The organism is Hyphomicrobium sulfonivorans, assembly GCF_013306565.1.
GTDB classification, from domain to species: domain Bacteria; phylum Pseudomonadota; class Alphaproteobacteria; order Rhizobiales; family Hyphomicrobiaceae; genus Hyphomicrobium_A; species Hyphomicrobium_A sulfonivorans.
The window spans coordinates 968,131-1,083,473 of the sequence record NZ_PZPO01000001.1 but is presented as its reverse complement, the minus strand read 5'-3'; the positions used below and the strand labels follow the sequence as shown (position 1 = coordinate 1,083,473).

Sequence of the window (115,343 nt, the reverse complement as noted above, 5' to 3'; positions counted from 1 at the left end):
CGGCTGCCGCCGGCGCCACTCCAGAGGGGCAGGAAAAAGCCGGTTCGCGAGCCTTCGACGCGGCTCGGAACCGCGACGGGGCGCCTCCGTCCCGGAGCGGGGCGGCGGCCTCAGCAGGCAAGGGGAGGAGGCGCGGTTAAGTTCGGTACGGGCCTAGCCGCCGGCGCCCAGCTCCTCGAAGCTGGCCGTGAATGTCGACCCGACGCCGATCTTGGAGCTGATGCGCAGATCCGCCCGGTGGCGGTTGAGGATGTGCTTGACGATGGCAAGCCCAAGCCCCGTTCCACCCTTTTCCCGGCTGGAGATAGCGCTGACACGATAGAACCGCTCGGTCAGGCGCGGCAGATGCTCAGCCGCGATGCCATGACCTTCATCCGTGACGCTGACCCAGACTCGAGCGGCGCTCGCATCCGGTCGCGCCTCCCGTCCGACCCGCACCTCGATTGTGCCTCCGGAGCGGCCATACTTGATAGCGTTCTGGATGAGGTTCTGCAGCACCTGCACAATCTCTTCGCGGTCGCCACGGATGCGCGCAGTTTCGACATCGCTCACCAGCACGACCGTCGCGCGCTGCGCTTCAGCGATCGGCTCAAGCGACTGGCAGACGTACGAGGCGGTTTCGTTCAGTTCCGCGATGCCACGCGGAGGCAGGTGCGCGCGCATTTCAACGCGGCTGAGCGAAAGCAGATCGTCGATCAACCGCGTCATGCGTTCAGCCTGGACGGCCATGAGTTTCAAAAACCGCTCGCGCGCGTTCGCATCTTCGCGGGCTGGGCCTTGCAACGTTTCCACAAAGCCGCGCAGTGACGCCAGCGGCGTACGCAGTTCGTGACTTGCATTGGCGATAAAGTCCGAACGCATCTGACCAAGCCGGTCTTCTTCCGTCATGTCGCGGAAAGTAACCAGCACGTGGGGCGGCGAAGCTCGATCGATCGGCGCCAAGCGTGAAACCGTGGCCTCCAGGCGGCGTTCGACCGGCACCCTATCGACCAGCTCCACATCGATGCGGTCCTCAGAGCCGACGAGAAGCTGATCGATTGCAACCAGCAGATCGGGACTGCGCGATATCTTGCTCATCGGAGCGCCATCGCGAATCTTGGGAAACATCTCCGCTGCAAGCCTGTTGTGATGCAGCAGGTCACCGTTGGCGTCGAGAGCAAGAGCCGCGGTTGGAATTGCGTCGATCACCGCACGCCAGCCTGAACGCTCTCCGTCACCAATCCGGCGCCCTGCGATGGCAGGAACTTCAACGCCGGGGGCGTCAGCGCCGGACCAGTCCAGCGGCCACACGGCGGCGGCCAGCAACATGCTGGCGAGCCCGCCAATCGCGGCGAGCCCGCTGAGCGATCCGGTCAGCATCAACATCATGAAGATTATAGCCGCAGCCGCGACCGGCATCGTGCGCTGCGCAAGCCGAAGCTTTGCCGCCGCCCATCGCTCTCGCAGCCACGCTTCCGCCTCGACGCGGCGCTCTGCCCACCGAATACTCGTGAAGCCCGATCCTATCGACATCGCTTTATCTTCAGTCCAGAGGTGTTTGTTGATGCCAACAAAACGCTTTCATTAGCACCATAACACCTCTTGATCATGACAGGCGCCGCTTAGTGCAAAATCGCTTACCATGGCGGCCAACAGCGATTTGAAACGGAGGGTCGGAATGGCTAAGGCCGGCAACAAGGGCAAAAACAAAGGTTCGGAAGATGCAACGAGCCCTTCTTCAAGCGACGATGCCGAATTGGCCTGCAGCTTCGATATCAACAATCCGGTGTTACCGCCCGCGATTGCCGATCACGCATTGACATCGGGCGGCTTCCCCTACGACAGCGAACTTAAGAAGAAGCCTTACGGCGAAGAGCTGACCGAGCTGCAGCTCGAGCTGCTGAAGCTGCAGTCTCACATCCAGCAGCAGGGGCAGCGGTTTATTGCGCTGTTCGAGGGCCGCGATGCCTCCGGCAAGGGAAGTTGCATCCGCCGCTTTATGGAACGGCTCAACTCTCGCCATGCCCGCTCGGTTGCATTGTCGAAGCCAAACGAGGAAGAGCGCGGGCAATGGTATTTCCAGCGCTATGTCCGTCACTTTCCAACGGCGGGCGACATGGTGCTGTTCGACCGCTCCTGGTACAACCGCGCCGGCGTCGAGCGCGTGATGAATTTCTGCACGCCAGAGCAGACCGAAAAGTTCCTGCGCGACGTCCCTGATTTTGAGGCGCTGCTCGTGCGCGACGGTATCCAGCTGTTCAAGTTTCATCTGATCATCGGGCGCGAGATGCAGCTGGTGCGCTTCCATGAGCGCCGCCACAATCCTTTCAAGCGCTGGAAGATCACCGATGTCGATCTGGCCGCCATCGACAAGTGGGACGACTACACCCGCGCCCAGAATGAGATCTTCGCGCGCACCAGCAGCGAACTGGCGCCGTGGATCATCGTTCGCGCCAACGATCAGCGCCGCGCGCGCCTGGAAACGATCCGCTGGGTGTTGTTCCACTCAGACTATCCTGACAAGGACGCGAAAGCGGTAGGCACGCCGGATCCCAAAATCATAGGCATTGGGCGTGAATATTACCGTCAGCCCTGACATAGCCTCGCCGCAGGCAGGCCATGAAGCCCGCCGAACCCTGCGCCAGCGGAGGCACAGCGGGTGCAATGTGGGCAAACCTGCGTATGCGGAAGCATGGGTTTCAACGCGGCGCAGGGCCTGCTAGTCTACGCGTGATGCGGTCGCGCCGTCCCCTTGCGGAGGTCCAACGTTGCTGCGCAGAAATTCTGACTTTGCGAGCCACCACAGGCGGCAACGCTTTCATTCGTTTGCATTTTTACGCCGGAACTTGCTGGCGCGCACACCCGGTGCAGCAGCCGCATGCGAACCTTTGCGCCGGGTCGCGAACTGCCAAACTGTTTCTACGTCAATCCTGACCAGCAAGCTATTGGGCCGGCTTCGCGACGTGTTGTCGGTAGAATCTTCGCGCATTTCACGCAGGCAGTCAGCGCAATCACGCCGAAGCGAGGTCTATTTGACCATGCGACGGCAAGGTTTACTGCACCTTAGATGTGATAAGAGTAGATTGGCCCGCAGATGCGCGGCATCTGCATCATTCAGCAAAATTTTGTTAACGGGGGCTAGGGCCTGACAATGGGCCTTTTTTCGTCATCGGCTAAACCTAAGCGCTCCTCCATGAAGCGCGTGCTGCTGGTTGCGCCGCTCTATGGCCTGGCTTTCGCAATCGCCTCGATCGCCGGCCTGATGATCTACTATTCGGTCATCTACCCCGATCCGCTGACGCTGCGCCCCAAGAAGAACACGCCCTATGTGCGCGTGCTGGCTGCCGATGGCACAGTCATCAGCGAGCGCGGCGGCGGCGATGACTACGTTCCGCTTGATCTGCTGCCGCGCTACGTCAGCGATGCAGTAGTCGCCACCGAAGATCAGCGCTTCTACGACCATCATGGCGTCGACCCAATCGGCATGGCGCGTGCGGTTGTGATCAATCTGCGCAAGGGGCGCACGGTGCAGGGCGGCTCAACGCTTACCCAGCAGCTGGCAAAGAACCTGTACCTCAGCCACGATCGTACGTTCTCCCGCAAGCTTGAAGAGTTCACGCTGGCGCTCTGGCTGGAATCCCGGCTGTCGAAGCAAGACATCATGGAGCTCTATCTCAACCGGGTTTATCTCGGCGCGGGCGCCTATGGCGTCGATGCTGCCGCTCGCCGCTACTTCAGAAAATCTGCGCGCGATCTGACGCTCGCTGAATCGGCGATGCTGGCCGGACTGCTGAAGGCTCCGTCGCGTTATTCGCCGTTGTCCAATCCCGGCTTTGCCCGCGCCCGCGCCCGGCTGGTGCTGTCGCAGATGGAGGAAATTGGCTTCATCACGGAGGAGCAGGAGCGGCAGGCACTTGAAGAGGTTGCCGACGCATTCAAACGCTCGCAGCACGCCGCGCCCCTCGGTGCTGACTACGCTGTAGATTACGTGATGGAGCGACTGGCGCCTGCATTCGTGATGGGGCTGGCGACGGAAGCATCGGGCCTTGTCGTCGAAACGACGCTTGATCCGGTTTTGCAGGCCAATGCTGCAAACGTCGTCGAAGAACATCTGGCCGTGCGCGGACAGGAATTGCAGGCCAGCGAAGCCGCCGTTGTCGTGCTTGATCGCGATGGTGCCGTACGCGCTCTTGTGGGTGGCCGCTCTTACAGCGACACGCAGTTCAATCGCGCCGTGAAGGCGATGCGTCAGCCGGGATCAGCGTTCAAGCCGTTCGTGTATCTTGCCGCTCTGGAGGCTGGCTACACGCCGGATACAATCGTCAACGACATCCCGATCACAATCGGCAGTTGGTCGCCGCGCAACGAAAACGGCGAATACCTCGGCCAGATGCCGTTGCGTACGGCGCTGGCCAAATCGATCAATTCTGTTTCGGCACGCCTGACCGCTGAGGTTGGCCCCGCACGCGTAATACGGCTGGCGAAGCGGCTTGGCATTGCTTCGCCGCTGGCGCGCGATGCAACTATCTCGCTCGGCACATCGGAAGTGTCGCTGCTTGAGCTGACCAATGCTTACAACCCGTTTGCAAATGGCGGCCACGCCACCGAGCCCTATGTCATCCGCCGCGTCAGCAGCCTGAAGGGCAAGGTGCTGTTTTCGCACCAGCCGCAACCGCGCCAGCCAGTGATCGCGCCTGCACACACGCGCTATATGGACGATATGCTGACGACAGCGTTGAACGAAGGCACCGGCCGGCGCGCAGCGCTTCCGAATGGATCGGCGGCGGGCAAGACCGGCACGTCGCAAGGCTTCCGTGACGCCTGGTTCATCGGCTACAGCGATCGCCTCATCGCGGGCGTGTGGACCGGCAACGATGACGGCAGCACGATGAATCGCGTTGTTGGCGGCAGCCTTCCCGCAGAGATCTGGCGCCACATCATGATGGGGCCGTCAGCTCCCATTCGAGCCCCGCACGCGCAGCAGCCAGTGGCGCAAGCAACGCCGCGACCTGCATTGCCGCAAGCGTCAACGCCGCCCGACAGCGACGACTATCCATCCGAACGCACTGCCGAAGACTTCATCGCGCGCGCACTGGATACCGACAGCGTCACGACGCCGGATACAGCATCCATTGGTGATGGCGCGCGATAAGCGCAGGCGCACGCTGACAAACGGAGCATGCGCTGCGGTGCTTTGCACCTGAAGGGTGATGCGTGAAAATCCGGCGCAACTGAGAGCGGCGCGACGCCACTACAATCAGTCGGTTTCGCTGGAGCCGTAGCGATGCAGATCGAGGCCATAGACCTGCAGCCAGCGCTTGTCTTCCTTCATTGCCGGAATGAGCTGCTCAACCAGCGCCCAGAACTTCGGCCCGTGATTCATCTCAGCCAGATGCGCAACCTCGTGGGCGGCGACATAGTCGAGCACACGCGTTGGTGCGAGAATGAGACGCCAGGAAAACGACAGCACGCCCGTTGTCGAGCATGACCCCCAGCGCGTGGCCTGATCGCGAATAGCAATGCGTTTCGCCGCCAGACCTAGCGCACGCGTATGCACCTGCACGCGCTCATCGAGATCACGACGCGCTTCACCGGAGAGCCAATCGCGCAGACGCCGCGGCGCGTGCTCAACCTGCCCTGCAACATGCAGCTCCGGCATTGTCGGGCCTTGCACCACCTGCACGACACCGCCCACTGCGCGCTGGCCCGTGAACACGAGTGAATGATATTCGCCGCGCAACGGCACAAGCGCACCATGTGCGAATGGAACAGGCTGCGGGATGGAGCTTAAACGCTCACGCACCCATTCAATGTTGCGATTGAGAAACGTGCCGGCTTCACCGAGATCGCATTGAACCGGCATTGTCACGATAACGGCGCGACGTGTGCGACTGACGCGCAACGTCAAACGGCGCGCACCTGGGTGACGCCTGACTTCAACCGGGCAATCGAGTTCATCGATGCGCGGACGATTCAATGAATCCCCCTTGACGAAATTCCGCACCGACTTCCCCCTAGTGCAACGTAACGGCTGGTCGGAACACCTGCCGAGAACCGCCGAACGTTAGCAGCTCGCTGCAGACTGAATCTGACCTAATCGAAATTTGAGTGTCCCGCCAGCAGCAAAACCAGATCGCGCCGACGATGTGGTGATTGTGTGGCCTCGACGACGCTTGAAGCTGGCCGTTATCCGAGCCGCTTGTCAAGCTTCTCGACCATCGCATCAATGCCGGTCATCGGCGTGAAGTGGTCAACGTACTTACCGTCCGGCCCCATGAGATAGATAATCGACGTGTGATTAATGCCGTATTCGTTCGGCGCCGATGCGTTCGGAGTCTTTTCAAAAAACACGCGGTAGGCTTTCGCGATGGCGTCAATCTGCTCCGGCGTGCCGGTCAATCCCACAACGCGGTTATCAAAATTCTTCACGTAAATAGCCAGTTTCTGCGGCGTATCGCGTTCTGGATCGACGCTCACGAAAATCGGCACAACCTTGTCGGCCTTGTCGCCAAGCTTATCGAGAGCTGCGCCGATGAGCTGCAAACCTGCCGGACAGATGTCCGGACAATTGGTGAAGCCAAAGAACACCAGCATGTGGCGGCCGCGAAAATCTTCGTCGGTGACAGCCTTGCCCGTTGTGTCGGTAAGTTGGAACGGACCGCCGATCAACGCCGCTCCGCTCTGGGTCGTGCCTGCCTTGTCGCCGGCATTATTGAAGATCGCCAATGCACCCAGACCGCCCAGCAACAGGCCGATCGCAATACTGCCGATAAGCTTTGAACGCATTCCGAGAGCTCCCATCTGCACCATGGCACTTAAGCCGTAAGCGAACGCTGCGCAACGTATTGCCAATGGAGCGGCGCGTCACGTTACACGCTCGGCCCTGGACCGCTGGCGCAATAGCTAAGCCATCGTGGCCAGATCGCATCGACGGCAATGCGCCGCGCCGCCACGAACTGCGGCAACGCCGTATCACCTGCTGGCGTATTGCGTGCTCCGGCCCTGTAGCGAGGGTCATTTTGCAGCGTGACGATTACATCGTCAGCGCCGAACTGATCCGCAGTGATATCGACAATCATGCCGCCGCACATCACCCAGGCGTGGGCCTGCCAGCGCGAACCATCAAAGAAGCCGAACGGGCCAAGCTCTGGCCCGGCCTCATCGAGGCGCGGCGTGCCCGACATCCACGTAGCGGGCAGCCCCCGATGACGCAACACTTCGACCATAAAAAGGCTGGTCCGCCCGCACGTGTGCCGCGAAGCGACCGTTGGTGGCTGGCCTCCCCGTGCTTGGTGCCACTCCAGCCAAACCGGCGCCATGAAGCTGCGGGCGCGGCGGGCAATCGATAAAAGTTGGCGCTCCATTAAGGCCATCGGTATATCGGGGGAATCTGGCGCCACCGTCCCGCACCTCAGCGGCGCGTGAAAGCGCCAATCCATGCTAGCTTAGCGCACCCGAACGCAGCCAGTGTTCCGCGCATACGAGGCCATCCGGTGATCGTGAACCTTCTCGACCGTCCCAAGAAACGGAAAAACCAACGCGTTCTCGCGGACCCGGTCAACAATCGCCTGCGCCTGCAAACCATCATAAGGCTGCGCTGGATCGCCGTGCTTGGCCAGTTCGCCGCACTTTCGTTCGTGGCGTTTGGGCTGGGCTTTTATGTTCCGATCGGGGCCTGCCTCACGGTTATCGCGCTTTCAGCGTGGCTCAACGTGTTCCTCGCGGTGTGGTACCCGACGCGGCACCGCCTCAGCATCCGCTACGCAACCGCGCTGCTCGCCTATGACATCCTGCAGCTCGCCGCGTTGCTGTTTTTGACCGGCGGCATGGACAATCCGTTCACCATGCTGATGGTTGCTCCGGTCACCGTTTCGGCCGCCACCTTGCCACTGCGGAACACCATCGCGCTTGGCATTCTGGCGCTTTTGTCGGCAGCGTTTCTGGTCGTCGCGCATGAACCGCTGCCCTGGTATCCGGGCATCGAGCTTGAGCTGCCGCTGATTTACAAGCTGGGTTCATTCGCAGCGCTGTGTGTCTCAACCACCTTCATCGCATTCTATGCGTGGCGGCTGACGAAAGAGGGCCGGCAGATGTCGGCCGCACTCACCGCGACAGACATCGTGCTGGCACGCGAGCAGAAGCTGCATGCGCTGGATGGTCTGGCAGCAGCGGCGGCGCATGAGCTTGGCACTCCACTATCCACCATCGTGCTTGTGACAAAGGAGCTTGAGCGTTCGTTCAAGCCGGACGATCCGTTGATCGAGGACATCGCACTTCTGAAGCAGCAGGCACTGCGTTGCCGCGAGATCCTGCAGAAGCTGACGCGCCATCCCGGTGAAGAAGATCCGATGTACGCCCGCGTGAGTGTGCGGGTCATGCTGGAAGAGGCGGCAGAACCCTACTTTTCTGATGCCATCGCCATCAACGTGCAGGCCGGGCCGGCCGATGGAAGCAAGCCAGCAAGCCACCGTCTGGCGGAGATCGAGCGCCGTCCCGGCATCATCTACGGGCTGGGCAATATCATCGAAAACGCCACAGAATTCGCGAAATCGAAGGTGGACGTCACCGCCAAATGGAGCAATTCCGGGCTGATTGTGACCATTGCCGATGACGGGCCGGGATTCCGCGCCGAGATCATGGACAGCATCGGCGAGCCATACGTCACCACTCGGCCAGCGGAAATGAGCGACGGACTTCTGGACGAGGATTCAACCGGTCTGGGTCTGGGCTTCTTCATCGCCAAGACGCTGCTGGAGCGCTCCGGCGCCACCGTCAGCCTCGCGAACCGCTCCGGCGGCGAGACTGGCGCGGTTGTCACCGTGAGTTGGCCGCGCACGTTTATCCTCAACCAATAGGAAATGCGCGCACCTGAAACCGGAAAAAAAGTGTCGCAGATAATGCTGCGTTGACGAAAAAGCTATCTTCCGGCTGACAGACCTGCGACAAGGTGCGACTTTACAAGCTATAGTTGGAGTAACACTCCCCCGTGGGCCGTCCAAATCGCCAAGGCGGCCCGATCGAATCTGCCTAGAGTTATGCGTAGGAGGCGTTCGTGGAGGCGAAACACGCTGCATCCGATTCCGGATTGGCCGGAGGAAAAATGGACGAATCAGAAGATCTCTCCTTCCGACAGGACGAACTGCCCGAAGATCGCTCGCTTATCGTTGTCGATGACGACCGCGCATTTGCGCAGCGGCTCGTGCGTGCGATGGAGCTGCGCGGCTTTGAAGTGCGCGGTGCCCATTCGATAACGGAAGGCATCGATCTCATACGCGAACGTGCGCCGGCCTTCGCCGTCGTCGACATGCGTCTTGAGGATGGCAACGGCCTTGAGGTCATCGCCGAGCTTGCCCGGGCTCGCCCGGATGCCCGCGCGATCGTGCTCACCGGCTATGGCAACATCGCAACCGCTGTCACCGCCGTTAAGCTGGGCGCGGTCGATTATCTCGCCAAGCCGGCCGACGCCGACGATGTGACCGACGCGCTGCTGGCTCCGTCCGACGACAAGGCGCCGCCGCCAGAGAACCCGATGTCGGCAGACCGCGTCCGTTGGGAACACATTCAGCGCGTTTACGAGCTGTGCAACCGCAACGTGTCCGAAACGGCTCGCCGTTTGAATATGCATCGGCGCACGCTGCAGCGCATCCTCGCCAAGCGCGCTCCGAAGTAATTCGGCAGACTGGAGCGCGATCGCTGTTTGCGAATGGCATGCGCGCTCTGGTTTTTCTCGATGGCTGAGACTGATGATTCATCGCTTCGGACTAATAGAGTCCGAAGCGATCATCGTCTTGGCGCAGCGCAATGCTCAGGCACGCTCGATATCCGGGTCTGCCAGCATCTGCAGGCTAAAGGCTGCTGCGCGCGCAAAGCGCAGCGTCATTGCCTTGCGGCGAGCAGCGGCGAGACGTTCTTCCGGTGCCTCGCGCACGATCTCTCCGCCATATCGGTCCGCCAGCATCAGTCCGGTTTCAGCCGGCAATAACTCCTGCGGAAATTGCGGCGACACCGCGAAGAACAGCGCGTCTGCGAATTCCATATATTCCGGCCATTTCTGATCGACGCGAAAATCGTCCACGCACGATTTCACCTCCACGATCCAGATGGCGCCGGACGGAGAAAGACCGACGACGTCCGCGCGCCTTCCGTTCGGCAACACCAGCTCGCGAACAACAGCGAATGACATCGAGCGTAACAACCGACCGACCCCGCGGCATACATCGCGCGTAGTTGCGTCACGGGAAAACGCGTCGGCTTCAGCACAGGCCGCGGCGGCATTTGCGACGTCATCCGCAGCGCCGCTTATGGCCTGCAGTGGCACAACTTGATGATGCAAAGAGGCGCCTGCCACGCCGCCTATAGTGTCCGCGCGATCACAATTTTGGCCATCGTCGCCATGCTCTGCCGCGACATTGTCGCCGGTTTCCCCGGAATTTTCCGCCGTTGCCGTCATTTGACCACCATGCGTCGCTGCAATCAGGCATGACATCGGGGGTGAAGCCAACATCACGAGTCGGTGGCGGGTGCGCAGCACCCATCGGCCTCGTCGATATTGTTTTCGCGTGTCGTGCTCTACGAATTTCGGCAACTCATCGAGGGACGGGCGCCGGCTGCATGTTCTTCAAACGCTTCATGCCAGGCAAGGGCAAGGCTGTCGCGCAGGCGACCGAAACGGACGCTGATGCGCAGAGCGGCGATGCTTCGGCGTCGGCGATGACGGCCGCAGTCGCATCGGCGACAGCAACCGATGCTGCCAGCGCCACCGAAGCTGCCGCAACAAAAACCGGCACAAAGCTTTGGGCCAGAAAGACCACCAAGGTCAGCAGCATGCCGATGCCGGCAATCGATGCAGCCGAGCTTGGCTTCAAGACCACCGCCGAGCTGACACCATCGCCTGCTCCGGTCGGGCAGGAAAAAGCGCTGGAGGCACTGACCTTCGCCGCCAGCATGAAGGGCTCCGGCTACCACATCCTTGTCACCGGCGAGGAAGGCAGCGGCCGCCGTACCGCAACGCGCACCATCCTGCGCAGCGTGGCCGCCGATCTGGAGCGCCCCGATGACTGGATCTACGTCAACGCCTTCGATGCCGAGAATGGTTTTCGCGCGCTGAAACTGCCAGCTGGCACAGCCAAGGTGTTTGCGCAGAAGATGGCGCTGGCGGTTGATGAACTGGCCGAAGCTCTGCCCGCCGCGTTTGCCGCTGATGATTTTGATCTCAAGCGCCGCATGATCGAGGAAGAGCACCGCTTCCGGCGCGAGGATGCACTGCAGGCATTGCAGCAGGAAGCCGAAGCCCAGAACATCGCGTTGCTGCGTACGCCAGCCGGAATTGCCGTCGCACCGATCCTCGAAGGCAAGGTTGTGAAGACCGATGTCTTCAACGCCATACCGGAGGCAATGCAGCGCGAGGTCGAAACCAAGATCGCCGCCGTCGAAGCAGAGCTCGCCAAAATCGTCAGCGACAATACCGAAACGGAAGAGCACCGTTGCGCGCGGCTCGATGCATTGACCGCCGAGATCGCCGGACGACATGTGCAAGCCGCGCTCGAAAAAGTGCACGCCGACTTCGCCGAGATCGATGGCGTTACAGACTATCTCGAAGCTGCGGGCAGCGACATGATCAGCAATGCCGGTCTGTTCGTCGCGCACGCCGAAACAAACGATGCCGGCTCCGCTGCTGGCCGGACAACCCAGCGCGAAGGCGGCAGCGTGCGGCTTGTGCAATCGGCGGCGGCACATCCGCGGTTCGCGCGCTATGGCGTGCATGTGATGGCTGCATCGCCAGGTAACGGCAACGGTGGCGCACCGATCGCGGAAGAAACAAACCCAAGCTACTCGAACCTGTTTGGGCGCGTTGAGCTTGCCCATGACAGCGATGGCCAGCCGCGCATCGTGCGTATTCGACCCGGCGCGCTGCATAGGGCCAACGGCGGCTTTCTTTTGCTTGAGGCCGATGCACTGCTGAGCGCAGGCGCTGCTGTTTCCTCGTTGCTGCGCGCGCTTGAAACATCGGAAATTCGCTTCGATCCGCCAACCGATCCCGTTGGCGTCATCGGCGACGAGATCCCAACGCTGGAACCTCTTCCGTTCAACGTGAAGCTGGTGCTGATTGCCAGCGATGCCGCGTTGAAGCTGCTGAAGGCCAGCCATCCAGCGCTGGTGCGCGCGTTTAAATCACGCGCCCCATTCGAGGAAGCCGTCTCAAAGTCGACGACTAACATCGCGAAATTTGCGGGCCTCGTTGCGTACATAGTCGAGAAGCACGACCTCCGGCCATTCAATGCTGAAGCTGTCGCCATGCTGATAAACGAAGCGACGCAACGGGCGGGCGATCCCGGCTTGCTGGCGCTGCCGGTTTCGGAACTGGTGGATCTTTGTCGCGCCGCCGACCATTGGGCCGACAACGAAGATCGCAAAACCGTGTCAGCGGACGACGTAGCGCACGCTTTGCAGCACTTCTACGGCGACGACGCCACTGAACACGAAACGCGCCGGGCAATGCCATGATTGCGCATGTGGCCGCCGCCGGCGAACGTAGCGGACGCGTTGTGCTGTGGCATGGCGGATCACCAACGGTCAGCCGCTTTGCCATCGACGCGGCCATGGTGCTGGGCAAAACGTTTCAGGCCGAAGTTGAAAGTCTCTATGTCGAGGATCAGCAGCTGTTCGACTTCGCGGAGTTTCCATTCGCGCGCACGATCAGCACATCCGGCGGCGACTGGGAACCGCTGCCGGTGGAAACGCTTGAGCGCAAGATGCGCGCGCTCGCGGCAGCGCTGCATCAGCAGGTGGCGGAAGCTGCCAGCGCAGCCGGCCTGCCGTGCCAGTCACGCGTGATGCGCGATGATCCGTTGCGCGCGCTCTCGCTTGCGTGTGCGATGAACGGCCCCTGGAATGTCATTGCGGTATGCGAGCCATTAACCGCTGGCGATGGGACGCGGCTGGCCAATCTTTTCGAGCAAGTGCGCGACACCACCGGCGTTATCGTCACCGGGCCACTCGCGCGGCGTTCGGAAGGCCCTCTGGTTGCCGTGGTTGAGGAGTTCTATCGTCTGGGTCCAATGCTCAAAACCGCCCTGCGCATCGCGGAAACGAATGACAGCCAGGTGCGGCTTTGCGTGGTGGGCAACGTTGCAGATGAACTTGGCTGGATGGAATCTGAAGCGCGCATACTTTGCGCCGATCCGGAGTTTGAAAGCCGCGTGAGCGTTGAGAGCGTGCTTGCTGCCAACGACGACCCTGCGCCGCTTCTAGACATGCTGCGCGTACACAAGCCCGGGCTGGCGCTGGCGCAGTACGGCGGCCGATTGATTGCACCGGAAGCCAGCTTGCGCCCCCTCACGCGTGCGCTGGAATGTCCGCTTCTGCTGGTGCGGTAAAGCGAGCGGCGCGCGTCTGCAAAGCGCTCCGGCTCGAAACAGCTGCCCGCGCACAACTGACGTCAGCCGACATTGCACGCACCGCTGACCTTCCGCCGCGCATAATGACACGACCGAAGCAGGCAGCCGTCACTCGCGCAACATTAGACGTCGAGGTTGGTGACGCTCAGCGCGTTGTCCTGGATGAATTCACGGCGCGGCTCGACCACATCGCCCATCAGCTTCGAGAAGATCTCGTCAGCCTCGGAGCTTTCGCCGATCTTCACCTGCAACAGCGTGCGCACATCCGGATTGAGCGTCGTCTCCCAAAGCTGATCGGGATTCATCTCGCCCAGACCTTTATAGCGCTGCAGCGACAGACCTTTGCGACCAGCCTCATAAATTGCATCCAGCAGCGAACGCGGCCCGAACACATCGATGGCCTCACTCTTCCGGCGCAGCTTGGCCGGCACAGCGTAGGCTTCCGCCAGTTGCTCATGGCGCTCGTTCAGCCGGCGTGCATCGAGCGAACCAAGCAACGCCAGATCCAGCGTGTGGGTCTCGGTTACGCCGCGCACTTCACGCTTGAAGTGGAAGCCGTCGTTGCCGAAGCGGCCTTCCCAGCCCTGCTCGGTTTCGTCCGCCGTGGCGTTGAGACGGGCAGCAACTGCACCGGCGATCTCGGTTGCCTTCGCAGCCGAGTGCTGCAGCTCAACATCGAACGCGCCGGCAATCGCTGCCTGCTCTACGACTGCGCGCGAGTAACGCGAATGCAGGCCATCCATCAACGAGGCGACAGCGCGTGCCTGATCGACGATAGCGCGCAGGTCACGACCCGCACGCTCACCGCTGCCGGTCACAAGCACCGCATCTTCCAGACCGGATTCGATCAGGTAGTCTTCCAGTGCGCGCTGATCCTTCAGGTAGGCTTCGGATCGGCCACGCGCGACCTTATAAAGCGGCGGCTGCGCGATGTAGACGTGCCCATTCTCGACCAGCTCCGGCATCTGCCGATAGAAGAACGTCAACAGCAGCGTACGGATGTGCGCACCGTCGACGTCGGCGTCCGTCATGATGATGATCTTGTGATAACGCAGCTTGGCGAGGTTGAAGTCTTCGCGAATGCCGGTGCCAAGCGCGCCGATGATGTTGGTCACCTGCTCGGACGACAGCATCTTGTCGATGCGCGCGCGCTCAACGTTGAGAATCTTACCTCGGATCGGCAGCACGGCCTGGAACTCGCGCTTGCGGCCCTGCTTCGCCGAACCACCTGCCGAGTCACCCTCGACGATGAACATTTCGGTGTTGGTGGGATCGCGATCCTGACACTCGGCCAGACCACCCGGCAGCCGCAGACTGTCGAGCGCGCCCTTGCGCCGCGTAAGCTCGCGCGCACGCCGCGCAGCTTCGCGGGCCAACGCCGCTTCGACGATCTTGCCGACGATAGCCTTTGCTTCCTTCGGGTGCTCTTCAAACCACTGCATCAGCTGTTCGCCGATGATGTTTTCGACCACCGGCTTCACTTCCGACGAAACCAGCTTGTCCTTGGTCTGGCTGGAGAACTTCGGGTCAGGCACCTTCACCGACAGCACGCATGTGAGGCCCTCACGCGCATCCTCGCCGGAGATATCGACCTTCTCCTTCTTGGCGACGCCGCTATCGACCGCGTACTTGTTGATCACACGCGTAAGCGCGGCGCGGAAACCGGCAAGATGAGTGCCGCCGTCGCGCTGCGGGATGTTGTTGGTGAACAGCAGCACGTTCTCGTGATAGCTGTCGTTCCACCACAGCGCCGCTTCCACGACAACGCGATCGCGCTCGCCGCTAAGCAGGATCGGCTCCGGTAGCAGCGGCTGCCGCGAACGGTCGAGATAACGCACAAACGCGGCCGTGCCGCCCTCGTACAGCATTTCCTCGCGCCTTACGTCAGCGTGGCGCGCGTCGGTCAGCACGATCTTGGCGCCGGAGTTCAGGAACGCCAGCTCGCGCAGGCGGTGTTCCAGTGTGCCGAAGTCGAATTCGACCTTGGTGAAGGTTTCCGGGCTCGGGAGGAACGAGACCTCAGTGCCGCGCTCATCGCCGGCATCGCCAACCACCTGCAACGGCGCAACGGGCACGCCATCGCGAAACTCGATCAAGTGCTCGCTGCCTTCGCGCCAGACGCGCGCCTTCAGCCAGGTCGACAGCGCGTTGACGACCGAAACGCCAACGCCGTGCAGACCGCCCGAAACCTTGTAGGCGTTCTGATCGAACTTGCCGCCGGCATGCAGCTCCGTGAACACGATTTCCGTCGCGGAGCGCTTCGGATCGTGGTCGTCATCCTGCTTGATACCGGTTGGAATACCGCGGCCGTCATCGCGCACAGTCGCTGAGCCATCGGGGTTCAGCGTCACCGTGCACGCAGTTGCATGACCAGCCAGCACCTCGTCGACGGCGTTGTCGACGACCTCATAAATCATGTGGTGCAGACCCGAACCGTCGTCCGTGTCGCCGATATACATGCCCGGACGCTTGCGAACGGCATCGAGGCCCTTCAGCATCTTGATGGAATCGGCGCCATAATCATCAGGCGCGGCAGTCTTTTTCGCGGGCGAAGCGCTCATAATCCGGATTGTCCCAGGGGTCATTCGGCCTTGATGCATCTATAGCACAAGGCCCCACAGAAAGCACCCTCACAGGCGCCCTATACATAACAAAAATAGGTATTATTTCAGCTAGTTAGAAGGTGATGCGGCACCTTGTTCATACCGTGGCGCAAAAGTCTCCAAAACGCCATCGCTCACACGGCGGAATCGGGCCCTGTCGGTCAACCATGAAAACGCCTGTTCGTCGGTGCCGGTCATCCATGCCTGGACGCCAAGGCGCAGTATTTCCGCGAATAATGCGGCCCTCCGATCTGCATCCAGATGGGCCGTTACCTCGTCGAGCAACAGGATCGGCGCCGCATCGCGCCGACGCGCCACAAGCTCTGCATGGGCCAGCACAAGGCCGATCAGCAGCGCCTTCTGCTCACCGGTAGAACATAGGCGGGCGGGCATACTTTTCGGGGCATGCGAAACGATCAGATCGGAGCGGTGCGGGCCATCCAGCGTTCGCCCTGCCGCCCGGTCGCGCTCGCGCCCGGCCCGCAGCCGCTGCATGTAAACGTCTTCCACCTCAACCGCCGCCATGCGCTCCAGATCCGCCTCCAGCGCGCCCTCCAAAGCGAGGCTGGCCGGTGGGAACGGCGACGACGGATCGCGCACCGCGCGCTCGGCCATGATCGCGGCCAGGCCCGTCACCGCTTCAGCGCGAGCAGCTGCAATCGCAACGCCCGTCTCCGCCATCAGCAGCTCAAGACCTTCGAACCGGGAAGGATCGCGCACGCCGTCGGCCAGCAGCCGGTTGCGCTGCTGCATCGCGCGTTCAAATCGCGAGGCGCCGGTACGGTAATGTGGATCGAAGCACAGGATCAGCCGGTCGAGAAACCGGCGCCGTTCCGAGCCCGCGCCCGTGAACAGGCCGTCCATTGCCGGCGTCACCCACATCACCTCGACGAGATCGGCCAGCGCGCCCGCTCCGGCGTTTTCGCCGTTGATCCGGACGATGCGGCCGGCACGTTCACTGACGGCATTTTCGGCCAGCAGCCCGGTGCCGATATCAACCGCGCCAACGTGCGTATGCGTGTGCGCCGCGACCGCCCAGCCGCCATCGCCACTGCCACGCGCCAGATCCGGATAGGACACGCGACGCATTCCCTGCCCCGGCGTCAGCAGCGAAATCGCTTCCAGCAGATTGGTTTTGCCAGCACCGTTCGCGCCGATAAGCACCTGCGGCTCCGGCCCGGCTTCGATCGTCGCGTGCGCATAATTGCGAAAGTTGGAGAGCGTGAGCCGCTCGACCCAAAGTTTTTCTGCGGACATTCAGGTTCGCTTCGCGGGTGCCGCCGGTTGCTTCTGGACCCGTCCGGCCGGGCCGAAGGGTACTCGCACTCTGGAGCCTTTCAGCACTTCGTTGAATCGCGGAAGGACTGTAGCTGCTTTTCCGGACGCACTCTACTGAGCCTCAACCCGTTGTCCAATCCACGCGCCATACCCTTCATGCAGGGCGGAGGACGGGCCGGGAAACAGCCGCTTCTAAACCCGCATCGGCATCAGAACATAGAGCGCGGCTTCATCGCTCGGGTCGTTCACCATCGTCGGCGAGCCCGGATCGGCCAGCTTGAAACAGGCGCGTTCGCCCTCAAGCTGGCTGGCGATATCCAGCAGATACTTGGCGTTGAAGCCGATTTCCAGCGGCTGCGCGTCGTACTCGACGCCAATCTCTTCCGTGGCGCTGCCGCCTTCCGGATTGTTCACCGAAAGCACTAGCTTGTCGGGCTGGATGTTCAGCTTCACAGCCTTGCCGCGCTCCGAAGCAATGGTGGAGACGCGGTCAACAGCCGAAATGAACTCAGCGTTGGAGACCGTCATTTCCTTGTCGTTGCCCTGCGGAATGACGCGGCCATAGTCTGGGAACGTGCCGTCGATCAGCTTCGAGGTGAGCGTGACGGAACCAATCTCGAACCGCACCTTCGCGGGGCTGACTGCAACCTTCACACCGGCAGCGCTGTCTTCGATCAGGCGGTTCAGCTCGTGCACGGTCTTGCGTGGAATGATGACGCCCGGCATGCCCTCAGCGCCGCCCGGCAGCGGCAGCTCAACCTGCGCCAGACGGTGACCATCGGTTGCCACCGCACGCAGGCGCGTTTCGCCATCACTTTGCGCGGTGTGGAAATAGATGCCGTTGAGATAGTAGCGGGTTTCTTCGGTCGAGATCGCAAAGCGCGTCTTGTCGATCAGGCGCTTCAGATCCTGGGCCGCGAGCTCAAACTCCTGCCCCATCTCGCCGATGCCGATGTCGGGGAAGTCTTCCGCGGGCAGCGTCTGCAAAGCGAAGCGCGCCTGTCCGGCAGTGAGCGTCAGGCGCTCCTTCTCGGCGTCGCGGCGAATATCGACCTGACTGCCATCCGGCAGCTTGCGGACGATGTCATGCAGCATGTGCGCCGGTACCGTGACCGCGCCAGGCTGCTGCACATCGGCAGCGACGCTCTCGATGACTTCGCGCTCAAGGTCAGTGGCCTTGAATTCAAGCGTTCCCTCACGCGCCACCAGCAGCACGTTGGAAAGGATCGGGATCGTGGTTCTGCGTTCGACCACGCTCGTCACATGGCCGAGCGCCCGCAATAGTTCACCACGTTCAATCACAAGCCGCATGGATCGATCCTCGGCGGGTTCAATTGGAACCGACTGTCCCGTTCCGCACACCCTCGGCGGAGGTCGTCCCCGTTCGAGGTCGCAGGACGGCCAATTGGCGAGGGGGAAGCTTGGCAGGACCAGAAATTGGCGGTCTTCGATAGGATTCGCCCCAGGGCAGCATGCCCCGATGCGGCTGTCGTTTTCAAGAGCTGGCTGGGGTGCCGGCTCGCCGCATCGATAACGAAAGCGGGCCGTTTGCGGCCCTTGAGCAACAAAGGAGCGGCGCCAGACCGACGCCGCCCCTCCCCGCTAGGGCTGACCGCACCCCTCGGGGCACGGTCCGCCCGTTCCGGACGGGCCTTAGCCATCAATGGCTGAGCAGACGCTTCAGTTCCTCCAGCTCTTCCTTGAGCCGGGGGTTGCCTGAAAGCTCGCCTTCAATCTTACGGATTGCATGCAAAACCGTAGTATGGTCGCGATTACCGAAGCGGCGACCGATTTCCGGCAGCGACCGGGCGGTGAGCTGCTTGGCCAGATACATACCGATCTGACGCGGCCACACGACCGAGCGATGACGGCGCTGCGAAAGCAGATCGCCCTTCGACACGCCGAAGTGACGCGACACGATGCGCAGGATGTCCTCGATCTTGATGCGACGCGGCTCAAGGCCCTGCACCAGATCGCGGATCACCGTTTCAGCAACGTCCGGCGTGATCGCCGTGCGCATATACTGCCACGTTGCGTAAAGGCGTGTGATGGCGCCCTCAAGCTCGCGGCCGCTTTCGGTCAGGCGCTCTGCCAGCAGCGAGATGATCTCGCGGCCAAGCGTGAACGACGGATCGAGCGCGCGCTTCTCGGCCAGACGCGTCTCAAGCACCTTGAGACGAAGCTCATAGTCGAGCGTTGCAATCTCGGTGACGAGACCGCGCTGCAGACGCGAACGCATACGCTCGTTGAGACGCTCAACGTGGTTGGGTGCGCGTGCCGACGCAACAACGACCTGACGGCCGCCATCCAGCAGCGAGTTGATGATGTGATCGAACTCCTGCTCGGTGCGCTCACCGTGCATGAATTCCAGATCGTCGATCAGCAGCACGTTGATGTCGCGGAACTTCTCTTTGAACGCGAGCGGGTCCTGACTACGCAGTGCTTCAACGAACTGATAACGGAAACGCTCGGCGGTGAGATACAGCACCTGAGCGTTCGGCGAACGGCGCTTCACTTCCCAGGCGATGGCATGGAGAAGATGCGTTTTACCGAGACCAACTGCCGAATGGAGATACAGCGGGTTGAAGCCCGGAACGCCGCCCAGCGCCGTTTCAGCCACCTGCGTCGCGCCAGCATGAGCCATGCGGTTGGAGGGCCCAACCACAAAGCTTTCAAACGTATAGCGCGGATCAAGTGGCGAGCCTTCAAAGCCACCTACGCTGGTGCGGCCTGCCGGAGCCGGGGCAACAAACGTCGTGTTACGCTGAGCAGCATCGGGCTGCGCATTGTTACGCAGAGCGGCAGCCTGCTCGCTCGGAGCGGGCGCAGCCTCAACGCGGGCAGCCGCCTGATTGCCCGGCTGGCGCAGCGCCACCTCAACCTTTTCCGCACCCTTGAACTCAGCGCGACAGCAGTCGAGCAGATCTTCGGAATAGTGCGACTGAATCCACGTCCGCAGGAACTTCACCGGCACCGAGAAACGCACCGTGCCGCCATCGAAGCTTTCAAACTCAAGCGCGTTGAACCAGCTCGTGTAGATGTCGTCGCCCAGACGGGCACGCAGCATCGCACGCACCTTCTGACCACGCGGCTCATCGGAGCCGGTTGTGGCCAATGCGGTTGTTGTCGTCGAGGCAAGAGAACCGGCTGAAATAGGTTCAGCAACAGCGCGCTCTTCCATTCCACCCTGAGCAGCGCCCGCATAGCTGCCCGTTACGGAATGATCCGCTTTATGAATCGTATGCATGTTGTAACCCCCGCACTTGTGTAATCGAACTGTGTCGACTTGCGCCTCAAGCCTCCCAGACAAAGATCTACCGTCGCCCTCCGCCGCCGCGGGTGCGCAATGGATCTGAATCTGGGTCTTCCGTATCGGGTGCGCTAACCTTGCACCCAAGCAAGACCGGCAGCCTTCCAGCCGGCTACTTGCCCTCTATGGCGGTCAGCATCGAGAGGCCCCTCAAAGCCGTCCGCCACGTTTCTGCACTGTCGATAGCCGGCACGCGTCATAGCTTCCGCTGCCATGCGAGAGCGTGCGCCGGATCGACAAATGAAGAGCAACTCTGTGTCTTTGGTGGCGCTCGCCGCATCGAGCGCCTGAGTCAAACGTTCCGCAAAGCCCGCATTGACGTCGCTTTCGGGATACGTCTGCCATTCAACCGTGAGAACCCGTTTCCCGATCCCCGAAAGGTCGGGCAGGCCCACGAACGTCCACTCAGCACGTGTCCGCACGTCGATCAGTACTGCGCTCTCGTCCTTACTGAGGCGTGCCCAAGCCTCTTCCACAGGCACATCCTCAATGTGGACATTTTCGAACGACTGCACTTTCGTCCTCCAACTCACAGACCGCGCTTTAGACAGCGCCCCCAGTTAGTCTGCTCACACAACTAGCGTGACTAGAAAACGGCTCCCTCACCTTCCAGATGACAATCTGAAAAGCGACGCAAGCAACGCTACTAAGCTTCGGTAAAACCAGGACGCGGCACTATACAAACCTGGCGGCGACTGGCTCATGAACTACTGGATAAGTTCCGCCCGTCGACCTTCAGAACCGTAGCCCTTAACTGTGCGTTAAGCAAGCGCATCGGGTGCGCAAATGGCCGGTTGCAGCAGCGTGCAACGAAGTGTGAAGCGGTGGATATCCTGTGCATCTGCTGCAGCTTCTGTGGATAGTCATTTGAGCAAGTTGCTGATTTGCAAAGCACTCGAACACATGTCCAGACGCCGACAAAACTTCTCCTCCGCTACATGCACGAAACATCATTTTTAGATTGAGCTGTTGTCGCGCTTTTTAAGACGCGATGTGCGAAGCCGCTTCAGTGCGTGACGATCAACTGCTGTGGAATCCGTCACTTATGGCTGTTCGCGACTCGTGTGCGAGAAGTGGATCGCGTGTCACCGCTGTTGCGTAGTTACCGCACCACAGCCGACGCGCGGATCTTCTCGCTGCGCTGCGCGATCCTGTCATTGCAAGTAGATTGTGCGGAGATCGACGACCAGCGCGATGCAAGCTGATCGATGCGGCACAGACCGATGATGATTGGGCATCTTGCGCATGGCGCGGATCGGAACACTCCGTTGGTGCTCTCTACGAGTCCGCTAAAACGTCGACACGCGCCGGAGATCATGGCGCAGATATCGGTAGCCTTGCGACCGGTAGCGCGGAGCATTTTCCGACGCAGTGGATACCAAGTTCGTCGCAAGAAAATGCGGCCAGTCAAAAAAAACTAAAGCGCGCGATCCGATGCCGCCGGATCGCGCGCTCTGGAAATGAAAAGGCCCCCTTTCGGGGGCCGATTTCTTAGTTCGCCATTGCCTTCACGCGGGCAGCGAGACGAGAGATTTTCCGGCTCGCCGTCTTCTTGTTCAGAACGCCCTTCTGAGCAGAGCGTGCCAGCACGGACGAAGTGCTGCGCAGTGCGGCAGCGGCGTCAGCCTGATTACCGGAAGCGATAGCTTCTTCCATCGAGCGCACAGCGGTGCGCGCACGCGAGGTGCGGGATTTGTTCACTGCCGTGCGGCGGAGCGTCTGACGTGCCGCCTTCTGTGCCGACTTCGTATTGGCCATAGTCCTTCGTTCCTCTAGATCACCCTGCCATCTCCTGACGGCGGGCGTTGTTAGCCGGGCCGCTCGCCCCCAAAGGCGGCTCGGCCCAAACGCGCTGGCCGCCCGGAGCACGGAGCTACGAGCGGCATCATGAGCGTTCGTATAGACGCGACAAAGTGTAGGGTCAACGGCGCTCGCACACTGACAAGTATCTTATGGGACTTGCCAGAACGCTTAACCCAAGGCTCTCCTAGCCACGGTTACTGAATACTTAACAACCCTGCAGGAGGCACGATGTCGGCTTGGCTTTGGATCTTAACTCTTTTGGTAGGCACAGCCGCCGTCACGTGGAGCACCCTCCAGGGCCAGGAAACCCACATGCTCGTTATCGCCTTGACCTGCCTCGTTTTCGCGCTTCTGGGCATCTGGCAGCGCCGCCGCCTGGTGGCCGCGGGCGCGGGTGAAGCGGCTCTGGCAGGCAGCACCTCCAGCTCGATGGGACTGGTCTGGGCCTGGGCCGGCCTGTGCATGCTGTTCACCTATCAGCTCGTCCTGAGCTGGCATGAATGGTGGCAATACGTGCTGGCTGGCCTTGGCGTTGCGGCGCTGTGCCTCGGCTTTGCAGCCATGATGGGCAAGGATGCTGCGGCAGGTCGCACCGACGAGCCGATGCTGAAGATCGCCCGCTACCTCACCATCGGCCAGTTTGCCGGCATGATCATCGCCATGGTCGGGATGTATATCGACAATAAGATGCCGCGCGATCCGAGCGAGCCGGACTGGGCTGCCAATGCCATCTTCTTTTTTGGCGCCGCCGCCCTCGCAGTACTGAGCGGTTATGCGCTCTGGGGACCGCAGGCGCGCCGCGCCTGACGCGTTACATCGTCATTCGCTGACCATCACCGCTCCAACCACAGACGCAAAAACGGAAGCAACAGATGCCCACCGGACCACGCCAGCGGCTTCTGTTGCCCGCCGTGCTACTTGCCTTCGTCGTCAGCATCCTCATCTGCGTGTCGGCGGCCAATCGGCACTCATCCGTTGTGATGGGGCTCGCTGTCGCACTGTTCTCGGCGCAGGTGCTGATGTCGGCGCTGCGCGTCAACCTGCCGTTATGGAACGGCGCAACGCTCTCCTCCGCCGGACGCACCTGGGGCTGGAACAACTCGCTGCTCACAATCACAGCTTACAGCTGGGGCGCGGCGGCGATGTTCAGCATCTACGGGTTGTCGGATCTCAACTGGCGCCACTGGTGGCAGTATGGTGCAGCGATGGCGCTGCTGGCGGCGATCGCATACGGATGCGCGCATGTTCTTCTGGGCCGCGGCGACAAACAGCCAACGCAATCGGCGCTGCAAACTCTTGCCCGCATGACGCTGCTGCAAGGCATCGCCGCGATTGCAGGGCTGGCATATCTCATCGGCACCGGCGCGCTCAACACCATCAAAAACGACTGGGCCGCCAATAATGTATTTCTGGCCGGCGGCATCACGATTGCACTGCTATCGCTGTTTTCCTGGCTGACGTATCGACGCCTGCTCCGGCAAGCGGCAGCGTAACGCGCCGCCATCAATCAGCGCTGGCAACGCGGGCAGTAGAACGTCGAACGGCCGCTCTGCACCAGACGCTCAATCGTTCCGCCGCAACCCTCGCGCGGACATTTTTTGCCAGCCCGATTGTAGACGGCGAACCGGTGCTGGAAGTAGCCCAGCTTGCCATCGGTATGGCGGTAATCACGCAGCGATGAGCCACCCGCACCGATGGCATCATTCAGCACATCGCGTATCGCCGTAACCAGCGCCTCAGCCTTCGGGGTTGGCTTGCCCGTGGCCGTCGCGATGGTGGCTGCGCCACGCGTCGGCAGCAGATGCGCGCGATACAGCGCCTCGCACACGTAGATGTTGCCCAGCCCCGCGATGATGCGCTGATCGAGCAGAAACGCCTTCAGGTCGGTGCGCTTGCCATGCGCCTTGGCCGCAAGATGCGCCGCGGTCAGTTCCTCGCCCAGCGGTTCGATGCCGAGCTGACGCAACATGGGATGGGTGTCGCGCTCCTCCGGCTCAACCAGAAGCATAAAGCCGAAGCGCCGTGGATCATTGTAGGTGACGGTCGCCCCATCGCTCATATGGAACACGACGTGGTCGTGCGTCCCCCGGCTGGTGGGCGCCACCAGCTTGCCGCTGCGGCTGATTTTCTTGCCGCGCGCCTTCTCGCTGTGGCTGATGAGGAAGCTGCCGGTCATGCCGAGATGCATCAGCAGCAACGCGCCGTCGGAAAGGTGCGCCAGCAGATACTTGCCGCGCCGCTCCAGCCGCTCAATCGTGCGGCCCTTCAGCCGGCCGGCGAAGTTCTGCGGCAACGGGAAGCGCAGGTCCGGCCGCCGCTGCTCCACATGCTCGATGGCGTGCCCCACCATCGCGGGCACCAGACCACGGCGTACGGTTTCGACTTCGGGCAATTCCGGCATGATAAGCGACTTGTTAGGGCTGGCTTGAGGCTGAGGCAGCACGGAGCATAGCGCGGCCTCGCGGGCTTAGCTATGGTGCCGCCATGAGCAACGCATCTCCGAACGACACATCCACCACCTTTGGCTTCCGCGATGTCGAGGCCGAGCAGCGTCAGGGCCTCGTCAACGGCGTATTTGCCGCCGTGGCGGATCGCTATGACGTGATGAACGACCTGATGTCGGGCGGGCTGCACCGGCTTTGGAAAAGCGACTTCATCAATGAGCTGAACCCGCCGCGCGGCGCAACGCCATTCCGGCTGCTGGATGTGGCTGGCGGCACCGGCGACATCAGCCTGCGTTACGCGACCAAAAGCGGCCCCAACGCGACCGCGGTGCTGTGCGACATCAGCCCGGAGATGCTGGCTGTCGGCCAACGGCGCGTCACTGAAGCGGGCTTGCAGAACCGCATCGAACTGGTGGAGGGCAACGCTGAGGTGCTGCCGTTCGAAAGCGGCGCATTCGACGCCTACACGATCGCGTTCGGCATCCGCAACGTCACGCACATCGACAATGCGCTGGCCGAAGCTTATCGCGTGCTCAAGTTCGGCGGACGCTTTCTGTGTCTCGAGTTTTCAGAGGTGCAGACGCCGATCCTCGATCGCCTCTATGACTTCCATTCGTTTGAAGTCATTCCGCGACTGGGACAGGCGGTTGCGGGCGACGGAGATTCCTATCGCTATCTGGTGGAGAGCATCCGCAAGTTCCCCAATCAGGAACGGTTCGCCGGCATGATCCGCGATGCTGGATTTGCGCGCGTGAGCTATCGCAATCTCACCGGCGGCGTCGCGGCCATCCACTCAGGCTGGAAAATCTGATCCGCCGCACGGCGAACGGCAGCGCGCGGCTGAACGGAGCCCCTGCATCTCCCGCCGCAAAAATCCGCAACGCTCCATGGCGCGCATCACTTGATGGCGGCATCGCCTGCGGCACGAATGGCGTCGATGTTAGCGGCGTAGGATTGACGCGTGCCGCCCTTGAACACCGCTGAACCGGCCACCAGCACATTGGCGCCCGCCGCCGTAACCAGACCTGCGGTTTCAGGCGTCACGCCGCCGTCGATCTCGATGTCGATTGGGCGATCGCCAATCATTGCCTTCACGCGACGGATCTTCTCGACCACCGCCGGAATGAAGCTCTGACCGCCGAAGCCGGGGTTTACGGTCATCAGCAGGACGAGATCGAGACGATCCAGCACGTAGGAGATGACTTCCTCCGGCGTCGCTGGATTGAGCGACACGCCCGCTTTCTTGCCCAGCGCGCGGATGGTCTGCAGCGAGCGGTCGAGATGCGGCCCTGCTTCAGCGTGAACGGTGATGATGTCCGCGCCAGCATCAGCGAATGCCGCCAGATATGGATCGGCGGGCGCAATCATCAGGTGGACGTCGAATACCTTCTGCGAATGCGGGCGCAATGCCTTGATGACGGGCGGCCCGAACGTGATGTTGGGCACGAAATGGCCATCCATCACATCAAGGTGAATCCAGTCCGCACCGGCCGCCTCGACGGTTTCAACCTCTTCCTTGAGGCGGCTGAAATCGGCCGAGAGGATGGACGGAGCAATCGTCACCGAGCGGGCCATGTGCGCATTCCTTCAGAAGCGATAAGCAAAATCCTGCAGCGCACCTTTTAGCGGTGTGGCGCGGCTGCGTCTCGCACCCAAACCCCGCTGCGCGGAAAAACCGTTAGCGACGGATCGCCCCAATCCGGTCAGGCAACCGTTAAGACGCGCGACGGCGCCGCTCCACCAGCTTCAGGATGTGCGGCGTCAGAATGAGCTGCATGCCGAGATCCAGTTTCGCGCCGGGAATGACGATGGAGTTGGCGCGCGACATGAAGCTGCCCGGGATCATCGACAGCAGATACTGAAAATCGATACCGCGCGGATCGCGGAAGCGGATCACCACCATCGATTCATCGGCGGTGGGAATCCAGCGGGCGACAAACGGATTTGACGTATCGACCGTCGGCACGCGCTGGAAGTTGATGTCGGTATCGGAGAACTGCGGGCAGATATAATTCACGTAATCGGGAATGCGCGTCAGGATCGCTTCAATCGACTCTTCGTGAGAATATCCGCGAATGGATTTGTCGCGGATGAGTTTCTGTATCCACTCCAGATTGATGACCGGCACAACGCCGATCTTCAAATCCGCATGCTGCGCGATGTTGACGTTCGGTGTCACCGCGGCGCCATGCAGCCCTTCGTAAAACAGCAGATCCGTGCCGCGCGGAAAATCCACCCATTCGGTGAAAGACCCAATGGGCGCGTTGTGGATCACCGCATCGTGCTCATCGTGGATGTAATGCCGGGTGCGCCCGCGCCCGTTCTCGGCATAGTTGCGGAACACATCTTCCAGCTCGGCCAGCAGATTGGCTTCCTCGCCGAAGTGGCTGAAATGCAGATTGCCCTGCGCTCTCGCCTCGACGCTTTTCTGCTCCATCTCCGCACGGCCATAGCGATGGAACGCATCGCCTTCGATGAAGGCGGCGCTGATGTGCTCCCGGCGAAAAATGTTTTCGAACGTCTGGCGGACAGAAGTTGTGCCTGCGCCCGACGAGCCTGTGACCGAGATTATGGGATGCTTGGCTGACATAGCGGTGGCAACACTGCCTTATATTTATTGATTAACTTTTTAAAACCGCAGAAGCCCCCTGCGACTGAACAACGGCGAACGCTCACCACGGATCTGCAAACCGTCATGCAACCGTGCCGCATGCTCTACTTCTTTGCGCGATCCTGCAATCAGCGGAATGCGCTGATGCAGAGATTTCGGCGACACCTCCAGCAGACGCTCCCTGCCGGTTGAGGCTGCTCCGCCCGCCTGCTCGACCACCCACGCCAGCGGACTGGCTTCATAGATGAGCCGTAGACGGCCGTTGCGGAACTCGCGGCGCTTGTCGCCCGGATAGAGATAGATGCCGCCACGCGAAAGAATGCGATAGAAATCCGCCACTGGCGAACCGGTCCAGCGCATGTTGAAATCGCGCCCACGCGGGCCTTCCTTGCCACGGCGACAGTCATCGATGTAGGTGCGCACCGGATCATCCCAATGGCGCGTGTTGGAATCGTTGACCGCGTACTCGCTGGTCCGCAGTGGCAATTCCACCTTGGGATGCGTGAGCAGAAACGTGCCGGAGCGGCGGTCAAGCGTGAAGATCTGCGTACCCGCACCAACCGTGGAAACCAGCACCGTCTGCGGCCCATAAAGAAAGAACCCGCCTGCAAGCTGATTTACGCCACGCTGTAAAAACGCCGATGGCTCTTCATTATGCTCCAACGCGGGCAGCACGGTGAAAATGGTGCCGATGGAAGCGTTGGCGTCGATGTTGGACGAACCGTCCAGCGGATCGACCGCCACCAGCAGCGGCGCCTTGGCATCCAGCAGCAACGGCGCTTCCATCTCTTCGGAAGCCAGCGCCGCAACCGGCGCCTTGCGCAGCACGTCGATCAGCAGGTTATTGGCGACGAGATCGATCTCTTTCTGCTCATCGACATCGCCCTTACGGCCGGTAAGCCTGCCCATGGGCCCCGCGAGAGCGCCGAGCGCCAGCAGATCCGACAGCTCGGCCGCCGCCGACGCCAGAGCCTCCATGGTCGCGGCAATCGCCAGACGCGCCGGTCGGCTGCCAGCCCAGCCACTGAAATAGGCCGCAAGCGTTAGTGGCTGCTCCATCCCTTTGCCGCCCCTCCCCAGCTCCGCCACCGCAACGCAAAACGCGTCGAGGGCGTGTATCAGGCCACGGTTCTATGCCATGGCGCGACTAAAGGGGCGAGGGGCGATGCTTTTTTGATCGCTGCGGATGGGCGCGATCAGGACACAGCGGGGCAGAAACAGGCCGGAACCGACACGCCCAGCCACTATACAGTTGACGTGCGCGCCACAACCTATGATTGAATTCAAGTACGCGGCGCCAACCGGACGGCGCGCGCGGCTTTCAGGCTCTGGCCATCGCACAATCCATTTTCAGCCACTCAATTCCACGCGCGTGAACTTACAGTCCATCCCGATTTTGCTGAGACTGCTGCCGCCTGCGGATCAAATAGCGATCTGGAGCCTCACCCTGGCCGTGAGCGTGCTCAGCTTCACCGGCCCCGCCTATATGCTGCTGCTTTACAGCCATGCAGTGCCGGGCGGAGATCCGCTCCTGTTGCTTCAGCTCACAGGTGCGATGCTGGCGCTGTACGCCATTACGGGTTGCATCGACGCCGCACGCCAGCATGTGTTCCTGCGCCGTGCGCGCGCCATCGATGACCGCGTGATGGCCATACCGACAAGCCAGCTTCCGCCCCTGCACGAGCTGGACCGCCTGCACATCTTCCTGAGCGGACCGGCGCCAGCAGCGATGTGTGATCTTCCGTTCCTGCCGCTATACCTCACCACGCTCTATTGGCTGCATCCGTGGCTCGGCGCATTTGGCATGGCGGCTGCAATTGCAATCGCTCTTTGCTGGCTTGCCGGTAACCGCAAGCCCTCCAGCAGCGCCGCAATCCCGCTCGCATTGATGCAACAACGGGCAAGACTGGCTACGCAGCTTGCGGACTCTGCACCGCGAAGCCTGCAATCACGCATGGCGACAAGCCGCGCATTGAAAATCGTACATCACCGATTGCGCACCCAACACCATACGCAGCCGGGGCCATGGCGGACGGTGACGCTGCGATCGCTGCGTCCGGCGCTGCAATCGTGCATGCTCGGGTTGGCAGCCTGGCTTACCGCAATCGGCGCATGTCATCCCGCGGCAATTCTCGTGGCCGCGATGCTGCTGCCGCGCATTGTCGGGCCGCTGGAAACAACGCTGGCGCAACGCGACGCGCTTGGCGCCGTGAGCGCAATCGCAAAGCATATAGCCACGACTGGCGTTCAGCTTTCATCCCGCGCTGTGCAATCGATCGTTATTCCGATGGAACACAAGATGGCTCCATCGTCGGCGGGAAAAATCGCGGTCAGATCATCGCAAGGCGATGCACCGCCCCAAGCCGAACTCAGACGTTGAACTCGTCGATCGTCGTGAACGCCATCCGCAACGCCTCTGACCACGAAGCCGAAAGATTGCGGAAATACTCATCATCCTGATGGATGCGCTTCTCCCTGCGGATCTCGAGACTGTCGCGCTCATACAGCAGAATGTCGATCGGCATGCCGACCGACAGGTTCGAGCGCAGCGTGGAGTCAAAGCTGAGCAACATCAGCTTTGCCGCCTGCCCCAGGGGCATCCCCGGCTGCGCCACGCGATCCAGTATCGGCTTGCCATACTTGTGTTCGCCGATCTGCAGGTAAGGCGTTTCATCGGTCGCCTCGATGAAGTTGCCTTCCGAATAGACCTGAAACAGCCGCGGTTTCTCGGCGCCGATCTGGCCACCCAAAATGATCGAAGCCGAGAATCCGGCGCGCGTCGCTTCCAGCGATGGCCCGTCGATGGTGCGCACGCTGCGCACAGCATCCCCCACCAGCCTCGCGGCCCGATACATCGACGGCACCGTGTAGAGCGACTGATGATCCGGGTTGCCATCGCCTGACGATATCTGCTCGTTCAGCAAGCTGATGACCGACTGGGTGATCGAAAGATTACCCGCTGTCAGCATGACGATGACCCGGTCGTCCTGCTTGCACCAGTAATGCAGTTTGCGGAACTGGCTGATGTTATCGACACCGGCGTTCGTGCGGGTATCGGACGCAAAAACGAGGCCCCGGTCGAGGCACATTGCGACGCAGTAGGTCATCAGTCAGTTCCCATCATCAGGTCGCCGCGGCGACCCGTTGAGATTACCCTCGGTCACTGCTGTTGCGCACTGCTTTGCTGCTGGACTTCTACGAAGACGTCAAGGTTCTCGTTACCGCCCCCGGTCCGATTGCCGGTTATCGGCGCCGCCGAGAGCGAGTCCAGCCCGCAGCCCAGCCGGATGTAACTCTCGGTCGGGCAGATCTGGTTGGCCGGATCGAACCCCAGCCAGCCGAGGCCGTTGATATAGACCTCGGCCCAGGCGTGCTGCGCCTCCGAGCCCAGAATGTCGCCGGTCAGGAAGTAGCCGCTGACATAGCGCGCGGGGAATCCCATCAACCGCGCCGCCGAAATGAATACGTGCGCATGGTCCTGACAGACGCCACGGCCCGTCCGCAACGCCTCAGCCGCGCTGGTCGACGCCGTTGTGGTGCCCACAGCATATTCCACCCGCTCACCCACAAGACGCATCAGATCATGCATCCGATCAATCGGATCGGCCTGTGCGACATCGGCCACGAGCGCGCGAATGTTGCTGTCCGGCGCAGTTTTTGGTGTTTCGCGCAGGAATATGCGGACCGGCGCCGCCTCCATCAGACCGCGCACAAGACCGGACTTGTCCTTCGTCTCAACCACACCGCGCGCGATGATGGAAATCTCGTCATAGGAACGCGGAATTGAAACGAGGTGCGATACATTTCCGAACGCATCGCGATACTGCACCGCGCCTGCGATCTCCGGCATCTCGACACGCCAGCTCAGCACCCGCTGCCCTTCAAACGACGGTGGCGTGAGCCGCAGCGTGTGCACGCTGCAAGCCGCCGGAAGACCATACGTGTAACGGGTGACGTGACCGATGGATATAAGCATGCGCCTGCGCCCTTTCCTTCAGCCGTTGAAATGATAGGCATCGGCCACTTCGTTACCGAGCCGATTGTTGCGTGAAATGAAATCTTCGATGAACTCGTGCAGGCCGGACTGGAAGATGTTGTCGATGTCGCCCTTCGCCAGCCGCTGACGCGTGCCCGTTGCCGTGCCGTGACATGCATGCTGACCGCCGTAGTACTCGGCGAGATCATCCAGCGTCACACCGATCTGCTCGTAGCAGGAGCGCAACGAACGCGGCATCGCCTGGTTGAGAATGAGGTACTCGGCTATGCGCCAGGGCTTGTAGTTTTCCTTGTAAACCCAGCGATAACTGCGGTGCGCCGAGACAGAGCGCAATATCGCCGCCCACTGCACCGCATCGATGCCGCTACCGACCATTTCGACATGCGGCAGCAGCACGTAATACTTCACGTCGAGGATGCGCGACGTGTTATCGGCCCGCTCAAGAAACGTGCCGAGCTGCATGAAGAAGAATGTGTCGTTGCGCAGGATGGTGTTCAGCATCGCACCACGATACAGCGCCGAACGCGAGCGCACCCAATCCAGAATGCGCGGCAGCTCACCGGCAGTGACGCTCTCCGGCTTGATGGCCGAAAACTCGATCCACGCGGCGTTAAGGCTTTCCCACATATCGCGCGTAAGCGATGTGCGCTGCGCGCGTCCATTGCGCCGCGCCGCAGCTAGACACGACTTCACGCTGGATGGATTGGTGCAATCGAACAGCAGGTAGTTGATGACGTCGCGCGTTGAGAGGGTTTCATGCTTGTCGAAGAAGCCCTGCGCGCAGCCCGCGCTGGCCAGCGTCGAACGCCATTCTTCGTGCGCGCCCTCGCCATCGCGCGGCAACAGCACGATGCGGTAGCCCACCTCGATCAAGCGAGCCATATTCTCCGCCCGCTCCACATAGCGGGCGAGCCAGTAAAGATCGTTGGCCGTTCGTCCTAGCATTTATACGCGCGCCTCAATGTTGCTTCGCGTTGTCATTTTGGTATTCGCGCAACGTGTTTGCTCAGTCCTGCAATACCCAGGTGTCCTTTGTGCCTCCGCCCTGACTTGAGTTCACCACCAGCGATCCTGCGCGCATCGCCACGCGCGTCAGGCCACCGGCGGTCATGCGCACTTCATCGCCCACCAGCACGAACGGCCGCAGATCGAGATGCCGTGGCGCGACACCGGCCTCCACCATGGTGGGGCTTGTCGACAACGCCAGCGTTGGCTGCGCGATGTAGTTTGAGGGGTTGGCCGTCAGCTTGGCGCGAAACGCTTCGATCTCGCTGCTGGATGCTGTTGGTCCCACAAGCATGCCGTAGCCGCCCGAGCCATGCACCTCCTTCACCACCAGCTCCGGCAGGTGCTCCAGCACATACTTGAGATCGTCGGCCTTGCGGCAGTTATACGTCGGCACATTCTGCAGGATCGGCGCGCGGCCGGTGTAGAACTTGATGATCTCCGGGATGTAGCTGTAGATCGCCTTGTCATCCGCGATGCCACCGCCGGGTGCGTTCACAATCGTGACCCGGCCTGCACGATAGAGATCGAACAGCCCCGGCACGCCCAGCACCGAATCCGACCGGAACACCAGCGGATCGAGGAAGTCGTCGTCGATGCGCCGGTACAGCACATCAATGCGGCGCGGGCCCTGCGTGGTCTTCATTTGCAGATAGCCATCGATCACCGCGAGATCACGCCCCTCGACCAGCTCGACGCCCATCTGATCGGCCAGGAACGAATGCTCATAGTACGCACTGTTGAACTGGCCGGGCGTCAGCAGCGCAATCGTCGGCTCGCCCTTCAGGCCGGTTGGCGCGACGCTTTCCAGCGTTTTAAGCAGGTTTTCCGGGTAATTCTCGACCGGCGCCACGCGGTTGCGCGCAAACAGATCCGGAAACATGTGCATCATCGTTTCGCGGTTTTCGAGCATGTAGGAGACGCCAGAAGGCGTGCGCGTGTTGTCCTCCAGCACGAAGAAATCGCTCTCGCCCGTGCGCACGATGTCGATGCCGATGATGTGGCTGTAGATGCCAAGCGGAACCGATACGCCCATCATCTCCGGCACGAACGCCGAGTTCGAAACGATCAGCTCCTCCGGCACCTTCCCTGCGCGGATGATCTCCTGCCGGTGATAGATGTCGAACATGAAGGCGTTGAGCGCGCGCACGCGCTGCTCGATGCCCGCGGCAAGCTTGCGCCACTCGGCAGCGGAGATGATGCGGGGAATGATGTCGAACGGAATAAGCCGCTCTGACGTGTCCTCGCTGCCGTAAACAGCGAAGGTGATGCCCGTTCGGCGGAACATCGTTTCTGCGTCGGCGAGCTTCTGCCTGAGATCGCCGAGCGCCTGCGTGCCCAGCCATTCTGCAACCGCGTGATAGGGCGGCCGTACGCCCTCGCCGCTACCGTACATTTCGTCAAAAGCCTTGCGCTTTGGCTGGGCCCTGACCTGTGTCTGCTCTTGATGCAACGTTCGCCCCATTGCTAAGCAACGTCGCATCATGCCCACGAAAAACGCAAAATGGGCAGCAAATCACACCGGATTTGCTGCCCATTATTTGATCGTCTGCCTATCGGCTCAGCAAACTGAACGTGCTTTGCCGCTTTTACTGCAAAGCGCGCTGCTTCGCCGCGCTGCGTCTCAGCTTAGAAGAGACCTTCGATCTCGCCGTCAGCATTGAGACGGATGTTTTCAGCCGACGGTACGCGCGGCAGCCCCGGCATGGTCATGATCTCGCCGGTGATGACGACGACGAACTCGGCGCCAGCGGAAAGACGCAGCTCGCGGATAGCCACGACGTGATCGGTCGGAGCACCGCGCTTGTTCGGATCGGTCGAGAACGAGTACTGCGTCTTGGCCATGCAGACCGGCAGGTTGCCGAAGCCACCAGCTTCCAGATCCTTGAACGCGGTCTCCACCGAAGCATCGCAGGCGATGTCGGATGCGCGATAGATCTGCTGCGCAATCGTCTTCACCTTCTCACGCAGCGGCATGTCTTCCGGATACAGCGGACGGAACGCAGCCTTGCCCTCGTCGGTCAGCGCAACGATGTGACGGGCAAGATCTTCCGTGCCAGCGCCGCCGTCGGCCCAGTGCGTGCAAACGAACGCACGGGCGCCCAGCGCCTCGGCCGCCTTCACAATTTCCTGCACTTCGGCGTCGGTGTCGGTGATGAAGCGGTTGATGCCGACCGCAACCGGAACACCGAACTTGGCCATGTTCTCAAGGTGACGCTTGAGGTTCTCGCAGCCCTTGGCGACGGCTGCCGTATTCTCTTCCTTCAGGCCATCCTTGCCAACGCCGCCGTGCATCTTCAGTGCGCGCACGGTTGCAACAACGACGGCTGCGTCTGGCTTAAGGCCAGCCTTGCGGCACTTGATGTCGAAGAACTTCTCTGCGCCAAGGTCAGCACCGAAGCCTGCTTCGGTCACGACGAAGTCAGCCAGCTTCAGCGCGGTCTTGGTGGCGAGCACCGAGTTGCAGCCGTGTGCGATGTTGGCGAACGGACCGCCGTGGATGAACGCCGGGTTGTTCTCCAGCGTCTGCACCAGGTTCGGCATCAGCGCGTCCTTGAGCAGCACGGTCATCGCACCGTCAGCCTTAAGCTCACGGGCGCGGATCGGCGTCTTGTCGCGCGTGTAGCCGACAATGATGTTGCCGAGGCGGCGCTCAAGATCCTTGAGGTCGAGCGCAAGGCACAGGATCGCCATCACTTCGGAAGCGACGGTGATGTCGAAACCATCGGTGCGCGGGAAGCCGTTGGCAACGCCGCCCAGCGAGTTGGTGATCTGGCGCAGGGCGCGGTCGTTCATATCCAGCACACGACGCCACGCAACGCGGCGGGTGTCGAAGCCAAGGCTGTTGCCCCAGTAGATATGGTTGTCGATCATCGCCGACAGCAGGTTGTGCGCCGACGTGATGGCATGGAAGTCGCCGGTGAAGTGGAGGTTGATGTCCTCCATCGGCACGACTTGCGCATAACCGCCGCCTGCAGCGCCGCCCTTCATGCCGAACGACGGTCCGAGCGAAGGCTCGCGCAGACACATGATCGCCTTCTTGCCGATTCGGTTCAGGCCGTCACCGAGACCGACAGTGGTCGTCGTCTTGCCTTCACCAGCCGGAGTCGGGCTGATCGCAGTCACCAGGATGAGCTTGCCGTCCTTGGCATCCTTCTGCGCGTCGATGTAATCGAAGCTGACCTTCGCCTTGGTGGTGCCATAGGGAATGAGCGCTTCCGCAGGAATCCCCACTTTCGCGGCTACCTCGCCGATTGGCTTCATTTTCGCCGCGCGGGCAATTTCAATGTCGGACTTAACGGTCACGGTATCGCTCCTCCCAAAACCACTGCTTTTGGCCCGCCAAGACTGTCAGCCTACGGCGGGCGTCAATTTCCCGGCGCCGATATTGTCTGTTAAAGAGCCGGACGCAAGTGGGCACTGCCCCTCGCCCCCAATGCCGCACCACAGAAGCAACATTGTTAATGTTGGCGAAGTTTCACTCGCCAGATTTGCTGAAGGCGTTTCGGCGCATTTATCCGTCATAGCCGGACGCCTTAAGTTGCAGCGCCGAAGCCCGCCGCGCTTTCATGGCCTCACGGTGCGTGATGTAGACGGCAGCGGCGAAAATCACCGTTGCACCGACCCACGTCCAGCCATCGATGACTTCGCCGAAAAAGATGTATCCAACCATCGCCGCGAACGGTAAGCGGCTGAAATTAAAGCTCATCGCCAACGATGCATCTGCGACGGCGAAGCCACGCACCAGCGCGACGTGGCCGAGCAGCGCGAACAGCCCCATCAGCATGAGCAGCAACCACATTTCCAACGACGGCCAGACCCAGACGAACAGCGCGGGCACCAGCGAAATCGGCGTCGAAACCAGGTTGGTGATGAAAACGATCCGGTCGGCGTCGTCCGCCGCAGTTAACTGCTTGATGAGCGGACCGATGAATCCCAGCGTGAGAGCCGATACCAGCGCGACGATCTGCCCGTAGCCGAAGGCGCTTCCGCCCGGCCGCAGCATGATCATCGCCCCGGCGAAGCCGATTAATATCGCCGCCCAGCGATGAATGCCGACCCGCTCGCCCAGCAGAAAAATGGCGCACAACGCGCCGAAAATCGGCGCCAGAAAGCCAATTGCGGTCACCTCGGCCACCGGCAGAACCGCCAGCGCCTGAAAATAGGTGAGCATCGAGATAAAGCTGAGCGCGACGCGAAAGCCGTAAAGGCCGGGCTGGCTTGTCCGAACGAGCGACAAACCGCGCCAGGCAAGCAGCGGCAGCATCCACACGACGCAGAAAAAGTTGCGGAAAAACATGATCTGCAGCGGGTCCATGCCCACCATGGTCGCGCCACGCACCACCGCGGCAATGCCGACCAGCATGGCCATGGAAGCCGTGATGAGGATCAGCGCTGCCAGCGGATGGTCACCACCGCCAGCCTTGCCACTCGTCCTCAATGCATCTGCTAAGACGCGGAGCTTGCCGCGCGAATTGGGGGACACCTGCGCTCCCGATCAAAAACGGCACTGGTGAGAATTCGGCCGCGCATCGCCTGCGCTTGCACCTGCTGCGCCACGGCGCAGACATGCACCAGCTAACACCCTATCGCATCCTGACAAATTGCCCCGTGCGAAGCAGGCTATTAGAGTGCGGCGAACAGGAGTGAAGCCATGGCTAAGCATCACGGGCACTCGCACGGCCACGCTGGCGAGCACGGCCACAACCACGACCTTGCACCGGAGGATGGCTCCCGCAACGAGCGCCGGCTGCTGTTCGCGGCTGCGCTGACGACGTGCACGATGCTCGCCGAAGTCATCGGCGGCGTTATTTCAGGCTCGCTCGCGCTGCTGGCTGACGCAGGTCATATGCTGACCGATTCAGCGGCGCTTATTCTGGCGTGGATGGCCATGCGCTTTGCGCGCCGCCCCGCCGACTGGAAGCGCACCTTCGGCTTCGGCCGCTTCGAAGTGCTGGCCGCATTCAGCAACGGTCTGGCGCTATTCTTCATTTCGGCGATGATTTTTTACGAAGCGCTGCACCGCATGTATGAGCCGGTGGAGGTGCTTGGCATGCCGATGCTGATCATCGCAGGCATCGGACTTGCGGTTAACGCCATCACGTTTCTGGTGCTGCACCAGGGCGGCGGCGCCAACCTGAACGTGCGGGCAGCGCTGTTGCACGTCATTTCCGACCTGCTGGGCTCGGTCGCCGCGATCCTGGCCGCCATCATCATTCTCTATACGGGCTGGACGCCGATCGATCCCATCCTGTCAGTGGTCATCACGCTGCTCATCGTTCGCAGTGCGTGGCTGATTACCAAGGAATCCGGCCACATTCTGCTGCAGGGCGCCCCGGACAGCATCGACGTGCGCGAAGTCAGCCAGGATCTCGTCGCCAATGTGCCGAACGTGCAGTCAGTTCACCATGTCCACGCCTGGTCGCTGAGCGAAAACCGGCATGTGATGACGCTGCATGCGTTAACGTGTGCTAGCGTGCCGCCAGAGCAAATTTCAGCGGCAATCCGCGAGCGCCTAAAACAGGCCTTCGGGGTTGTTCATGCTACGGTTGAGATCGAGCACAGCGATTGCGCCGATGTCGTCGGAGCCAAAAGCTGCGCCAAAGTGTAGTTGCAATGAGTATGGCGACAACAAGCGGCATAAGAGCGCCGCACCCGGACGTTGACGCTTTTCTTTATGTTCCCTGCTAACAAGGCCCCATGCCTAACTCGGTTGCGCAATCAAAAAAGGGACCGCCGCGCCCCACTGTCATGATCGCCGACAAAAGTCCGGTCGTGCGCTCGGGGCTGCGCGATTTTATTGCGCGCGACGGGCGCTTCGAGGTGCTGGGCGTGCACCCCAATGGCGCCGACTTCATCGAAGCGGTTGAAGCGCAGCCGGCGGACATTGGTGTCATCGGTTGGTCGCTTACCGATATGACTGGCGGCGAGGTGCTGTCGGCTTTGAAGCGGCGCCACATCGCCACCCGGCTCATCATCTACACCGGCGAGCCCGGCAAGGATGTTCTGCGTCAGGCAGTGCGCCTGGGCGCCTGGGGATTCATCTCCAAAAGCGACGAACCGGAAATGGTTGTTGATACGATCACGGCGGTTTCGCGCGGCCGCATGTCGTTGCCCTATGTCGATTTGCAGGCGCTCACAAGTGATCCGTTCGGAGAGCTTACCTCGCGCGAACGCGAGCTTTTGACGGCGCTCGCCAACGGCTGGACCAATCTGCAGATTGCATCGCGCATCGGCATTTCGCGCAATACCGTCAAGTATCACTTGAAGAATCTGTACGACAAACTTGGCGTTTCAAATCGCGCCATGGCGGTTGCTCTGTACATGCAGACCACGCTGGATCAGCGCTAAATCACCCTTAATTTTTCACTCGAAATGACGCACTGCACAATGTCTGCGTGCGTATTTGCGCATTGCGCGCCGTAAACTCTTCGATAAGGTTTTGCTCCGTTGGGCACGCAAACGGACGGCGCACGTCGCAGGCAATCAGCTTTGCAAATTGCGCCCCGCGCACAGGGTAGGAACGCCTACCCTCATGCACGATACGTTAGCTACCCGACAGCGCATCGCAGCTGCCCGATGGGGTGTTGCGCGCGCTTGTGGGCAACAGGATGCTTTCGGTCAATCGCCAATTAGTTGGCTATCGGCCTCGTTCTTTTGCAAACAGCAACGGGCCATGCCTGGCGCACGAGGGGCTTTGTATCGGCAGTTGGGGGCAGCGCTTCGGCGCAACTTTCAATTTCAACAGCCGTCGCATTGCACTGGAAGGCGCACGGTTATGACCTGCAAGATCGGCAACGATCATAAGAAACGGCACGCCCCGGGGAAACGTTGATGCGCGCAACGACGATTTCGCATTGTTTAGCTTTGACGCGTGTGCATTCAGCACACTGTGCAACTCGCGGATTCGTTTCTGCAGACGCCAGTTCCCGCAACGAGTTTTCTATTTCTGTTTCGGCGCGCACGACCGCGCACGCGCTTCACCGCATTCCATCAATCTCATCGTCGACGCGCAACACGCGCCGACCGACACCGAGGTTGGCCAGTTGAGTTTCACCCGGAGCAGCGGTCGTTGTTTTCGCTGTTCCAGCACTTTCCCCCAGCGCGGTTTGCCCAAAGCAAGAAAGCCAAAGTCAAACCGCACATTATCAACCGAAAAGCCATCACACAGGAGGATAACCCTAAGATGAGCTTCACTCTCTATCCGCTTCGCAAGTCCCGTCTGCAGCGCTCGGAGCTCGCAGTTCCCGGCTCCAACCCGACGATGATCGAAAAGGCCCTCACCAGCGCCGCCGACTACGTCTTCCTTGACTGCGAAGATGCTGTTGCACCGCCGGACAAGGAGCAGGCCCGCAAGAACATCATTCAGGCCCTGAACGACCTTGACTGGCGCGGCGCCGGCAAGACCGTTTCGGTCCGCATCAACGGTCTCGACACGCACTACTGCTACCGCGACGTCGTCGACATCGTCGAGCAGGCTGGTTCGAAGCTCGACACCATCCTCATTCCGAAGGTTGGCGTTCCTGCTGACGTCTATGCCATCGAGTCATTCGTCAGCCAGATCGAAGAAGCCAAGGGCCTCACCAACAAGATCGGCACCGAAGCACTCATCGAGACCCCGCTCGGCATGGCCAACGTTGAAGCCATCGCAGCTGCTCCGAGCCGCCTTGAAGCCATGCACTTCGGCGTTGCCGACTATGCAGCCTTCAACAAGGCCCGCACGGTTGTCATCGGCGGTCTGAACCCTGACTATCCGGGCGACCAGTGGCACTTCGCTCTGTCGCGCATGACGGTTGCCTGCCGCGCCTATGGCCTGCGTCCGATCGATGGTCCGTTCGGTGATTTCTCCGATCCGGCCGGTTACACTGCCGGTGCAAAGCGCGCAGCAGCTCTCGGCATCGAAGGCAAGTGGGCAATCCATCCTTCGCAGATCGAGCTGGCCAACGAAGTGTTCTCGCCGACGGCTCAGGAAGTTTCGCGCGCTGAACGCATCATTGAAGCCCTCAAGGAAGCCGAAGCCCAGGGTAAGGGCGCTGCTTCTCTCGATGGCAAGATGATCGACGCTGCTTCGGAGAAGATGGCTCGCAACCTCATCGCCACCGCAGCTGCCATCAAGGCAAGTGCGGCAGCTCGCAGCTAACACTGTAAACCTCTCTATTTGACCTAGGGAAAATCAGATGGATATCCACGAGTATCAGGCCAAGGAACTTCTCTCGAAGTTCGGCGTGCCGATCCCTCGGGGCGGCCTCGCGTATAGCCCTGAACAGGCGACCTACCGCGCTACTGAAATCGGTGGAAGCAAGTGGGTAGTGAAGGCGCAGATCCACTCTGGTGCCCGCGGCAAAGCCGGCGGCATCAAGGTCTGCTCGAACGATACTGAAATCGAACGGGCAGCCGAGGCGTTGCTTGGCAAGAAACTCGCGACACACCAGACGGGCCCTGCGGGCAAGCTGGTGTCTCGCCTCTACATTGAAGAAGCCACTGACATCGCCAAGGAGATCTACCTGGCGTTTGTCATGGACCGCTCGATCGAGCGCATCATGGTGGTTGCTTCGGCTGCTGGCGGTATGGAGATCGAAGAGATCTCCGCCAAGCAGCCGGACACCATCATCCGCGTGTCGGTTGATCCGGCCGTCGGCATGCAGCAGTTCCAGGCGCGCGAAGTTGCGTATGGGCTGGGCGTCGATCCGGAGATCATCAACAAGCTGGTGCCGACCATCATGGCCTGCTACCGCGCTTTCCGTGATCTCGACGCCACGATGGTTGAAATCAACCCGCTGGTTGTCACCAAGGACAAGCAGCTGCTGGCGCTCGATGCCAAGATGAGCTTCGACGACAACGCTCTTTTCCGCCGTCCGCACATCGCGGAGCTGCGTGACAAGAGCCAGGAAGATCCGCGCGAGACCTACGCATCCGACCGCGGTCTTGCCTATGTCGGTCTCGACGGCGACATCGGCTGCGTTGTCAACGGCGCCGGCCTCGCAATGGCTACGCTGGACATGATCAAGCTGGCCGGTGGCGAACCCGCAAACTTCCTCGACATCGGCGGCGGTGCTTCTCCGGAGCGCGTGGCCAAGTCGTTCAAGGCGGTGCTGAAGGACAAGAACGTCAAAGCCCTGCTGCTGAACGTGTTCGCCGGCATCAACCGTTGCGACTGGGTTGCGAAAGGCGTCGTTGACGCCGTCAACGACCTCGACATCAAACTGCCCGTGGTTGTCCGCCTCGCCGGCACCAACGTCGAGGAAGGCCGTCGCATCCTTGACGAGAGCGGACTGACAGTCATCACAGCCGAGACGCTGGCAGAGGCCGCCCAGAAGGCTGTCGCCGCTGCCAAGTCCGGCGCGACCCAGTGAGGAGGATCAGCTAATGGCTATTTTCATTAATGAGAATACCCCGGTCCTCATCCAGGGTTTTACCGGGCGCATCGGAACCTTTCACGCGCAGGAAATGATCGACTACGGCACCAATGTCGTAGGCGGCGTTACGCCGGGCAAAGGTGGCTCCACGCACCTTGGCCGCCCCGTGTTCAACACCGTTAAAGGCGCGGTGCAGGAAACCGGCGCGGAAGCATCCATCGTGTTCGTGCCGCCGCCATTCGCTGCCGACGCAATCATGGAAGCGGCCGATGCAGGCATCAAATACTGCGTCTGCATCACCGATGGTATTCCGGCCCAGGACATGATCCGGGTGAAGCGCTACATGCGCCGCTACCGGAAAGAGGGCCGCATGGTTCTCACCGGTCCCAACTGCGCCGGCACCATCTCGCCGGGCAAGGCCATGCTAGGCATCATGCCGGGGCACATCTATCTGCCGGGCCGCGTTGGCATCATCGGACGCTCGGGCACGCTCGGTTATGAAGCTGCAGCCCAGCTCAAGGCGCTCGGCATCGGCGTCTCAACTTCGGTTGGCATCGGCGGCGACCCGATCAACGGTTCCTCGTTCCGCGATATTCTTGAGCATTTCGAGAGTGACCCGGAAACCGACGCCGTGCTGATGATCGGTGAGATCGGTGGTCCGCAGGAAGCCGAAGGCGGCCAGTACGCGCGCGACCACATGAAGAAGCCGGTCATCGCCTACATCGCCGGCCTTTCTGCGCCCAAGGGCCGCAAGATGGGCCATGCCGGTGCAATTATTTCGGCATTTGGCGAGTCTGCCCCGGAGAAGGTTGAGATCCTCAAAGGCTGCGGCGTTACCATTGCTCCGACTCCTTCGGAGATGGGGGCAACCGTTGCCAACGTTCTAAACTCTTTCAATAAAGTAGCGTAAGAGCTTCGGGCTCGTCTCCAGCGAGGGGCGAGCCCAATCATCCCCTCCGGCGACCCCGAATTCTTCACGGACGGGCGTTCCGCCGCGTTGGCGGCCTTGCGCGATAACGTGGAGACCAGAATGCAAGACGAAGTGTTGCCGACTGCCGGCTCCGGCAAGCTCGACGAATTCAAGCTGCGTGACGAGTTGCGCGCACTGCGCAAGCGCATTCCCGATACGCCGGCGCTGAACCCCATCGTCAATCTTGCATTTGATCTGTCGCGACAGCTCGAAAACAATGACATCAGCTTCGACGATCTGAAGGCGATTGCTACGCGCCTGATGGATCGCGCCTGCGTGCAGCGCGCACGCCATCTGCGCGAGCGGGTGGGCTTCGTTGATCGCAGCACCACCTATCAGGAATTCGCCGACTTCGTCGAAGGCGCCGCAGCCGCAGCCGACTTCGACACCTTCAAGCAACGCTGGGAACGCGCGCGCACGGGCATCGTGCTGACGGCACATCCCACGTTTGGCCTTTCCGATGAGCTTTCAAAGCGCATCGTTGAGATCGCCGTTGCCGATGAGTTCGATCCCAACACGCCTATTGGCGTGCCGCATCGGCCCGATGACTCGATCGATCTGGCGTACGAGCATCGCCGCGCTCAGAACGCCATCCAGAACCTTCGCAACGCTTACGTCGAACTGCTGGACAGCTTTTTCACCGCCGCCGTGCATCGGTTTGGAGACAAGGCCTATACGCTGCATCCGAAGCTGGCGACGTTTGCCTGCTGGGTCGGCTATGACCTCGACGGCCGTACCGATATCAGCTGGCGCAAATCGTTCATTCTGCGCCTCACCGAAAAGCGCGCATCGCTGGCGGATATCCGCGAACGCTTCTTCGCCATCCGGGACGAGCTTCCCACCGAAGGCGAAGCACAGCGCCTTTCGCGCCAGGTTACCGGCAAGCTCGATCTGACCATCGCCGCCGTCGACGAGCAGATCGCCGCGCTGGACAAGGTGATGAATGGGGACGGTGAGCTGGCTCAGGCCGCCAACATCATCACCCGTCAGGATGGCTACAACATCACGACGGTGGAGCCGATTGTCAGCCTGCTGCGCAGTCTGGCCGAGCAACTTCCCGATGGCAGCCAGAAGCGCTCCATCGCTGTGCTCGCTGGCTTGATGGAAGCAACGGGCCTAGGCACCGCGCACATCCACGTGCGCATCAACGCAGTGCAGCTCAACAACGCTTTCCGCGCCTTCGTGCACGAGCCTTGGACCCGCGATCTGTCTGAAAGCCAAGCGCTGGCACGTATCGTCAGCATGATTGAGGGCGCGTGCAAAGAGACGGTCAATTTCGAATCCCTGGATCTCGAAACCGCGACCGCAATCCGTCAGTTCGCGCTTATCGCGCAGATCAAGAAGCACGTCGATCGCGAGACGCCGGTGCGCTTCCTGATCGCAGAAACTGAATCGCCCGCCACGGTGCTGATCGCCATCTTCTTCGCCAAGCTGTTCGGCGTCGATGACATCACCGACGTATCGCCGCTGTTTGAAACGCCGCTTGGCCTGGAAACCGGCACGCGCATCATCGAACGGCTGCTGGAAGAACGCGCGTACGTCGATTACGTCCGTGGCCGTGGACGCCTCTCACTGCAGACGGGCTTCTCTGATGCTGGCCGCTTTGTCGGTCAGATCGCAGCGACGCTGGCGATCGAGCGCATGCATAACGGCATCGCCGAGGCCATCGCCAATTCGGACGTCAAGGGCATCGAGACGCTGGTCTTCTCAACCCACGGCGAGTCGATGGGCCGCGGTGCGCATCCCGGTCCGATGCAGTCTCGCCTGAACTATCTGTTCTCCGACGACGTCCGTCGGCGCTTCGCCGACAACGGCATTCCGCTCAAGCACGAGACCAGCTTCCAGGGTGGTGATGGCTATCTGTTCTTCGCCAATCGCCGCCTGACGACGCGCGCGCTTGCTTCCGTCATCATGGATGGCGAGGTGCCCGGCGAAACGAACGATCCGTTCTACGAGGATGAAGACCTGCGGCTCGACTTCCTGGGCCGGCTGCGCACTTATCAGGAGCACCTGTTCGCCCATCCGGGATATCGGTCTGTCCTGAGCGCGTTTGGTGCCAACATTCTGTACAAGACCGGGTCGCGTCCGGTGAAGCGCCAGATGGACGCCAGCGGCGCCGTCGATCGCAGCGCCGTGTCGCGGATGCGGGCCATCCCGAACAACGCGATCCTGCAGGAGTTCGGCTATGTGGCGAACGTCGTTGCCGGCCTTGGCGCTGCTGTTGGCTCGGAGCGCGAGCGTTTTGTCGAGCTTGCGCGCAACTCCCAGCGTCTGCGTACGCTGATCGAGATGATCGCCCGCGGCAAGCAGCTCTCCAGCCTCAATGCCATGGCCGCAAACGCCAAGGTGTTCGACCCGGGCTATTGGGCCTGGCGAGCATCGTGGGGTCGCGAGCCCAACATCGAGCCTGCGTTCCGCGCGCTGGCTGCAAATCTGCTGTCCGATGATCGCAACGGTGAGATCAACGGTCTGGTACACCACCTGCGTCTCGACGCGGTGGAGTTGCATTCACTGCTGGAAGAAATCGGCATCGATGCCGGCAAGATCCCGGATGATGCCCGCCTTGAGCTGGATCTGCTGCAAGCGATCCGCTTGGCGCTTATCATGCGCGTATTCGTGCTGGCGGCTCAGATGCCACGCTTTGCGACCCACGACGGCATTTCGCACGCTCAGCTATTCGATCTTGCGCTGATGCTGGACGTGCCGGCAGTGGTATCGGAAATGCGCAAGGCGTTCCCGCGGCGTGCGCACGAACGTGGCGACGAAACCCAGTTCGGTGAGAAGGCGACCTACCGGCCGCATGGTATCGACGACTATGGCCGGATCGAAACGGAGATTCTGACACCGATGGAGCAGTCGTACGATCTGATCCGCGAAATCGGCACCGGCATCTCGCACCACTTCGGCGCCTTCGGCTGATACAGCCATCGGCCAGTGCATCCGGTTATTCGAAACCGGATGTGCTGGCCTGACGGACCTCGAATTAAAAAAGCCGGCGCCCTGGAAGGGGTGCCGGCTTTTTAATTTCGTCCTGTCACGCGGGGCTTGGCAGTATAATTCCGCATTCGCCTGTCATACGCCAATCACGACCATCACAACTTCACGTGATCTTGCCGGATGCCAGCCGCAGTTGCTTAATGCTTGCCCCACACCTGCACCGTTGCATAGGCTCGATCTCGCTTTGAGGTTGCAAGCGCGCGCGAACGCCAGGTTGCCTCGACCTGCTTGATACCGGCCTTTTGCTTGAGCGTGACCGGCCCGAAGGCCTCATCCGCTGCAATCTTGGTCCGGTTCGCGTTCAACTCATCCGTGCTGCCATCCTCATAGGTGACGGACAGGCTGGTCATGGTCACGTCGCGATCCTTGACCGATACGCGGAGCTGGCTGAAGCCGCCTTCATTGGCGCCGACCGGAATTTTCACTTCATCGAAGCCGATGCTGCCCGCAGTGTCAGTGCCAAGCAAAACCCAGCCGTCGTTATATTTACGGCCCTCACCATCGGCACCGAGCCAGCCCTTCTGATATTCGCCAAAGATCTCAACCCGCGCCTGCCCCTTGAGCTTGGGCTGCGAGCGATAAACCAGTTGGATTTCCTTGATGAAGCCCTTGTGAGCCAACGCAATCCAGTCAGTCTTGCGGCCGTCCCGGATGCGCGTATCGGAGAGGACTGTTTCGGTGGTGCCGTCGTCAAAGATCACCTTGAGATCGGTGATGAAAATTTCATTGCGCAACACGCGCAGCCGAATGCGATCGAATTTGCCGATCTCGGCGCCGACACGAATAACATCGCGATCAACCAGAAAACCAACGTCCTGCACGCCGAACAGCACCTCACCGTTATTGGCTTGCCCGGGTGTCAGAGCCGACGTCTCGGGCGCTGTCTCGCGCGTTTCAACCGGGCGCGAACGCCGCCGCTGCTGAACCTGCGTCAACGGAGAAGATGTGCGCGCCTGCTGCAAACTTTGACCGATTGCAGGGACAGTTGCATCGAGCGCCAATGGCATGGACCCCGCACCCATCACCATCAGGGCAATCCCTGACAGCGCCAGCCTGATCGTCATGTTTTGATCCCCCGTTAGCGAAGACGCAGAAGAACAAATCGCTGCTACTGAGATTTTTACCGCACTATGCGCTGCAAAAAAACCGTGGTGACGATCATGCGCACAGAACCTGACGGCCAAAAGACATGATTTCCTATCTGCCGGCGGGCACCTTCAGCTGTGCCAACGCTGCGCCATTGAAACCGGCCAGGCGGCAATCAAAACGGATAAAGCGCTACACAGATATTCAGCGGGAATGGATATTTAACGTGCCCGCTATAGAGGATCGGAGTGCAAGGACGCAGCTCATTTCATTTGCGTCGGGGACACCGGGATGCACCAACGGCCGTTCGACCTGCTCATCAACGCCAGCGGAATACTGTTGGGGGCCGTCATCGTCGGCTACGTGCTGTACGACATGTCGTACACCGCGACCGTTACGCCCTGCTCCCAACGCTCCAGTGCGACTATGCGTTTTCCGCTGCACGGTGCTAACGGCAAACTTCTGAGCCCGATGGCGTTGCAGGCCCGTACCGGCGGCGGTCGCAACATAGGCGTGCTGGAAAACGCATCGGTCGTGCCGGCCGACGGCGGCCCTCTACCGGACGCGATGCAGGTTGAATTGCGCTCAACGCCGGAAGCGTCGGCTGCGGGCGGGGCCAACGCCAATGGCATCGAATTTCGCTGGTCGCCCTTCGTCGACGGGATCGGCACGTCCAGCTGCCTCGCCTACTATCTGCGCCTGCCAAAGACGTTTGATTTCGGTCGCGGCGGCGTTTTGCCGGGCGTCGAGGCACCGGACGATGCGCAAACGGCGAAGCAGGATGCCGTCTCCATCCAGACCCAATGGGATGGGCAGGGCTTTCCGATCGTCCGTAGCATCAACGAGAACGGCGACACGCTTCATCTTGCAGGCACGGCACCGCTCCCAACTGATCGCTGGCTGCGTATCGAGCTGGAAACGGTCCTGAATACAGCCGGCAAGAACGACGGCATTCTGCGCCTGTGGGTCGATGGAACGCTTGCAGCCGAGAATACAAATCTGAGCCTGCGAACCGACGCCGCAACCCAGATCAGCAATGTGGTAGTGGCTGCGGGTTATCGGCAGACGCCGCCCGTTGGGGCTGCAGCCAGTTTGCAATTCAGCGGTATAGAGATCGCCCGCCTGAAATAACAAAGCCGGCCTTTTCCAAGCCTGGAAAAAAGAATTCGCCATTCGACTAAAGTAGAATGGCGGCATGTTCGGGAAAGCGGCTGACAAACGCTGTTCGCGCCCTGCGGCTAAATCAACTTCGCGCGCTATGAAAGCTCAAGAACGCCTGTTTCAAGGCCAAAATGCTGGGCTTATTGCAGCGCAAAATGAAGTGAGCAACTGCAAACATTGCCCGTTTGTAAGTCTTTTTTTAACTGCTCTAAGAAACAGAAAACGAAATAGCTTTTCTAAACTACGGCCCGTGCTATTCTCATACTCAGAACGTGGCGCCCTCCCACCTGTCCCCCCTAAGTGGCGTCACGCATCGCAGCCCGCGCTCTTCCCCCGGAGCGCGGGCTTTCTCTTTTCCGCTATTCATTCAGAAATTGCGTCAGGACTCTTCGATCGGGCTGAAACCGGCCGAACGCGCCTCTTCCTCGGAGCAGAACCAGCGCTCACCCCGGCTGCGCACTACGCGGAAACGCTCATAGCCGCGCGCCCAAGGCAGAACGTAGACCTTCCGGCCGCGCCTTACATTGCCCTTGATCGGGCACCCTTCCGGCGCAGCTTTCGTCGCTTCCTGCCATTTCTGATCGCGATACTCAGACGGCCGATCGGCAGTGCCCGCCCAAAGACCGGCCTTCGCCTCTTCCGCCTGCTGCTCGTGGCGTCCGTAAGTTGCAAAGAAGCCCTGACGGGCAAATACAGCGCCATCGCGAACCAACTGGCCCGCGACGTCCATATCGCCGAGGTAGCAGGTGCCGGGCGCCGCTTCGTCGGAGCTAGCCCTGAGCTGGCAGGTCACGCGCCCCTTGGCCAACAGGCCTGAGAGCACCTGGCGCGCGGTGCGGCCGCAAAGCCACGTCCGGCCGTTAGCGGTTTTGCAGACCTGCCCCGGCACCGGAGCTTCAATGCCCTCCAGACGAACGACTTTAGAGCCGACGCGAAGCATATCGCCGGTTATCGCGTCGGCTCTGCCTGTCACCTCGCCGCTCGATGCGCGCCGGATGGAAGCCGTGCGCAGCTTTCCGGTCGAGGCGGTCGTTATCTGGCTCTCGCCACCATCGCCGCGCCATGCCGCAACACCACCGCCAATAACCAGCAGAACCAAGCCCGCCATGGCTCCAGCCTGAACCGCTGGACGCGTGAAAAAGCTGCCGAGGGCCTCGCCGGATCTGGAGCCTGCCTTCTGCAACGGCGTTGCCAGCCAGCCCGGAACACCGGCGGCCAGTTCGGCCAGCGCCACCATCGCCAGCACGCCGATGCCGACACTCAGCGCAATCCAGGTGTCGCTTTCCATGCCGTTGGCAAAGGCACGGATTACGCCGCCCGCCAGCGCAACGCTGCCACCTATGAGCAGCGCGGTGCGCAGCCCCGGCATCCGCAACAGCGCACCGACAGGGGCCAGCATTGGCGCCAGCCAATCGGCAATCAATCCCGTAGCTGCGCGCGTAACAGCCCATGCATAGGCGATGGCGCCGAACAGCCAGGCGCCTGCTCGGCGCAAATATTCAATGGCAATTGGAGTGCCGGTCCGCACGCCGCCGCCGACACGGACAGCTCCGGCACTGATCGAACGCGCTCCGCGTCGCGATAGACGGTAGCCTCGCTGCCCCAGAGCCCTTGCGCCGCTTCCAAGCGCGGCCAAGCCTGCGGAACCCAGCGAGACACCCTGCCGTCCGGCACTGCTTGCAGCCCGGCCCAGCACCTTGGCGCCTTCTGCGCCCGCTACCGCACCCTTTTGCCCCGCATGGGCAGCGCCGCGCCCCAGCGCCTTTGCGCCTGCCAGCCCGACGTCGGCGCCCTGCGCCCCGATGTGGACAGCGCCTTTGCCGACCGCCTTGATGCCATCGGCTCCCGCCGCAACGCCCTTATGGCCCGCAGCTTTGATGTTATCGACGGCCGCCTTGCCCGCATCCGCGATGCGATCGCGCCGCTGCTTGCGGCGGACAAGAATGGTTGTGCGCACATATTGGCGCCATTCAAAGCCGTCGTTTCGTCTACGCCAGCGGAACATGCGCTCTCCGAAGGTGTCAGTCGCGATCAGTCGAAGTGCGCAAAGCGCGCTAAGCGAATCGCCAGATGTCCTTGAGACAGCACGGTATCATGGCGGCGCGTGGACCCTGAAGCCCCGCGCCGCCGATTACCCGTCAAAACCCAGTGCTGGCGAACTCAGTGATAGCCCTCGCCCTCGCGCACCTTGCCGCGGAACATCCAGTAGACGAAGACCGTGTAGCCGAGGATGAGCGGCAGCATGATCAGCACGCCCACCAGCATGAAGATCTGCGATTCCGGCACGGCCGCGGTGTCCCAGAAGGTGAGAGAAGGGGGCACCAGATAGGGCGTGTTGGAAATCGCCAGCCCAACAAAGCCGAGCAGGAACAGCGAGATGGCTGACAGGAACGGCATAACCTCGCGGCCGTTGTTCAGGCCATACCAGCATCCGAACGCGGCCAGAGCAGTGAGAATTGGCACCGGCGACAGGTAGAGGATGTTGGGCCAGGTGAACCAGCGCTCGGAGATGCGGTCGAACGCAAGCGGCGTCCACAGGCTGACGATGACCATGATCGCAAGCACGGCCAGCAGCAGATACTTTGACCAGCGCCGCGCATTCACCGCCAGCTCGCCTTCGGTTTTCATGATCAGCCAGGTGGTGCCAAGCAGCGCATAACCGATCACCAGGGCGACGCCGGTGAAAAGCGGGAACGGCGCGAACCAGTCGAACGTGCCGCCCGCGAAGGCGTTATTCTCGACGTGGATGCCCTGCAGGTAGCCGCCCAGGACGACGCCCTGCATGAACGCCGCTGTGATCGATCCATAGGCGAATGCCTGATCCCAGAAGTGATGGTTGGGCTTGGCGGTCCAGCGGAACTCAAACGCGACACCGCGGAAAATGAGCCCCAGCAGCATGATGATGATCGGCAGATATAACGCTGGCATGATCACCGCATAGGCCAGCGGAAAGGCAACGAACAAGCCGCCGCCGCCCAGCACCAGCCAAGTCTCGTTGCCATCCCAGAACGGCGCGACCGAGTTCATCATCACATCCCGGCGCTCTTCCTCCGGGGTGAATGGGAACAGGATGCCGAGGCCAAGGTCGAACCCGTCGAGGATGACGTAAAGCACAACCGCAACGCCGATGATGGCGGCCCAAAGCACGGGAAGCCAATAGTGGATCGCGTCCATGGCTCAGGCCCCCTTCTCGATGGCGTCATGCGCGGCGGGTTCAGCAGCTTGCAGCGGCCGTGAAGGCACGCCTTCCGGAGTCTCTGTGGCTGCCCCCTTGGGCCCGTAATTGATGAGGCGATTGATGTAGTAAATGCCCATCGCGAACACGATGCTGTAGACGATGACGAACAGGATCAGCGTCGTCAGCACCGCCCCGAACGCGACCGGCGACACGGCATCCTTGGTGCGCAGTATGCCCTGCGCGATCCAAGGCTGACGCCCCACCTCCGTGGTGTACCAACCGGCCAGCGTGGCGATGAAGCCCAGCGGCCAGGCGTATTGCGCATACTTGAGATACCAGTGCGCGTCATAAAGCGTGCGGCGGAACCACAACCACGACCCGATAAGCCCCAGCGCCACCATCAGCATGCCCATGCCCACCATCACGCGGAACGACAGGAACACCGGCAGCACCGGCGGGCGGTCCTCGCGCGGGAAATCCTTCAGCCCCGGGAACAACCCATCCATGCTGTGCTTCAGGATGAGGCTGGCGCCACCTGGAATGGAGATCTCATAATCGTTGCGCTCTTCTTTCTCGTTTGGCCACGCGAAAAGAACGAGACCGCCGGGCTTGGAACCGTCCCAGTGCGCTTCGATAGCGGCCACCTTTACCGGCTGATGTTCCAGCGTGTTGAGGCCGTGCTGATCGCCGATGAACACCTGCAGCGGCGCCAGAATGGCAACCATGCCCAGTCCCATGTGCAGCATCGTCTTGGCTTCTTCAGTGAAGCGGCCCTGCACCAGATAACGGGCGCCAACAGCCAGCACCACCAGCGACGTGGTGAGATAGGCAGCCGTAAACATATGCGCGAAGCGATAAGGGAAACTGGGATTGAAGATGATCGCGATCCAGTCAACCGGGTAGGCGATGCCGTCGCGGATCTCATGGCCCGTGGGCGTCTGCATCCAGCTGTTGGCGGACAGAATCCAGAACGCCGAAAGCGATGTACCCACCGCCACCAGAATTGCCGACAGCACATGGATGTTGGGCGGAACCCTGTTCCAGCCGAACAGCATGATGCCGAGGAAGGTGGCTTCCAGGAAGAACGCCGTCAGCACCTCATAGCCCAGCAACGGCCCCAGCACGTTGCCAACGACCACGGAGAAATTGCTCCAGTTGGTGCCGAACTGGTAGGACAGCACGATACCGGAGACGACGCCCATCGCGAACGAGACGGCGAAAATCTTGGTCCAGAAGCGCGCCAGCGATCGAAAGTGTTCCCGCCCCGTCAGTCGCCATCGCACGAGCAGCGTTGCGATGAACGCCGCAAGTCCGATCGTGAAGCTCGGGAATATGATGTGGAACGTTATCGTGAAGGCGAACTGGATACGGGCCAGCAAAACGGCATCTAAATCCATGGCACCCGCTTCGCTCTAAAATGACAGATGGCTTATTGTGGCGCGCTTCGGCTGTCGCGTCGAGAGAGAGCCATAGGCGGCATCTACGCGCACGGATAGTTGTACACAGTAGCTATGACAGCTCTGCAATGCTGCAATCGACGCAAGAGTTTGGAAAAATGCAGTTATTCCTGCGCGATCGCGGCGAGTGGCATTTGCCAGAAGAGCAACCGGCCATCAGCACCCGTCGAGGCGAGCTGCTGGCCATCGGGCGAGAACACAACTTTTGTCGCGCCGCCAACATGCCCCGGCAGCGCGCGCAATATACGCCCGCGCTTCAAATCCCACAGCCGCACAGTGCCATCTTCGCCGGCGGAAACCAGCTCGTCACCCGATAGAGAGAACGCTACGTCGCTCACCCGACCGCGATGTCCGTTGAGCACGCGCATCCGCCGCTGCGACAGCGTGGACAACACCTGTATGCGGCCATCCAGGCTTCCCGCCCCGATAAGCTTGCCGCTACGCGAGAAAGCCGCCGCAGTGACAAAATCCCTCGCCCCACGATACGCACGCTTCAAGCTGAGCGTGTCGAGATTCCAAAGCCGAACAACACGGTCGGCGCCGCCGGACACCAGCAGCAATTGCTGCGGCGAGAACGCAAGCGCCTGCACGGCGTTCTCATGGCCGTCCAGAACAGCAAGCGGTGCTGATGGCTGGCGCGCATCCCACAATGCCACTCCGCCATCGTGACTGGCGACCGCAAAGCGATCGGCATCGCCGGCGAACTTCACCGCCCAGACGTTTGCCTCATTGCGCTGCACCGTCACCAGCTTGGCGGCGGTATCGATGTCCCACATCACCACCTTGCCGTTGGCATGTGCAGTGAGCGCGCGCGCGCCGTTGAGCGCCAGCGATGTGGCGGCTCCGTCATCGAGTTCGATGGTGCGGACAAGCGTACGATGCGATGCATCCCACAGCTTCATCGTGCCATCGGCACCCGCAGTTAGAATGCGTCGCCCGTCCGCCGTGAACACGGCGCCAGTAATCGCGCCATTGTGGGCAGCGACTTCGGCAATTGGCGTGACGATTGCAGCCTTGGCGGGCTGCGTATGCGACTGAACTTCCAGCGCCGGAGGGGCCGTGGTGCTGCCCGTGGTTATGCCAGTCGTTACCGCCGAGCCGCGATTTTCAAACTGCGGCAGACGATCCTGCATCGCCACTGCAGCACTGGCGACACCAACGCCGACAAGCAGCTTGAACAGCATCGGCACCAGACTTGGGCGACTGCCCTTGATGCGGCGTGGCTTGGGACGCGAAGGCGTCTTCACAACTACCAGCGCATGATCCTTCGGAATCGGCGCTTTCTGCTGTGACTTCTTTTTCAGTCCCACGCCGGACTGAGCCGCTGGCGGCTGCGCAACCGCTGCAGGTGCGGGTGCGGGCTTGGGCTTGGACTCAGCCACCGACAGCGGCGCTGCCGGCTTGGGTTTCGGCTGCGGCTTTGGAGCTACCTTGATCGCCGCGCCGGCCATCGCCTTATCGTCGGGCTGCTTCTTGCGCAGGCCCTCAAGAAAATCGAGCAGTCCGCCCTTCGGCTTCGAAGCCTCATCGGCAACCGGCGCGGCGGCGACTGCAACTGGCGCGCGTTCCGGCTGCGGCAGCGGCACCGTCGCGGCCAGCACCGTCTTTCCTTCAGCAACATCTGCGGCGGGCAATGGCTTGACCTGCGCTTCTTTCGCCACCGGTTTGCGCACCGGGGCGTTCTGCGCCTTCAATTTTGGCGCCAGCGCTTTCGGAGCAGCAACCTCGGCGGCCGCATGCGCGCGGGCTGGCTGTGCGGGTTGCGCGGCTTGATCCGCTGGTGCCGCCGCATCAGCAGCAATGGCTTCATCCTGCTTGCGGTTCTTGCCCCGGCCGCCGGTGCGACCCAGCCAGCTTGTGCGCGTCGGATCCGGCACAAATAGATCATGACGCCAGGCAGCGATGGATTGCGGACGCTTCTCGACAGCCAGCGTCAACGCCTTGTCGATCGCCTTCAGGAATCCCGCACGGTAGGAACTGAGCGCACCTTCCCGCGCCGGGACCAGATCGTCCTTCACCATCCGCGATGGCGCATCGGGCGGACGCTTGCCGGTGATGGCGTGATAGAGCGTGCCGGCGAGCGCGTAGATATCCGTCCACGGCCCTTGCTTGTGGCTCGTCTCAGCATACTGCTCGTAGGGGCTGTAGCCCGGCTTCACCAGCGCCGACACCGTCTTGGTATGCGAAGCAATCTCACCGCGCGCCGAGCCAAAATCTATCAGCACCGGATCGCCCGCCGTGCGGATGATGATGTTGTCCGGCGCGATGTCCCGATGCAGAAAATCCGATTTGTGGATCAGCTCGAGCGCATCCAGCAGCGGACCTAATATCGCATCCAGCTCTTTCTGACGCGGCGCTCGCCCAAGGCTCTGCAGCCACCCCTTGAGACTTTTGCCCTCCTCGAAGTGGAGGACCATGTAGCCGGTATTGTTCGCGCGGAAGTAGCGATACACGCGCACGATATTCGTGTGGTCGAATTTGGCGAGCGTCTGCGCTTCCTCAATGAAGCGGTCGAGGCCCCACTTGTAGTCGCCCGAGCAATCGCGCGAGCGCGGCACAGCTTCAATGTTGCCATCTCGCGCCGCGATATCGCTGGGAAAATATTCTTTGATTGTCACCAGACGCGCGAGCGCAATCTCGGTTGCAAGATAGGTTATACCAAACCCACCCGCACCCAGCACCCGCTCGATCCGGTAATCGCCGACCAGCACCGTTCCGCTAGGCAGCGCGATAAGATTCGTCATAGCTCCCCGTGGCGTCGACGCATCGCCTCAAATGCTACGCGCTGTGTCGCTCGTCAAATTGACGTACCGCCTTCGACACACTTATGTCCGGCAAATGTGGCGCAGACTTGAGCATGTATATTCATCGGAACATTTCTTGCGCGTCGGGGTTGTTGCCATCATCTCGCCCTCATGCGGCATGACGGTGCACTTTGATTTGTTTTGAGGTGAAGGCCCTGACGCGTTTGAGTTCGGCGAAAATTTCACTCGCGCGATACTCGCTGTAGTTGTTGCTTACTGCCGTCGCCATCTCTGCAACAACGCCTCGTCGGTCATCACTCGACCCACAGGTCGACAAACGAAAGCCGGAAACAAGCGTGCTCCGCGATCTTCTTTATGCAAGCACAGCCGCAGCCACGGGCGTCGTTGCGAACGTCTGGAGCGACTTCATGAATTGGCTTGCCGACAGCTATGCCAGCGCACCGGCACTCATGCTGGTGATGGTCGCCATCGTCGTGTTGCCCTCACTTGCACTCGCCGGAATAGTTTTACGCCGTCAGCATAGATCGCCGGATGCAACGATCGTTATCTCGCGTCCGTCGCGACGCGGCGATGCCAAGCCGCGCGCCGTAACCGTACGCACCGGGCTCGCAAGCTGGCCAACGCAGGCATGGCTTGAACACGGCGATAAGCACTACGCCATCGACCGCACCCTCGTGCGCATCGGGCGCGAAGCCGACAACGACATCTGCCTGCAGGAAAAAACCGTGCATCGCTATCACGCAGCAGCGCGGCGCACGTCCGACGGATCGGTGCTGATCACCGATCTTTCCGGCCAGGAAGGTAACGGCATTTTCGTCAACGGCGCGCGCGTATCTGAAGCCCGGTTGAAACCGGGCGACGCGATCGCTGTCGGGGAAGCAAAACTGAAATTTGCGGCGAAGCCGGCCTGATCGGTTGTCAGCGACCACGAAACGCGTTGAACGAAGCCTCAGACGCAACGGAGAACGACGATGTCACAGCAGGGAGTTAAGCCGGCACGGTTTCTCGGATCGCTGAAAGATGCTCTTGCTGCCGCGAGCCGTGACGACACCCAACGCGACACAAGCTCTGCCGAAGCTGCTCCGGTCACGGTGAAAGCCGATGCGGCGGTGCTGCGGCAGGTACAGGCTCAAATCCCGGCTCCGGTCTCAGGATCGGGCACGCCAGCAATTGCGGCAGCGGCTTCTCCTTCGCCTTCCGGCAGCAAAGACGAAACACTGGCCGCGCAAAATCCGGCTTCTACACCTGCTGTTGCGGCGCCTGCCGGCAGTGGCCCGAGCGCAGCCGAGGCCGCGCGCGCGGTGAAAGCCCAGACGTCGCTGAAGGCTGACCGCCACGTGGAATTCGCCACCCCGCCCACCACGCGCGTTGTGCGCGGCGGTCCCCCAAAAGTTGATGCAGCCGAAACCACGCAACCGCCCCGCACCCAGCTTGTACGCGGCAAGGCACAGGTGCAGCGCGGCGAGTTCGAGCAGGATCCCGTCGTTGGCTGGCTGGTCGTTGTCGGCGGCGCCGGCATGGGCGCGTTCCGGCCGATCTTCGAGGGCAACAACACCATGGGCCGCGCTCGCAGCCAGCGCATACCGCTCGATTTCGGCGACGATGCAATTTCGTCGGAAGAGCAGGCCTATATCCGTTATGATTCCACGACACGATCGTTTCTGTTCGTGCCGAACCTAGCCAAGACCAATATCGTCTCGATCAATGACCAACGCCCGACCGGCGCAGTAGAGCTTAACCAGATGGACGTCATCACGATCGGGCGCACGCAGCTCGTTTTCGTGCCGTTCTGTGGCGCTGAGTTTGACTGGGCCGATCTCAATGATACCAAGGACTGATGCAGGCCTACGATCATGCCGCTCGCGCAACCAAGGGTGCGCGCGACTATCAGGAAGACTCCAGCGCCTTCTGGCCCGCCGATAAACGCGGCGCCGGAAGCGCAGAGTTGCCGCTGACCGCCAGCGCTACGCGTCTCATCGCGGTGCTGGCGGATGGCATGGGCGGACACACGGCTGGCGCGCTGGCCAGCCGCATGGCGTGCAAGAATTTCATCGCCGCCTATACCGACCTCAACGGATCGCGCTCCGATCGGCTGATAAAGTCGCTGCAATCGGCCAACGATTCCATTGCCGCTGAGGTGGATGCCAACCCGGTACTTTCGGGCATGGGCACCACTCTGGTGGCGGCGGTTTTCACCCATGAGGGCGTTGAGTGGGTCAGCGTCGGCGACAGCCCGCTGCTGCTTTATCGCCGTGGCGAGATCGCGCTGCTGAATGAAGATCATTCGCTCGCCCCGGAACTGGACCGCATGGCCGCCGAAGGCCAGATGACGCCGGAGCAGGCAAAAAGCGACCCGCGCAGGCACATGTTGCGCTCCGCCGTAACGGGCGACGAACTCGACCTCGTCGATGTATCGCGCAAACCCCTGCTGCTGGAAGAGGGCGACTACGTCATCCTGGCATCGGATGGGCTGCACACGCTTGAGGTGCCAGAGATCGAACGCATCGTCGCCGCCTATGCCAATGACGGGGCCGAGGCCGTGGCCAATGCGCTGATCCGCGCCGTGGAAGCCATTCGCGATCCGCATCAGGACAACACAACCGTGATGGCGGTGCGGCCGCTGGTGGCAGCGGTTTAGCGCGACGCCCCGCGCGAAAGTTGTGGACGACAGACGCTTCAACTGAACGCGTGTGCCGATATGTCTAGCCAGAGTATTTCATTGGTGTCACCTCGCAGATGTTGCTTGAGGAGATTCCAATGCGAGGCAACGTTCTTTTAGTGCTTACCGTGGTCATCGCGGGTTGCGCAGGCCGTGCACCTGAACTCGTGCAGGTCGTTCAGGTTAGTGATCAGCAACTGAACTGAGAACAGATCGTTGCTGAGATCAAATCCAATAATCAGCGCATGACCGATCTGGCTACCGAAGAGGGCTGGAAGGTAACACAGAATGTCGCCGCTGGTGTTGCCGGGCTCGTAATTCCCGTCCTTTGGTTCGGCATGGATTTTCAGGATGCCGCCGGCAAAGAAGGCAAGGCTCTCTCGCAACGGAATGAATACCTCGCCGGCGTGGCGAAAGACCGATGCGGTCCGCCAACCACAACCGCCAGCATCCGGTAATTTGTTCTCATATTGTTCTTGACGCCCGGCATCCCCACGCTAAGGTTGCATCGGCTTGACACTTCGTCGGCGGCGCTGACCGCCCCCGCGAAGTTGGGTCGGCACCGGGGGCAGCATGTACGGGCATATTTCCACGCTGGCATTCGTTGGTATCGAGGCGCGCGCCGTGGAAGTGCAGGTGCGCATCACGCCCGGTCGTGCCGCGCTGGTCATCGTCGGCCTGCCAGACAAGGCGGTAGCTGAAAGTTCCGAGCGCGTACGCAACGCGCTGCATGCCGTAGGGCTTGGCCTGCCTTTCAAGCACGTCACGGTGAACCTCGCGCCCGCCGATCTGCCTAAGGAAGGCAGCCAGTTCGATCTGCCGATCCTGCTGGCGATGATGGTGGCCATGGGCGCCTTATCACCCGAGGCCATCGCCGGCTTCACTGCCATCGGGGAACTGGCGCTTGATGGCTCCATCCGGGCGGTACCCGGCGCTCTGCCTGCCGCGATCGGCGCCAATGCAATGCGCAAGGGCCTCATCTGTCCCGCAGAATGCGGCCCGGAAGCCGCCTGGGCCGGAGAAGATATCGACATCATCGCCGCCCCTCATCTTCTCTCGCTGGTCAATCATTTCAAAGGCCAACAGGTGCTGGCACGCCCGAAGCCAGCACTAAGCTCGCCCACGACGTTACAGCCCGATCTGGCCGATGTGCGGGGGCAGGAAAGCGCCAAGCGGGCGCTGGAGGTCGCCGCAGCAGGCGGCCACAACCTGCTAATGTGAAATACATTGGACCCCAGGGAGCCGGTGAAAAGTCGCCGCCGACGCTTCTAGGGGGAAGCCATGACGGTTCAACGCATTGCCACCACGGCATCAGCCGCCGCGCTCATCGCCGCTTCGGCTGGCTTCGGTGCGTTCTACGCATGGACCACGGGCAATCATCACGGCCCGGTCATTGGCGCGTTGTCAGTCTGCATGGCGATCGGGCTCGAAGCGGCGAAGCCTTTCGCGATTGAAGGCGTGTTCACCGCTCTGCGCTCATGGTCTCCGATCCGTGCTGCGGCCCTTGCGGTTCTCGGCGTCGTCGCCGTCACCTACAGCCTGACCGCCGAGCTATCGCTGATGGCGGCGTCCCGTGCCGATGCCTCCGCAACACGCTCACAAGCTGCCATCGCCGCCGACGCCGCCAAGGCTCGCTATGACGCTGCCCGTCACGAACTTGCTACGTTGCCCGTAACGCGCCCTATAGCGGCCCTTGAAGCGGAGATCGCGCGGCTCAAGACGACGCCGAGACTTGCGCCATGTGACGACACTGGCTCCAAGGCGTTCGGCAAGGTCTCGCGGAAGGTTTGCGGAGAGATTGCAGCGCTCACCGCCGAAGCCGCGACGACGGCCCGCCGCACGGAATTGCAGACGGCCCTTGCAGCCGCCGAAAGCGACCTTGCATCAGCACCGCTAGCGACCGACGCCGATCCCGCCGCTGCTGCATTGGTGACGTACCTGGGTGCGCTTGGCGTTGACGCCGACGCCGCCGAGCTGTCCCGTTGGCTGGCACTGGTGCCGGTGCTGGCCCTTGAGATTGGCTCATCGTTCGCCGTCCTTCTCGCGGGCGGTACGCACCCCGTTCCAAGCCGTCCCAAAGGTGTCCCGGACAGCGTCTCTAGGACGGCCCTCAAGGGCGCTGCTGAGGCTATTGCGTCCGATCTTCCGCCGCTCGGTACTGTACCAGCCCCAGCCGAAGACGCCGCGCAAAGGGCCGTTTCCGAGGCATCATCGGCACAGCCGGACGGTGCCCCTGCCGGTGCACTGAAAGACACCCTGCTGGAACACTTGAAGGAACACGGCGGGGCGATCCGCACGGGCCAGCGAGGTCTTGCTAAGGCGCTCGGAACATCCACCAGCGAACTCAACCGGACGCTTCACGCCCTCGCTGCTGCCGGTGTCATTGCGCTGAGCACGGCACCCACGGGCACCGAGCTTCGTCTTGTCGCGTGATGCGGCTTCTGCCGCTTCGTCACCGCCGACGACAAAAACACTGAGGCGCAAACGGACGCCTTCACGTTTCATCCGGCCACACCGGCCACCAAACCAAGGGGACACGACCATGTTGACCAATCTCGACAACGCCACGACTGCCGCAGACTTTGCCAAGTGCTCCGCTCTTACATCGCCCATCACAGCACGGCAGTTCGTTGCGCTGTATGCTGCCGGTGCTATGGACTTCGCCCCCGATGAAGACGCGGCGTTCGCTGAGATCACTGCCCGCGCCCATGAGGAAGCTGCCCGGCTTGGCGTACCGCACTCTGCGGCTGGCCTCTATCCGGCCGCCGTATGGGCGCTTGAGGCCGCGCGGTACTGCTAAGCGGAGCACGGCGAACGGCCGAGCCTAACGACTACAAGAGGCCCGTATCGCTTAATTGCGGTGCGGGCTTCCGGCCCGCCGTACCAAGCACCCTTCGTGCGATAAATGTCACACCTTTGACGCATCCTGAGAACTACGTCGCGTTTGACGTTGCAACTTTCCTCCTCTGGCTGACTATTAGAGCCAGTGTTGCAGTGTGCGTTTATTTGGAGTTGCGTAATGTTGCGTATTCGCGTTTTAGGTGCCGCCGTTGCGGCCGTTCTCGTCTCGTCTCCCGCCGTGGCTCAAGGCTATAACTGGTCGGGCCTTTATGTCGGTGCCCATGGCGGCTATAGCTGGGCGGATACTGACTTCCCCGGCGCAAATCCCTACGTTGCACCACCTGCCACCTGCTCCAATGCATTCGGTCCCGGCCAGCACTGCGGTCCGCCGCGTCCTGATATGGAGGGCGGCCTCGTCGGCGGCCAGATCGGCTACAACGTCCAGCTCACCAGCATCGTGATCGGCGTAGAAGCTGACTATTCATTCGCTCACTTGGAGCAAGGGCTACGCGACGGTAACTACATCATGCAGTCGCATGAGATTACTGGCCTCGGCAGCATCCGTGGACGCCTTGGCTATTCCTTCGGCCGTATCCTTCCCTACGCAACCGCTGGCTGGGCATGGGGCCGCAGCGGCTTTAGTCAGTCGTGCCCCGATCCGGCAGCCGTGGCCGCTGGTCACTGTAACGCGGCCAACGGGTTTTCACCCTACAGCAACAAAGCCGATGAGACGGTGACGGGTTGGGTTTACGGTGGTGGCGTCGAGGCTGCGATTGACAACAACTGGTCGATCCGCGCCGAGTATCTGCGCTATGACTTCGACGCGCAGAGCTACGACCTTGGCGTGACGCCATCAGGCAAGGCGTTGAGCGCCCCGCGCATTCAACACGAAGTGGACACGGTTCGCATCGGCGTTAACTACCGCTTCGGCGGCGACCGTCACGCCGATCCGGTCTCGCTAAAGTAAGCCTCTTGGCATCGTCGCAGGAAGCAACAGGCCAGCCCTTTACAACGGGGCTGGCTTCATGCGTTCTAAACGATAGCGGGAGCCATTTTCATGAAGCATATTGTGGCGCTGACAGCCGCGCCGTCAGACCGTTTTCTTATTGAGCAAGTCATTTCAGGTGCCTACGGCGATAGCGTCACCGTCAATATCCGTGCAGCGACACCCGAAGGCTTCGACATATTCCTGTACAGCGATGCCATCGGTGTGCGGGCGAGCTTTGCCGGGCTTGAGTTTGACTTCGCTGATTGGAACGAGGCAGCCCCGTGGGTTCGCCGCGCACTGTCACGCGAATACGAACTGAGGATCACCTTTCAGGGCACGGCAGATCGACCGGGAAGGCCTATAGCGTGGCGGCTAGGGCCTTCTGACGGGCGTGAAGGGGGTTGCTTGCACGGCGCTCACTCTGCCCGGAAGATGCCGTGGCACCACCGCCGCGAGATCATCAAACGCAATGACCTGCTGTAGCGCCAGCCGTTACCGGCGTTGGCGGCAAACGAAAAGGGCGTCTTGAACGGACGCCCTTTCAGCATTTCAGCGGTGCCCTTCACGGGGCACGAGCAACGCGCTCTAAGGCTACGCGCCATCACCTTCCGCGAGCCTCCTAGAGAGCCGTGCGAGCGTTGACCGCGAACACCCGGTGGCGTCGATGATACTGCTCCAACTCTGGCCAGCCTGAAGCATCCCCTGAATGGCGGCGTTGCGCTTCGTATCCTCGGGGCGACCGGCATAGACGCCGTTGGCCTTGGCCTTCTCAATTCCTTGAGCCTGTCGGCGGCGGCGGTCTTCATAGTCCTTGCGGGCTATCGCGGCGAGCATGTCGAGAAGCATTCCGTTGATGGCTTCCGCCATGCGGGCCGTGAAGTCGTCGGCATGGGCTGCGGCGAGCTGCCAAGAGGTCGGAAGATCGAGCGCGACGACCTTCATCTGGCGTTGGCGTATCTCAGTGCGAAGACGCTCCCAGTCGGCGGCGTTAAGGCGGGATAGGCGGTCTACCTGCTCAATTAAAAGCACGTCGCCGGGACGGCTATCGGCCAAGAGCCTGAATAGCTCAGGACGTTGGAGTGATGCACCGCTTTCATTCTCCACGTAGGTGGCCGCAATCTTCAAGCCACGGTCGGCGGCGAAGGCTTCTAGGTCGGCACGGGCGCGGCTGGCGTCCTGCTCTTTCGTGGAGGCGCGAAGATAAGCGCGAACAAACATGAATGAGACCCCTCGGTTCGTTATGAGTGGTCTCATAATGATCGGTTCGTTATGGGTTGTCAAAGGCAATTATCGAACCACCTTTAAGCGCGGTTCGGTAAAGGTATACCCTAAAAGTCAGGCTATGCAGCACCGCCGCGCCGGACATTCACCGCGTCGTTGTCGTCGTCCGCATCAGCATGTTGGCAGCGGAAGGCATTCACAGCGTCAGCCGCATCGGCCCGCTGTTGACGGCATGTGGTGGCGGTGGACTTGCGTAGCATCTGGCGCGGCCCTGAAAGACGCGTCGAAGGGCTTGTAAGGGGCGATCACCGGGCCGCGTGAAGGCGTCTCGCGGATGCTGAGGCGAGCGGCATCGCCAGACATTGGCAACCGGAAACGGTAGGGGGCTGCGTTGTAATGGCATTCGGCAGCCCCCATATCCTCTTCATATTACGGAGGATAATCTATGGCGTTTCCAGTAGAGATGTGGATGATAGGCTTGTTTGTTTTTGTTTCTGCGGCTGTCGTTATCGGCGGACGTTTATGCGACGTTAAATTGACAGGCAGTTGGAAATGACTTGGCGCCTTTCCCGACGCGGCAGCGGCATTGCTTTGTCCCGATTTGCTTCTATGTCGGAAGCAATCTGCGCGGCGTCACAGATTAAGGACGGGTGCAATTACGAGGCTGTTGAAGACGCCACAATCGCCCGTGTCAGCACAGCCATGGAAGTCCCGGTCGTCGGCAACAATGAGAAGCTAGGTCCACTCCGCAAGGGCGTTGCTGCCGCTGCGACGTAATCTGGGAGGCCCTAGCGATGGGCCCCCGGCCCCTGCCGAACCTCGACGGCAACGACACGCCGCACCGACACCAAGCTGACAGAGCTGCGGAAGGATCGCGCTCAACGTCGTCATGGAATTTGCGGAGGTCGTTGCCGGAGGAATTGAGCGCCGGGACGGCGGCGCGGGGGGAAACTATTTCGGCGGGATAGTCTAAATACCACCTCAGATTTCCGCGCCAAAACATCCGGGGTCTCACCCCAGCCCCCTCACACGCCCTACGGTAAGCCCGCACAGAGCCCATTGAGTGCTTCCGGCTATATGGGTAGCCAGCTTCCTCAAGATGCCGCTGTACGGGCCTTGTTTCGGCACCTATCGGCAGCGTTTACACGCCAGCTAGGCCGGGAGTTGCAGCCCACGCCGTCGCCGTCTCCAATGCCGCCCTGCCAAGCTTGAGCTGCTGGACTGCGTGGGGAACGTAACGGGCCCTAGTGAGGTACTTCCGGCCGGTCCATCGGTCGGGGCCGTCTCGATATTGGATCGCCCAGCAACTTCCGTGGCTGCCGTCTACACCGCTGGCAATGAGGCGGTGGCGCTCGTCTAGTTGCAGCACAACGCCGGGGAAGTCGTCCGAAGATAACAGGGGTTTCCGTGCAAGGGTCCGCTCAGGTGCGGTGAAGGGTGTTGAGGTCGTCTCGGGTCTAGTCGGTAATTGTTCAGTCTGCATTGTCTCCGTTGTGCTGGGTTGAAGCGCATTGAAACGCGGGGCTATGCCAAAGACGAGGCCGCAATTGAAATACAGCGCTCCAAAGACGAGGGGCTAATAGGCGATGGGCGACGACCGGTGGCCTTCGGCATCGACCAATCCAGTGTCGATCACCTCGAAGTCTGCGGGTACTTCTAGGTTGTAGACAATCTGAGGTTCATGGATGAAGTCGGTGTCGTCGTAGGTCGTGAGGATGCGGGGAGTACGGGTGAGACGACGGTAGGACATGAAGCTCCATAGCTGTTTACTGAGGTGCATCACGACCACGCGATCACCTAAAACGAGCCTAGCTAGGAGGGGGCTTGACAGCCCATGTTATAATATCAATACACCTAAGATAAGTTAGGTTATCCTTAGGTGTACCCTAGGTGTTATCCTAGGATGGTAGTTAGGTTTCAGGTGGTGGTGTTATCACCTAAGTATCCACTTAGGAGCACCTAACATGGTCCTAGGATGGTAGTTAGGTTTAATCTTCGTCGTCTTATCACGTAGGTGAACACCTAAGGGATTGGTCTCCGAACCGATAGGTTCCGTTGAGGCCACCTGAGATGCTCCCTAAGAGTTCCCCGCCTCGCCTCCTCGCTCCGGTCTTCACCGCCACCCGTACAGCCTTTGGGTGGTTATGCGAGCCTAACCAGCCCAGCACCAGCATTCCCATGAACAGCCCTTCGGTCGCCCCGTTAGGATGCCGATCGGCGGTCAAAGAGCGGCCTTTGCATCCGATTTGGGGGCTGAGGGCTACCATAGTCGCCGGAAGATCATGGACGGCGCTGTACGGGCCATGTTTGGGCACCTATGACAAGCCCCGTGGCAACGGGACAATGCAACGGCATCACCCCCCCCAACTACTTATTGCCGCAAAAGCTTTACTAGGGGCGAAAGCAAAAGCGCCCACAAGATGCCCGTCACGAGCACCATAGCAGCCCCGACGATCACCCTACGCAGCCCTGCAAAGCGCTTAGGCTCACCTCCCGCTCGCCGGTTAGCTTCGCCCACTTGCTCCCAATGCCCCAAGTCAATCTCCTCCCCCGTCTTCCGGCCACGCAAACATCAGTTCGCTTTCGCCGCCGTGCTTCCAAAGGAAACGTAAGCGGCCGCTTGCACGGTCCACGACAACACCCTTCAGAACCTGCCGCAACAGCGCGTTTATTTCAGCCTTATCGCCCTCTGAGGCTATCGCGGCGCGAACGGCTTCTAACCGTCGCTCAACACTTGCGCCGGATGTGGCCGCGATCTTCGTCAACAGCGCGTCGTGCTCGTTTGTCAGCCGCTCTTGCTCGGTCTCCAAGAGGCTCAAGCGCTCCCTTAGCGAGGGGCTGCCGGAGCTGAGCGCAAGTGCGTCCACGACGTTCCAAATCTGCTCGCTCACGGCATCCCGAAGCGTCTCTAGGCGTTCGAGCGCAGCATCAAGTTGGTCGTCACCGCTTGGAGCGCCCAACACCACGAAGTCAACGCTGGCGGCGATGGCGTCTTCCACTGCATCGACGCTCACCGTCTGATATGAACACCCTCCCTTCGCCTTCGCCACGGTGCAAACGAGCTTCGGCTGTCCGTTTTTAGCGCCTTTGTAAACGCGTGTCATAGCGGCTCCGCAGAGGCCGCAGCGAGCTAAACCGGCGAGCATGTGTACCGGCCTCGCGCTCTTAGTAGATACATGCGAACGACCTTCAAGACGCATGGCGCGAACATCTTCGTATAAGTCGAGCGGAACAATCGGCGGAAAGTAGCCCGGCACGGGCTCGCCAGCGGTTCGGACGCGTCGTTTCTTGTCGTCATAGGTCTGCGTGTGCGGCACGAAAATGCCGATAACCGCTTCGTTTTCCAGAAGCTTCTTGACGTAAGTGCGATGCCAGTACGCGGCGCTTCCGAATGTGGGGACGCCCTCTTCATTGAAAATGTGGGCGATGCGGTGCTGCCCCATACCCTTGGCGGTCATTTCAAAGACCCGACGAACAATCTTCGCGCGGTCTTCGAGCACTTCCCAGCGCGGCGGATTTGTCGTTCGATCTAGTCGAAGCCATGCCGGACACCGTGCGGTTAGCGGCCGCTCTGCGGCGTTCTTCCTCTTGTTGCTCCACGCTTCGCGAACTCGTTTCCCCTTCGTCAGGCTCTCATCGTGTGCCCTCGAAGCCATCAGCAGAGCGACCATCAGGCTCGTGAAGTCTTGGTCAAGCGCTTTGAGATCGTAGCGGCGTCCGTCAGTGAGCGTCACGAGCGTGATGCCCGCCTCGCAAATCTCTTCAAGAAGTCTCAATGCCTTGCGCGGCGTTGCCCGGCTGAGGCGGTCAAGGTTCTCAACTAGCAGGAAGGAGCCCGGCTCGATCAGGCCGTCTTCGGCAGCTTCCCGGAAGGTGCGTAGCGCCCCGACTTCGGCATTCTTGCCTCGGTATGCCGAAATGCCGAAGTCTTCAAACGAGCGGTCATCCAACTCTAAGCCGTGGGCATCAGCATAGCGGGCGGCGAGTTCGGATTGACGGCGGCGGCTGTCACCATGCGCTTGCTCTGGCGTAGAGAAGCGAAGGTAGGAGTAAGCCTTCGGTTTCTTTGCCTTATCCACCCTCGCCCCCTCAGTTCTCCACGCGGCGGCAGCTTATCTGAACGAGGGTCTATTGCAAACATCATGCTGATGACCGGCCCGCCCGGGTCAGGCAAATCTATGCTGGCCGCGCGGCTGCCATCCATCCTGCCACCGCTGTCGCCGGAGGAGATGCTGGAAGTCTCCATGGTGCACAGCCTCGCCGGCGAGTTGATGGGCGGCAAGCTGGCAACGCAAAGGCCGTTCAGAGCTCCGCACCATTCCGCCAGCATGGCCGCGCTCGTCGGCGGTGGCTCGCGTCCAAGACCTGGCGAGGTCAGCCTCGCGCATCTGGGCGTGCTGTTTCTGGATGAACTGCCGGAGTTTCAGCCCGGAGTGCTGGACGCCCTGCGGCAACCGCTCGAAACGGGCGAAACGATCATCGCCCGCGCCAACCATCGCATCCACTACCCATCCCGCATTCAGCTTATCGCCGCGATGAACCCTTGCCGATGCGGGGGTGGAACCGGCAGCACCTGCAAACGCGGCGCGCGCTGTGCCGCCGAATATCAGGCCCGTATCTCTGGCCCCTTGCTTGACCGCATCGATTTGCAGATCGAAGTGCCCGCCGTCAGCGCGGCCGATCTGCTGTTGCCACCGCCATCGGAGGGCAGCGCCGAAGTTGGTGCCCGGGTCGCGCGCGCCCGCGCTCTGCAACAGGCTCGCTTTGACAGCATCGGCGCCAAAGGCCTGCGCACGAACGCCGATTGCACCGGCCGGCTGCTGGAAGATATTGCGCGCCCCGATGCCGAGGGGGCCGAACTTTTGCGCCGGGCAGCGGAAACCTTGCAGCTCACCGCGCGCGGGTTTCACCGCACCATGCGCGTTGCGCGCACGCTGGCCGATCTCGATGGCGCCGAGGCCGTCGCCCGCGTGCACATTGCCGAAGCGCTGAGCTATCGCGGCGAAACCTTGCGCCAGCAGCACGCCCACGCGGCTTGATTGGCGCCTGAGACACGGGGGAAACGAAACCTGAGGCCAAGCATGGGCCGCAACGGCGGCGCGTCTGCATACGCGTAGCCGCTGCGGATCGTGTGGCACGTTTGAGCTGGTCAGGCACCGTGCAGCTGGCGCTGGCATAGGCTCGCCGCGGATACTCCGATGACCGCGCCCGCAGTTGCGGCGCTCGGCAAGGTTTTACATGTGCGGATCGAGAGGAAACGCCACCTCCGGCATAACTCGAGCCCGCACACGAAAAAGCGGCGGACTTCGCAGCCCGCCGCTTCGGTATTACTTTATCGGCGATTACGGAGCGGGGCGGTATTCATGCCCCCACCCGATCACCTGAATGCTCTCAAGCGCGCATCAGACCGCGCTGCATCAGCGCTGCCTCGACCGTGTTCTTCAGCAGGCACGCGATGGTCATCGGACCAACGCCGCCCGGAACCGGCGTGATGGCGCCAGCAACCTGCGCAGCCGCCGCATATTCGACGTCGCCGACGATCTTGCCCTTGCCGTCTTCCTTCAGCACGCGGTTGATGCCGACGTCGATCACGATGGCGCCCGGCTTGATCCAGTCGCCCTTGACGAACTCCGGCTTGCCGATCGCGGCCACGACCAGATCGGCTGCGCGCACGACGTCCGGCAGATCCTTGGTGCGCGAGTGCGCGATGGTGACGGTGCAGTTTTCACGCAGCAGCAGCTGCGCCATCGGCTTGCCGACGATGTTCGAACGGCCAACGACGACAGCGTTGAGACCGGACAGATCGTCCTTGAAGCTGCGAGCAAGGATCACCGAACCGACCGGCGTGCAGGGCGCCAGCGCGCGCTCACCGATCGACAGGCGGCCAACGTTCATCGGATGGAAGCCGTCGACGTCCTTCAGCGGATCGATCAGTTCCAGAACCTTGTTGGAATCCATGTGCTTCGGCAGCGGCATCTGCACCAGAATGCCGTTGACGGCCGGGTCGGCGTTGAGCTTGCGAACCAGCTCCAGCACCTCTTCCTCGGGCGTATCCTCAGCCAGCTTGAACTCGAACGACTGCATGCCGCACTCGACGGTCTGCTGCGCCTTGTTGCGCACATAGACCTTGCTGGCCGGGTCTTCACCCACCAGAACCACCGCCAGGCCCGGCACGAAACCGTGCTGCTCCTTGAGGCGCGCCACGTCGGCGGCGACATCAGCGCGAACCTTGGCGGCAATAACCTTGCCGTCGATAACGAATGCAGCCATGAAAAAAATCCTCCCTCGGATTGGTGATTGGCCCCGCGCTAAGACGCGTCCTCAGCGGCTGGGCGCGAGTTTTGCCCTAAGCCGCTGCTCCAGGCGATCCGTTTCCCCGCTGATGGTGAGCGACTTGATGCGGGATTTTGCCCCGCCAGTCACGCGTACAGTGCTTTTGGGCACTTCCAGCCAGCGGGCAATGAGTTTTTCAACCGCCGCGTTGGCTTCCCCCTCGGCGGGAACCGCACGCACGCGCGCGGCAAACGCCACCCCTTCCGCGCTTGGGATGACGCCATCAACGCTTTCTATCGAGGATTTAGGGGTCAGGCGCACGCGCACGATGACGCACCCATCCCCTGCCCGCCACGGTTGTTCGGCCGAGCTCATCCGCCCGCGATAACCAGATCCCGCAGCGTGCCAAGCACTACGCTCTGCACAAAGAAGCAGCCCAGCAGCAGAATCACCGGCGACAGATCCAGGCCGCCGAGGTTCGGCAGCAAATTGCGGATCGGACGCAGCAGCGGCTCGGTGACCGCGTTGAGGCCCTGCCAGATGGCACGAACGGTATTGTTGTATGGATTGACGACGCCAAAGGCCATCAGCCAGCTCAAGATAACGCTGGCGATAACGACATAGACGTAAAGCTGGACGAGGTAGCCGGCAAAATCGATCAGGCGGAGAAGTAACATCGTGCTGCGCTCCCGTGCTGCAGCGCCACGTTTAACCTTGGTCGGGGGCAACGGGCAAGCCACATGGACTGTACGCGGTGAGCGGACGCTGAAAGCTGCTCCTTCAAAACGCAAACATCGGCAGCATCAGAGAGGTCGGACGCGGCCGTGTTGCAGGAGCGACTAGTTGCAGCCGGCGCAGCATCGACCAAGTCACACCGGCCGCGACCCGGCTCAAGCGTTGGCTACGGAGGCGTGCTGCGGCGGCGGTGGTGGCGTCTCGCTGGCCGCTCCGGTGCGCTGCGCCAGACGTGCCAGCACCTCTTCCGTCAGAGCGCGCACTGCCGAACCCACCTGGCCCGGATATTTCGCGAAGTAGCTGCGCTCGTAACTTTGGAAATTTGCAGCATCCTGCAGCGCTGACATGCGCGGTATGGCCTGCGTGAAACACGCGTTGTCCGGATTGGACTCCAGCCAGCGGTGATATTCCTCATCGGAAGGAGACGTTGCTTCCTTGAGGTTGACGATAACGCCTAGATTTTCGGCGAAACCCATTTCCGGATTCAGCGCCTTGAAGCGCCGGAATACCTCAAGCCCGCACACCGACACGTAATCGGCCTTGGTAGGCGAAACATGAAAATCCGCTTCGCGTAGCCAGCACTCCGTCAGAACGGAAAGCCCCGGCGGGCAATCGATCAACACGATGTCGAACACGCGGCGCACGCCATTCAGCAATTCGCCGATGACCTCGCGCAGCCGCCCGTGCAGATTTTCCTTCGAGACTTCGCGCTCCAGCAACGTGAGTTGCATATCGCTTGGCAGCAGGAACAGCGAACGCGCATCATCGACATCCGATACATTGCGCACGATGTACTTCGGCCAATCAATCACCTGCCCCTTCAGCACGCGGGCGTGCAGGTAATCGACGATCGTCGCGCCGTCGCTCTGCAGCTTGTAGAGGCTCGACACCGACATGAGCATGCTCGACACGCTGGCCTGCGCATCGCTGTCGATCACCAGCACGTTCTTGCCGTGATAGGCCGAGATGGTCTCAGCCAGCGCCAGAACCAGCGTCGACTTGCCGACGCCGCCCTTGGTGTTCATCACTGCAATGGAATTGCGCATACCAGACGGACTTCCTCAAAATGCGCCACGCGGGATAGTCCCCAGCTGGAGGCCGTGGCCGACGTTATCAATGGCCGCTGAATATGGCAGCCATGGGAACGGGCCACAACGCACACAAATTGCCCGTCAGAAATAGCGGCCGATAAACCTTGCAACCAGAGCATCTGTCACCTTTCTGTCGCCTTTAACGGTTGAAAGGTGAGATTGACCGCCCCGGATACCTCCAAGAGGCCCAGCCATGGCTCACGCGCCGACGCTTTCACTGCCCCGCCCACTCACCGCCATTCTCGTCGCCACCGTGACTCTCATGCTGGCCGGGTGCGGCATTAACACCATCCCGACGTACGAGCAGGACGCCAAGGCAGCTTGGTCCGAGGTGCTCAATCAGTACAAGCGGCGCGCCGATCTGATCCCGAACCTGGTTGAAACCGTGAAGGGCTTCGCCGATCAGGAGCGCACGGTTCTTACCGATGTTGTCGAAGCGCGCGCAAAAGCCACGCAGGCTCAGATCAACATCCCGGCTGACATCCTCACCAACCCGGAAGCGATGCAGAAATTCCAGGATGCGCAGAACCAGCTCGGTGGTGCACTCGGGCGCCTGATGGCTGTCGTTGAGCGCTATCCTGATATCAAGTCGGGCCAGAACTTCCTGGCGCTGCAAAGCCAGATCGAAGGCACGGAAAACCGCATCGCCATCGCGCGGCGCGATTACATTCAGTCTGTCCGGGCCTACAACACCGAGATCACAACCTTCCCCGGCCGCATCTGGCGCGCTGTGATGTATCCGTCGGCTAAGGAAATGGCGACGTTCGACATCCCGGCTGAAGAGATGAAGGCTCCGAAGGTCGATTTCGGCACCGGCACCAAGCAGTAACCGGCGCCCTTGAGGAGACGCGCAATGCACGCGGCCGCAAGCGCTTCGCCGTTGAGCCGGGCGGCGCAACGCCCGGCTATGGTGACATGGCCAGCGTTAGTGTGCGCCGTCGCGTGCGCGCTGCTGCTGGCAAGCGCTGGCGTTACATGGGCGGCGCCCACCTTCCCCGCACTCACAGGTCGCATCGTCGATGAAGCGAACCTGCTGACGCCGCAGCAGCGCGCCGACATCGACGCGCAACTGACCGAGCTTGAGGAGATTTCAACCGATCAGGTGGCGGTCGTTACCCTCAACTCGCTGCAGGGTTATGCCATTGAGGATTACGGCTATCAGCTTGGCCGCAACTGGGGCATCGGCCAGAAGGACAAAGACAACGGCGTGCTGCTGATCGTTGCGCCCAACGAGCGCAAGGTGCGCATCGAAGTTGGGCGCGGCCTTGAGCCGACCATGACGGACGCAATGTCCAGCCTGATCGTGCACAACGCCATTCTGCCTCAGTTCCGCCAGGGCAACTTCGCGGGCGGCATCGAAGCCGGCGTGCGCGATATAAAAGACGTGTTGCTGGGCGACGCCGAAGCGGTGAAAGAACGCGCACGCGCGGCCCGCACCGCCGACGATCTCGACATGTGGTCGATCATTCTGATCATGTTCTGGCTGGGCATCACGCTGTTCGTCATTTTCGCGGTCGTGCAGTCCATCAATACCTCTCCGCAGGCTGTGGCCGGTCAACGGCGGCGAGCAGCGCGCGGCCCAATCGTGATCCCCGGCAACTACGGAGGCTGGGGTGGTGGCTGGCCCGGCGGCGGCGGTGGCGGCGGATGGTCCGGCGGCGGTGGCGGATTTGGCGGCGGCGGGTCGTCGGGAAGCTGGTGATGGACAACGGCACGGCAGCGGTAGCATCAACGCGGGAGACATCGGCATGAGCATGTTTTCAGCCGCCGACAAGGAACGCATCTCCGCTGCCATCAGTGAGGCGGAGCGGAATACTTCAGGCGAGATTGTCGTCGTCGTTGCGGCGCAGAGCGACGGCTATCACTATGTGCCGCCGTTGGTTGCAGCGATCATTGCGCTGCTGGTGCCGTGGGTGCTGATCTATTTCACGCACCTCGGCCTCGTGCAGATCTATCTGATCCAGCTGGCCGTGTTCGCGCTGATAACCGCGCTGCTGATGCCGCTGCCAATGCGTACCGCTCTGGTGCCGGCCAGCATTAAGCACCTGCATGCGCGCCGCCGGGCGATGGAGCAGTTTCTGGTTCAGAATCTCGACACCACCGCAGGACGCACCGGCGTGCTGCTGTTCATTTCCTGCGCCGAGCATCACGCCGAGATCATCGCCGACCGCGCGATCAACAACTACGTGCCCGAAGGCGTCTGGCAGCAGATCATCGACGAATTGACCGAACACATCGGTGAGGGCCGGGCGACGGATGGCTTCGTTGTTGCGATTGGGGCCATCGGCGACGAACTGGCGCGGCATTTCCCGCCGGGCGATGACGATGCCGACGACCTGCCGGACCATCTGATCATCCTGCCCTGACACGGGCGCGGCGAAGGGGCGCCAAGCCCGCTCGCCTTCACCATTTTCGGCTCGAAGGCCCGAGCGCTGGCGCAAAAATTGACGCCCAGCCGCCCCAAGCGCCGCCATCTTTCATGCTATAGGCTCCCCCGCAGAATTGAACGGGGAAGACGATCGTGGATATGGCTACGCCTCAAACCGGCGCAACAGCGACGGCCCGCGCGCCGCTCAGGGCGCGCATTTCGTGGATGCTGTTCGACTGGTCGGTGCAGCCGTTTTACACGCTGATCCTCACCTTCCTGTTCGCGCCCTACTTCGCCAACGTGGTGGTCGGCGATGGTCCGCAAGGCCAATCGATGTGGGGCTTCGGCGCCGCCATTGCGGGTATTTTCATCGCCCTCGGCAGCCCATTCCTCGGCGCTTTCGCCGATGGACGCGGCCAGCGTAAACCATGGATCGCGCTGTTCTCCGTCATCCTCGCCATTGCAATGGCCTCGCTGTGGATCGCAACACCCGCAGCGCCATCCTCCACGATCTATCTGGTGCTGCTCGCCTTCATCATCGCCACGGTATGCGCTGAATATACAGCCGTGTTCACCAACGCGATCATGCCCAGCCTGGTGCCGCAAAGCGAACTGGGCCGACTTTCCGGTTCGGGATGGGCCTGCGGTTATTTCGGCGGGCTCGCCAGCCTGTTCCTCGTTGCCGGCCTGATCGTGCCGATGGGCGACCGCGGCACAACCATGTTCGGCCTCGATCCGCTGCTGCCGCTCGACACCAGCACACGCGAAGGCGACCGCATCGTCGGCCCGCTATCGGCGGTCTGGTATCTGGTGTTCATGATCCCGTTCTTCCTGTTCGTGCCGGACATCAAACAGAAGCGGGTGCACGATGGCCGCCCCGCCACGGCAGAACTGTGGGACACGGTGCGCGCGCTGCCGCAGAACCGCGACATGCTTTTCTTCCTGGCCGCACGCATGATCTACACGGACGGCCTCACAGCCATCTTCACCTTCGGCGGCATCTATGGTGCGTCAGTGTTCGGCTGGGGACCGCTTGAACTGGGCATCTTCGGCATCATCCTGACGCTGATCGGTGCGTTCGGCGCGCTCATCGGCGGCGTGCTCGATGATCACATCAGCGCCAAGTTCGTGATCGTAACGGCGCTGTTCCTGCTGCTGCTCGGCGCCATCGGCATCCTGTCGGTCGACAAGAACCACGTGCTGTTCTTCCTCGATGTCGCGCCGAAGGAAGCTGGTTCGGGGCCGTTCTCATCTGCGGGCGAACAGGTGTTCCTGGCGTTCGCAATCGTCGTCGGCCTCGTCGCGGCGCCGGTGCAGTCGTCCAGCCGCTCGCTGCTGGCGCGACTGGCCCCGCCGGACAAGATCACCCAATATTTTGGCCTGTTCGCCTTTTCCGGCAAGGTAACGGCATTCCTGGCGCCGCTGCTGGTAGCACTGGTTACGGCCGTCACCCAGAGCCAGCGCATCGGCATGGCAGCGATCACGCTGTTCCTCATCGTCGGCATGGCTCTCATGGCCAAGGTGCGGATGCCGGCAAGACGCGATTAACAACGGCTGAGTTTCAGTCTTGCGCCTATCGGGGCGCCTCTGGTCGCGAGATCGGGGGCGCCTTATCTTTCCTTGGTCGGCCGATGCTTCAGGCCCGTCTGCGGCACGTGTTGGCATGGATCAATACGCCGGACACACTTCGGCGCCATGATCCTCCGGCCCTTTGATCGAAGCGGCAATGAGGAGTTCGTTTCATGCACCGCGCTTTACCGTTGCTTGCCGCCCTGATGCTGCCACTCGCCGCCGTCGCTGAACCGGCGACCGACAAGCCCCAGACGGATACGCCGCCGCCAGCAGCAACCGAAGCCGATCCCGCTCCGCCGCAACGCTCGGCCTCCGAGGTGATCGACGACGCCAAGAGCGCCACCAACGCCGCCATCGATGCCGCCAAGGAAGCGCTTCTGAAGGCGATCGATCAGGCCAAGGAGAATGCCGCGACCAGCATCGACGAAGGCAAGAAGGCCAGCGAAGACGCTCTCGACGATGCCCGCGAGGCAACGACGCTGATGGACAAGGCGGCAGAAGCCGTGCGCGAGGTGCTGGACAAGGCTAAGCAGGCGACGTCCGAGGTGCTCGACAAGGCTAAGGAAGCTGCGGAAGAATTCAATGCGCCGAAGGACGAAACGGCGAAGGATAAGCCGGAAACCCTGTCGCCACCGAACATTGGCCAGGGCGACAAGCAGCCCTCCGATGGCGGTAGCGGCCGCACCGTCGATCCCGAAACACAGAAGTGGCACTGACGGTTGATCGCAGATCAGAGCCCGACGTCAGCTATTTGCTGTGCCGCATTTAACTCAAGTCGCGATCCTCACGCCGCAACTGGTGTGATCGCGTGATCGCACGCCTCGCACGTCCCGATCCGCATCGCACAGCGCACAAAAGAAAACCGCGGCCGCACCGACCGTGATGAACACGGAAGGTGGGCCGCGGCTATCATTGGGCCTTGATGCCTGCGCCGATTATGGCTGCGCTGGCGTCTCGGTGGCCGGAGGCGTTGCTTCCTCAGCGTTCGGCTCAGGAGCAGCCGGAGCAGCTTCGGCCGGGGCTTCAGCAGCAGGCTCGTGGGCCGGCTCAGCCATCGGCTCAGGGGCAGCAGGTGCTTCAGCAGCCGGAGCAGATTCAGCAGCAGGCTCCCCGGCAGGCGCAGCCAGCGGCTCAGACGCTGCAGGAGCGTCAGCGGCAGGCGTCGTTGCGGTCGGCAGCGGCGAATACATGTAGATCACGCCAGCCGCGATGGCGGCCAGAATGACGGCATAGATGATTGCGCGGGCAAAAGTGTTCACGGTGAAAGTCCCCGATTAGAATGATACATCCACCTTAGGGCTTTCAGCGAATAACGACAATAAAACGTCAGTGATGCAAACTGCGGTGTCGCGACGCTATCGGGCTGGCAGTTCTGCAACACTTAGACTTGCATCAGCACGCGCAAAATTGGCGGCAGGCGACTGTTAGAAACGGAAGTTAGAACCGATCAAGCGGCGCTCACCGGGTACGCATTCGCGCCTCATGCGCGATTGAACATGGTCAGCGCTTCGGTCGCTCCGCCAACATGAACCATGACAGCCCCATGTACGGATCGTTCCAGATTCGCTGCCAGCGAAACCCCGCCTTTTCATAGGCCCGCACAGCGCGCTCATTTCGGATCGAGGGGAACACGCACACCGCTGTCGCCAGCGTGGTGCTGAAAACCTCGTCTTTCAGTAGTGCCAGCGCAGTCTGCCCGGCACCTTTGCCGCGATGATTTTCAGACGCGATGAACAGATCGAGATCCCAGGTTCCGGCGGGCAAGTCCTGCGGCAGCTGATCGCCCCACGCGGTGGCATCGATCGCGTGCGCGTAGCCGACTGGCGTGCCATCAACCTCGATCATCCGGCACAGCGCATGGCGCGAGCCCATGGCGATGTTGACCTCTGCCTCCGTTGCCGAGCGCGGCCCCCACCAAGCTTCGATGTCGGCGCGCCCCAGCCAGCCACGTATGAGATCCCAGTCGGCGCGGCTGGCCGGTCGCAAGCGGACACTTTCCGCTCCGCCCGCCATCGTCATCAGTGCCGGAAGTGGCGCACGCCCGTGAACACCATGGCGAGGCCCTTTTCATCGGCGGCTGCGATCACTTCATCGTCGCGCATCGAGCCACCGGGCTGGATTACCGCCGTCGCTCCGGCCTCCGCAGCCGTCAGCAGACCATCCGCAAACGGGAAAAACGCATCCGACGCCACCACCGATCCCCGCGTCAGCGGTTCGGTGGCGCCAATCGCAGCGGCGGCATCGGCAGACTTCTGCGCGGCGATGCGGGTGGAATCGACGCGGCTCATCTGGCCGGCACCGATGCCGACCGTCGCGCCGTCCCTGGCGTAGACAATGGCGTTGGACTTTACGTGCTTGGCCACGCGGAACGCGAACAGCAGGTCGGCAAGTTCCTCCGCCGTCGGCGCGCGCTTCGTGACCACCTTCAGATCGGACGCGCGGATCACGCCACTATCGCGCGACTGCACCAGCAGCCCGCCCGCCAACGAGCGCACCGTAATTCCGGCTGCAGCGGGATCAGGCAGTCCGCCTGTCGTCAGCAGCCGGAGGTTTTTCTTGGCCGCGAAAATCGCCGCTGCTTCCTCGGTCACGCGCGGAGCGATGACAACCTCGGTGAACACCTTCACGATTTCTTCCGCAGCTTCCGCATCAAGCGTTCCGTTCAGCGCCACGATGCCACCGAAAGCGCTCACCGGATCGCAACGCAGCGCCTTGCGATAGGCATCAACAAGGCTTTCACCGCACGCGACACCGCTGGGATTTGCGTGTTTGATGATCGCGACAGCGGGGCGCTCAACACCAAGCTCGGCAACCAGCTCGAACGCGGCGTCGGTGTCGTTCAGGTTGTTGTAGGAAAGCTCCTTACCCTGATGCTGCACGGCGTTGGCAACACCGGGGCGCGCTTCGCCCGTGGCATAAAATGCTGCGTGCTGATGCGGGTTCTCGCCGTAACGCAGCGGCGAGCGCAAACGTCCGCCAACGGTGCGATAGGCCGGCGTTTCTTCACCCAGCACACCCGCAAACCAGTTGCTGATCGCAGCATCATAGGCGGCGGTGCGGGCATAGGCCTTCGCGGCCAGTTGGCGACGCAGTTCCGGTGTCGTTGCACCTTTGTTGGCGCGCATCGCATCTAGCACGGCGGCGTAGTCATCGGGTTCGATAACAACCGTCACGCCGGCATGGTTCTTCGCAGCGCCGCGGATCAGCGCCGGACCGCCAATGTCGATATTCTCGATGCAGTCGTCGAAATCCGCACCCTTCGCCACCGTCGCTTCAAACGGATAGAGGTTCACCACCAGCAGATCGATCGGCGCGATGCCATGCTCCGCCACCTGAGCATCGTGGCTGGCATCCCCACGAATGGCCAGCAAACCGCCGTGCACCATCGGATGCAGCGTCTTCACCCGGCCATCCAGCATCTCGGGAAAGCCCGTCACTTCCGAGACGTCCTTCACCGCGAGACCTTCAGTGCGCAGCGCAGAAGCGGTGCCACCGGTAGAAAGGAGCTCCACGCCCATGTCCGCAAGGGCGCGCGCAAATTCAATCAGGCCACTCTTGTCGGAAACGGAAAGCAGCGCGCGGCGAATAGGCAGGTTTTCAGTCATTCCAGGTCTCTGTTGCTTCGGGCAATCTTTCGACCACCCAACTCACTTCGGTTTCGCCGAACGTCGCGCCACGCAGAACAATCTGCATTGAAGGGCGCGGAACCGGACTGCCCGCAAAGTGCGAGCTCTCTTCGATACACAGCGTTGCGCCCCGCACACTAAGGCGCCACAGCTGGCCGTCCGGCAGCGTTACTACGGCTTCTCGCGGCGTTTCACCCAACTCCAGACGTACGCCCGGCATCAGGTGGAAGTGGATCGCGAACGGCAGGTCATCGCGCAGCCGCAACTGCCCCTGCACCCCGCTCAGCCGATCTACGCCCGTCAGCCGCAGGCCGTCAGTGTCCAGACGCAGCGTGCGCGTATGGACAAGCTCGTGCCGGCGGCAATAGCCATCGTGGCTGGCCTGCAGCACGGTCTCGCCCTCGCACTCTTCAATACGCCAGTCGACCCGGTCGGGATACCGGATCGGCGGGGAGCCCAACAGAGCCTCCAGCTTGCGGTGGGCGATAAGCCGCGCCGACGATCTGTCCGCCAGCGTCAGCGTATTGTGGCTGGCGGTTGCACGCGCGGCCGGGCCCCATTCAGCCCCGGAAAGGCAGGGCGCGCCGCTGTTAACGAATAAAGGTACGGCGCCAGCGCTCATTTCAAACGAAAGACATCCCGCATGCGCGCTGGACGAGAGCGCCAACTGCGGCGGGCTGCCGACATCGGCAAGGATCACCGTGCTGCCCCGCCGCAAGCGCGCGTAACCGGAAGCCCGCGCCTCAATCAACGGTGGACGCGAGTTGTCGTCATAGGCGGCAACGGTCGCAACAGCGGCAGCCGATACACCCGGCGCGCCGTTGAAACGCGCCAGCATGCCGTCTCCCAGACGCAGATAGTGCAGCATCGGCACCATCACATTCAGCGCGCGCTGCAATTGGTCCGGCAACGGCTGCTCGCGGGCGGTGAAGCACTGGCTCAGCGGCAGCAGGTCGAGCAGCAGATCCGCCAGCACCGCCGGATTGCGCGTCACATGCCCGCCATCGGCCAATATCTGCCAGGCCAGTTCGGCGTTGAGATTTGCTTCAACATCACGCGCGTGTCGATCGAAACCGGCGATGGAAAGCACGGCGAACGACAGCGCGATATCGACCAGCAGGCGCGGATAGCCCATCGGGGCGTCCTTGCGCACTGACGCAAGTGAAGCGAACTGCCGGCGCAGACTGCCGGTAATCGCCGTATAAGTTGAGCGATCAGCATCTTCCAGCAGCAGGTTGGCGTGCGAGAGCCACGAAATCAGCCTGCGCGCGGCCACCTGCGGATCGGCCGCAACGCCACGGCGATCGTCGTCAAAGCCATCAATCCATTCCAGCGCCAGGCGCCGCGCGGTTGCGCTGGCACCCTCAACGTCGATGGCAGAGAGATTGCGCAACCAGCCGAAGCCATGCAGCTCTTGCGCCCAGGCCACGCTCGGCACCGGATCGACCTCAAACGGCGAGCGCCCGTTCAGCACCGCCACGGAACCGGCCAGCCCAAACTGGCCATAACCGATCTCGTCCCAGAAGCTTGGATCGGCGGTGCGCAGATCCTGCGGGACGATGAGCAGGTGTTCCAGCTCCGGCGCGGGCTCGACGAGCCGGCGTAGCGGCATGGTCAGCACGCCAGCCAAGCCAGTACGATGCGCGCCGTGCGCATGCAGCGCCGTTCTGCGCAAACGATCCTTGAGCGTCAGTTCCGCCATGTGAGCCCCGTACCGCCGCCTGTGACCGGGGGCCACGACGCAGAACTCCTGATTGCCCCTTCGTTCCGACTAACCCCGTCGCGGGGCTAATACAAGGCTGGGAGGCCGCTAGCCTGTGCGCAGCCGCATCGTCATGTAGCGAATCAGCTCTGGCGCACCAGTCGGGCGGCGTAAAACCCGTCCATTCCGACGAGTTTGTCCTGCTCGCCCGTCGGCAGCTCTGTCGCGTGGCCCGGCGTGAGGCTGGTGGGGGTGTGGAAAGGCAGCGTGCGCAGCTCGCCACGGGGCGTCAGCCATTCCGCCGCGATGCCTGATTCGCCCGCCTTGATGGGGGCCAGCTGAAATTGATCGTTCCGCTCCAGGAAGCGGGCAATCTGGCGCTCGCCTTCCTCGGCATCCAGCGAACAGGTGCAGTAGAGCAGCATGCCGCCCGGCGCGACCAGCTTGGCTGCCTGATCGAGCAGGCGCGACTGGATCTCGGCGAGGGCCGCAATGTCCTCCAGCCGCTTCAGGCGCAGAATGTCGGGATGGCGCCGGATGGTGCCGGTCGCGGTGCAGGGCACATCGAGCAGCACACCGTCGAACGTGCGCCCCGGCGTCCACTCGCCAGCATCCGCCGCAACCGTTTCCGCCGACAATCCCAACCGCGCAAGGTTCTGCTGCAGGCGTTCAATGCGCTGCGGCGACAGATCGAGCGCGGTCACTTCAGCACCGGCGGACACAAGCTGAGCCGTCTTGCCACCTGGCGCGGCGCATAGATCAACGATGCTCTTGCCGCGCACATCGCCCATCAGCTTTGCCGGCAGCGCAGCCGCAGCATCCTGAACCCACCACGCGCCTTCCGAAAAACCCGGCATGTCCTCGATGCGTCCACCCGCTGCGAGACGCACCGAACCGGTCGACAGCACCGTGCCGCCGAGCTTTTCAGCCCAGGCCTGCGGATCTGATTTCACCGAAATATCGAGCGGAGCTTCGGCAAGCGAAGCCGCGCCGATCTTACGCGCTGTGTCAGCGCCATAATTCTCGCGCCACCGCGTCATCAGCCACTGCGGAATATTGAGCGCCACGCCATCAAGCGCAGGCAACGCCTCCGCGCCTTCGCGACTTACGCGGCGCAGCAATGCATTGACCAGCTTGTTGAAGTGCGCCGCCTGGCGATCGCGCCGCGCCTGATCGACCGCCAGACCAACGGCCGCGTGTGGCGGCATTTGCAGGAAAAGAAGTTGCGCAGCACCGGCAAGCAATATCGGCCACAGCAGGCTTTTTTGTTTCTGCAGCGGCTTTTGCAGATAGCTGTCGAGGATCGCTTCAAGCTCGCCCTGCCGACGCAGAACCGTTGCAGCAATCAAACGCGCCAGTCCGCGGTCGCGCCCCTCCAGCCCATAGTCTTCAAACTGTTTGGCGGCGGCGGCTTCGAACGAGCGCCCTTCATTCAATACCGCAGCGATCACGCGTACCGCCGCTTCACGCGCCGCAAGACCCGGCGGCAATGGCGCATCCGACTTGTTCGACTTCTGACCCTGCAATGGCTTGCCAGAACCCTGGCCAGCACCCGGGCCTTTGCCGCGCGCAGGCCCCTTTGCAAAACCTTGCGAGCGGGAAGCGGGCCGCGATTTGGATTGAGATCGAGATCCTGACGCGGCCTCTTTAGTCACGTGCGCCTGCCTTGCTGGTTAAATGCTGCGGAATCGCGGGGCCCTTGTCCGACAGGACGCCCGTCGGAACAAGTCGCTAAACCGCAGCGGCCAAGATGGCGCAGTTAGCCCCACGGACCGCTATTGCCGCTGCGCCCAGCCTGACGCTGCTGCGAGCCCTGCCGCTGCTGCGACCATGGCCCGCCGTTGTCCTCCGCATAGCCCTGACGGCTGTCATCAGCATAGCGCGGCGCTGAGCCTCCGCCCATACGGCTTGCCTGCTGCTCCAGCGCTGCAATTCGGTTGCCCGTATTGGGATGGGTGGAGAACAGGTTGTCCATACCCCAGCCCTGCAGCGGATTGATGATGAACAGCGACGCCGTTGCAGGCACGGCCTCCGCCTCCTCGTTCGGAATGCGGTGCGCGTAGTTCTCGATCTTGCCGAGCGCCGACGCGAGCCACAGCGGCTGACCGCAGATCTCGCCGCCCATACGGTCGGCCACATACTCGCGCGAACGGCTGATCGCCATCTGCACCAGCATTGCCGCCAGCGGCGCAACGATGATCGCCATCAGCGTCCCGACTATGCCCATGATGCCGCCACCGCCTTCACGGTTGCCGCCACCGAACATGGCGCCGAATTGCATGTACTGGGCCAGCATCGACACCGCGCCGCCGATCGCGGCTGCGATGGTCATCGTCAGCGTGTCGTAATTCTTGATGTGCGCCAGTTCGTGCGCCATCACGCCGGCGATTTCTTCGCGGCTCATCGCCTGCAGCAAACCTGTCGAAGCACAAACGGCCGCATTCTGCGGATTGCGCCCGGTCGCGAACGCGTTCGGCTGCGCGCTCTCCATGATGTAGACGGCCGGCATCGGCAGTTCGGCCCGACGCGCCAGCTCGCGCACCAGATTGTAGTAGTCCGGCGCAGTGCGCTCATCCACCTGGCGCGCGCCGTACATGCGCAGCACCATCTTGTCCGAGTTCCAGTAGGTATAAAAGTTCATACCAAGCGCAAAGATGAAGGCAATGAGCATACCGCCCGTGCCACCGATCAAAGCGCCCATCGCCACAAATATCGCGGTCAGAGCCGCTAGCAGCATGGCCGTCTTGATATGATTCATTCTTGTCGCAGCTCCGCCATAAACACACGTCGAGATGGTATATGGATAGACAGTTAAGCAACAACCAGTGCCCATGACCGACATGCAATCAAAAAACCGGACAGATGGGGCGCAACAGACCGCGCCGGAAAAACGCGAGCTGAGCCCCGCAGCCAAGCGCGCGCTGGCCGAAGCGGAGGAGCGCCGCCAGGCCGCCGATGCCTCGGCCAAGGAACGTGCCAAGGAAATTGGCGGACGCGACGGCCCTGATCCGGCTCGCTATGGCGATTGGGAAAAAGGCGGCATTGCCTCGGACTTCTAATCCGACGGCTGCCATTTCATTCCGTTCTGCCCGCATGACGATTCTCACCGCATGCGCGCGATACTCACCGTGCGCCCGAAACTCCGCGATGCCGCGTTTCAAAGCGGAACGGGCTTTCACCTTTTCTTAATAGTTGAATAGCCCCATAAAAGCCGATCGCCTGCGCATCACCGAACGCGCATCCGGCATTCGCCGCTGCAACGGCACCCACGCTTAGGAATACAGATGCGCCGAACGGGCCGAAACATTCTGCGCGCCATCCTGCTGTTGCTGCTGATACTCGCGGGCGCCGCTGTTTTCCGCTTCGGCCTCATCCCGGAGCGCTTTCTGCCGTTCCCCGACATAACGCTGGATGATCCGCCGCTGATCTTCGTCGATACACGCATCGCCGCCTTGCGCAGCGATCCCGACATGTGCCGCGCCATCCTGCGGCCGCCGCAGATCAACGCGCAGCCCATCACGGACAACGTACGGCCCAACGGCTGCGGCTGGACCGACGCAGTGCGCATTTCCAAAGTAAGTGGCGCTGAAATCGGCCTTAGCGCGCTCACATGCGAAACCGCCGTTGCGCTAGCGCTGTGGATGGAGCACGGCGTGCAGCCGCTGGCGATGGAAATGTTCGGCAGCCGCGTCACCTGGGTGCAGGACATGGGCACCTATTCATGCCGCAACATCATCGGTAACAAGCGCTGGCTGAAAATGCGCAGCCAGCATTCCTATGCCAACGCCGTCGACATCGGCGCGTTCCGGCTTGAGAACGGCAAGCAGATGAACATCACTCGCGATTATCGCGCCGACACGCCGGAGGGCCGCTTCCTGCGCGAAGCGCACATGCGCGCCTGCCCGTATTTCCGCGTCGCCATCGGGCCTGAGTTCAACGAAGCGCATCACGATCATCTGCATCTCGATCGCGGCCTGCTGCGCAGCTGCAAATAGCGTATTAACATGCGCTGGCGGCCGGCTCTCCGAAGGAGAGTCGCCAGCGCTCACTAAAAATGCACCGGCGGCCGGCGCCCCGGAGGGGAGTCGCCGAGCGCCAGAAAAAAGGGCGCCCACATGGAGCGCCCTTTTCAATTCATGCAGCGGCAAACGCCTTTCAGAACTCAGCTCGCAGCGTCGCGGCGGTTCTTGCGATTGTCGATCAGGTCCTGCACCACGGCCGGATCGGCCAGCGTGGAAATATCGCCAAGGTTCGAGAACTCGTCCTCGGCGATCTTGCGCAGGATGCGGCGCATGATCTTGCCCGAACGGGTCTTCGGCAGGCCCGGTGCGAACTGGATCAGATCCGGCGACGCAATCGGGCCGATCTCCGTGCGCACGTGCTTGATGAGATCCTTCGACAGCGCATCGCTCCACTCTTCACCCGCGATCAGCGTGATGTAGCAGTAGATGCCCTGGCCCTTCACGTTGTGCGGATAGCCGACAACCGCGGCCTCGGCCACCAGCGGATGCGAAACCAGCGCGCTTTCCACTTCCGCCGTGCCGAGACGGTGGCCGGATACGTTGATCACGTCATCGACGCGGCCGGTGATCCAATAATATCCGTCCTCGTCGCGACGGCAGCCGTCGCCGGTGAAGTAGGTGCCGGGGTAGGTCGAGAAATAGGTCTGCACGAAGCGCTCGTGATCGCCGTAGATCGTGCGCGCCTGCGACGGCCAGCTATCCAGAATAACCAGGTTGCCGCTGGTTGCCCCTTCCAGGATCACGCCCTTCTCGTCCACCAGCGCCGGCTGCACACCGAACAGCGGTCGCGTTGCCGAGCCTGGCTTCAGATCCGTCGCGCCCGGCAGCGGCGAAATGAGAATGCCGCCGGTTTCGGTCTGCCACCACGTATCCACAATCGGGCAACGCTGCTCGCCGACAACGTTATAATACCATTCCCACGCTTCCGGATTGATCGGCTCGCCGACGCTGCCCAGCAGCCGCAGCGATGAGCGATCGCTGCCCTTCACGAAGTCGTCGCCAGCGCCCATCAGCGCACGGATTGCCGTCGGCGCGGTGTAGAAGATGTTGACCTTCCACTTGTCGACGACATCCCAGAAACGCGACATGGTTGGATAGTTCGGCACGCCTTCGAACATCACCGACGTGGCACCGTTCGCGAGCGGACCATAAACGATGTAGCTGTGGCCAGTGACCCAGCCCACGTCCGCCGTGCACCAGTAGACGTCACCGTCGTGATAATCGAACACGTACTGGTGCGACATCGACGCGAACACCAGATAGCCGCCGGTCGTATGCACCACACCCTTCGGCTTGCCGGTTGAACCCGACGTGTAGAGAATGAACAGCGGATCTTCCGCGCGCATTTCCTCCGGCGGACACTCAGCCGAAACCTTGCTCTGTTCCTCATGCAGCCACAGATCGCGGCCGGCATTCCAGGCGACAGGGCGGCCGGTGCGGCGCACGACCAGCACCTTCTCATCACCCTTGCCGCACTTGGCGAGCGCGTCGTCGGTGTTCTTCTTCAGCGGCACATACTTACCGCCACGCACGCCTTCGTCGGCGGTGATGATGAACTTGGACTCTGCGTCCTCGATGCGTCCGGCGAGGCTGTCCGGAGAGAAGCCACCGAACACAATCGAATGCACCGCGCCGATGCGCGCGCACGCCAGCATCGCGTAGGCCGCTTCCGGGATCATCGGCAGATAGATCGTGACGCGGTCGCCCTTCTTGACGCCGTGCGACTTCATCACGTTGGCAAGCTTGCACACGCGCTCGTGCAGCTGGCGATAGGTGATCTCTTCGTCGTCGGTGGGCTCATCGCCCTCCCAGATGATCGCAACCTGATCGCCGCGTGTTTCGAGGTGGCGGTCGGTGCAGTTGGCGGACACGTTCAACGTGCCGTCCTCAAACCACTTGATCGAAACATTCTGCAGATCGAACGAGGTGTTCTTCACCTTCGTATAGGGCTTGATCCAGTCGATACGGCGTCCAACTTCGCCCCAGAACCCGTCGGGGTCGGAGACGGAGCGGGCGTAAAGCTCGTGATAGGCTTTCTCGTCAATGAAGGCGCCCTCGCGCCATTCACCCGGCACTGGGTAAAGGTTCCCCGACATCGGCATTTCTCCCGCGAAAGTATTCGTAATTGGACGCATTATGACGGCGGCGAGCATGGTCCGCAAATTGGCACTTCGGCGAAGCTGTCTGGTCGCATCTGGCCAATATCAGGGACCGAACGCGCCAAGAATAGCACCTTGAAGCAGTAAAACTCCCAGCCAATGACCTCCGTCAATGACAGTCAGGGCCGTTTTTGCATCGCGGAATCTGTTGTTGGTGCCTATCGTCGTGATCACAAAGCCCAGCCACAGAAACGCGCCGGTGATCAGGCCGTTGGCAACGGTCAGCTCTATTTTGGTATGGCGCAGCACGCCGGAAAACACGCACGCCATCACCAGCAGGCTGATGAAACTGATGATAAAAGGCATGGGGCTTGGACTTTGCGACTGCACTTCGGTGCGCTTCCAGCCGATGGCCCGCCGCCATGCCTCGCCGAACAGAAGCCCATACCAGAGCCAGCCGAACATGAAGGCGGCAACAGCCGCCGAAACGATCGCGATGAGGTTCATTCCCGCAAAGGTCATGGCAGCTCCCCTGAAAATCAGAGCTTGAAGGTAGCAGACCGCCTGCGCCCCGTCGCCCGATCCCCGGTCAGCCAAGCCGCCAAACAGCAGAATTCTTTATTTCAGCGTCTTCAAGCTCGCGCGTCACCGGCACCCGATAGTCCGCCGCACACTCAAAGCGGCCTTTGGGGAAATAGTTGCGCTGCGGATCACCGATGAGCACCAGCGCACCGTTGGCGACCGCCGCCTCGATGTAGCGCGTCACGCGTTCCGCCAGCGCGCGCTCATAGAACAGGTCGCCTACGAGGATCAGGTCAAAACCCTGCGGAGCGCCGGCAAGCAGATCCTCGGCGGTTGTGCTCACCTTCACATCATTGAGGGCGGCGTTCAGCTCCGTCGCCGCCAGCGCAAACAGGTCGATGTCTGCAGCCAGTACGCTTATCGCGCCAGCCTTCATCGCCGCTATCGCCGTGAGACCGGAGCCAGCCCCCAGATCCAGCACATGCCGACCGGCCACCAGATGCGGATTATCCAGCATGTAGCGCGCCAGCGCCTGCCCGCCCGCCCAGGCAAATGCCCAGTACGGCGGCGGCACGTTCATTTCGCCCAGTTCTTCTTCGGTTTTCTGCCAGATCGGCACCGACTCTTCGGCCAGATACAGCAGGATTTCAGGCACCAGAGGCGGCGCCAGGCATCGCGTATTCTCCGCGATGAAAGCCCTGACGGCTTCACCATTGTTGGGATCAAGCCGTCCGGACACCTTCGTCATTTATTTTGCTTTCCTGGCAGGTCGCTTTTCAGCGCCGTTCTTTGCAGCTTCCTTGGCCGAGCCGGCAGGCTTCTGCCCGCCGCCGCCGGATGCCTTGATCTCCGCCGGCTTCAAACCGCCCATACGGCAGACTTCCGCCCACTCCGCCGCCGAAACCGGCTGCACGGAAAGGCGCGAATTGTTCACCAGCACCATTTCGGCAAGCTTGGAGTTGTCCTTGATCGCTGCCAGCGGCACCGGATTGGGCATGTCAGCCACGGCGCGCACGTCAACGCATTCCCACTTGCCGGTGTCATCCGAAGCATCGGGATGGGCCAGCGCGGCAATCTCCATCACGCCGACAACTGCCTTGCCGATGTTGGAGTGATAGAAGAACGCCAGATCGCCGATCTGCATCGCCTTCATGAAGTTGCGCGCCTGAAAGCTGCGCACGCCGTCCCAGGCTTCACCGCCTTTGCCGCGCGATTTCAGATCGTCCCACGAGAAGCAATCCGGCTCGGACTTCATAAGCCAGTAGGAAGGCATAAGCCGCACCTCCGCTAAATAATTCTGTCATCGGGGCGTCGCCCAAGGGCGCGGCACTGTCAAGCGCCGAGGCTGCGGGCCGACCGTTTCATCAACACACAGAATCGCTTGCAGCTTCGCCGCACAGCGTTGCGATAGCGCTCAATCCTCGGCCTTCAACGGCCGCTGCATGAGCTGACCGATCACATCGCGTACGCTCGCACGGCCTTCCACCACATCGCAAACGGCAGCACAGATCGGCATATCGACGTCATTGGCTTCAGCCAGCCCGCGCACGGCCGTGGCGGTGTAGACGCCCTCGGTCACCGCCAGCCTGCCCGCCAGCACCTTGTCGATCGCCTCACCCTGACCCAGCGCCCGCCCCAACGACATGTTGCGCGACTGCGGGCTGCCACATGTAAGGATCAGATCGCCCAGGCCGGAAAGCCCGTTCAGCGTTTCCAGCCGCGCGCCCAGCGCTTTGCCGAGGCGGCGCATTTCAGCAAAACCGCGCGTTACCAGAGCCGCGTGCGCGCTGGCACCAAGCCCCTGACCGTCCACGATGCCCGCGGCAATCGCCAGCACGTTTTTCAGCGCGCCGCCCAGCTCTACGCCCACCATGTCGCTCGACCAGTAGAGACGGAATTTCGCGCTGCCCAACCGCTCCGCCACCTCCTGCCCGACAGCCTCATCGGCGCACGCCAGTGTCAGCGCGGCGGGCAACCCACGCGCGACATCGGCCGCGAAGCTCGGACCGGAAAGCACCAGCGGCGTTACGTGCGGCAGCTCCTCCGCCAGCACATCGCCCATCATCTTGCCGCTCGCCTGCTCAATGCCCTTGGAGCACATGACGACGGGCTGACCGTTCCGCAGCAACGGACGCATGTCGTGCGCAACGCGGCGCACATGCTGAGCAGGCACCACCAGCAAAACCGCATCGCATGCGGCTGCCGCAGCCAGATCACCCGTTGCAACAATGCCGGCATCAAGGGTAACGCCCGGCAGAAAGGTCTCGTTCACGCGGCGCGCGTTGATGGCGGCAACGACATCGTCTTCCCGTGCCCACAGCGTGACCTTGCGCCCGGCAAACGCCATCGCCTGCGCCAGAGCCGTGCCCCACGCGCCACCGCCGATAATGCCGACGCTATCGATCTTCACCGCAAGCTCCTGAAGCAGGTCCGCACACGCAACTGCGAGGCAATTATAGCCTGCGGAAACTACGCCTTCACCCGTTCACGCCTTTACCCCGGCACCGATAGCAGGCGCCGCATTGGCATCAAGCGGCCAGCGCGGACGCACCGGTGCATCGAGCGGATCGACCATCCCGCGCGCCAGACGCTCCGCCCCGGCCCACCCGATCATGGCCGCGTTGTCACCGCACAGATTGGCCGGCGGAACATGGAACGAAAACCCGCGCGCTTGCGCGAGTTCTGAGAGCGAAGCACGCAGGCGCTGATTGGCAGCCACGCCGCCCGCAACCACAAACCGCAACGGCACATCGGAGCCTAGCCGCGCCGCCGCGATTTCCATCGCCCGCGCACAGCGATCCGATACCGATTCCACCACCGCCTGCTCGAATGCGGCGGAGATGTCGGCCACGTCCTGATCCGACAGCGGCGCAAGTTTTTCAGCCGCGCGGCGCACCGCCGTTTTCAAACCGGCAAATGAAAAGTGCGGCTCCGGCCGCCCGGCCATCGGACGCGGCAGCTTGAACCGGCTGCCGTCGCCTTTAAGCGCCATCCGCTCAACCGCCGGACCGCCCGGCAGTCCGAGGCCAAGCAGCTTCGCCGTCTTGTCGAAGGCTTCGCCCAGCGCGTCGTCAATCGTCGTGCCAAGGCGCTCGTAATCGCCGACGCCGCGCACGATCAAAAGTTGCGTATGCCCACCCGAAACCAGCAACAGCAGATAGGGCGGCGCAATGCCTTCCGTCAGGCCCACCGTCAGGGCGTGCGCTTCCAGATGGTGCACCGAGATGAACGGAATGCCCCGCGCCATAGCAATCGCCTTGCCGGTGATCGCGCCCACGATAAGGCCACCGATCAGCCCCGGTCCGGTTGTGGCTGCCACGGCGGAAAGATCGTCCAGTCCGACCTTCGCCTCGCTGAGCGCTTCCCGCACCAGCACATCGAGACATTCCACATGCGCGCGGGCCGCGATTTCCGGCACCACGCCGCCGAACGGACGGTGCTGCTCCCACTGGCTGCGCACGATGCTGGAAAGAATGCGCCCCTCACCCGAAGGCTCGCGCACAACGACAGCCGCCGCCGTCTCATCGCAGCTCGTTTCCAGACCCAGAACGATGCTGGGCCGATTTCCCTGGTGCTGTTCGTTCGCCATGGCGGCTGGGGCAATCCCGCGTTTGCGTTCCCCGGTTCCGGGGGGCATAGATGGCGGCACATTGGCGCCGCTTCTGTCGCCCGTCGCCTACCATCCGGAGAGAACGGCTTGCAAGTTAGCAAAATCCGCATCGGAACCCGAGGCTCGCCGCTGGCGCTCGCGCAGGCCCATGAAGTGGCGCGCAAACTCGGCGCCGCCCATGGCCTGAAGCCGGATCAGTGCGAAATCGTCGTCATCAAGACGACAGGCGACCGCGTGACGGATCGGCCGCTGATCGAGGTCGGCGGCAAGGGTTTGTTCACCAAGGAGCTTGAAGAGGCGCTGTTCGCGAAGGAAATCGATCTGGCCGTCCATTCGATGAAGGATATGCCGGCGGTGCTGCCCGAAGGCCTCGTCATCTCAACCATTCTCGAGCGCGAAGACCCGCGCGACGCCTTCGTCAGCCTGAAATTCAACTCACTGGATGACCTGCCGGAAGGTGGGCTTATCGGTACCTCGTCGCCACGCCGTGCCGCCCAGGCCCTGCGTGCCCGCCCCGACCTCAAGGTGGTCGATTTTCGCGGCAACGTGCAGACGCGCCTGCGCAAGCTGGCGGAAGGCGTGGCCGACGCCACTTTCCTCGCCTGCGCTGGCCTCAATCGCCTCGGGCTTTCGCAGCATATAACGGCCGCCATGGAAGCCGACGTGATGCTGCCCGCGGTTGCGCAGGGCGCTATCGGCATCGAGATCCGCGCCGATGATGAAGCTGTCGCCCGCCTGCTGGCGCCGCTGAACCACGAGCCCACCGCCACCTGCGTTGCCGCCGAGCGCGCTTACCTGACCCAGCTCGAAGGCTCCTGCCGCACGCCCATCGCTGGGCATGCCGATTTCATCGCCGATGGCATGATCCGCCTGCGCGCCGAGATCCTGTCCACCGATGGCAAGCGCATCAGCGCCGTCGATCACATGGGTGGCGCCGCGCTGGCTGAAGCCATTGGCCGCGATGCCGCCGCCCAGGTGCTCGATCAGGCCGGGCCGGATTTCTTCACGGTCGCCTGATGCACATTCTGGTGACACGCCCCAAAACCGACGCGGCGGCGCTCACAGCGCAGCTTGAAGCGCTCGGGCATCGGGTGTCAGCTGATCCGTTGTTGCAGATCACGCCGTTGCCGATTGCCGCCGATGCGCTCGATGGTGCCAAAGGGCTTGTCGTCACCAGCCGCAACGGTCTGCGGGCGCTGGCGCAAAGCCCGGCCCTGGCGGCGGCGCTTGCCCTGCCGCTGATCGCCGTCGGACCCGCAACCGCTCGCCATGCCGAGGAAATCGGCTTTAAAAACATTACGGTAGGCGAAGGCACCGCGCTCAGCATTCTGCCGCTCATTGAGCAGATAGCCCGCACAACAGGCGGACCGCTGACCCATGTTCGCGGTGAGGTGGTTGCCTTCGATCTGGCCGGGGCGCTGGCCGCACGCGGCGTCGAACTATCGCCCGTCATCGCCTATCGCTCTGATCCGGCAAAGGAATTTCTTCCGACCACGCGGGATTTGCTATTCGCGGGCGCAATCGATGCCGTGATCTTGATGTCGCCGCGAACCGGAGCGACCTTTGCGCGGTTAGCTAAGGATGGTGGCGTCGAGGAAGGCGCGCGCAGGGCCGTTATGGCCTGCATTTCGTCGGCCGTCGCCGCCGCGCTGGAGCCGCTGGCTCCGCTGCGGGTTGAAGTTGCCCAAACACCTGATGTTCCCGCCCTGCTGACAGTCATTAGCCGGGTGGAAACGCTCTAGTCAGGACTGTAGGGTAGCGTCTGACCCGCGTGCTACAGCTCCACCCCAAAATCGGGCGTGCGCTTGATCGGTCCGCTGCGAGGTACTTGCACACATGACTGCGAACAAAAACGGGCCCGGCAAGCAGCCGGCAGGTTCAGCGTCTCAGCAGGGCAACCGCCCTCACGCTACGCTTGATCTCAAGGCGCAGGACGTCACGCCGCCCGAGACGGCGAAGGACAAGGACGCGCCGAAGGACGCTGCGGCTGCGGCCGCTTCAGCCAAGCCCGGCGAAACCGCCGCGACCGGTAAAACGGAAGCCAGCGCCGCTGCTGCTTCTGCCGCAACGTCGGCATCGGGCACAGCCGCGAAGACCGACGCCACTTCTGCCGACAAGGCGGCCAAGGGTGGAGATACTCCCAAGGCATCGGCTACAGCCACCGGCGCCAAGGAAGCACCGGCTCAACGCACCCGTCGCGGTGGCATTGGCAGCTTCATTTCCCACATCGCCGCTGGCGTTGCGGGTGGCGCCATCGCGCTGTTCGCTGGCGACCAGATCGCCAATCATCTTGGCGTCGATCTCAACCGGCAGCAGTCGCAGGCCTTGAGCGCGCTTGAACAGCGCCTCGGTGCGGTTGAGACCAGCCAGGCGCAGAACGCCGTCAATCCGGAACTCGCCACGCGCATTGCGGCCGCTGAGGCCAAGCTCGGCCAGGTTGAACAGCTCAACGCAAACATCGAAGGCGTCACGCGCAAGCAGGCTGACCTGAGCACCGCTGTCGGCAATATCAGCGACAAGGTGCTGACGCAGGGATCGGATTCGGATGCAGGCAAGCGCATCGCCAAGCTGGAAGATCAGCTTGCACTGATGTCCACCGCCGCCGCCAACGATCCAAACGCGGGCCAGCTTCCGCAGCTCGCGGCACTGACCGGCAAGCTAGCTGACCTCGAAGCCACGCTCGGCAATCAGCTAGACGCGCTACGCAAGAACCTGACACAGCAGATCGACACGCGCCTCACCGCCGCTGCCGAGGTTGCCGAAGCCGCACGCTCCGGCACGCAGCGCATCGATCGCGAACTTTCGACCATCAAGGCTGAGAACGCCGAGATCGTCACCGGCGTGTCGTCGCTGAAATCGGAAGACGATCGCGTTGCGGCCGCAATCCGCTCGACGCAGGAAGAAATCAAGCGCCTGAAGACCGAGATCGACACGCGCCTGACCGACTTCGCCAAGTCAGATGAAGTCTCTACCGCCGTGAACCCGATCACGAGCCGCCTCGCAGCACTGCATAAGGACGTGCAAACCGTTCTGCAGAGCGAAGGCGCCCGCAAATCGACCGCTGAACGCATCGTGCTGTCGCTAGAACTCGCCAACCTGAAGCGCGCCATCTACTCCGGCAACTCGTTCGCGCCGGAGCTGGAAGAAACCTCCAAGATTGCGGGCAACATCGTGGACCTGTCACCGCTGAAGCCATTCGCACTGGACGGCGTTGATACCACTGCCGAGCTGCGCGACGCCTTCAAGCCGGTGGCCTACAAGATCATCGACGCTGAAGATCACAACGCCGAAGCATCGATCGTCGATCGCCTGCTCGCGGGCGCCAAGTCCGTCGTGCGCGTCCGCCGCACCGATCACGCGCCAGAGGACAAGAGCATCGAGGCCGTCGTTGCGCGCATGGAAGCTGCGCTGGAGGAAGACCGCCTCGCCGACGTTCTGAAGGAAGCCAAGACGCTGCCGGCTCCGGCTCAGGATGCTGCGGCGGACTTCCTCAAGAAGGTGGAAGCCCGCAACACCGTCGAGCACGCTCTTGCGTCCGTTGAAACCCAGCTCAAGTCATCGCTGGCTGCCGCTCCGGCACCGGCCGACGACAACACCGCTCAGTAAAAGTCAGGTCTCGGCATGCTGCGTCTCATCGCATTCCTCATCGGAATTGCACTCATCGCAACCGGGCTTGCATGGCTCGCCGATCGTCCTGGAGAGCTGGTGCTCTACTGGCAGGGCTATCGCGTTGAAACCAGCGTGTTCCGGGCGGCGGTGATCTTCGTGGCGCTCGTTGCGTCCGCGCTGTTCATCTGGTCGATACTGCGCAACGTCTGGCACAGTCCGGCAACCGTCGGTAACGTGCTGAACAAGCGCCGCCAGAAGCTGGGCATCGATGCGTTGTCCAGCGGCATGATCGCACTCGGCGCCGGCGACAAGGCCGCTGCCATGCGCTCCGCAATTCAGGCGCGCAAGTCGCTGCCCAACGAGCCGCTGACGCATCTGTTGCGTGCTCAGGCGGCGCAGCTGTCCGGCGACCGCACCACCGCGCGCCGTATCTTTGAGGCCATGCTTGCAGCTCCCGATACCGAGCAGCTTGGCCTGCGCGGACTGTTCCTTGAAGCCCAGCGCGAAGGCGAACGCGAAGCCGCCCTGCATTTCGCCGAGCGTGCCGTTGCGCTGAATCCCAAGCTTGCCTGGGCGGTGGACGCGTTGTTCGACATCCAGTGCCGCGATGGTGATTGGGATGGTGCTCTCGAAACGCTGGCCATCGCCCGCAAGAACGGCCACGTCGACCGTGCGCAAGCGGATCGTCGCCGCGCCGTGCTGCTGACCGCACAGGCTCAGGCCGCCGAAACCAGCGACCCGGAACGCTCGCTAAATCTGGCGACCGAGGCCCACGCCCTGGCGCCCGATCTCGTGCCTGCCGCCGCAATCGCCGGGCGCCTGCTCGCCTCGCGCGGCAACACCGGTCGCGCGGCCAAGATCATCCAGCGCACCTGGTCTCGCGCGCCGCATCCCGACCTTGCCACCGCCTATGCCTATGCGCGCATCGGCGACAGCCCGCGCGACCGGCTGGAGCGCGTACGCCAGCTTGCAGCGCTCAGCCCCAACTCGCTGGAAAGCCCGATTGCAGTTGCGACTGCAGCCATTGAGGCCCGCCAGTTCGACACCGCGCGCGATGCACTGGAACCGCTGATCCCCGAGCGCATGACACAGCGCGTCGCCACCCTGATGGCGCGCATCGAAGGCGAACAGCACGCCGACAAGGGCCGCATCCGTGAGTGGCTGGCGCGTGCTGTCCACGCCGAGCGCGATCCGGTATGGACCGCCGATGGCTTCGTCGCCGAACGCTGGATGCCGGTTTCGCCGGTATCGGGTGCTCTCGACGCGTTCCAGTGGCGCGTGCCGGTTGAAGCCATGGATAAGGGCGAGCGCGAACTGATCGCCAGCAAACTCGATGAGTTGATGGCGCTTGGCGTGCGCCCCGCCGATGAGCAATCGGAGTCCGCGGAACCACCGCGCAAGGATGAAAAGCCCGCAGCGTCATCGGCTGCATCATCCGGCAAATGGGACAAGTCCGACGCCGTAACCGTCAAGACCACCGGCACCTCCGGCAGCGGCACACGCAACGGGGAGTCAGCTTCTCAGCGGACCGGCGCGCAGGGCGCCAACACAACGCCAAAGGGCAACGACTTCTCACGTGCACGTGCGCCTGACGATCCGGGACCGGACGCTGACGACCATGATGCATCCGGCCCGCTGCGCCCGCAAAGCGCCTGACCGGAAGCCTGAGCGCGGGCCAGACAACGACCGGACCAAAACAACTAGAGCGCGATCCCATCTCAGCGTGGCGATACGCGCTCTGGTTTCCGAATGCGACTGGCGCTGAAGTCCGACGGTCAACGCCTCCAGAACCAAGCTGGTTCTTTGACCGTCGCCTGATTTTCACTTCAGAACACCCGCCACCCTCGCCAGCTCCAGCCTGTCCCAACTCGCCCGCAGATTGCGCGGACGATTGCGGCCAGGGCTGCCTATCTCTCATCGCCGAATGCCACCACCTCGAACCTTAGACTACTGGCCTTGATTTCCCGGATCAGGCAGGACTTAATGTCAATGTTACCTGCCCCTGGGTTCCATGAAAGATCCATCCAGTGAAGGTTCTGATCGTTGACGATCATCCAATCGTCTTGGCTGGGTGCCGTGCACTACTCAGCCATGCCGACGATATGGAAATGCTGGAAGCGCGCGACGCGGGCACGTCCCTTGCGCTTTTCCTCGACGAGCAGCCCGACGTTGCTGTCATCGACATCAATCTCCCCGACGTATCCGGCTTCGAACTCGTGCGGCGGCTGCTGGCGCGTTGCCCGTCGGCGCGCATTCTTATGTTCAGCGTCAATGACGAATCCGCGTTCGCAGCTCAGGCAATCGAATGCGGCGCGCGCGGCTATTTCTGCAAGAACGACGAGCCGGAAGCGTTCATCAACGCAATCCGCACCGTTCATCGCGGCGGACACGCGCTTGCACCGGATCTTGCGCAGCAGATCGCGTTTCTGCGCGTCGGCACAAGCGATACCGGCGCAGCACTGAGCGCGCGTGAGCGGGAAGTTCTGCGTCTCCTTGCCAAGGGCAAGAGCATGTCGGAGATCGCGGCGCTCATCAACGTTTCGTACAAAACCGTTGCGATGACATGCGCTGCCCTGCGCAACAGGTTCAGCGCGCGCACGCCGATGCAGCTCATCCGTATTGCGGTCGAACAGAAGATCGTTTGAACGGGCAGAGGTGCGCGCAGCCGGGCTGCATCAAGGCCAGCGCTTAGCCGGCGCGTGGACCGTCCACCATCGGTGCAACAACCGGTATCGTTACGGTGACATCCGTTCCGCCCGTCGATACGTTTTCAATCGCAACGCTGCCGCCAAGGCCACGCGCCCTGTCACGCATGGCGGTGAGGCCGATCCCTGCATCCGGCTGCGACGCAACGCCAGAACCGTTGTCTCGCACGTTGAGGCGGATCAATCGCGAAGCATTTGCCTGCTCCGCACCACCGGCTGCATACGCACGCGTTGCACTCAACGTTATGTCCACACGCCCGGCATCGCCGTGACGCAACGCATTGGTGATTGCTTCCTGCACCGCGCGATAGATAGCCAGATCCACATCCTTGCCATATCCATCCGCAAGCGCATCGACCTCGAATGTGAATACTGTGTCCGGATGCTGGCGCCGAAAACCGGAAACAAGACTGCTGACCGCATCAGACAGTGGCACCTGACCGAGCTGAACCGGATGCAGCGCGCGCAGCATATCGCGGTTGAACGATTTCAGACGACTGGTGATGTCGTCAATTTCCGCCACGCGCTGCAACAGCTTTTCCGATTGCTCGCCTTCCAATCCATCCGCTATCCGCCGAATGGAAGAAAGGTTTGCGGATATGCCGAACAGACATGGTCCCGCTTCGTCGTGCAGTTCATTGGCGATGCGCCGACGCTCTGCTTCCTGCAGTTCCGAAGCATTGTGGTGCAATTGCACGTTCAGCGATTTTGCCTCCGACAACGCCGCGAGCAGATGGTTGATGCGCCCCGCTATCAACGCCAATTCAGGCGCAACCGTATTGCCTGCAAGATGCTCCGAAGGATCTTCCTGCTCCGCCACGCGCGCCATCGCCTCAAGCGGCTGCAAACGCCATGCAAGCACCGCATACACAATCAGCAAACACGGAGCAGATATCGCTAGCCACAACGCCAGCAGCGCACCATAGCTCCATTGCGGCGCCCCATACGCCAGCACCACAATCGCAACCAGAATTGCGACCGCGACAGCGATCGTAATCGGCACCATAAGCTGCTGCCGCAATGGCATGTCGTGCCACCAACTATGGCTCATGCTCGAACCCGCCGGTACGGTGATCGAGGCCATCGCACGCAACCGCCGATGACCTCTTGTTACGCATCCATGTTCAACTCGAGCGCTGCCAGGAATTCAGCAGCGCCGTGGCAGCCGATATCACCCGAATATTTTTTCGCCCGCCACCCAGGTCTCCGAAACTTTGATCTTCATGATGTCGTCGGGCGCAACCTTGAACGGGTCCTGCTCCAACAGCACCAGATCTGCTTCCTTGCCGGCTTCCAGAGAACCGATGCGATCAGCTTGGCCGATCTGCGCCGCAGCCTGAGAAGTAACCGCGCGAATGGCTTCCTCAACCGTGATTGCCTGGTCGGGCCCGACGACGGAATTATCGACCACGCAGCGACGCGTCACCGCAGTTTGCACCAGTCGCAACGCGCCCAGGGGCGAGCACGGTCCGTCGGTGTGCAGCGTGAACGGTAGTTCTTCCTGAACGCATGCGCCCGCCGGGTCCATGAACGCTGCACGCTCAGGGCCAAAAAGCTGATCGCGATACGCCGCGCCATAGAAGAACACGTGGTTCATGAGAAAAGTGGGCTGCACACCCAGCGCCTTCATGCGCTTGAGCTGGTCGGGCCGCGCCATCGTCGAATGTTCGATGCGATTAATGCCGGTTGCAGGATTGGCGCCGTAAGCAGCTTCAATGGCATCCAGCGCATAGTCGATCGTTGCATCGCCGTTGCAGTGGATCTGCACCGGCCAACCCGCAGCCTTGACCGCCGCCACCATCGTCTTCAGCTCAGCGGGCGGATAGTTCGGCGAGCCCTTCTTGTCCGAGTTGAGATAGGGCTGCGTCTGCGCGCCAGTCTCGGTCTGGTTTGAGCCGTCACCAATGATCTTGATGCCAAACAGTGAGAAGCGCGAGTTCGGAAACAGCGATGCCTTGGCGCCGCGCCCGTAGTCGCGATAGGCATCGCCGGACTTCATATCGCTATACATCAGGCTGGCACTAAGACGCCCCGTGCCATGTGCCGTCAGCTTCTCCAGTCCTTCAATCCAATCCGGTTGAATGGTGCCCGGCTCATGCGTCGTCGTGTTTCCAAGTGCCGCACTGGTTTTGAAGTAGTCGATCATCGCCTTTTCAAAAATCGCCGGCGTGATCTTCGGCAGCGCCTTGGTGACGAACTTCAACATCGCGCTCTCTTCATAGACGAGCCCGTTGAACTTTCCGTCCGGACCGCGCCCGAAGTGACCACCGCCCGGTAGCACGCCCACATCATCAGGGATTTGCGCGATCTTGAACGCAGCCGAGTTGGCCGCGCCGTCGTGCATGTTGATGTACCAGATGAAGATCGGCCGATCCTTCGAGATTCCATCCAGCTCCGTCATCGAAAGATCGCCGCCTTGCAGCAAGTTGTCGAAGTCGTAAGCCAGCAACCATTCACCTGCCGGAAGCTTGGCGTCCATCGCCTTCAAGCCCGCCATCAACTCGGCGCGTGTGGGATATTTGATGTAACCGACGTCCGCGAGCAGCTCAGAAAACAGCGCCACGAAGCAAGAATGCTGATGCGGATCGACAAAGCCCGGCAACAGCGTGCGGCCATCCAGATCGATCAGCTTGGTATTGGAAGTCTGCAACCCAGAAATATCGGCTTGCGAGCCAACGGCGATGATCTTGCCATCGCGCAACGCAATCGCCTCAGCCTGCTTGGCACCACCTGCGGCCATCGGAATAACCGTGCCACCGCGGAATATGATGTCCGCCCCCGCAGCCGCTTTCGATTGCGCACGTGCTGTAACGGACGGCAGCCCAAGCCCCGCGGTTCCGGCAACCGCTCCGGCGAGCGCCATGAAATTTCGACGCGACGGGCCGCCGTTCAGCCGTGACGCCGTATTGGCAACCGGCCAGCCGTGATAGAGGGCCTTGTCCGTAAAGATGGTTCCCACACAAAAACGGCACATGCAGACGCGTCTCCGTTTGAGGCACTCCGCATCAGCCCATTGCCTGCAGGCGGTGCCGCCCACAACCGGCGCTGTCGATAGACGCGGGCTGCTGGAGCCGACACTGAAATGTTAGTGCTAAAAAAACCGTTCCTGTCCGTGCAAACTTTATACATTCCAGCCGCCGCAGGATGACTGCTGCGCGACTACCGACGCCGAACCCATCGCGCGGCTAGCAGCCGAAATCCGCTGAGCACGCTTTCGCAAACAAAAAAGCCCGGCGCTTGCGCGCCGAGCCTTTGAGTATCTGCCGTTCGACCGTCGTCGGTTTAGTTCGAGACCACCGGGCGCACCGTCAGGCCGTCTGCCTGGCGCGAGAGCTCAACGCTCTCAAGACCCGACTGCCCCTTCGCGGTGGACAGCACGACTGTCTGGCCGGGTGCCAGCAGAGTCTCGACGCGGATCGGCATACCTTCCCGCTGGGCCAGCGTCGCAACCACGCGGAAGCTGCCAGCTTCCTCGGTGTAGTAAGCGACGCCGTTCATGGCGCCGAGGTTGATCGACTTGGCACGCGGGGTGTCGGCGAAGGCCGATCCGCTGGCGAAGGAGCCGATCACAGCGAGGGCGACGGCGGCGGTTGCAGCTACTTTCGCAAAGCTCATAGTCATCTCCTTGATTTGCTTCAGGCCGAAGCGACACCCGCTGGCCTGCTGCAACGCAACATGATATCAGGAGCATCATTAGTCCAACCGATTGGATCGATAATGCCTATCGACCATATCAATTTAGCTCGGGTCGACCTCAATCTCCTGGTCGCGCTCGACGCGCTATTGGCTGAGCGCAGCGTCACAAAAGCCGCCGCGCGCATCGGCATCGGGCAGTCGGCCATGAGCCACAATCTGGCCCGCCTGCGTGACCTGTTCGGCGATGAACTGCTGACACGCGGCCCCAAGGGCATGCAGCCAACCCCGCGCGCGCTGGCGCTGGCCGACCCGGTGCGGATTGCTCTGGCGCAGATCGAAACGCTGGTTTCGCGCGATGAAACGTTCAATCCCGCCACGGCGGAGCGGGTTTTCCGCATCGGCCTACCGGACAGCGTCGAGGTTCTCGTCGGCCCCGCGCTGCTGACCTACGTGTGCGCCCATGCCCCCGGCATCCGCTTCCGCTTCTACGCCGCGGAGGGGCAGGGCCTGCTCGACCACCTGGACGCCGACCGCCTCGATCTTGGTATCGGCGTCGGCGCATTCGCCGGTGGGCAGGCGCATCACAAGCGGCGCGTGCTGGCCACCGACAGCTATCTCGTCATGTTCAACGCCCAGAAAATCGACATCGAGACGCCCATCTCGCTGGAAGATTACGTTCGTGTGCCGCACGTGCTGACCAGCTTGCGGCTGGGCGAACGCGGCGTGGTGGATGAAGTTCTCGAGCAAATGGGCCTTAAACGCCATGTCGCGCTGGTGACGCCGCGCTTCGTCGCCGTGCCGTTTCTGGTTGCCGGATCGCCGGTGCTGACCACGATGCACGCACGGCTCGCGATCTACTTTGCCGATCAGCTTGGTCTGAGCCTCAGCCCGCCGCCGATAGAGCTGCCCAAACTCACCACATCACTGCTGTGGCATGCATCCTATGATCGCGATCCCGCCCACGTGTGGCTGCGGGAAACTATCATGCGCGTATCGGTGGAAGAGCGGGCAAAGCTGCGCGCTGCCGGGCGACTGGACATCTAAGCCTAACGAAAACGCGGGCGCAGGATCTGCCTTGTCGGCTGGGGAAGAAGGAGTGGTGCCGCTTAGGTGACTCGAACACCTGACCCCGTCATTACGAATGACGTGCTCTACCGACTGAGCTAAAGCGGCAATCCAAACAAAAGCGCGGGCCAAAGACGGCTCACGCGGCTGGCAAACGCCGCCAGCCCGGCGCCGGCCTCCCAATGGGTGGCGCGGTGCGAGCCGGAATAGACTAACTTGGCCGCCCGTTCAAGATGCCCGATGGCGATTAACCTGCAAGGCCACCGGTTTAAGCGTCCTGTGGCCAAAAACCACTGGCCCTGTGCCTGTATCCGGCCCGTCAATGGCTGCAAACACTCCGCGGAGCACCGCACCCGTAATCCCGGCCTGGCCTAACCCGGCGTCTGGGCGGCCGTGCCCGCTCCGGTCAGACGCCTCAGCTCCAGCCGCGCCAGCAGCAGCGCGCACTTGGCATAGCGCGGCCCAAGGCGGCGCGGCTCCTGCGCCAGCCGCCAGAACCATTCCAGCCCCAGCCGCTGCACGAACTCCGGCGCGCGCACCGCCAGCCCGGCCAGAAAGTCCGCCGCCGCGCCAACGCAGATGAAACTGCAGCCGGCACCCGCCCGCGCTGCCCGTACGGAAAACAGCTCCTGCTTGGGCGCCCCCAGCAGCACGAAGCACAATCGCGCGCCCGAACGGCGGATGTCGTCGATGTATTGATCCGCCAATTCGCCTTCGGGATCGAAGCCGCGCGGCGGCGATACCGCGCCAACGATGTTCAGCTTGCCGCCGGTCGCCTCGGCCAGCACCTGCCGCGTGCGCGCCAGCACCTCATCGGAACTGCCGAACAGAAACACCGGTTGCCCGGCTTCTGCTGCCGCCACGCTGAGCGGCAGCATCAGATCGGCGCCCGTCGTGCGCTCCAGCTCCGGCCACGTACGCCGCCCGATGCGCACAACCGGCGCGCCATCAGCGGTGACGAACGTCGCCCGCCCATACGCATCGCGAAACTTGGCGTCCTCGCGCAGCTTCACCAGATGGTCAAGATTGAGCGTGAAGACTGTGCAGTTCTGCGCCTTCTGCATCGCCTCCGAGACGAGATCAATCGCGGCTGCTTGCGTCGGAACATTCACCCGCCAGCCGTCGATCCGCACTTCGTCCACGCGTTGTGCATTTTCCATTCGCGTATTCCACCACTCAAATCACTTGGGGCTTCGCATAAGCCCGATCCGTTCTTCAGTCATCGTGACCCGCACGCCTTGGCGCCGCGCGCAAATTCAGACAGCGTCCGTGTGTAAATATCGGGCGGCGATGAACCGCCGATCCTGAAGATGTAATCGTTCGGCCACCATGGCCCAGCCGCCCAGGCCGTCCAGCCGATCCACACATCCCCATTGCGCTCCATCTCAGCCATGAGATCTATCAGCGCCGCGCGGCCGGTAGCGTCATTGCCGGCTGCAAATTCCCCCAGGAACGCGCGCAAACCGTTTTGCCGTGCCCATTCCTGAAAGGCAGCGATCCGCTGCGATCCGATCGTCGGGCTGACCGTTTGCGCAGATGTGCCGGACGAATCGACGTCGAGATACTGATGCACCTCGATCGCAAAGTTATTGCCGGGATCGACCACGCCAGCCATCGCGCCGTTGCCGCTAGACAACCAGCTGTGGGCGCCCGTGTAGGCAACACCCGGCACAAGTATGAGGTTCTGAGCGCCACGCGCTCGTATGGCCGCAACCGTTGCATTCACGATCGGCAGCCAGTCCGTAGCGGCTATGCCGTATGGTTCATTCATCAGCCCAAGAGCCACATCGGGCGATGTTTTGAACCGTTGCGCCAGCTCACTCCAGAACGATACAAAGCTGCGCGTTGGCACCTGCTCCGATCCGATGAGATGGTCGGTCGCGAACCCATCAGCGGCAACGCGGCGGCGAGCGAAATTATGTACGTCGAGAACCACACGCATGCCGGCGGCTTCGATCGTCGACACCGCAGTGCTGAGGCGCTGCCATTCCGCAGCATCGAACGGCCCATCCAGCAACGGCTGCAGCCGCTCCCAGCGAAACGGGAGCCGCACCGTATTGAAGCCCAACCGGCGCAGCTCTTCGATGTCCGTCGCTGCGGGATAGATGTAATCCTGCCCGAAGATGCCGGGCATCTTAGAGCCAAACTCTGCTCCGGCCAGATTTGCGCCACGCATCGCCAGACGCGACACGGCAGGTGCCGTGCAGGGTTCAGCCGCGACCGACGCACCACTGCCGCCGCCAACAGCAGCCGAGACCGCAACAGCCCCAACGACAAACTCTCTACGCGTCAGCGGCATCGTTTGCCCCGCGTTGTTCATCACGCAGCACCAGCGCCGCACCAAACAGGAACCACATCGGCGCCGCGGTTTTGATACCAACGAAAGCGTTGCTGACCAGCAAGCCTACGGCAAGCGCCAGACAGATCCCCATGCGATAGCGGCTGAATGTGCGGCTTGCGCCTTGCTGTAGTGAAACGATGCACCAGAACAGCGCGACGCCAAAGACCGACTGCGTGATGATGAGGTACACGATGCCGCTGTCAGCCGAAGGCGCCAGGAAGCGGTCTGACATACCGATCCAGTCTTCGATCTGCATGTCCTGTAACATGCGAAGTGTCCAGCCGATGCGGCCAGGCAGATCGTCCTCGGTGCTTTGCAGTTGCGGCATTCCCGACATCAGCATGATGGTGATGACGGCCAACGGAAGCATGAACAGCGGCGTAACGCGCCTTAGGGCTTCAGGCACAAAACAGGCCGCACCGATCACCATCATCGACGACGCAAATGAGAAGCGACCATCGGAAGCGAACTGCATGATGATTGTGGAGAGGATCAGGAAAGTCCGCGCTCCGCCGCTCAGCCGGGTCCAGAACGCAACGATGAATGCGGTGATCGTCACCACGTAATTGCCGAGCGACACCGGCTCAAGAAAGAACGACGACAGACGGTGCAAGCCAAAGAACGGAAAGAAGCGTTCTTCAGGACGGGTCGCGCTGATGTAAAGATCGGAATCGGCATTCGTGAATTCATCAAGCGCGAGGCCACGCGTGGCGACGTAGTATTCTTTCGGGTTCAGCACCGACGAGAACGTATCGAGTGAAGCGGCTTCCCAGAGCACGCCGATCAGAATGATGATTTGCAGCGCCATAACTGTGCGCACGGCAGAGCGCTGCGAAACCGTTATGCCAAGCATGACGAACGCGCACGGCAGCACCAGATCGCGAATGAATTTCGGGTTGAAGTCCCCCAACGCCATCATGCGCACCAGGCCGAACGCAACCACGAACATGGCAAGCATCAGCCATGGCTTCATCTCGGCGCGGAAGTGCAGCATCGACCATGCGCCAGCCATGCCGACCAGCATAACCTCCATGGCGATGACGGGACCGGAACCTAGAGTTATTCCCTGCGCATTGATGAGCGCCAGTCCGGCGTTGAAAAACACCGCGCCGACAACGATGAGCGGCCCCAGCCAGTTCTGAGCCAATGCATGCAATCGCACACCGGCCGGATTATGAGGTGCAGCATCAATTGAGGCGAGCGGCATCGGTGCCTTTCGGACTTCCATCTCACACGGATTTTCATCCCGGGCGCGCAGCCTACGCCCGCGCCTTGCGGCCAGATACGCAGCCGTGAGCTCCGCCGTCAAACCCCATGGCGCCCAAGCGTAAATGTTTCGCTGTCACCCATAACGACGCGCCCGATTAGCGCAGTCTCATGCCGCAACCCGCTTGGCGATGCGATCGACGAGCGCGTTAAAGGATAGCAGGTTGTAGCGACGCGCAGCGATCAGCGCCGCGATGGCAAAGATAACGATGCCGCAGGCCAGACCTGCGTAGGCTTTTTCAAAACCACCGGCCACGAAACCGGAGACGAAATAAGCTGCCAGCCCGAGCCCCACCATCACGGCCGCGCTACCGTAGGGTAAACGCATCACAAAGTTGTCACGCCATACGATGAGAAACGCAGCGCATCCGACCACGTTGCCAAGCAGCAGTGCAGCCGCAGCGCCAGCCAGCCCATACTGCGGAATTGCCAGGACGCCGATCACCAGAACCGTCGCGGCATGCAGCGCGGTTGAAACGAGCAGCAAGCGGCTATGCTGAAGAATGTGCACCACCTGCCCGAAGTAATATCCTCTTAATACCGCCACGACCGAGGCCGCGATGATCAACGGCAGAGCTGGCTCAACCGCGACACGCAGATCGGCTCCAAACACGAGATCGAGGATCGGAGCAGAGAACTGCAGAAACCCCAGCGGGATGAACGTCAGCAACGCGACGTACGCAAGAAACGCCTGCCCCAGCACCTCGCCCGCACTTGCCCGATCGCCTGCGATGACATGCTTGCGGGCAATGGCCATGTAGGCCCCCGCGATCGCCTCCGCCGCCACAATCAGCAGCTGCCGGAACAGATCCGAGACCGCACCATAGCGCCCCGTCTCCGCCAGATCGCCGAGACGCGCCAGCAGCAGGCGATCAAGCTGATTGCCCGCTGCTTCAAAGCCGAACGCCGGTACCAATGGCCGGCCATACATAAGAAGCTGCTGCATATCCGAACGCTGCCAGCGCAGTGTGCCCATGCGCCAGATGCTGGCCGACAGTGCGAGCGCCGCGCCAATGTGGGCAATCCCGACGGCGAGTGCCAATGACAGCGCCGTGCCCACCATGACGATCGCCGCGACGCCTAGCGCAATCATCAGAAAAGATCGCACGAGCACGCCGACCGCGACGATCCCCGCGTGCAGCCGTGTGCGGGCAATCTCATGCATGGCGTCGTAACAGGCGAGGCCGGCGACAAGGATGCCTACGCCTACCGCCTCGGTTGCGGTGATGAACCCGAAAGCGGTTGCCAGCCAAAGCCCCGCACCCACCAGCGTCAGGCCGACCAACTGCGTCACAAGATAGGCGGCGATCATTCCGTTGCCGCCAGCATCTTCGCGATAGCAGGCAAAGAAGCTGAAGCGCAGCCACTGCATGGCGACGCCATAAACAATCGTGGCGATTGCAGTGAACAGAACGAACCCGCCATAGGTGTCCGCCCCACCGATGCGGACAAACACAGCCATCGTCACCACGTTGACGATCGCGGCGAGTCCTTTCGAACCGAAATAAAGTGCGATGTGCCGACCGATCATAAAATCGCTCTACGCCCTAGTTCTTTCGACTGATCTTGCCAGCGCCCGCGCGGCTTACTGCCGCCCCCGCCCTGCGCTCCCAAACCAATGGAATGCAAACTTAATCTTAATCCGGCTTCGGCACGAAGAGGGGCAACTTGTGACGAATTTGTTAAAGTTTGCGACATGATAACAATCGCCACCGGCGGCTGAATGTTGATATTCCTCTGCCGACGTCCGAAGGCATGGAACGCGCGCATTTTTGCGCCGAAGCGACTGCGAATTACCAGCGTTTGTGCGGGGTTTGATGAAGGTACTTCTCTTGGGTGGCTCAACCGGCCAACGCGGTGGTGTGGAAGCGTTCTGCAACCGCGCCCAGAAGGCGCTGGCGTTATACGGACCGCACGAGGTGCACCACCAGAACGCCGACACAGCGTTTCTGTCGATAGGCAAGCTCCCCGGACTGGTGAAGGGCATGGCCAACCTTGCCCGTAAGCGCAGCGAAACCGATTGCCTCTGGCTGCAATACTCCAACCTGCCGGACCTGTTCTATTTGCCGTGGGCAAAGCTGCTGGGCTTCCGCACAGTTGTAACACCGCATCTAGGCGCCAACTGGAAATCCCAAAGCAACCCCCGCCTGCGCACGCTCAGCAACAGATTGCTCCGCATGGCGGACCGCATTGCGTTGTTGTCGCCAACACAGAAGAACGAACTGTCATTGCCCGAGAACGTGCCGCAAACAAGTCTGCGAACGTTCCTGGCCGGCAATGCTCTTGCCGCTAAAGAGCCCTCCGAACCTGCGCCCACCGACCTGCTGCGATTGACTCATGTATCGCGCCTGTCAGAAGGCAAGGGCACGTTTCATTTCGTCGAAGTCTGCCGACTGCTGAAGCAGCGCGACATCAAATTTTCTGCCACCATCGTCGGCTCTGCCGACAATGCCACCCTGCAACGACTGACCGAAGCGATTGCAGCAGCGGGCCTCAGCGATCAGATCGCATTGCTCGGCAGTCTGAACGAAGAGCAGTACACCGATGTGCTCCGCAATTCCGACGCAGTGGTGCATCTCTCCACTGTCGATTCATTTCCGCTGATCGTTCTGGAAGCTATCGCATGCGCCGCGTTCCCGATCTGCATCGATCTGGCCGGCGCCACTTCGATGATAAACACCTACGCGGGCCACCTCGTACCCGAACAGAATTGCGCGGCATTGACGGCCGACTATCTGGCGACCAAACCGCTCAATGAATTGCGTAGCGAAGCTGAAACTGCGGGCGAACGCGTGCGCGCCGATTACGGCTGGGCAACCTGCGTATCTGCACTCGACAGGACCTTGCAGGACACCGTCGAGACGCCTGCAGCCGAGCGTGCCGCCGCCTGATATTGCGGGGCTGCTTGAGGCTAATTAGAAGGCGCCCCACCGCGGCGCCTTTATTAATTCTGCAAGCTACTTCTGAAAGCTACGCAGACCGAGTGCGGCGTCCGAACAACGCTACCCAACCGACTCCCGACATCAGGCCAAGCACCAGCGCCATGACAAGTATCATGCCGCGCGGGCTTGACGGATCAACTGACGGCAGAGCTTCCGCGATAACGCGCGCACTCGACGTATCGATGCGGCCCTGTGCCCCGATCTCCTTCGCGCGGACCAGAAAAGCTTCATAGATCTGCCGATTGGAATCGGCGACACGCTCAAGCTCTCGCAACTTCACCATAGCGTCGTTGGACTGGATCGTTGTGTGCTTCAGCGTTTCAAGATCACCCTTAAGCGCGCGCTCACTGGCAAGGGCACGTTCGTATTCCGATTTCGCCGCCGCTGCTATCCGCCTAAGCTCTTCGGTGATCAAACGCCGATACGCCGCGCGCTGCTCATTCAGCACCTTTAATTCAGGATGCTTCTTGCCCAACAGCGCCTCAGCAGCACCATAGCGCCGCATCAACTGCGCATATTGCGCGCGCAAATTTGCAATGGTCGTCGACTGCACGGCCTCAAGACTGGAATCGGGATCAGCGCCGCTTTTCAGCAACGCATCAATCTGTTCCATCCTCGCGCGCTGCTGCACGACATTCGCATGCTCGACGTTCAGCCGCGAGTTCATCTCCTCCAGCTGCTGGTCGGACATAAGCCGAGCCGCAGAGCCAATGAGATTATGCTTCGCCTTGAAGGTCTGAACCGCACTATCCGACTGCCTAACGCGGTCAGCCAGCTCGTTCAAACGGGACGTCATCGATGTTTCGATGCGCTCTGCGGCCGCCTCGCGCGCATTCACTTCGCGCTCGATATAGAGCTTCGCCATAGCATCGGCGATGTCCGCCGACTTAATCGGATCTTCTGTCCGCGCCGTAAACACCAGCACATAACTGCGGCTTTCACGCCGAACGCTTACCGCCCGCTCCAATTCGCGCAGCGCACGCGTTTCATCATCTTCCCCGCCGCCGGGAGTCGACAGCATTGCACGAAGGCCTGAGAGAAAACTCGGCGGGCGCACAAACTCCGGATCGCTCGCAAGATGCAATTCCTGCACAACGGAACGGAGCACCGCTTCTGACTGAGCGACACGCAGCTGACTTTCAACCAGCGAACTGGCGAGCTCATTCGTTTCCGAACGGGGCGTAACGTCGTTTTGCACAACCTGCAAACCGCGCGGATCGAGAAACACTTCCGTGCTGGCGGTATAACGCGGCGGAACAAGCAGCAGATACGCTACGCCCAGAGCGAGAGCCAATGCGACGAACAGAAATATGGTTCTGGCGCCGGCACGCAGCATCGCGACCCAGTCATACGGGTCTAAGCTCCAATGATAGCCAGGCCGCGCGGCATCAGCCGACATCTTTTCATTATTCCCTTGAGCCATCGCGGCTTAACTTCAGGCGCCAGTGAGAAACAAAATACCCCGCGTGTGCAGTATGCGGGACATTTCGAGGCCGGCCACGTCTGCTTGCGTTTCAGTGTTAATCATATCGCCTTGAACCGACGACGCTGGACGCAGAGAACTCGCTTTTTCGAGCAAACCTCCGCACCCGGCGTGCCTTTCCGAAACGCTATTGCTTCGAAACGGGATGGCTTAATCAGGCGGCGCGCCTTCCCGCTTCAAGTTCCTGCAATAGCGCATCGGCTGCTGCTTCCGCTGCACTTCCCATGCCACACCACAGCGGCAGCCGCAGAAGCCTTGCGGGCAGCGTATCCGTCACCTCCATAGAGCCTTGGCTGCGTCCGAAACGCTGACCGGCAGGCGAAGAATGCAGCGGGATATAGTGGAAGGCTGAGCCGATATTTCGCTTCTTCAGCTCACAGATCATGGCGTTGCGCTGCTCGTTGCTGGGCAGCAGCACGTAATAGATGTGTCCGTTGTGGACACATCCATCCGGAACCTTTGGCCGCTGCAGCAAACCTTCCTGCTCCGCCGCTGCAAAAGCTTCATGATAGAAGTTCCAACTGCGCAGGCGGTCAGCGATGAACTCGTCGGCGGACTCGAGTTGCGCGCGCAATACAGCGGCCGTTATCTCGCTGGGCAGAAACGATGCGCCTTTGTCTACCCACGTATACTTGTCGACCTGGCCAAGCATGAAGGCGGTGCGGTTGGTGCCTTTTTCGCCATGTACACGGGAGCGCGCATATTGGTCATCAGTCGACATGATCAGCGCGCCGCCCTCGCCGCTGACGATGTTTTTCGTCTCGTGAAAGCTGAAACAGGCCATGTCCGCCAGCGTACCGGCCGGGCGGCCTTTGTAGGTTGCCAGCAGAGCCTGGGCCGCATCCTCCACCACCAGCAGGCCGTGCTTGCGCGCTATGGCGTTGATCGCATCCATCTCGGCGCAAACGGCCGCATAATGCACGACATAGATCGCCTTTGTCCGTTCGGTGATCGCCGCCTCAATAAGCGTTTCGTTAATGTTGAGCGTATCGGGGCGAATATCGACGAACACCGGAACGCCGCCGCGCATCACAACCGCGTTGGCCGTCGAAACAAAGGTGAACGAGGGCATGATAACTTCGTCACCGGGCTCGATCCCGCAAAGGAGAGCGGCCAGCTCCAGCGCCGAGGTGCACGAAGTTGTCAGCAACGCGTGCGGCGCCGACAGCTTGTCCTTCAGCCAGGCTTGGCACCAGCGCGAATGCTGCCCATCGGCGGCCATATGACGCGCGGTTAACGCCTCGGCAATAAGTTCCAACTCTCGGCCAGTTGCGGGCGCGCGGTTAAACGGTACGAATGCGGACAAGAGGCTCTCTCCCCGAGGAAACTACGCGACCTAAAAACAAGGTTTTTAAAAGCTAAACGGGCCGCGGCACCTTTTAAGTATAGCCTCGATATCCGACTGCGCACGGAGCACTTATGCGCATAGTTTACCGAAAGATACTCAGCTTAGGACTCCAGAACGGATCGACATGGCCAGCAAAACAATTTTAGTGACCGGCGCAGGCGGCTACATCGGCAGCACCCTGGTGCCGCGCCTCCTGGAAAGCGGCAAGCGCGTTATTGCAGTCGACCGATATTTTTTCGGCAGCGACAAGCTGGCTGACCATCCCAATCTCACGAAGCTGCGCACCGATGTGCGCTTGCTCGAACCAAGCGCATTCAGAAGCGTCGACGCGGTGATAGACCTTGCCGCGCTGTCAAACGATCCGTTGGGCGATCTCTTCACCGACGAGACGTGGGAGATCAACCATCAGGCGCGCGCACGCAACGCACGACTGGCCAAGGCCGCTGGCGTAAAGCGCTATGTGATGCCGTCGTCGTGCTCGATCTACGGCTTCTTCCCACCCTCCCAAATTCTCGACGAGGATTGCACGCCAAATCCGCTCACCGTCTACGCCAAGGCCAATCTGGCCGCCGAGCAGGATATCCGCCCTCTGGCCGATGACGACTTCACCGTAGGCGTTGTGCGCTTCTCAACGCTGTTCGGCATCAGCCCGCGCATGCGCTTCGATCTTGCGGTCAATGGCATGACTGAAACCGCATGGCGCACGGGCAAGCTCGCGCTGATGCGCGATGGGACGCAGTGGCGCCCGATGATCCATGTCCGCGACGCGGCGCGCGCACTGGAATTCATGCTGGAAGCCGACGCAGCCGCAATCAATGGCCGCGTATTCAACGCTGGCTCAAACGACCTCAACGTGCAAATCCGCGCGCTCGCCGACCGGGTGAAAGAGCTGGTTCCGCGCGATGTCGAAATCGACTGGTACGGCGACCCCGACACGCGCTCATATCGTGTTTCATTCGATCGCATCGCTGCGCTCGGCTATCACACGACAATGACGATTGAAGACGGCGTCCGCGAAATCGTAGACGCGCTGCAAGCCAACACGCACAGCCGCAGCCTCGATACGCTGACGCTGGACTGGTATCGCGCGCTGGAAGAGTGGCGCAGCCGCATCGAAGATGTTGTCATTGAGGGCAAGATCATCAAGCGCGTTGGAGGCCTCCCGTGCGCGGCATCCTCCTAGCCGGGGGCCGCGGCACGCGGCTGCTTCCCGCCACCGGCGTAATCTCCAAACAGTTGCTGCCGATCTACGACACGCCGATGATCTTTCATCCGCTCTCCTTGCTGATGGAAGCCGGCGTTCGCGAGTTCATGCTGATTTCGACGCCGGAAAGCCTCGATGCATTCCAGCGTCTGCTGGGCGATGGCTCTCAGTTCGGTATCAGCATTCGCTTTGCTCCCCAGGCTGAGCCCCGGGGCATCGCCGAGGCGTTGATCATCGCCGACGAGTTTACTCGCGGCGAACCGTCGACGCTGGTGCTGGGAGACAATCTGTTCCTTGGCGGCGCAACGGCAAAGCTGATGCGCAAGGCATTCGACCGTCCAAGCGGCGCAACGGTTTTTGCAACCCCCGTGCAGAACCCCCAGGCTTTCGGCATCGTCTCGCTGCGCGACGACGGCACCGCAACCTCGATCGAGGAGAAGCCCAAGCACCCGCGCTCCAACTATGCGGTCACCGGCCTTTATGTTTATGACGGCGCGGCGGCTGCAATTGCGCGCGCTGTTCAGCCCTCGGCACGGGGTGAAATCGAAATAACTGACGTCAATCGCGACTATCTCAATCGCGACGCCCTGCGTGTCGAGCTTATTCCAGACAGCGACACGTGGTTCGATACCGGGACGCCGGACTCGCTGCTGGAAGCTGCCCAACTTGTGCAGCAGATAGAGCGTCAGGGCGCGCGCAAGCCAGGTTGCCTGGAGGAGATCGCCTTCGACGCGGGCTGGATAGGGCTGGACAGATTGCAGACCGCAGCTAATCGGTGGGCGGGCAGCAACTACGCGCGGCACCTCCACGCGCTGGCGCAGCGCGCAGGCGAGATCAGAGCTGCAGTATAGGCGTAGCTAATGCGACGTGATCGGCGGGAACCAGCGCGCTGCCGCCGATCCGTTCTTTAACTTTCTCGAATATCCGGCAATCCTTGCTACAACACTCAGCGCGTCTCAGCCCATGGTCGGGCGGCCGCCGATGTTGAAGACAGAGAAAGGATTGCCGCTTGCTTGTTCGTCTTGTCGATCATTGGCTGTCGCGCAACGCCTATCCTGAACCCGGCGCGCTTGAAGCTGTTGCGCATCTGAAGCCGATAGTTGTCGTAACCGGCGGATCGCGCGGTATTGGCCTGGAATTGGGGCGGCGCTTCGCCAAGGCGGGCAGGGAAGTCGCTCTGATCGCGCGTGACGCCGCAACGCTGGAGCTGCAAGCCGCCGCGATCGAACGCGACTTCAAAGTGCATTGCGCTGTCATCGCGCTGGACATCACCGAAGCCGACGCGGCTGACCGCATTGATGCCAACCTCAACACGCACGGCTATTTCACTGATGTGATGATCAACTGCGCAGGCATCGGCCTCGCCGGTCCGTTTGTCAGCCACACTGAAGCGCAAATCGATGATCTTCTGCGTGTGAATGTTCAGGCGCTCACCAATCTCACCCGGCATGCGCTACCGCAAATGCTGGCCCGCGGGCGCGGCGGCATCATGAACGTTGCCTCCGTTGGCGGGCTTGTTCCCGGCCCCAATCAGGCCGCCTATTACGCCAGCAAGGCCTATGTCGTTTCCCTCACCCGCGCGCTCGCGACCGAGAACCCCGGCCGCGGCGTGCGCATCATGGCGCTGGCGCCCGGCCCGGTGGACACCGGCTTCCATCAGGCCATGGGCGCAGAGCTTTCGTTCTATCGCCAGCTTCTCGTTGCCTTGAGCGCGCGACAAACTGCCCGTGCCGGCTATCGCGCCTATTTGGCCGGATGCCACCTGTTCGTTCCAGGTATTACCGGAAAATTTCTGCAGGTCGCGCTTTGGATCATTCCGCACGCAGTTTTGCTGCCGATCATAGGTTGGCTGTTGCAACGGCGCGATGAGAGGCCTTGGCGCGACACATCCGATAAGGAAGCGTGAACGAAACAGTCGTTTGGCATTTGCGATGTCGAAATACATTTCGGCTTAAGTGTGTTTGGGCGCCGAGAGTCATGTATTGCGTATCACGGCGCAATCGGCGAGGCGGACTTGAGCATGCTCATGACCTGCCTCGCCGCCCCTCCCGCAAGCCGCTGATGACAGCCGCGCGGAACATGCGTCCTTTCCCAACAACGGTCACAGATCGTTTACGGCACCGCGCGCGGCCATCGCGCGTTGTGACATTTTTCGTGCCATGAAACGAAGTCGCGACTGGGGAGTTATGTCCATTCTGGACGAAACCTCCGCATATGCGGCCCAAGCTCAGCCTCCTAAACTCCACAAGCGCTGCCCGCCCCCGTGGCCCACCACGAAGGATAGCTATGCCAAACTGCCAAGCTTCAAGTGCAAACCCGGTTGATCTCGACGTAGCGCCAATCGGCAACGGACGCATAGCAGCGCTGGTAAACAACCGCGGCCGCATCGTCTGGTGGTGCTTCCCGCGGCTGGATTCAGATCCGGTATTTTCGCGACTGCTTGCGGGCGATGAAGAAAAAGGCTTCAGCGATGTTGTGCTGCATGGCCAGGTTTCCGCACGCGCGCAGTACGTGCGCAACACCGCCATCGTTGAAACGATACTTGAAGACGCGGCTGGCAACGCCGTGCGCGTTACGGATTTCGCGCCTCGCTTCAAACTGTTTGAGCGGGCTTTCCATCCCGCACAAATTGTTCGCCGCATTGAGCCGATCAAAGGCCTGCCACGCGTCACGCTGCGCGTCCGCCCAACATTCAACTATGGCGGGCCCGTTGAGAATGTCGCTGTGGGATCGAATCACATCCGCTTCAGCGGCGGCACCGACGTTTTGCGCCTGACAACAGACGCGCCGCTTTCCTACATCGTCCACGAAACGCCATTCGCGCTCACCCAGCCGGTCTCGCTTATTTTCGGGCCCGATGAACCGTTGGAATCCGCAGTCGATAGCGTCGCCCGCGAGTTCTATGAGCGTACGCGCCGCTACTGGCTGAACTGGGTACGCGGACTTGGCATACCGCTGGATTGGCAGTCCGCCATCATCCGGGCCGCCATCACGCTGAAGCTTTGCAGCTTCAATGAA

General features: G+C 61.7%; 96 protein-coding genes, 1 tRNA gene and 3 pseudogenes (1 of these 100 running past the window's edge). 44 read left to right on the top strand and 56 right to left on the bottom strand.

What is annotated here, in order from left to right; genetic code table 11:
* Window positions 1–153 precede the first annotated feature (153 nt).
* Window positions 154–1,512, bottom strand: a complete 1,359-nt coding sequence (locus tag C6Y62_RS04995) for an ATP-binding protein (RefSeq protein WP_173952994.1) — start codon at window positions 1,510–1,512, stop codon at window positions 154–156.
* A 145-nt stretch (window positions 1,513–1,657) separates the two neighbouring features.
* Here C6Y62_RS04995 and ppk2 point away from each other — a divergent pair, with 145 nt between their 5' ends.
* Together ppk2 and C6Y62_RS04985 are read left to right on the top strand one after the other, a co-directional pair.
* Window positions 1,658–2,575 carry a polyphosphate kinase 2 gene (gene ppk2, locus C6Y62_RS04990; protein WP_173952993.1) on the top strand — a complete coding sequence of 306 codons (918 nt, stop codon included), beginning with the start codon at window positions 1,658–1,660 and terminating at the stop codon, window positions 2,573–2,575.
* Between the two features lie 597 nt (window positions 2,576–3,172).
* Entirely contained in the window at window positions 3,173–5,131 is a 1,959-nt protein-coding gene (locus tag C6Y62_RS04985; protein ID WP_173952992.1) for a transglycosylase domain-containing protein, read from the top strand.
* 105 nt (window positions 5,132–5,236) lie between these two features.
* On the opposite strand, the gene C6Y62_RS04980 is transcribed toward C6Y62_RS04985, so the two are convergent.
* The 3 genes from C6Y62_RS04980 to C6Y62_RS04970 all read right to left on the bottom strand — a co-directional run bounded on the left by C6Y62_RS04980 (window position 5,237) and on the right by C6Y62_RS04970 (window position 7,205).
* The gene (locus tag C6Y62_RS04980; protein WP_210257971.1) at window positions 5,237–5,956 is read right to left on the bottom strand and encodes a M48 family metallopeptidase; all 720 of its coding nucleotides are present in this window, start codon (window positions 5,954–5,956) and stop codon (window positions 5,237–5,239) included.
* Window positions 5,957–6,165: 209 nt separating this feature from the next.
* Window positions 6,166–6,765, bottom strand: a complete 600-nt coding sequence (locus C6Y62_RS04975; protein WP_173952991.1) for an SCO family protein — start codon at window positions 6,763–6,765, stop codon at window positions 6,166–6,168.
* 83 nt (window positions 6,766–6,848) lie between these two features.
* Window positions 6,849–7,205, bottom strand: a complete 357-nt coding sequence (locus C6Y62_RS04970; RefSeq protein ID WP_173952990.1) for a transglutaminase-like domain-containing protein — start codon at window positions 7,203–7,205, stop codon at window positions 6,849–6,851.
* Between the two features lie 267 nt (window positions 7,206–7,472).
* On the opposite strand from C6Y62_RS04970, the gene C6Y62_RS04965 reads away from it, so the two are divergent.
* Both C6Y62_RS04965 and C6Y62_RS04960 read left to right on the top strand, forming a co-directional pair.
* Window positions 7,473–8,834 carry an ActS/PrrB/RegB family redox-sensitive histidine kinase gene (locus C6Y62_RS04965; protein WP_338074299.1) on the top strand — a complete coding sequence of 454 codons (1,362 nt, stop codon included), beginning with the start codon at window positions 7,473–7,475 and terminating at the stop codon, window positions 8,832–8,834.
* Between the two features lie 245 nt (window positions 8,835–9,079).
* Entirely contained in the window at window positions 9,080–9,649 is a 570-nt protein-coding gene (locus C6Y62_RS04960) for an ActR/PrrA/RegA family redox response regulator transcription factor (RefSeq protein WP_068459490.1), read from the top strand.
* A gap of 135 nt (window positions 9,650–9,784) precedes the next feature.
* On the opposite strand, the gene C6Y62_RS04955 is transcribed toward C6Y62_RS04960, so the two are convergent.
* Window positions 9,785–10,564, bottom strand: a complete 780-nt coding sequence (locus tag C6Y62_RS04955; protein ID WP_246274290.1) for an MmcB family DNA repair protein — start codon at window positions 10,562–10,564, stop codon at window positions 9,785–9,787.
* Between the two features lie 26 nt (window positions 10,565–10,590).
* Between C6Y62_RS04955 and C6Y62_RS04950 the strand changes: the two genes are divergently transcribed.
* Window positions 10,591–12,483: an AAA family ATPase gene (locus C6Y62_RS04950; protein WP_173952989.1), complete on the top strand. Its 1,893-nt coding sequence runs from the start codon at window positions 10,591–10,593 to the stop codon at window positions 12,481–12,483.
* Complete coding sequence (locus C6Y62_RS04945; protein WP_173952988.1) at window positions 12,480–13,355, top strand: hypothetical protein; 876 nt, start codon at window positions 12,480–12,482, stop codon at window positions 13,353–13,355. Before C6Y62_RS04950 ends, C6Y62_RS04945 begins: the two co-directional genes overlap by 4 nt.
* A gap of 143 nt (window positions 13,356–13,498) precedes the next feature.
* On the opposite strand, the gene gyrB is transcribed toward C6Y62_RS04945, so the two are convergent.
* From gyrB to rpsT, 6 genes are all read right to left on the bottom strand, one after another.
* On the bottom strand, window positions 13,499–15,937 hold the full coding sequence (gene gyrB / locus C6Y62_RS04940; protein ID WP_173952987.1) for a DNA topoisomerase (ATP-hydrolyzing) subunit B: 2,439 nt from the start codon (window positions 15,935–15,937) through the stop codon (window positions 13,499–13,501).
* Window positions 15,938–16,048: 111 nt separating this feature from the next.
* On the bottom strand, window positions 16,049–17,236 hold the full coding sequence (gene recF, locus C6Y62_RS04935; protein WP_068459497.1) for a DNA replication/repair protein RecF: 1,188 nt from the start codon (window positions 17,234–17,236) through the stop codon (window positions 16,049–16,051).
* A 213-nt stretch (window positions 17,237–17,449) separates the two neighbouring features.
* Complete coding sequence (gene dnaN, locus C6Y62_RS04930) at window positions 17,450–18,568, bottom strand: DNA polymerase III subunit beta (protein ID WP_068459499.1); 1,119 nt, start codon at window positions 18,566–18,568, stop codon at window positions 17,450–17,452.
* A 349-nt stretch (window positions 18,569–18,917) separates the two neighbouring features.
* Entirely contained in the window at window positions 18,918–20,324 is a 1,407-nt protein-coding gene (dnaA, locus tag C6Y62_RS04925; protein ID WP_417999868.1) for a chromosomal replication initiator protein DnaA, read from the bottom strand.
* A gap of 314 nt (window positions 20,325–20,638) precedes the next feature.
* Entirely contained in the window at window positions 20,639–21,082 is a 444-nt protein-coding gene (locus C6Y62_RS04920) for a rhodanese-like domain-containing protein (RefSeq protein ID WP_068459500.1), read from the bottom strand.
* A gap of 976 nt (window positions 21,083–22,058) precedes the next feature.
* A complete protein-coding gene (gene rpsT / locus C6Y62_RS04915) occupies window positions 22,059–22,325 on the bottom strand; it encodes a 30S ribosomal protein S20 (protein ID WP_068459502.1) in 267 nt (88 codons plus the stop codon).
* Between the two features lie 357 nt (window positions 22,326–22,682).
* On the opposite strand from rpsT, the gene C6Y62_RS04910 reads away from it, so the two are divergent.
* Together C6Y62_RS04910 and C6Y62_RS04905 are read left to right on the top strand one after the other, a co-directional pair.
* On the top strand, window positions 22,683–23,177 hold the full coding sequence (locus C6Y62_RS04910; RefSeq protein WP_173952985.1) for a hypothetical protein: 495 nt from the start codon (window positions 22,683–22,685) through the stop codon (window positions 23,175–23,177).
* A 65-nt stretch (window positions 23,178–23,242) separates the two neighbouring features.
* Window positions 23,243–23,863 carry a hypothetical protein gene (locus C6Y62_RS04905; protein WP_173952984.1) on the top strand — a complete coding sequence of 207 codons (621 nt, stop codon included), beginning with the start codon at window positions 23,243–23,245 and terminating at the stop codon, window positions 23,861–23,863.
* A 14-nt stretch (window positions 23,864–23,877) separates the two neighbouring features.
* Here the strand turns inward: C6Y62_RS04905 and mutM are convergent, their stop codons facing one another.
* Window positions 23,878–24,771 (bottom strand): bifunctional DNA-formamidopyrimidine glycosylase/DNA-(apurinic or apyrimidinic site) lyase, encoded by an 894-nt coding sequence (gene mutM / locus C6Y62_RS04900; protein WP_173952983.1) that lies wholly within the window; start codon window positions 24,769–24,771, stop codon window positions 23,878–23,880.
* Window positions 24,772–24,854: 83 nt separating this feature from the next.
* On the opposite strand from mutM, the gene ubiE reads away from it, so the two are divergent.
* Window positions 24,855–25,625 carry a bifunctional demethylmenaquinone methyltransferase/2-methoxy-6-polyprenyl-1,4-benzoquinol methylase UbiE gene (ubiE, locus tag C6Y62_RS04895; protein WP_173952982.1) on the top strand — a complete coding sequence of 257 codons (771 nt, stop codon included), beginning with the start codon at window positions 24,855–24,857 and terminating at the stop codon, window positions 25,623–25,625.
* 86 nt (window positions 25,626–25,711) lie between these two features.
* Here the strand turns inward: ubiE and rpe are convergent, their stop codons facing one another.
* The 3 genes from rpe to C6Y62_RS04880 all read right to left on the bottom strand — a co-directional run bounded on the left by rpe (window position 25,712) and on the right by C6Y62_RS04880 (window position 28,484).
* Entirely contained in the window at window positions 25,712–26,389 is a 678-nt protein-coding gene (gene rpe / locus C6Y62_RS04890; RefSeq protein WP_173952981.1) for a ribulose-phosphate 3-epimerase, read from the bottom strand.
* Between the two features lie 139 nt (window positions 26,390–26,528).
* Window positions 26,529–27,404, bottom strand: a complete 876-nt coding sequence (locus C6Y62_RS04885) for a phosphoribulokinase (RefSeq protein WP_173952980.1) — start codon at window positions 27,402–27,404, stop codon at window positions 26,529–26,531.
* A 39-nt stretch (window positions 27,405–27,443) separates the two neighbouring features.
* Window positions 27,444–28,484 carry a class 1 fructose-bisphosphatase gene (locus C6Y62_RS04880; RefSeq protein ID WP_173952979.1) on the bottom strand — a complete coding sequence of 347 codons (1,041 nt, stop codon included), beginning with the start codon at window positions 28,482–28,484 and terminating at the stop codon, window positions 27,444–27,446.
* Between the two features lie 394 nt (window positions 28,485–28,878).
* On the opposite strand from C6Y62_RS04880, the gene C6Y62_RS04875 reads away from it, so the two are divergent.
* Window positions 28,879–29,805, top strand: a complete 927-nt coding sequence (locus C6Y62_RS04875; RefSeq protein ID WP_173952978.1) for a type I secretion system permease/ATPase — start codon at window positions 28,879–28,881, stop codon at window positions 29,803–29,805.
* On the opposite strand, the gene C6Y62_RS04870 is transcribed toward C6Y62_RS04875, so the two are convergent.
* The 6 genes from C6Y62_RS04870 to C6Y62_RS04845 all read right to left on the bottom strand — a co-directional run bounded on the left by C6Y62_RS04870 (window position 29,795) and on the right by C6Y62_RS04845 (window position 36,868).
* On the bottom strand, window positions 29,795–30,532 hold the full coding sequence (locus C6Y62_RS04870; protein ID WP_173952977.1) for a proteasome-type protease: 738 nt from the start codon (window positions 30,530–30,532) through the stop codon (window positions 29,795–29,797). The genes C6Y62_RS04875 and C6Y62_RS04870 overlap by 11 nt on opposite strands.
* A 53-nt stretch (window positions 30,533–30,585) precedes the next feature.
* A complete protein-coding gene (locus tag C6Y62_RS04865) occupies window positions 30,586–31,401 on the bottom strand; it encodes a transglutaminase family protein (protein WP_173952976.1) in 816 nt (271 codons plus the stop codon).
* Between the two features lie 18 nt (window positions 31,402–31,419).
* Window positions 31,420–32,367, bottom strand: coding sequence for an alpha-E domain-containing protein (locus C6Y62_RS04860; RefSeq protein ID WP_173952975.1), 948 nt, complete (start codon window positions 32,365–32,367; stop codon window positions 31,420–31,422).
* A gap of 61 nt (window positions 32,368–32,428) precedes the next feature.
* Window positions 32,429–33,823 carry a circularly permuted type 2 ATP-grasp protein gene (locus tag C6Y62_RS04855; protein ID WP_173952974.1) on the bottom strand — a complete coding sequence of 465 codons (1,395 nt, stop codon included), beginning with the start codon at window positions 33,821–33,823 and terminating at the stop codon, window positions 32,429–32,431.
* 233 nt (window positions 33,824–34,056) lie between these two features.
* On the bottom strand, window positions 34,057–35,733 hold the full coding sequence (locus C6Y62_RS04850; RefSeq protein ID WP_173952973.1) for a formate--tetrahydrofolate ligase: 1,677 nt from the start codon (window positions 35,731–35,733) through the stop codon (window positions 34,057–34,059).
* 208 nt (window positions 35,734–35,941) lie between these two features.
* Window positions 35,942–36,868, bottom strand: coding sequence for a DMT family transporter (locus C6Y62_RS04845; RefSeq protein WP_173952972.1), 927 nt, complete (start codon window positions 36,866–36,868; stop codon window positions 35,942–35,944).
* 213 nt (window positions 36,869–37,081) lie between these two features.
* Between C6Y62_RS04845 and C6Y62_RS04840 the strand changes: the two genes are divergently transcribed.
* From C6Y62_RS04840 to C6Y62_RS04815, 6 genes are all read left to right on the top strand, one after another.
* Window positions 37,082–38,038: a cation diffusion facilitator family transporter gene (locus tag C6Y62_RS04840; RefSeq protein WP_173952971.1), complete on the top strand. Its 957-nt coding sequence runs from the start codon at window positions 37,082–37,084 to the stop codon at window positions 38,036–38,038.
* A gap of 140 nt (window positions 38,039–38,178) precedes the next feature.
* Window positions 38,179–38,778 carry a response regulator transcription factor gene (locus C6Y62_RS04835; protein WP_246274289.1) on the top strand — a complete coding sequence of 200 codons (600 nt, stop codon included), beginning with the start codon at window positions 38,179–38,181 and terminating at the stop codon, window positions 38,776–38,778.
* Window positions 38,779–39,613: 835 nt separating this feature from the next.
* Entirely contained in the window at window positions 39,614–40,567 is a 954-nt protein-coding gene (locus tag C6Y62_RS04830) for an HpcH/HpaI aldolase/citrate lyase family protein (RefSeq protein WP_068459789.1), read from the top strand.
* A 37-nt stretch (window positions 40,568–40,604) separates the two neighbouring features.
* Window positions 40,605–41,780, top strand: a complete 1,176-nt coding sequence (locus tag C6Y62_RS04825; RefSeq protein WP_068459536.1) for a malate--CoA ligase subunit beta — start codon at window positions 40,605–40,607, stop codon at window positions 41,778–41,780.
* A gap of 13 nt (window positions 41,781–41,793) precedes the next feature.
* Window positions 41,794–42,693 carry a succinate--CoA ligase subunit alpha gene (sucD, locus tag C6Y62_RS04820; protein WP_068459538.1) on the top strand — a complete coding sequence of 300 codons (900 nt, stop codon included), beginning with the start codon at window positions 41,794–41,796 and terminating at the stop codon, window positions 42,691–42,693.
* Between the two features lie 120 nt (window positions 42,694–42,813).
* A complete protein-coding gene (locus tag C6Y62_RS04815) occupies window positions 42,814–45,672 on the top strand; it encodes a phosphoenolpyruvate carboxylase (protein WP_173952969.1) in 2,859 nt (952 codons plus the stop codon).
* A 215-nt stretch (window positions 45,673–45,887) separates the two neighbouring features.
* Here the strand turns inward: C6Y62_RS04815 and C6Y62_RS04810 are convergent, their stop codons facing one another.
* Window positions 45,888–46,814 (bottom strand): DUF2541 family protein, encoded by a 927-nt coding sequence (locus tag C6Y62_RS04810; RefSeq protein WP_173952968.1) that lies wholly within the window; start codon window positions 46,812–46,814, stop codon window positions 45,888–45,890.
* Between the two features lie 313 nt (window positions 46,815–47,127).
* Here C6Y62_RS04810 and C6Y62_RS04805 point away from each other — a divergent pair, with 313 nt between their 5' ends.
* On the top strand, window positions 47,128–47,967 hold the full coding sequence (locus C6Y62_RS04805; RefSeq protein ID WP_173952967.1) for a hypothetical protein: 840 nt from the start codon (window positions 47,128–47,130) through the stop codon (window positions 47,965–47,967).
* Window positions 47,968–48,376: 409 nt separating this feature from the next.
* On the opposite strand, the gene C6Y62_RS04800 is transcribed toward C6Y62_RS04805, so the two are convergent.
* From C6Y62_RS04800 to C6Y62_RS04785, 4 genes are all read right to left on the bottom strand, one after another.
* On the bottom strand, window positions 48,377–50,002 hold the full coding sequence (locus C6Y62_RS04800; protein WP_173952966.1) for a thermonuclease family protein: 1,626 nt from the start codon (window positions 50,000–50,002) through the stop codon (window positions 48,377–48,379).
* Window positions 50,003–50,157: 155 nt separating this feature from the next.
* On the bottom strand, window positions 50,158–51,171 hold the full coding sequence (gene cydB / locus C6Y62_RS04795; RefSeq protein ID WP_173952965.1) for a cytochrome d ubiquinol oxidase subunit II: 1,014 nt from the start codon (window positions 51,169–51,171) through the stop codon (window positions 50,158–50,160).
* A gap of 3 nt (window positions 51,172–51,174) precedes the next feature.
* Window positions 51,175–52,572 (bottom strand): cytochrome ubiquinol oxidase subunit I, encoded by a 1,398-nt coding sequence (locus tag C6Y62_RS04790; protein ID WP_173952964.1) that lies wholly within the window; start codon window positions 52,570–52,572, stop codon window positions 51,175–51,177.
* Between the two features lie 164 nt (window positions 52,573–52,736).
* Window positions 52,737–55,376, bottom strand: coding sequence for a serine/threonine-protein kinase (locus tag C6Y62_RS04785; RefSeq protein WP_173952963.1), 2,640 nt, complete (start codon window positions 55,374–55,376; stop codon window positions 52,737–52,739).
* Window positions 55,377–55,732: 356 nt separating this feature from the next.
* Between C6Y62_RS04785 and C6Y62_RS04780 the strand changes: the two genes are divergently transcribed.
* From C6Y62_RS04780 to C6Y62_RS04770, 3 genes are read left to right on the top strand one after another with little or no spacing between them, the layout of a single operon-like run.
* Complete coding sequence (locus tag C6Y62_RS04780) at window positions 55,733–56,308, top strand: FHA domain-containing protein (protein WP_173952962.1); 576 nt, start codon at window positions 55,733–55,735, stop codon at window positions 56,306–56,308.
* A gap of 60 nt (window positions 56,309–56,368) precedes the next feature.
* A complete protein-coding gene (locus C6Y62_RS04775) occupies window positions 56,369–57,235 on the top strand; it encodes an FHA domain-containing protein (protein WP_173952961.1) in 867 nt (288 codons plus the stop codon).
* Window positions 57,235–58,035, top strand: a complete 801-nt coding sequence (locus C6Y62_RS04770) for a PP2C family protein-serine/threonine phosphatase (protein ID WP_173952960.1) — start codon at window positions 57,235–57,237, stop codon at window positions 58,033–58,035. Before C6Y62_RS04775 ends, C6Y62_RS04770 begins: the two co-directional genes overlap by 1 nt.
* 137 nt (window positions 58,036–58,172) lie before the next feature.
* Here C6Y62_RS04770 and C6Y62_RS04765 read toward each other — a convergent pair whose 3' ends face one another.
* Window positions 58,173–58,442 carry a hypothetical protein gene (locus tag C6Y62_RS04765; protein WP_173952959.1) on the bottom strand — a complete coding sequence of 90 codons (270 nt, stop codon included), beginning with the start codon at window positions 58,440–58,442 and terminating at the stop codon, window positions 58,173–58,175.
* Between the two features lie 187 nt (window positions 58,443–58,629).
* Here C6Y62_RS04765 and C6Y62_RS04760 point away from each other — a divergent pair.
* The 5 genes and pseudogenes from C6Y62_RS04760 to C6Y62_RS04740 all read left to right on the top strand — a co-directional run.
* Window positions 58,630–59,274, top strand: a pseudogene (locus C6Y62_RS04760) (magnesium chelatase domain-containing protein); the annotation flags it as partial.
* Between the two features lie 63 nt (window positions 59,275–59,337).
* Window positions 59,338–60,489 (top strand): hypothetical protein, encoded by a 1,152-nt coding sequence (locus C6Y62_RS04755; protein ID WP_173952957.1) that lies wholly within the window; start codon window positions 59,338–59,340, stop codon window positions 60,487–60,489.
* 109 nt (window positions 60,490–60,598) lie between these two features.
* A complete protein-coding gene (locus C6Y62_RS04750; RefSeq protein ID WP_173952956.1) occupies window positions 60,599–60,856 on the top strand; it encodes a hypothetical protein in 258 nt (85 codons plus the stop codon).
* Window positions 60,857–61,075: 219 nt separating this feature from the next.
* Entirely contained in the window at window positions 61,076–61,864 is a 789-nt protein-coding gene (locus tag C6Y62_RS04745) for an outer membrane protein (protein ID WP_173952955.1), read from the top strand.
* 90 nt (window positions 61,865–61,954) lie between these two features.
* Complete coding sequence (locus C6Y62_RS04740) at window positions 61,955–62,368, top strand: hypothetical protein (RefSeq protein WP_173952954.1); 414 nt, start codon at window positions 61,955–61,957, stop codon at window positions 62,366–62,368.
* Between the two features lie 108 nt (window positions 62,369–62,476).
* On the opposite strand, the gene C6Y62_RS04735 is transcribed toward C6Y62_RS04740, so the two are convergent.
* The 3 genes from C6Y62_RS04735 to C6Y62_RS16705 form a co-directional block, all read right to left on the bottom strand.
* Window positions 62,477–63,103 carry a recombinase family protein gene (locus tag C6Y62_RS04735; protein ID WP_173952953.1) on the bottom strand — a complete coding sequence of 209 codons (627 nt, stop codon included), beginning with the start codon at window positions 63,101–63,103 and terminating at the stop codon, window positions 62,477–62,479.
* 1,579 nt (window positions 63,104–64,682) lie between these two features.
* The gene (locus C6Y62_RS04730) at window positions 64,683–64,856 is read right to left on the bottom strand and encodes a hypothetical protein (RefSeq protein WP_173952952.1); all 174 of its coding nucleotides are present in this window, start codon (window positions 64,854–64,856) and stop codon (window positions 64,683–64,685) included.
* Between the two features lie 787 nt (window positions 64,857–65,643).
* Complete coding sequence (locus C6Y62_RS16705) at window positions 65,644–67,185, bottom strand: recombinase family protein (RefSeq protein ID WP_173952951.1); 1,542 nt, start codon at window positions 67,183–67,185, stop codon at window positions 65,644–65,646.
* Window positions 67,186–67,248: 63 nt separating this feature from the next.
* On the opposite strand from C6Y62_RS16705, the pseudogene C6Y62_RS04720 reads away from it, so the two are divergent.
* Window positions 67,249–68,145: pseudogene (locus tag C6Y62_RS04720) on the top strand (YifB family Mg chelatase-like AAA ATPase); the annotation flags it as partial.
* A 352-nt stretch (window positions 68,146–68,497) separates the two neighbouring features.
* Here the strand turns inward: C6Y62_RS04720 and folD are convergent.
* From folD to C6Y62_RS04700, 4 genes are all read right to left on the bottom strand, one after another.
* The gene (gene folD / locus C6Y62_RS04715) at window positions 68,498–69,376 is read right to left on the bottom strand and encodes a bifunctional methylenetetrahydrofolate dehydrogenase/methenyltetrahydrofolate cyclohydrolase FolD (RefSeq protein WP_173952949.1); all 879 of its coding nucleotides are present in this window, start codon (window positions 69,374–69,376) and stop codon (window positions 68,498–68,500) included.
* A 51-nt stretch (window positions 69,377–69,427) separates the two neighbouring features.
* Entirely contained in the window at window positions 69,428–69,754 is a 327-nt protein-coding gene (locus tag C6Y62_RS04710) for a DUF167 family protein (RefSeq protein ID WP_068459562.1), read from the bottom strand.
* Entirely contained in the window at window positions 69,751–70,056 is a 306-nt protein-coding gene (locus C6Y62_RS04705) for a YggT family protein (protein ID WP_173952948.1), read from the bottom strand. Before C6Y62_RS04705 ends, C6Y62_RS04710 begins: the two co-directional genes overlap by 4 nt.
* Window positions 70,057–70,269: 213 nt before the next feature.
* Window positions 70,270–71,160, bottom strand: a complete 891-nt coding sequence (locus C6Y62_RS04700; protein ID WP_068459566.1) for a ParA family protein — start codon at window positions 71,158–71,160, stop codon at window positions 70,270–70,272.
* Window positions 71,161–71,398: 238 nt separating this feature from the next.
* On the opposite strand from C6Y62_RS04700, the gene C6Y62_RS04695 reads away from it, so the two are divergent.
* From C6Y62_RS04695 to C6Y62_RS04675, 5 genes are all read left to right on the top strand, one after another.
* Window positions 71,399–72,034: a LemA family protein gene (locus C6Y62_RS04695; RefSeq protein ID WP_068459567.1), complete on the top strand. Its 636-nt coding sequence runs from the start codon at window positions 71,399–71,401 to the stop codon at window positions 72,032–72,034.
* A 24-nt stretch (window positions 72,035–72,058) separates the two neighbouring features.
* Window positions 72,059–72,907, top strand: coding sequence for a TPM domain-containing protein (locus C6Y62_RS04690; protein WP_173952947.1), 849 nt, complete (start codon window positions 72,059–72,061; stop codon window positions 72,905–72,907).
* Window positions 72,908–72,953: 46 nt separating this feature from the next.
* Entirely contained in the window at window positions 72,954–73,571 is a 618-nt protein-coding gene (locus tag C6Y62_RS04685; protein ID WP_173952946.1) for a TPM domain-containing protein, read from the top strand.
* Window positions 73,572–73,732: 161 nt separating this feature from the next.
* Window positions 73,733–75,121, top strand: coding sequence for an MFS transporter (locus tag C6Y62_RS04680; RefSeq protein ID WP_173952945.1), 1,389 nt, complete (start codon window positions 73,733–73,735; stop codon window positions 75,119–75,121).
* A 194-nt stretch (window positions 75,122–75,315) separates the two neighbouring features.
* The gene (locus C6Y62_RS04675) at window positions 75,316–75,861 is read left to right on the top strand and encodes a hypothetical protein (RefSeq protein WP_173952944.1); all 546 of its coding nucleotides are present in this window, start codon (window positions 75,316–75,318) and stop codon (window positions 75,859–75,861) included.
* Between the two features lie 219 nt (window positions 75,862–76,080).
* Here the strand turns inward: C6Y62_RS04675 and C6Y62_RS04670 are convergent, their stop codons facing one another.
* The 6 genes from C6Y62_RS04670 to htpX all read right to left on the bottom strand — a co-directional run bounded on the left by C6Y62_RS04670 (window position 76,081) and on the right by htpX (window position 83,231).
* The gene (locus tag C6Y62_RS04670; protein ID WP_068459574.1) at window positions 76,081–76,404 is read right to left on the bottom strand and encodes a hypothetical protein; all 324 of its coding nucleotides are present in this window, start codon (window positions 76,402–76,404) and stop codon (window positions 76,081–76,083) included.
* Window positions 76,405–76,645: 241 nt separating this feature from the next.
* Window positions 76,646–77,131 (bottom strand): GNAT family N-acetyltransferase, encoded by a 486-nt coding sequence (locus tag C6Y62_RS04665; protein ID WP_173952943.1) that lies wholly within the window; start codon window positions 77,129–77,131, stop codon window positions 76,646–76,648.
* 32 nt (window positions 77,132–77,163) lie between these two features.
* Complete coding sequence (gene purH / locus C6Y62_RS04660) at window positions 77,164–78,750, bottom strand: bifunctional phosphoribosylaminoimidazolecarboxamide formyltransferase/IMP cyclohydrolase (RefSeq protein ID WP_173952942.1); 1,587 nt, start codon at window positions 78,748–78,750, stop codon at window positions 77,164–77,166.
* Window positions 78,743–80,473 carry a heparinase II/III family protein gene (locus C6Y62_RS04655; protein WP_173952941.1) on the bottom strand — a complete coding sequence of 577 codons (1,731 nt, stop codon included), beginning with the start codon at window positions 80,471–80,473 and terminating at the stop codon, window positions 78,743–78,745. Before C6Y62_RS04655 ends, purH begins: the two co-directional genes overlap by 8 nt.
* Before the next feature lie 143 nt (window positions 80,474–80,616).
* Window positions 80,617–81,999 carry an RsmB/NOP family class I SAM-dependent RNA methyltransferase gene (locus tag C6Y62_RS04650; RefSeq protein ID WP_173952940.1) on the bottom strand — a complete coding sequence of 461 codons (1,383 nt, stop codon included), beginning with the start codon at window positions 81,997–81,999 and terminating at the stop codon, window positions 80,617–80,619.
* Window positions 82,000–82,232: 233 nt separating this feature from the next.
* On the bottom strand, window positions 82,233–83,231 hold the full coding sequence (htpX, locus tag C6Y62_RS04645; RefSeq protein ID WP_173952939.1) for a zinc metalloprotease HtpX: 999 nt from the start codon (window positions 83,229–83,231) through the stop codon (window positions 82,233–82,235).
* Window positions 83,232–83,313: 82 nt separating this feature from the next.
* On the opposite strand from htpX, the gene C6Y62_RS04640 reads away from it, so the two are divergent.
* Window positions 83,314–83,532: a DUF1674 domain-containing protein gene (locus C6Y62_RS04640; protein WP_173953086.1), complete on the top strand. Its 219-nt coding sequence runs from the start codon at window positions 83,314–83,316 to the stop codon at window positions 83,530–83,532.
* Window positions 83,533–83,757: 225 nt separating this feature from the next.
* A complete protein-coding gene (locus tag C6Y62_RS04635; RefSeq protein WP_173952938.1) occupies window positions 83,758–84,468 on the top strand; it encodes an extensin-like domain-containing protein in 711 nt (236 codons plus the stop codon).
* A 167-nt stretch (window positions 84,469–84,635) separates the two neighbouring features.
* On the opposite strand, the gene acs is transcribed toward C6Y62_RS04635, so the two are convergent.
* The 6 genes and pseudogenes from acs to tsaD all read right to left on the bottom strand — a co-directional run bounded on the left by acs (window position 84,636) and on the right by tsaD (window position 90,705).
* Window positions 84,636–86,591: an acetate--CoA ligase gene (acs, locus tag C6Y62_RS04630; protein WP_173952937.1), complete on the bottom strand. Its 1,956-nt coding sequence runs from the start codon at window positions 86,589–86,591 to the stop codon at window positions 84,636–84,638.
* 108 nt (window positions 86,592–86,699) lie between these two features.
* Window positions 86,700–87,191 (bottom strand): DUF1761 domain-containing protein, encoded by a 492-nt coding sequence (locus C6Y62_RS04625; RefSeq protein WP_246274287.1) that lies wholly within the window; start codon window positions 87,189–87,191, stop codon window positions 86,700–86,702.
* Window positions 87,184–87,864 (bottom strand): class I SAM-dependent methyltransferase, encoded by a 681-nt coding sequence (locus tag C6Y62_RS04620; protein WP_173952936.1) that lies wholly within the window; start codon window positions 87,862–87,864, stop codon window positions 87,184–87,186. The genes C6Y62_RS04625 and C6Y62_RS04620 overlap by 8 nt, the downstream gene beginning before the upstream one ends.
* A 102-nt stretch (window positions 87,865–87,966) precedes the next feature.
* Window positions 87,967–88,389 (bottom strand): annotated as a pseudogene (locus C6Y62_RS04615) (EVE domain-containing protein); the annotation flags it as partial.
* 141 nt (window positions 88,390–88,530) lie between these two features.
* Window positions 88,531–89,526, bottom strand: a complete 996-nt coding sequence (locus C6Y62_RS04610; protein ID WP_173952934.1) for an NAD(P)H-dependent glycerol-3-phosphate dehydrogenase — start codon at window positions 89,524–89,526, stop codon at window positions 88,531–88,533.
* A 75-nt stretch (window positions 89,527–89,601) separates the two neighbouring features.
* Complete coding sequence (tsaD, locus tag C6Y62_RS04605) at window positions 89,602–90,705, bottom strand: tRNA (adenosine(37)-N6)-threonylcarbamoyltransferase complex transferase subunit TsaD (RefSeq protein ID WP_173952933.1); 1,104 nt, start codon at window positions 90,703–90,705, stop codon at window positions 89,602–89,604.
* A gap of 108 nt (window positions 90,706–90,813) precedes the next feature.
* Between tsaD and hemC the strand changes: the two genes are divergently transcribed.
* The 5 genes from hemC (at window position 90,814) to C6Y62_RS04580 (ending at window position 96,980) form a co-directional block, all read left to right on the top strand.
* Entirely contained in the window at window positions 90,814–91,743 is a 930-nt protein-coding gene (gene hemC / locus C6Y62_RS04600) for a hydroxymethylbilane synthase (RefSeq protein WP_173952932.1), read from the top strand.
* Between the two features lie 11 nt (window positions 91,744–91,754).
* Complete coding sequence (locus C6Y62_RS04595) at window positions 91,755–92,468, top strand: uroporphyrinogen-III synthase (RefSeq protein ID WP_173952931.1); 714 nt, start codon at window positions 91,755–91,757, stop codon at window positions 92,466–92,468.
* 94 nt (window positions 92,469–92,562) lie between these two features.
* Window positions 92,563–94,332, top strand: a complete 1,770-nt coding sequence (locus C6Y62_RS04590; protein ID WP_173952930.1) for a COG4223 family protein — start codon at window positions 92,563–92,565, stop codon at window positions 94,330–94,332.
* A 15-nt stretch (window positions 94,333–94,347) separates the two neighbouring features.
* A complete protein-coding gene (locus tag C6Y62_RS04585) occupies window positions 94,348–95,991 on the top strand; it encodes a heme biosynthesis protein HemY (protein WP_173952929.1) in 1,644 nt (547 codons plus the stop codon).
* A gap of 371 nt (window positions 95,992–96,362) precedes the next feature.
* On the top strand, window positions 96,363–96,980 hold the full coding sequence (locus C6Y62_RS04580; RefSeq protein WP_173952928.1) for a response regulator: 618 nt from the start codon (window positions 96,363–96,365) through the stop codon (window positions 96,978–96,980).
* A gap of 43 nt (window positions 96,981–97,023) precedes the next feature.
* Here C6Y62_RS04580 and C6Y62_RS04575 read toward each other — a convergent pair whose 3' ends face one another.
* From C6Y62_RS04575 to C6Y62_RS04565, 3 genes are all read right to left on the bottom strand, one after another.
* Complete coding sequence (locus C6Y62_RS04575) at window positions 97,024–98,091, bottom strand: sensor histidine kinase (RefSeq protein WP_173952927.1); 1,068 nt, start codon at window positions 98,089–98,091, stop codon at window positions 97,024–97,026.
* Between the two features lie 120 nt (window positions 98,092–98,211).
* Window positions 98,212–100,014, bottom strand: coding sequence for an amidohydrolase (locus C6Y62_RS04570; RefSeq protein WP_173952926.1), 1,803 nt, complete (start codon window positions 100,012–100,014; stop codon window positions 98,212–98,214).
* A 308-nt stretch (window positions 100,015–100,322) separates the two neighbouring features.
* A complete protein-coding gene (locus C6Y62_RS04565) occupies window positions 100,323–100,655 on the bottom strand; it encodes a hypothetical protein (protein ID WP_083509453.1) in 333 nt (110 codons plus the stop codon).
* A 102-nt stretch (window positions 100,656–100,757) separates the two neighbouring features.
* On the opposite strand from C6Y62_RS04565, the gene C6Y62_RS04560 reads away from it, so the two are divergent.
* The gene (locus C6Y62_RS04560; RefSeq protein ID WP_173952925.1) at window positions 100,758–101,720 is read left to right on the top strand and encodes a LysR family transcriptional regulator; all 963 of its coding nucleotides are present in this window, start codon (window positions 100,758–100,760) and stop codon (window positions 101,718–101,720) included.
* 53 nt (window positions 101,721–101,773) lie between these two features.
* On the opposite strand, the gene C6Y62_RS04555 is transcribed toward C6Y62_RS04560, so the two are convergent.
* The 5 genes from C6Y62_RS04555 to C6Y62_RS04535 all read right to left on the bottom strand — a co-directional run bounded on the left by C6Y62_RS04555 (window position 101,774) and on the right by C6Y62_RS04535 (window position 106,879).
* Window positions 101,774–101,849: transfer RNA gene (locus tag C6Y62_RS04555), tRNA-Thr, on the bottom strand.
* Between the two features lie 263 nt (window positions 101,850–102,112).
* Window positions 102,113–102,901: a WecB/TagA/CpsF family glycosyltransferase gene (locus tag C6Y62_RS04550; protein ID WP_246274283.1), complete on the bottom strand. Its 789-nt coding sequence runs from the start codon at window positions 102,899–102,901 to the stop codon at window positions 102,113–102,115.
* Between the two features lie 59 nt (window positions 102,902–102,960).
* On the bottom strand, window positions 102,961–104,040 hold the full coding sequence (locus C6Y62_RS04545; protein ID WP_173952924.1) for a glycoside hydrolase family 5 protein: 1,080 nt from the start codon (window positions 104,038–104,040) through the stop codon (window positions 102,961–102,963).
* Window positions 104,024–105,289 (bottom strand): hypothetical protein, encoded by a 1,266-nt coding sequence (locus C6Y62_RS04540; protein WP_173952923.1) that lies wholly within the window; start codon window positions 105,287–105,289, stop codon window positions 104,024–104,026. Before C6Y62_RS04540 ends, C6Y62_RS04545 begins: the two co-directional genes overlap by 17 nt.
* A gap of 168 nt (window positions 105,290–105,457) precedes the next feature.
* Window positions 105,458–106,879 (bottom strand): lipopolysaccharide biosynthesis protein, encoded by a 1,422-nt coding sequence (locus C6Y62_RS04535; RefSeq protein ID WP_173952922.1) that lies wholly within the window; start codon window positions 106,877–106,879, stop codon window positions 105,458–105,460.
* A 286-nt stretch (window positions 106,880–107,165) separates the two neighbouring features.
* Here C6Y62_RS04535 and C6Y62_RS04530 point away from each other — a divergent pair, with 286 nt between their 5' ends.
* Window positions 107,166–108,239: a glycosyltransferase family 4 protein gene (locus tag C6Y62_RS04530; protein ID WP_173952921.1), complete on the top strand. Its 1,074-nt coding sequence runs from the start codon at window positions 107,166–107,168 to the stop codon at window positions 108,237–108,239.
* A gap of 79 nt (window positions 108,240–108,318) precedes the next feature.
* Here the strand turns inward: C6Y62_RS04530 and C6Y62_RS04525 are convergent, their stop codons facing one another.
* The gene (locus C6Y62_RS04525) at window positions 108,319–109,689 is read right to left on the bottom strand and encodes a GumC family protein (protein ID WP_173952920.1); all 1,371 of its coding nucleotides are present in this window, start codon (window positions 109,687–109,689) and stop codon (window positions 108,319–108,321) included.
* A 238-nt stretch (window positions 109,690–109,927) separates the two neighbouring features.
* Window positions 109,928–111,079, bottom strand: coding sequence for a dTDP-4-amino-4,6-dideoxygalactose transaminase (rffA, locus tag C6Y62_RS04520; protein ID WP_173952919.1), 1,152 nt, complete (start codon window positions 111,077–111,079; stop codon window positions 109,928–109,930).
* A gap of 166 nt (window positions 111,080–111,245) precedes the next feature.
* Here rffA and C6Y62_RS04515 point away from each other — a divergent pair, with 166 nt between their 5' ends.
* The 4 genes from C6Y62_RS04515 to C6Y62_RS04500 all read left to right on the top strand — a co-directional run.
* Window positions 111,246–112,304: an NAD-dependent epimerase/dehydratase family protein gene (locus C6Y62_RS04515; RefSeq protein ID WP_173952918.1), complete on the top strand. Its 1,059-nt coding sequence runs from the start codon at window positions 111,246–111,248 to the stop codon at window positions 112,302–112,304.
* A complete protein-coding gene (locus C6Y62_RS04510; RefSeq protein WP_173952917.1) occupies window positions 112,286–113,176 on the top strand; it encodes a sugar phosphate nucleotidyltransferase in 891 nt (296 codons plus the stop codon). Before C6Y62_RS04515 ends, C6Y62_RS04510 begins: the two co-directional genes overlap by 19 nt.
* Window positions 113,177–113,334: 158 nt before the next feature.
* Entirely contained in the window at window positions 113,335–114,231 is an 897-nt protein-coding gene (locus C6Y62_RS04505; RefSeq protein ID WP_246274281.1) for an SDR family NAD(P)-dependent oxidoreductase, read from the top strand.
* A 380-nt stretch (window positions 114,232–114,611) separates the two neighbouring features.
* Window positions 114,612–115,343, top strand: partial view of a glycoside hydrolase family 15 protein gene (locus C6Y62_RS04500; RefSeq protein WP_173952916.1) — the 5' portion only. Its footprint extends 1,083 nt past the window's final position; 732 of the gene's 1,815 nt are visible here — the first part of the coding sequence; its start codon is at window positions 114,612–114,614; the stop codon falls past the right edge of the window.

Bases quoted from the DNA above. Each gene is read 5' to 3' on its own strand.
- C6Y62_RS04995 (WP_173952994.1), bottom strand. From the start codon at position 1,512: ATGTCGATAGGATCGGGCTTCACGAGTATTCGGTGGGCAGAGCGCCGC.
- ppk2 (WP_173952993.1), top strand. From the start codon at position 1,658: ATGGCTAAGGCCGGCAACAAGGGCAAAAACAAAGGTTCGGAAGATGCA.
- C6Y62_RS04985 (WP_173952992.1), top strand. From the start codon at position 3,173: ATGAAGCGCGTGCTGCTGGTTGCGCCGCTCTATGGCCTGGCTTTCGCA.
- C6Y62_RS04975 (WP_173952991.1), bottom strand. From the start codon at position 6,765: ATGCGTTCAAAGCTTATCGGCAGTATTGCGATCGGCCTGTTGCTGGGC.
- C6Y62_RS04970 (WP_173952990.1), bottom strand. From the start codon at position 7,205: ATGGTCGAAGTGTTGCGTCATCGGGGGCTGCCCGCTACGTGGATGTCG.
- C6Y62_RS04960 (WP_068459490.1), top strand. From the start codon at position 9,080: ATGGACGAATCAGAAGATCTCTCCTTCCGACAGGACGAACTGCCCGAA.
- C6Y62_RS04950 (WP_173952989.1), top strand. From the start codon at position 10,591: ATGTTCTTCAAACGCTTCATGCCAGGCAAGGGCAAGGCTGTCGCGCAG.
- C6Y62_RS04945 (WP_173952988.1), top strand. From the start codon at position 12,480: ATGATTGCGCATGTGGCCGCCGCCGGCGAACGTAGCGGACGCGTTGTG.
- gyrB (WP_173952987.1), bottom strand. From the start codon at position 15,937: ATGAGCGCTTCGCCCGCGAAAAAGACTGCCGCGCCTGATGATTATGGC.
- recF (WP_068459497.1), bottom strand. From the start codon at position 17,236: ATGTCCGCAGAAAAACTTTGGGTCGAGCGGCTCACGCTCTCCAACTTT.
- dnaN (WP_068459499.1), bottom strand. From the start codon at position 18,568: ATGCGGCTTGTGATTGAACGTGGTGAACTATTGCGGGCGCTCGGCCAT.
- dnaA (WP_417999868.1), bottom strand. From the start codon at position 20,324: ATGCTGCGTGCCCGTCTGGGCGACGACATCTACACGAGCTGGTTCAAC.
- rpsT (WP_068459502.1), bottom strand. From the start codon at position 22,325: ATGGCCAATACGAAGTCGGCACAGAAGGCGGCACGTCAGACGCTCCGC.
- C6Y62_RS04910 (WP_173952985.1), top strand. From the start codon at position 22,683: ATGCTCGTTATCGCCTTGACCTGCCTCGTTTTCGCGCTTCTGGGCATC.
- C6Y62_RS04905 (WP_173952984.1), top strand. From the start codon at position 23,243: ATGCCCACCGGACCACGCCAGCGGCTTCTGTTGCCCGCCGTGCTACTT.
- mutM (WP_173952983.1), bottom strand. From the start codon at position 24,771: ATGCCGGAATTGCCCGAAGTCGAAACCGTACGCCGTGGTCTGGTGCCC.
- ubiE (WP_173952982.1), top strand. From the start codon at position 24,855: ATGAGCAACGCATCTCCGAACGACACATCCACCACCTTTGGCTTCCGC.
- rpe (WP_173952981.1), bottom strand. From the start codon at position 26,389: ATGGCCCGCTCGGTGACGATTGCTCCGTCCATCCTCTCGGCCGATTTC.
- C6Y62_RS04885 (WP_173952980.1), bottom strand. From the start codon at position 27,404: ATGTCAGCCAAGCATCCCATAATCTCGGTCACAGGCTCGTCGGGCGCA.
- C6Y62_RS04880 (WP_173952979.1), bottom strand. From the start codon at position 28,484: ATGGAGCAGCCACTAACGCTTGCGGCCTATTTCAGTGGCTGGGCTGGC.
- C6Y62_RS04870 (WP_173952977.1), bottom strand. From the start codon at position 30,532: ATGACCTACTGCGTCGCAATGTGCCTCGACCGGGGCCTCGTTTTTGCG.
- C6Y62_RS04865 (WP_173952976.1), bottom strand. From the start codon at position 31,401: ATGCTTATATCCATCGGTCACGTCACCCGTTACACGTATGGTCTTCCG.
- C6Y62_RS04860 (WP_173952975.1), bottom strand. From the start codon at position 32,367: ATGCTAGGACGAACGGCCAACGATCTTTACTGGCTCGCCCGCTATGTG.
- C6Y62_RS04855 (WP_173952974.1), bottom strand. From the start codon at position 33,823: ATGTACGGTAGCGGCGAGGGCGTACGGCCGCCCTATCACGCGGTTGCA.
- C6Y62_RS04840 (WP_173952971.1), top strand. From the start codon at position 37,082: ATGGCTAAGCATCACGGGCACTCGCACGGCCACGCTGGCGAGCACGGC.
- C6Y62_RS04835 (WP_246274289.1), top strand. From the start codon at position 38,179: ATGATCGCCGACAAAAGTCCGGTCGTGCGCTCGGGGCTGCGCGATTTT.
- C6Y62_RS04830 (WP_068459789.1), top strand. From the start codon at position 39,614: ATGAGCTTCACTCTCTATCCGCTTCGCAAGTCCCGTCTGCAGCGCTCG.
- C6Y62_RS04825 (WP_068459536.1), top strand. From the start codon at position 40,605: ATGGATATCCACGAGTATCAGGCCAAGGAACTTCTCTCGAAGTTCGGC.
- sucD (WP_068459538.1), top strand. From the start codon at position 41,794: ATGGCTATTTTCATTAATGAGAATACCCCGGTCCTCATCCAGGGTTTT.
- C6Y62_RS04815 (WP_173952969.1), top strand. From the start codon at position 42,814: ATGCAAGACGAAGTGTTGCCGACTGCCGGCTCCGGCAAGCTCGACGAA.
- C6Y62_RS04810 (WP_173952968.1), bottom strand. From the start codon at position 46,814: ATGACGATCAGGCTGGCGCTGTCAGGGATTGCCCTGATGGTGATGGGT.
- C6Y62_RS04805 (WP_173952967.1), top strand. From the start codon at position 47,128: ATGCACCAACGGCCGTTCGACCTGCTCATCAACGCCAGCGGAATACTG.
- C6Y62_RS04800 (WP_173952966.1), bottom strand. From the start codon at position 50,002: ATGTTCCGCTGGCGTAGACGAAACGACGGCTTTGAATGGCGCCAATAT.
- cydB (WP_173952965.1), bottom strand. From the start codon at position 51,171: ATGGACGCGATCCACTATTGGCTTCCCGTGCTTTGGGCCGCCATCATC.
- C6Y62_RS04790 (WP_173952964.1), bottom strand. From the start codon at position 52,572: ATGGATTTAGATGCCGTTTTGCTGGCCCGTATCCAGTTCGCCTTCACG.
- C6Y62_RS04785 (WP_173952963.1), bottom strand. From the start codon at position 55,376: ATGACGAATCTTATCGCGCTGCCTAGCGGAACGGTGCTGGTCGGCGAT.
- C6Y62_RS04775 (WP_173952961.1), top strand. From the start codon at position 56,369: ATGTCACAGCAGGGAGTTAAGCCGGCACGGTTTCTCGGATCGCTGAAA.
- C6Y62_RS04770 (WP_173952960.1), top strand. From the start codon at position 57,235: ATGCAGGCCTACGATCATGCCGCTCGCGCAACCAAGGGTGCGCGCGAC.
- C6Y62_RS04755 (WP_173952957.1), top strand. From the start codon at position 59,338: ATGACGGTTCAACGCATTGCCACCACGGCATCAGCCGCCGCGCTCATC.
- C6Y62_RS04750 (WP_173952956.1), top strand. From the start codon at position 60,599: ATGTTGACCAATCTCGACAACGCCACGACTGCCGCAGACTTTGCCAAG.
- C6Y62_RS04745 (WP_173952955.1), top strand. From the start codon at position 61,076: ATGTTGCGTATTCGCGTTTTAGGTGCCGCCGTTGCGGCCGTTCTCGTC.
- C6Y62_RS04740 (WP_173952954.1), top strand. From the start codon at position 61,955: ATGAAGCATATTGTGGCGCTGACAGCCGCGCCGTCAGACCGTTTTCTT.
- C6Y62_RS04735 (WP_173952953.1), bottom strand. From the start codon at position 63,103: ATGTTTGTTCGCGCTTATCTTCGCGCCTCCACGAAAGAGCAGGACGCC.
- C6Y62_RS04730 (WP_173952952.1), bottom strand. From the start codon at position 64,856: ATGTCCTACCGTCGTCTCACCCGTACTCCCCGCATCCTCACGACCTAC.
- folD (WP_173952949.1), bottom strand. From the start codon at position 69,376: ATGGCTGCATTCGTTATCGACGGCAAGGTTATTGCCGCCAAGGTTCGC.
- C6Y62_RS04710 (WP_068459562.1), bottom strand. From the start codon at position 69,754: ATGAGCTCGGCCGAACAACCGTGGCGGGCAGGGGATGGGTGCGTCATC.
- C6Y62_RS04705 (WP_173952948.1), bottom strand. From the start codon at position 70,056: ATGTTACTTCTCCGCCTGATCGATTTTGCCGGCTACCTCGTCCAGCTT.
- C6Y62_RS04700 (WP_068459566.1), bottom strand. From the start codon at position 71,160: ATGCGCAATTCCATTGCAGTGATGAACACCAAGGGCGGCGTCGGCAAG.
- C6Y62_RS04695 (WP_068459567.1), top strand. From the start codon at position 71,399: ATGGCTCACGCGCCGACGCTTTCACTGCCCCGCCCACTCACCGCCATT.
- C6Y62_RS04690 (WP_173952947.1), top strand. From the start codon at position 72,059: ATGCACGCGGCCGCAAGCGCTTCGCCGTTGAGCCGGGCGGCGCAACGC.
- C6Y62_RS04685 (WP_173952946.1), top strand. From the start codon at position 72,954: ATGAGCATGTTTTCAGCCGCCGACAAGGAACGCATCTCCGCTGCCATC.
- C6Y62_RS04680 (WP_173952945.1), top strand. From the start codon at position 73,733: ATGGCTACGCCTCAAACCGGCGCAACAGCGACGGCCCGCGCGCCGCTC.
- C6Y62_RS04675 (WP_173952944.1), top strand. From the start codon at position 75,316: ATGCACCGCGCTTTACCGTTGCTTGCCGCCCTGATGCTGCCACTCGCC.
- purH (WP_173952942.1), bottom strand. From the start codon at position 78,750: ATGACTGAAAACCTGCCTATTCGCCGCGCGCTGCTTTCCGTTTCCGAC.
- C6Y62_RS04655 (WP_173952941.1), bottom strand. From the start codon at position 80,473: ATGGCGGAACTGACGCTCAAGGATCGTTTGCGCAGAACGGCGCTGCAT.
- htpX (WP_173952939.1), bottom strand. From the start codon at position 83,231: ATGAATCATATCAAGACGGCCATGCTGCTAGCGGCTCTGACCGCGATA.
- C6Y62_RS04640 (WP_173953086.1), top strand. From the start codon at position 83,314: ATGCAATCAAAAAACCGGACAGATGGGGCGCAACAGACCGCGCCGGAA.
- C6Y62_RS04635 (WP_173952938.1), top strand. From the start codon at position 83,758: ATGCGCCGAACGGGCCGAAACATTCTGCGCGCCATCCTGCTGTTGCTG.
- acs (WP_173952937.1), bottom strand. From the start codon at position 86,591: ATGTCGGGGAACCTTTACCCAGTGCCGGGTGAATGGCGCGAGGGCGCC.
- C6Y62_RS04620 (WP_173952936.1), bottom strand. From the start codon at position 87,864: ATGACGAAGGTGTCCGGACGGCTTGATCCCAACAATGGTGAAGCCGTC.
- tsaD (WP_173952933.1), bottom strand. From the start codon at position 90,705: ATGGCGAACGAACAGCACCAGGGAAATCGGCCCAGCATCGTTCTGGGT.
- C6Y62_RS04590 (WP_173952930.1), top strand. From the start codon at position 92,563: ATGACTGCGAACAAAAACGGGCCCGGCAAGCAGCCGGCAGGTTCAGCG.
- C6Y62_RS04585 (WP_173952929.1), top strand. From the start codon at position 94,348: ATGCTGCGTCTCATCGCATTCCTCATCGGAATTGCACTCATCGCAACC.
- C6Y62_RS04575 (WP_173952927.1), bottom strand. From the start codon at position 98,091: ATGAGCCATAGTTGGTGGCACGACATGCCATTGCGGCAGCAGCTTATG.
- C6Y62_RS04570 (WP_173952926.1), bottom strand. From the start codon at position 100,014: ATGTGCCGTTTTTGTGTGGGAACCATCTTTACGGACAAGGCCCTCTAT.
- C6Y62_RS04565 (WP_083509453.1), bottom strand. From the start codon at position 100,655: ATGAGCTTTGCGAAAGTAGCTGCAACCGCCGCCGTCGCCCTCGCTGTG.
- C6Y62_RS04560 (WP_173952925.1), top strand. From the start codon at position 100,758: ATGCCTATCGACCATATCAATTTAGCTCGGGTCGACCTCAATCTCCTG.
- C6Y62_RS04550 (WP_246274283.1), bottom strand. From the start codon at position 102,901: ATGGAAAATGCACAACGCGTGGACGAAGTGCGGATCGACGGCTGGCGG.
- C6Y62_RS04545 (WP_173952924.1), bottom strand. From the start codon at position 104,040: ATGCCGCTGACGCGTAGAGAGTTTGTCGTTGGGGCTGTTGCGGTCTCG.
- C6Y62_RS04540 (WP_173952923.1), bottom strand. From the start codon at position 105,289: ATGCCGCTCGCCTCAATTGATGCTGCACCTCATAATCCGGCCGGTGTG.
- C6Y62_RS04535 (WP_173952922.1), bottom strand. From the start codon at position 106,879: ATGATCGGTCGGCACATCGCACTTTATTTCGGTTCGAAAGGACTCGCC.
- C6Y62_RS04530 (WP_173952921.1), top strand. From the start codon at position 107,166: ATGAAGGTACTTCTCTTGGGTGGCTCAACCGGCCAACGCGGTGGTGTG.
- C6Y62_RS04525 (WP_173952920.1), bottom strand. From the start codon at position 109,689: ATGTCGGCTGATGCCGCGCGGCCTGGCTATCATTGGAGCTTAGACCCG.
- C6Y62_RS04515 (WP_173952918.1), top strand. From the start codon at position 111,246: ATGGCCAGCAAAACAATTTTAGTGACCGGCGCAGGCGGCTACATCGGC.